Genomic DNA, 115343 nt, shown 5'->3' on the forward strand with positions numbered 1-115343 from the left:
TCCGTGTTTCATGATCTCTCCATGCAGAGAGACCAGCTATCCGGTCTTAGCTATCGTTTCCGATAGTTATCCCGATCTCAAGGGCAGGTTGCCTACGTGTTACTCACCCGTCCGCCGCTAACCCTTTCCCGAAGGAAAGAATCCGCTCGACTTGCATGTATTAGGCACGCCGCCAGCGTTCGTCCTGAGCCAGGATCAAACTCTCCAATAAGGTGTGGACAATCGCTTGTCCGTTATTGTTAAGCTCAAATAGCTCAAAATTTACTGCTAGCGAGATTTTGCAATCTCTTGTTGTGGCCGCTTGCGCGACCGTTGTGCTTCTTCACTCGTTGTTCAGTTTTCAAAGAGCAATTTCGGTTCATCTTCTTCGCCATCTTGCGACAGCAGAATCTAATGTACCACATTCAATTTCGTTTTGCAACCGGAAGTTTTTCGCCTTCATTTTTCACTTGTCGGCTCATTTTTCCGCTCCGTTGCTGTCGCTTTTTAGCGGCGACTTTTATAAGATAGCACAGGGCCATAGGCCAAGTCAACCCGTTTTTTCATTCCCATCATTTATAACAAAACGACCTTGAGTCCGGCCAGCAGCATCAAGCCCGGCACCCCCAGCACGGTCACTGTGGCCATTGTCGACGCATTCACCGGAATCTCCAGATGGGTATATCCGCTCAGCAGATTCAACCCGTACAACAAAAACGCCGCAACGACGGCATTGACGCCCGCCCTCATCAACCAGCGTCCAAGACGCCGATTACGCACCAGCAGAATCGCCAAAAACACCGAGGACAAGATCAGCATCCCCCACATGACAAGCTTTACATCCATCGTAAGCTAGGCCTCCTTTTGCATGGCGGTATCGCGCAGATTGATCTGTAATTGCTTGGCTTGCTTGAGCAGCATTTCATAACGTTTTTCAGCCGCTTCCAGCGCGTAGATCGCATAATCGATCTGATCCTTGTCCAGCGCAAATTCAAAGTGAGCCTGCGCCGCAATCCATTCCTGATGCGATTTCTTGATCTCACCGATAAGCTGCTGCTTGTCCTGCGCCAATGCTTCCCGTTGCTCCTGCAAGGCCGCTTTCTGCAGCCAGCGCGTATGCAGCCAGTCCCAATTCCATACCGGTTTCACAGTTCAACGCCTCCCTTTCGCCCTTTGCTCACGGCTAATTTATTGTATTGAGCAAGAGGAAGGCTTAGAACCGTAATCTGCCATAAAAAAAGAAGAGCCGCTCGGCCCTTCCCTGGATTTGCTGCTATCGCTTAGAGCTCGCGCCGACCCTCAAGCGCCTTGGTCAACGTGACTTCATCGGCGTATTCCAAATCTCCGCCCACCGGCAAGCCGTGAGCGATGCGCGTCACCCGCAAGCCAAACGGCTTGACCAGTCGTGACAAGTACATGGCGGTTGCTTCGCCTTCGATGTTCGGATTCGTTGCCAGAATCAGCTCCTGCACCTGCTCATCGCTCAGCCGCTTCAACAGCTCGGCAATGTGAATCTGATCGGGCCCGATCCCCTCCATCGGCGAGATCGCGCCGTGAAGCACATGGTAATAACCGGCGAATTCCTTGGTCCGCTCCATTGCGACGAGATCCTTAGGCTCCTGAACCACGCAAATGACAGAGGCGTCGCGGCTTTTATCCTGACAGATCCGACATGGGTCAATATCGGTGATATTGCAGCAAACAGAGCAATAATGCAAATTGCGCTTCACGTTGACGAGCGCTTTGGCAAAATCGAGCACGTCGTCTTCCTTCATCCGCAGCACATGGAAGGCGAGCCGGCCGGCAGTTTTGGGACCTACCCCGGGCAAACGGGAAAATGCGTCGATAAGTTTGGCAATCGGTTCGGGGTAATGCAACGGACGTTCTCCTTTATGCTTTTAAAATAGAAGCTGACGCTGCCCAATGCGACGAAAAATACTAGAACAGGCCGGGGATGTTCATGCCACCTGTAAATTTGCCCATATCTTTGTTGGCCAATTCTTCCGCTTTGGCCATCGCGTCATTCACCGCAGTCAAAATAAGGTCCTGCAGCATTTCCACGTCCTCCGGATCGACGGCTTCCGGTTTGATGACGATATTTTGCAATTTTTTGTGACCGTTGACGGTTACCGTAACTACGCCGCCGCCAGCAGAGCCTTCGATCGATTTGGTTCCCAGTTCCTCTTGCACCTTCATCATTTGCTCTTGCATTTTCTTGACTTGCTTCATCATTTGATTCATGTTATTCATGATTGATGGCTCCTCTTCTATTCATCTTCTTTGATTACAACCAAGTCCTCGCCGAACAGTTGGATCGCTTCCGAAATCCACTCTTCCTTGGGCGCACTGCCGGCAACCTCTTCATGCTCCAGCTTCAGCTCTTCACTGGGCGCGGACGCAGCCTTCTGCTGGGCGTCATCCCACTCCTTGCGCATAACGGTAATCAGCCGATAGGGCTTGCCGAGTACGCTGGACAACACCTGCTCGATCAGCTGCTTGTTCTCCGGCTTCTCCGTCGTATTGCGGTGCATCTCATTCTTAAAAGCAACCAACACGACGTCTTCATGACAAGCGACAAGCTCGCCGTTGACAAACCAAGCATGAACGGTAATCTTGCGTTCTTTGACGGTGCCGAGCACGGCGCTCCATTTCATGAGCGCCGCTTTCGTGTCCGTGCCGCCGGCCGCCTGCAGATAGGCGTCCAGCTTCACGCCGGACTTCTTGACCGGCGCGGCGGCGAGCGGGCTCCGCTGCGGAGCGGCGGAGCGGCCTGAATCGGGAGCGGATGCCGCTACTCCCGATTTTACCAGCCGGGCGACCTGCTCTTCAAGCTGCTGCAGCCGCGCAGTCAGCTGGGCCACGAGCTCGCCCGAAGCGCCCCCGCGGCTGGCCGACGCTGCGGCAGCAGCCGGTTGATCGCCGGTGGGGGCCGATGCCCCGGCGGAGCCGGTATCGCCGCAGATGCGCATGACGGCGATCTCCAGCAACGTCTGCGGCTGGGCCGAATATTTCATCTCGCTGTGATAGCGGTTGAGCGTTTCAATATACGCCATCATGTCGCCCGGCGTAAATTGCCCCGCCACCTCGCGCTGCTGCTCCAGGTCGTACATCCGCTCGGTCACGGCGGGCGAATTCGGCACCATGCGCACCATCAGCAGATCGCGGAAGTAATCGATCAAGCTTTCCATGCACTTGTCGGCGCTTTTGCCCTCTTGCATGAAACGGTCGATCAGCTCCAGCGCTTCGCCGAGCTCCTTGCGGCGGATGGCGCCGACAAGCCGCGCGAACTGATCCGCCGCGACGCCGCCGGTAATCGCCAGAATATCGCCCAGCCGCACCGCGCCGGTAGCGAATGAAGCCGCCTGATCGAGCAGACTCAGCGCATCGCGCATCCCGCCGTCGGACAGGCGGGCGATATAATGCAGCGCTTCGTCGTCGACATCGATGCGTTCCTGCTCGCACACGTAGCGCAGCCGCTGCACCTGCTCCTCCATCGAAACGCGGCGGAAGTCAAACCGCTGGCAGCGCGACAAAATGGTCGCGGGAATTTTGTGCGGCTCGGTCGTGGCCAGAATGAACATGACGTGCGCCGGCGGTTCCTCCAACGTTTTGAGCAAAGCATTAAACGCCTCGGTTGTCAGCATATGGACTTCGTCGATGATGTACACCTTTTGCCTGACTTCCGTCGGCGCGTATTTCACCTTGTCGCGAATATCGCGAATTTCCTCGACCCCGCGGTTGGAAGCGGCGTCAATTTCGACCACGTCCATCACCGAGCCTTCGGTGATCCGCTCGCAAGCCGAGCAAACATTGCAAGGCTCTTCCGCAGGGCCGTTCAGGCAGTTGACGGCTTTCGCCAATATTTTGGCCGTGCTCGTCTTACCCGTTCCCCGGGGACCGTTGAACAAATAAGCGTGCGACAGGCGATGTTCTCGCAATGAATTTTGCAGCGTACGGGTGATGTGCGATTGCCCGACCACCTCGCGGAACGTCTGCGATCTCCATGTCCGGTATAATGCAATATGTGCCATAATGTCCTCTCCAATAATTCCGTGAGCGAATTATTGAATTTATTATACTATAAACCGTTCCCGCGTTAAAACAAATGTTCACGGTTCACGGGTACGGGATGCTGATCGTGAATGTCGTCCCGAAGCCCTTGGACGCTACGCGAATGCCTCCGCCCATGTCGTGAATGATTCGCTGACAGACGGATAAACCGAGTCCGGTGCCGTTGTCCTTGGTCGTGAAGAACGGATCGAATATTTTATCGATGACAAACATCGGTATGCCAGGTCCGGTATCATGGATGTCGATATTCACGTAGCGCTCGACCGGATCGATTTTTTCCGTAATCGTCAATGTCCCCCCGTCTGTCATGGCTTCGATGCCGTTTTTGCTGATATTGAGAAAAACCTGCTTGAGCAGCTCCTGATCGGCTATGACCTCCGGCAGATGAAAGCACGCTTCATATTGCAAATGGACCTTGTATAAGATCGCTTCGTTATTGATAATTGGCAAAATCCCCCGCAGCACCGCCGAAACGTCGACCGCTTCATAAGTAACGTGCTTGGGCTTGCTCAGCAGCAAAAATTCGTTCACCAGCTCATTAATCCGCGTAATCTCCGTCAGCATCACTTCGGTATAGCCTTTTTCTTTTTCCATGCCCTTCGTTTCAAACGTACTGCGCAGCACCTGAAGAAAGCCTTTGATGGAGGTCAGCGGATTGCGGATTTCGTGCGCTGTGCCTGCGGCAATCTGACCGATCATCGCCAGCCGGTCGCTGCGCTGGACCATTTCCTCCAGAGAACGGAGATTCGTAACGTCTTTAAAAATGACATACGCACCGACAATGCTCCCGCCGCCGTCCCTGAGCACGTTCGAATCCAGCAGCAGCTCGTAGCGCTCGTGATTTTTCGTCCAGGATACCGCATGGTTGCGTACGACGACGCCATTCAAAATCGACCTTTGCACGAACTGATGCTGAGTCGGAACACCGGCAAATACGTCTTCCAGCGATTTGTTCAAGATGCCGCTCCGTTCCAGCCCCAATACCCGACAAGCCATGTCGCTGATATCGACGAGCCTGTAGGACGGACTGATCAGCATCACGCCCAGATTGACGTCTTTGAGGAAAGCATCGGAAAAACGCTGGAGCAAATTAGGCTGAGCCGCACCCGCTTGATCAAGCAGCATCAGCGCATACTCGGCGCGACCAAGCTGCACCATTGTGAAGTGGTAAAGCACACCTTCGCCATCCTTCGTAAACAACACCCCTCCGGGCCACTGTCCCGCCGGCGTCCCTGCTCCAAAATACCCCGCATACAGCTCCGGCAGCGGCGCAGCCACCTTGAAAACGTCGCCCAGCGGCACCCCGGCCAACTCTTCTGCTGCATAGCCCGTAAAGCTTTGGACCCGCTCGTTCGCATGAACGATGCGCTCCCGCTCGTCCACGATCAGCACATGCTCCTGCGAGATCTGGTCCAGCAGCCTGCGTACATCCTGCATGGACACCTGTATGGGGTCCAAGTCACGTTTCGACAACTCCACAGCACTCCCTCCTAACCCAACCACCGCGTATATGCTCATCTTTTGACTTATGGCTTTAAATTCTCTTCAGGGAAAGGAATTTCCTTCTATTGGAAAAAAGAAAAAAACGTCGAATCGACGTTTCCCATGTATGCTATGTAAACCGTGCACCTGCTATTGATAAAATGATACAAGCGAACCCCTATCGTTAGCTCAAATCAGGCAACCCCTCGGCACATGAAACATCTCGCTTACGGCTGCTTCCTTCCGGACCTGACCGGGTTCACGAGCATTCATTGCGAAGGACCCGACTCTCAACACCACGTGTAGAAGCCAGACCTTACATCACAGTACCTCTAAACAGGAATTCAACCCCGCTACAGCGGATTGCGGGTTACAGGGCACCGCTACCTCCCCGTCTAGCACGGCAAAACTAAGTATAGCCGATAGCCGTTCAAATAGCAACCCGGGCAAAATTACCTGCCATTCATGACTACCTTGATCGTATACCGCGGCATATTGGTGTTCAACGCCAGCTTGACCTGGGTGCGCAAATCCTCGACCTGCGCCGGCGTCAGCTCCGGCTTGGGCGTAATGCGGACGCTGGCCACCGGCCCGTTCAGCACAATCCTGGAATCGGCAATGCCGTTCAGCTGCGCCAACACTGCTTTCATCAGGTCGGTATCGTCGCGGTAATGATGATAGGTGGGATCGAGCGGATTATTCGGGTTGACGCTGGTCAAGCCCATATAGCCGTCCTGCGGATACGCTTGCTTGGCCTTAACCGAATTGCCCGAGCCGCTTGCTGCACCGAAGCCCGACGAAGCGGCCCCGCAGCCGGATGCAGCTGTCAAGGCTGCTGCCAGCAACGCTAGCTTCCACGTGCGATGAAACATAAAAACACCTCCCTTGGCCTTTAAGCATACGCTTAGGATGGCTCGGGGAGGTTGTCTTATGCCGATTGGCACAGCAGCAATTCATGCCAATTAGATGCCGTATTTCTTTTTGAACTTGTCGACACGGCCGCCTGCATCAATGAACTTCTGTTTCCCGGTGTAGAACGGGTGGCAGTTCGAGCAAATCTCTACGCGGAGGTTTTGCTTGATGGAGCCTGTCTCAAATGTGTTTCCACATGCACAAGTTACAGTGGTTACATGATAAGTAGGATGGATCGCCTCTTTCATGTCTGGTTCACCTCTTTCTGCCCTGAATCATTTGCTGAAACAGAGTTAAATGGACGCATGTTACGATTATATCAGGTTGTTCGGAAGCATGCAATATCTATACGCGTCCGGCAAAGAAATCCGGTGTATGCGTATATGAGCCGATCACAACCTCTGGCAATTCTTCCTGGAAAATCTCGATCATCTGCTTCATGCCGAGCAATTCGCCCCGCGCTTTCGGAATCAGGTTCAAATAGCTTTCCGGATCGATGTTCAAATTGCGCAGCTGAATGAGCCGCAGGCCGGTACGGCGGACGAAATCGATCATCGCTTCGATCTCTTCCTCGCGGTCTGTCACACCGGGGAAAACGAGGTAATTGATCGAAGTAATCACGCCTTGATCGCTCGCGTAACGCAGCGATTTCTCGACGTTTTTGAGCGTATAGGCACGCGGCTTGTAATAGGCGTTATAATGATCGTCCAATGCGCTGATCGTACTGACGCGCATCAGATTCAGGCCCGCGTCGACGATGCCGCGAATATGGTCGGTCAAGCCTGCGTTTGTATTGATATTGATATAGCCGGTCGAGGTGACGGCGCGCACCCGCTTGATCGCTTCGATGATCAGCGCGGCTTGCGTGCTGGGCTCGCCTTCGCAGCCTTGTCCGAAGCTGATCACGCTTTGCGGCGTCTGCAGATGCTCCAGCATGATTTGCACGAGCTCTTCCACATTCGGCTTGAAGTTCATCCGCGTCTGCGGGGCGGGAAAGCCGCTGTCCTCCGGCTGCTCGGAAATGCAGCCGAAGCAGCCGGCGTTGCACGAATAGGAAACCGGCACAGCGCCTTCCCAACGTTGGAGGAAGGTATTGGAAGCTGTCAGGCATTCGTATTCCAGCGCGCATTTGGACAAATGGGCGTATAGCCGGTTGTCCGGGTATTTGGCCTTCAGCCGGTCGACAGCGACCTCCAGCTCATCCGGGTCGCAATTGACCGGGTTCCAGTAATAAGGATCGTCGCTTTGCCGGGCAGCGACATAAAAGCCGTTGTCCTTCCAGACGACGGCGGTATAACCGAACAGCGGCAACACCTTGGTTTTGTCCGCTTTGATATAACCGGGCAGCAGCAGCCGGGTAAAGCCTTGCGGCAGCAGCGCTCCGACCGCCTGATAGGCGCCTTCCACCAGCTTCATCTCGCCGGTTGCTGCATCGAAGCCGACAGGCCGGGTAAACGGCAGGCTGACGAGCGTTGCTCCCTCCGGCAGCGGAATCAGCTCCTCGTCCAGTATTTCCGTAATCATTTCCGCATTTCGACCGAGCGCGAAGTAGTCGGGATGGTCGTACACGTTGCCTTGCTCGTCCGCATAAACCAGATTCATAAGGGCACTCCTTTGAGCTTACGATGCAGAGTTCTTGACCTTGCCTTTGCCGGTAACGGCTGCAGGCGAATCAAGCGACTCCAAAAACTCCTGATTGGTTTTGGCTTCCGCCAATTTTTTGATGAAAGCTTCGGTATATTCGTGAGAATCGTTCATGCCTTTGCGCAACGCCCACACCTTCTCCAGCTCCTCCTTCGACAACAGCGCTTCTTCGCGGCGCGTGCCGGAGCGGCGGATGTCGATAGCAGGGAAGATGCGGCGTTCGGCCATTCTTCGATCCAGATGCAGCTCGAGATTGCCCGTTCCCTTGAATTCTTCATAGATGACGTCGTCCATGCGCGAGCCTGTTTCGACCAAAGCGGTGGCAAGGATCGTCAAGCTGCCACCTTCTTCGATGTTGCGGGCTGCGCCGAAGAAGCGCTTAGGCCGGTGAAACGCGCCCGGATCGATACCGCCAGACAGCGTGCGGCCGGTTGGCGGCACGACGAGGTTATACGCACGTGCCAGCCGCGTGATGCTATCCAGCAAAATCACGACGTCTTTTTTGTGCTCGACAAGACGCATCGCGCGCTCCAGCACCAGCTCGGCAACCTTGATATGATTCTCCGGCAGCTCGTCGAACGTCGAAGCGACAACCTCGCCCTTGACCGAGCGCTGCATATCCGTGACCTCCTCAGGGCGTTCGTCGATCAGCAGCACGAATAATTCGATATCGGGATAATTGGTGGCAATGCTGTTAGCGATTTCCTTGAGCAGCAACGTCTTGCCTGCTTTCGGGGGAGCGACGATCAAACCGCGCTGGCCGAGGCCCACAGGCGCCAACAGGTCCATAATGCGGGTAGACAGCTTGTTGGGAGCCGTTTCGAGTGTGATGCGGGTTTGTGGATAAAGCGGAGTCAGCGCCGGGAAATGCAAGCGTTCGGAGGCCGTTTCAGGCTTCTCGCCATTAACGGCTTCAACCTGCAAAAGACCAAAATACCGCTCGTTTTCCTTCGGCGGCCGGCACTTGCCCGACACCACATCGCCTGAGCGCAGGTCAAACTTGCGAATTTGCGACGCGGAAATATAAATATCCTCGGCGCTTGGCAAGTAGTTGATAGGTCGCAGAAAGCCGAAGCCCTCTTGCAGAATTTCCAGCACGCCCTGCATAAACATCAGTCCGCTTTCTTCCGCCTGAGCGCGCAGGATCGCAAAGATCAATTCTTTCTTTTTCAGCTGTCCGTAGTACGGGATCTGATGTTTTTTTGCGAGCTTATATAATTCCGTAAGCTTTAACGCTTCAAGCTCAGCCAATTGCAAACTCATAATGATTCAACCACCAAACTATTAAATTTTCAACAAGCCAGTCTTAAAAGATATGTTAGCCAGCATTGCCTGCCGGACCCATCTTTATTCCTCGCGTTCGCGCCAAACTTCCGCGCCTAGCGCCGACAGATTGAATACGAGATTCTCGTAGCCTCTATCAATAAATTCGACGCCTGATACCTCTGTCACACCGCCAGTCGCTACGGTCAGCCCGGCAATCACCAGCGCCGCTCCGGCGCGCAGATCCGTAGCCTTCACTTTGGCCGAGCTGAGCGGTCCGCCTTCGATAATCGCCGAGCGGCCCTCTACCTTCACCTTGGCGCCCATGCGCACGAGCTCGGGAATATGCTTGAAGCGATTGCTGTATACATAATCGGTCAAAATGCTAACGCCGCGCGCTTGACACAGCAGACTGGACATCGGAGATTGCAGGTCCGTAGCAAACCCCGGATAGACCAGCGCTTTGACGTCAACGCTCTGATATTCCGGCTGTCCGACGACGCGAATCGATTCGTCCATCTCGTAAATATGTACACCCATTTCCTGAAGCTTGGCCGTCAACGCCTCCATGTGCTTGGGAATGACGTTATCTACAGTGACGTCGCCGCGCGTAGCGGCAGCGGCAATCATGTACGTACCGGCCTGAATGCGGTCGGGAATGATCGAATGGCGGCAGCCGTGCATCGCGTCGACGCCTTCGATGCGGATCGTTTCCGTGCCGGCTCCTTTGATTCTGGCGCCCATGGAGTTCAAGAGCGTAGCTACATCTATGATTTCAGGCTCTTTAGCCGCGTTTTCAATCAGGGTGGAGCCTTTGGCCCGCGAAGCAGCCAACATAATGTTGATGGTTGCGCCTACGCTGACCATATCCAGGTAAATCTTGGCGCCGCGCAGCTCCTTGGCGCGAATTTTGAGCGCGCCGTTCTCGTTGCTGACCACAGCGCCCAGCGCTTCAAAGCCCTTGATGTGCTGGTCAATCGGCCGCGGTTCGAAATTGCAGCCGCCCGGCAAGCCGATCGTCGCTTCGCCGAAGCGTCCGAGCATGGCCCCCATCAAATAATAGGAGGCACGCAGCTTCTTAACCTTGCCGTTCGGCATGGGAATCGGCTTCATCTGGCTGGGGTCGATCGTCATCCGATCTTCTTCCCAATCCACAACGCCGCCCAGCTCGGTAATGATTTCTTTATATATAGCCACATCGCTCAGATGCGGCAGATTATCCAACGTTACAGGCGTTTCCGCCAAAATTGCAGCCGGAACCAGAGCAACTGCGCTGTTCTTGGCGCCGCTGATCTGCACGGTTCCGCGCAGCGGACGCCCTCCGACAACCATCAATTTTTCCAACATTTACAGTTTTCCCCCTACATCAGCGCATCCATGCCGATATCCGAGCACAGTTGTCCCTCAAAAAAAGCTTCCCATGAACAAAACAGAAGAGGGAAACGCATCGGCACGATGCATTTCCCACAAGAGCTATACGATTGAAATTAAGCTTGATTGCTGCTTCCGAACAATTCGATTTTGGATTTAACCACGTCGACCATGGCTTTGCGGGCAGGGGTGAGATATTTGCGAGGATCGTAGACTTTCGCGTCTTTGTTGAGCACTTCGCGGATCGATTCGGTGCAAGCGACTTGGTTCTCGGTGTTCACGTTGATTTTGCCAACGCCGGCTGCAATCGATTTGCGGATCATTTCGTCCGGTACGCCGGAGCCGCCGTGCAGAACGACTGGAACCGGAATCGCTTTGGACACTTGCTCGATGATGTCGAAATGGATGTTTGGCTCGCCGGCATACATGCCGTGCGCCGTACCTACGGCGATGGCCAAGCAATCTACGCCGGTTTCTTCGTAGAAGCGGATGGCTTCTTCCGGCTTCGCCAGGTTGGCATGTTCTTCGTCCACGCTGATGTCGTCTTCCACGCCGCCGATCGTGCCCAGCTCGCCTTCAACGGAAACGCCCATTGCGCGCGCAGCTTTCACGACTTCTTTCGTCAAGCGGATGTTCTCTTCGAACGAGTAATGCGAGCCGTCGAACATAACGGAGCTGAAGCCGGCGCGGATACATTTCATCGCCACTTCGAAGGAGCTGCCGTGGTCGAGGTGCAGCGCAATCGGCAAGCCGGATTTCTTGGCAGCCGCTTCGGCGATCGCAACAGTGAACTCAATACCCATATATTTCAGAGCGCCTTCGCTGACTCCGTAAATAAATGGCGATTTCAGCTCCATCGCTGCTTCGACGATCGCTTGCGCGAACTCCAGATTGTTCATGTTGAATTGACCTACGGCGAATTTGTTGGCTTTTGCTTTAGGCAAAAACTCGTTCATTGAAACCAATGGCATGTTTCTTTTCCTCCTAGGATGATGTTTATAAGGTATCGGGATACCGTTCTTTGTCACACTGAGCTATTATAGCACATATATTTTCAATTGATAACCAAGCCTACGTTCTTTTTGGTGATAAAACACACAAAAATCCCACCCCCGGCTCAGCACGCCGACGGCAGGAGCTCCGGCGAAAAACAAGGCCGGCCTTTACAAAAAAAGGACCCTACATCTAGGATCCTATGGCAAAACCGCTGCTGGATTCGTTATTCAGCTGCTTGTTAACCGCCACGCGCAGCTCGTCAATATCAAACGGCTTCGTAAAGTGCATGATGGCGCCCAGATCGGTCGCTTCCTTAATCATATCAAGCTCTCCGTATGCCGTCATCATGATGACTTTGATCGACGGATCGATCGCCTTGACGTGCTTCAAAATATCCAGTCCGTCCATGCCGGGAATCTTCATATCCAGCAGTACGAGGTCCGGCGAGGCGTTCTTCACGATCTCCAGCGCCAGCTTGCCGTTGGCGGCTTGATACGTGTCATAGCCTTCATTGCTGAAGACCTCCATCAGCAAGACGCGAATTCCATTCTGATCATCCACGATCAATACTTTCTTTTTCATAAACCGGTCCCTCCCGATAACGAAATAACGAGCCCCCCACAATTTCTATGAATGTTTATAAATTCGCTACGTGACGGCAATTTCCTGCCGGAATTCCGGTTATATTGAAGAGTTTTACAAAAAAGTTGCTTTCAGGCTTCACGTCCCAGCCGCAGCCGCTCAATGAGCGAGCTTGCGTGCGGCTTTGACGAATTCGCGGAACAGCGGTTGCGGGCGATTCGGGCGCGACGTGAATTCGGGGTGGAATTGCACGGCGAGGAACCACGGATGCCCTGGAATTTCGATCATTTCGATCAGACGGCCGTCCGGCGACGTACCGGAGAAGCGCATGCCCGCCGATTCGATCATTTCGCGGTATTCGTTATTGAACTCATAGCGATGGCGATGTCTCTCGTACACCAACTCGTCGTTGTAGCACTGTGCAGCAAGCGAACCCGGCGCCATTTTGCAAGGATACAGTCCCAGACGCATCGTGCCGCCCAGATTCTCGATATCCTTCTGCTCCGGCAGCAGGTCGATGATCGGATACGCGGTCGACGGATTGATCTCCGAGCTGTTCGCGCCGTGCAGCTTGACGACGGAACGGGCAAATTCAATGACGGCCACCTGCATGCCCAGACAAATGCCGAAGAACGGAATGTTCTTCTCGCGCGCGTAACGGATCGCCGACACCTTGCCTTCGATGCCGCGATCGCCAAAGCCGCCGGGCACGAGAATGCCCTGGACGCCGCTCAGCAGCTCATCTACGTTATGGTCGTATACTTCTTCAGCGTTGACCCAGCGAATCTCCACCTCGGAATCGTTGTCGATCCCGGCGTGACCGAGCGCTTCGACGATGCTCAGATAAGCGTCATGCAGCGCGACGTATTTGCCGACGATGGCAATTTCGGTTTTGTGCTGAAGGTTCTTGACCTTGTGCACAAGGTTTTCCCACTCAGTCATGTCCGGCTCGGCCAAAGGCGTTGTCAGCTTGAGGTGGTTGATGACGTAGTCGTCCAGCCCCTGCTCGCGCAGCATCATCGGCACTTCATACAGCGTTTCGGCGTCCTTGCACTCGACGACCGCTCCCGGGTCGATGTCGCAGAACAGCGCGATTTTGCGCTTCATGTCCTCGGTCAACGAATATTCGGTGCGGCAGACGATCACGTGCGGCTGAATGCCAAGACTGCGCAGCTCCTTGACGCTGTGCTGGGTCGGCTTGGTTTTCACTTCGCCGGCCGCCTTGATATAAGGTATGAGCGTCACATGGATATACATGACGTTTTCCCGTCCGATATCGTTCTTCATCTGACGAATCGCTTCAAGGAACGGCAAGCTTTCGATATCGCCGACCGTGCCGCCGATCTCGGTGATGACAACGTCCGACTGTGCTTCGCGTCCGGCGCGCAGCACGCGATCTTTAATTTCGTTGGTGATGTGCGGAATGACCTGCACCGTACCGCCGAGGTATTCGCCGCGACGTTCCTTGGTGATGACCGAGGAGTACACTTTGCCCGTCGTCACGTTGGAGTTTTTGGACAGGTTGATATCGATAAAACGTTCGTAGTGGCCCAAATCCAGGTCCGTTTCGGCACCATCGTCCGTAACGAACACCTCGCCGTGCTGGTAAGGGCTCATCGTCCCCGGGTCGACGTTGATGTACGGGTCGAACTTCTGGATGGTCACCTTGAGTCCGCGGTTCTTGAGCAGCCGGCCCAGCGAAGCTGCCGTAATCCCCTTCCCGAGCGACGATACGACGCCTCCCGTAACGAAAATATACTTTGTCATGTATGTAAGCCTCCTAAGAGTTTTTTGCCAGCAAAGCTGACGACGTTAGCGCGGTTGAGCTTGTCCCGAAGAAGCCGGTGTGCGGTTGCGAGGTGATCTGTTCTCCGGTCGCTCCTCCAGCGGTACGCCGCAGAAAATCGAGCCTAAAAACAAAAAAAGTGACACCCGTAGTGACGGGGCACTTTTCGAACGCATACGCGATTTGTTATGTTTCTTTTGAAGCCCATGCAATAGTTTACTCTGAACGGCTAGGCGCTGTCAAGACAAGTTATTTATCGTCGTCGTCGTCCAGATCGGCGTCTTCTGCCGCATCGTCGAGATCGTCTTCCTCTTCGCCCGATTCTTCGTCGCCGCCCTCTTCCAAGTCCTCATCTTCCATCTCTTCGTCTTCGAAAAATTCAGCGTCTTCTTCCGCTTCCTCTTCGGCTTCGAAGTCTTCAGCGTCGCCGTCGAACGCATCGTAGTCTTCCTCTTCGTCGTACACTTCTTCTTCCTCGGCGAATACGTCCTCGTCGTCGAGATCGTCGTCTTCGTCGTTGATGATCCGCGGACGCTTGGAGTTGCTCATTGCGTCTTCGGACTTCTCGACCGGATACCAGCGCTTGAGCCCCCACAGGTTGGTGCCTACGCAGGCAAAGCGGCCGTCAATGTTGATTTCCGTATATAGCTGGGCGATCACCTGCATGACATCCTGCTCGGACAACCCTTTAATTTTGGCAATTTCCATCATCAGATCTCGATAGTAAAACGGCGTGTTCGCCGATTTCAGCACTTCGAACGCCAAATCCACCATCGGCATTTCGCGCGCTTGTTCTGCGGAAATTTTGAGTGTGTATTCGCTACCCATCTAAGGCACATCCCTTCGACCATCGTCACAAGTTCTTCATTAAGTAAAACCTATTTTTTCTAAAAAAGCAACTCTCCCCGCGCAACTAACGGGAAGCGGCGTAGGAGCGCGCGGCGCGGCGGGCGGGGCGGATCGCTTCCGGGCGAGTGAGGGCAAGAGCGAACGGCGGGGAGCGCTTCTCGAGTGAGTGCCAGGCAGACGAATGGCGAGGGGCGCTTCCGAGCGAGCGAGGGGCAGAGCGAACGATGAGGGGCGCTGCTGGGGCGAGCGAGGGGCAAAGCCAACGATGGGGGCGCTGCTGGGGCGAGCGGGGGGCAGAGCGGATGACGAGGGGCGCATCTGGGCTGTCACAGACAAGTAGGCAATGCGAACGGCGGCGCGACGGCGAAACGACTCCCCTCTACAGACCTTAGCGGCCTGCGTGAAATCCGCAGCGGCGGCGCGCGCATGAAAAACAGGCGAAGGTCCCCCTTCGCCCGCGACTGTATCCTGCGGACATCCGCTCCTCCGGAGGGCCCGCCTTGCACATGAGAAACGCCTAATCGGCTTCTCTCTTCATCGTATGTCGATACCGTCCAAGTGACACGGCCGCGCACCTATTTATTTGGAAAAAGGCGATGACACGGTCCGCGATGCCCGTCCGCTCATACATTGGGAAGGAATCCATATTCAGTTGTAGGGGGAATGCACGCATGCGCACGGCCGCTTTCCTGCAATGGCTACATGACGAGGTCGGACTTGCCGGAGGCGCCCCCGGTTCCGCCAAACGGCACATCGTGCGCTTCCGCTCCTCGCGCGACTACGCGGCGTGTCGAGCCGGGCTGCGGCGGCTGAAGCCTGTGCTGGCCCGGCTATCGGCGAGGCCGGTTCGCGAGCTGGACCTCATCCGGGGCTTCTCCTGCATGCTCAGCGACCTTGCCGCCGACCGATTGCAGGAGGCGTGGGGGCTGGAGGTCGAAGACGATCTCCCGGTGCGAGTCCGGCGCATGACCGAAAATCGACCGGCATCCTCCATCGGGCGCTCCGGCGCGCCCACGCCGATTGTTCCTTGGGGGATTGGCCATATTCAGGCACCGGAAGCATGGAGCCGGTCGGTCGGCCAGCGCGTGCGCGTCGGCGTCATCGATACCGGGATCGATTACAATCACCCTGATCTGCGCCATTCGATCGCCAACGGAATCAACCTGGTGCATCGCGCCTACCTGCCCTTCGACGACAACGGGCACGGCACGCATATCGCGGGTACGATCGCTGCCTCCAGCCGCGGCGGCGGCATCATCGGCGTCGCGCCCAAGGCGCTGATCCACCCGGTCAAGGCGTTCGATCATAACGGCAGCGCTTACGTCTCGGACATCATCGCCGGCATTCTTTGGTGCGTCGATCAGGATCTCGACGTCATTAACATGAGCTTCGGTATGAAGACCTACAGCCGTGCGCTGGAGCAAGCCGTGCTGCGCGCCTACAACGCCGGCAAAATCATCGTCGCTTCGTCCGGCAACGACGGCAAGCGGACCGTCGTCGACTACCCGGCCCGCTTCCCGCAGACGCTGGCCGTCGGCGCGACGACGCGCTCGAACCGGATTGCGCCGTTCAGCAATCGCGGGCGGCGCATCGACTTGTACGCGCCGGGCGAGCGGATTTATTCCGCGTGGCTGCACGGCAAGTACAACGAGCTGAGCGGGACGTCGATGGCAACTGCACATGTCAGCGGCGTCATCGCGCTGATGCTGTCGGTCAACGGCGGCCTCCGTCCCGCTCAGATCAAAAAGCTGCTCAAGCGCACCGCCAGCGCGCTTGGCAAAAGCTCCAGCGCGCGCTGGAAGCCCGGGCAGCTCAATGCCCGGCGTGCGCTGAGCGCGCTGAAAAGCCGCGACGTATAGAAACGTCGCGGCTTTGTGCTGCCGCCCCGCTGAGCGGGCGGCGAGATTGGCGCCGCCGGGCTTGGCGGGCGGCGTTGGCTGCGCGCTGCGCTCGACCGGGCGCAGCGGATCTTACGCGCGCGCCCCGCTGAGCGGCGCGCGGGCGGGCGCCGAGCGCGCTACATGCGCTCGGGCGCCGAGACGCCAACGAGGCGCAGCACGTTGGCGATGACGGTGCGCAGCGCCTGCAGGAGCGCAAGGCGCGCCCGGGTTTGCGCGGCGTCGTCGGTGATGACGCGCTCGGCTTTGTAGTAGCTGTGGAATTGGCTCGCCAGCTCATACACATAGCGGATGAGCCGATGCGGCGCATACTGCTCGGCCGCCACGGCGACCTCCTCCGGCAGCTCGCCCATCTTGCGCAGCAAATCGAATTCCGCCTCGACGTTCAGGCGGGAGAAATCCTGCTGCGCCAGATCACCCACGGCAATGCCCATCTCCTCGGCCTGCCGGAAAATGCTGCAGATGCGCGCATGCGCATACTGCACATAAAACACCGGATTCTCGTTGGACTGCGAAACCGCGAGATCCATGTCGAAATCCAGATGCGAATCCATGCTCCGCATCGTAAAGAAATAGCGGATCGGGTCGACGCCGACCTCGTCCATCAGGTCCTCCATCGTGACCGCTTTGCCGGTCCGCTTGGACATCTTGACCTTCTCCCCGTTCTGGAACAGGCTGACCATTTGCGCAATCAGCACGACGAGCTTGTCCGCCTCGTAGCCAAGCGCCGTCATCGCCGCCTTCATCCGCGGGATGTAGCCGTGGTGGTCCGCGCCCCAAATATTGATCAGCCGGTCAAAGCCGCGCTGGAACTTGTTGCGGTGATACGCGATATCCGGCGTCAAGTACGTAAACGAGCCGTCGTTCTTGATCAGCACGCGGTCCTTGTCGTCGCCGAGCGGCGTCGTGCGCAGCCAGGTCGCGCCTTCTTCTTCATAAATATGGCCCTTGCTCCGCAGTTCCTCCAGCACGCCGGGAATCAGCTCATCCTCGTAAATCGATGTCTCCGAGAACCAGTGATCAAAGCTTACGCCAAAGCGGCCCAGATCGCGCTTGATCTTGTCCAGCTCCTTGTCCAGCCCGTAGCGGCGGAAGTAAGCCAGCCGCTCCTCGTCCGGCAAGCCGGTCAGCCGGTCGCCCTCTTCCGCAGCCAGCTCGGCGGCAAACTGCTTGATATCCTCGCCGTAATAGCCGTCCTCGGGCATTTGCGCGTCACGGCCCAACGCCTGCAAATAACGCGCTTCAATCGATTTGGCCAGATTCAGCACCTGGTTACCGGCATCGTTAATGTAATATTCGCGCGAAACGTCGTAGCCGGCCAGCGTCAGCACATTGCACAGCGCATCGCCAACCGCTGCGCCGCGGGCATGCCCCAGATGCAGCGAGCCCGTCGGATTGGCGCTAACGAATTCGACCTGCACCTTCAGCCCTTGTCCGACATTCACGCGGCCATAGTCGGCACCCTGCGCCAGCACCTCGCCGATCACGGGGTACAGGTAGCTTTTGTCCAGTCGGAAGTTGATAAAGCCCGGCCCGGCAATGTCCGCTCCCGATATGTACACCTTCTCTTTATTCAGATGAGCAATCAGTTGTTCGGCAATCTGCCGCGGATTCGTCTTGGCGATACGTGTCAACTGCATGGCCAGATTCGTCGCCAAGTCGCCGTGCGCCTTCTCCTTGGGCACCTCCAGCGTAATATCGGGCACCTGCTCGGCCGTCACAATCCCCGCAGCCACCGCCGCTTCGGCCAGCGCCTCTTTCACCTTCGATTTCATTTCCTGCAAAATATCCATACCCAGCTCCCCCTCTTCGCCCGGCCGCTGAGCGGCTCAGGCTTCCTCGATCGACAGTTGAACCCGGAACAGTCCCGCAGGTTCTCCCGCTACATATAAGTCGTAGCTCCAGCGCACCGTGCCCAAGCCCATCTCCAGCGCATTCTCCAGTGCGTGCGTGTGCATTTCCAGCTCCATACGGCCGTGCTCGTTTTGATAAAAGCCTACCCGTTTCTCTCCGGCCACAAACGTTTGCTCCGCCTGCACATCGCCTTGCCGGACAATGCGCAGCTCGCGCCGCTCCAGCTTGATCAGCGTAGCGGTTCGCCCCTGCTCGCCAAGCGGCTCCTCGTAACGGACGTAAACATGAGCCCCTTTTATATACAGATCGCCCTCGTAGCCTTGCACGGACTTGTCCGTATCGCTTCGGCTTTCAAGACGAATGCGCACCTTGCTTTTGGGCGTCGTCATCGGCTTCGCCTCCCTTGTCGGCAGCGTTGCCGGGACAAACCCGGCACGCGTGCGGATCAGCCTGATTCCAGCATCAGGCAAGTTAGCTTATAGTTTATAATATCGCAAGCTTGAATTCAATCGGTAAAAAAGCGACCCGCTGCCGGGGAACCGCCATCCGACAGCCGACGGTCGACAATCCGGCAATCGCCCTTCCAACTGCCGGCAATGCGGCAAACGGCCGGAAATCTTCCAGCAGTCTTCCAGCAACCCTCCAGTAGCCCTCCAGCAACTTTCCCGCAACCTTCCTGCAGCCTTCCAGCAACCCTCCAACAGTCTTCCAGCAACCCTTCCAGCAACCTTCCAGCAACCTTCCTGCAGCCTTCCAGCAATCAGCCATCGAACGGCCAGCAACCCGCCGACACGACACCAGCCGTCAGTTCGCCCTAAGCTCCATCGGCAGTTCCGCACCGAGCGGCGCGACTCCCGGAGCGCGGCGCCGGGCGTACGGCGTCAGTCCGACCACCAACCCGTGCCGCATGCTCCGCTGAGCCGCGGCAGCCCCCGCTTACACAACAAAACGGGCCCAGCCGCCGTCGGCCAAGACCCGTTTCTCGTTCACCTATGAATTTCGCCAAACAGCGCTTACTTCACCAAGCCAAGCAGAATCTCGCGCACCAGCTTGGACGCCACGATTTGCGTCTGCTCGGACGGATCGTACACCGGCGCAACCTCGACGACATCGGCCCCGACCACGTTCACGTCGGAAGCGGCAATCGCGTGAACGGCCGCCAGCAGTTCCTTCGACGTAATGCCTCCAGCTTCGGCCGTGCCCGTGCCGGGCGCTGCCGACGGATCGAGCACGTCGATGTCGATGGTCAAATACACAGGGCGGCCGGCCAGCTCCGGCAGCACCTTGCGCAGCGGCTCCAGCACCTCAAACGGGTACAGGTTCAGGTGCTCGCGCGCATATTGGAACTCCTCGCGCGTACCGGAACGAATGCCGAACTGGTACACGTTTTTTCCGCCGATCAGCTCGGCAGCTTTGCGCAGCGGCGTGGAGTGCGACAGCGGCTCGCCCTCGTATTGCTCGCGCAGATCGGCGTGGGCGTCGAAATGCACGATCGCCAGGTCCGGGTACTTCGCGTACACCTCGCGAATGACCGGCCACGACACCAGATGCTCGCCGCCAAGACCGAGCGGGAACTTGCCGTCGGCCAGCAGGCCCTTGACATATTCGCCGATCACTTCCAGCGCGCGGCCTGCGTTACCGAACGGCAGCGGCAGATCGCCGGCGTCGAAGTACGAAATATCGGCCAGACTTTTATCCAGATAGGGGCTGTATTCCTCCAAACCGATCGACACCTCGCGGATGCGGGTCGGGCCGAAGCGCGAGCCAGGGCGGAAGCTGACCGTGTAATCCATCGGCATGCCGTAAATGACCGCACGGGAAGCGGCATAGTCCTGCGAGCTGGCAATAAACACATTGCCGGAGTAAGCTTCATCGAAACGCAAGCGTCACACATCCTTTTATATATATTCACTGCAATAGTTTGATGAAAAGCCGCCGGAGAGCCGGTATGGAGTCGAAGCTGCGCTAGCGATCGCCTTTGCATCCGAATTTTCCCCGGACCGCACCGGCCGCGGGCAGCTTATTTTCATCAACAATTACTTCACCAGGTCTTCCACAAAACGCGGCAGCACGAAAGCGGCTTTGTGCAGACGCGGCGTGTAATACTTGGTCGGGAAGTCGGGAATCGCCGCTTCGTCGACCTGGAGCGGATCGTATTTTTTGCTGCCCATCGTAAAGGTCCACAGACCGCTTGGGTACGTCGGAATGTTGGCGCTGTACACGCGGACAATCGGGAAAATTTCCTTCACATCACGGTTAACCGTGCGGATCAGATCCGCCTTGAACCACGGGTTGTCCGTTTGCGCCACGAAAATGCCGTCTTCCTTCAGCGCATCGAAGATGCCTTGATAGAAGCCTTTGGAGAACAGCTCGACCGCAGGGCCGACCGGCTCGGTGGAATCGACCATAATGACGTCGTACGTGTTTTTATGATCGTGAATATGCATGTAGCCGTCGTTGACAATGACCTCAACGCGAGGGTTGTCCAGCTCGCCGGCGATTTGCGGCAAATATTTTTTCGAATACTCAATGACTTTGCCGTCGATGTCGACCAGCACCGCTTTTTCGACCTTAGGATGCTTCATCACTTCGCGGATTACCCCGCCGTCGCCGCCGCCGACCACCAGCACATGCTGCGGATTCGGATGCGTGACCAGCGCCGGATGCGCCACCATTTCATGATAGACGAACTCGTCGCGGTCCGTCGTCATCACCATGCCGTCCAGCGTGAGCATCGTGCCCCATTCATCGGTTTCGATCATGGCCAGGTCTTGAAAATCCGTCTGCTCGCGGACGTATGTCTCTTTAATTTTCGCGGTGATGCCGTAGCTCTCCGTCTGCTTCTCCGTATACCATAAATCCATTGTCGATGCCTCTTTTCTTTGTCTATATTGTCATGATTTGCTCGATCCTCTACGCACACAAATTGTATTATAGTCCATTGCCCCCAAAAAGCAATGTTTTCCTAGGATTTTTGCGGCTTTATGAAAAAAATTTACAATTGTCCGCCCCCGTTTGAATAGAGGAAGCCAACCTTTTCCATACTGGAGAATAGCGGCTTTTTTGACCTCAAAATAAGAAAGGGGGACTCGCTATGGCCGATTCCGGGAAACGTTCGTCCGGACGCCCGTCCGACGATCAGGAGGCGCCCGCCATCCGCAAGCTGCGCCGGCTCAAAAAAACGGTCTCTTTCCTGTTCTCTTCCTTCATTGTACTGCTGGTGGCGCTGGGAGCCGGGCTGCTGTACCTGCGCGCCCAGACGCTGCCCGTGACGCAAATGCTCCAGACCTCGCAAATGTTCGATGCGCACGGCGAGCTGATCGATTCGTTCTACACCGGCCAAAACCGGCAGATCGTAAAGCTCAAGGACATCTCGCCCTTCCTGATCAAAGCGACGCTGGCCGTCGAAGACCAGCATTTCTACAGTCATTTCGGCGTCGACGTCAAGGGCGTGGCCCGGGCGGCGCTCGTCAATCTGGAGCACATGTCCAAGGTGCAGGGCGCCGGGACGATCACGCAGCAGCTGGCGCGCAACCTGTATTTGACCCACGACCGCACCTGGACGCGCAAAATCCAGGAGACCGTCTACGCCGTGCAGATGGAGCTGCAGATGAGCAAGGACGAAATTTTACAGGATTATTTGAACCAGATCTATTACGGCCACTCGACATATGGCATCGAGATGGCTTCGCAGCTGTTTTTCGGCAAGCATGCCAGCGAGCTGACGCTGGCGGAAAGCGCGCTGGTCGCCGGTGTGCCCAAAGGACCACGCTACTACTCGCCTTACTACGACTTGCAAAATTCGCTCGACCGGCAAAAGGTCGTGCTGCAGACGATGGTGCGCAGCGGGTTCATCACCCAGGAAGCCGCCGACGCCGCAGCCAAGGAAAAGCTGAACATTCAGCCCTTGGGCAAAAAGAAACCGGCCGCCGCGCCGTATTTCCGCGATTACGTCCGCGCCGTCGCCATCGACAAGCTGGGCATCTCCGAGGAGCAGTTCGATCAGGGCGGCATCAAGGTATACACGACGCTGGATCTGGACGCCCAGCAAACCGCTGAGCAGGCCGTGACCAAGCAGCTCGCCGACACGCCCGACATTCAAGCGGCGCTCGTCGCCATCGATCCGCGCACCGGCGCGATCAAGGCGATGGTTGGCGGCCGCGATTACGCCGAGAACCAGTTCAACCGCGTATTGTCCAATACGCGCCAGCCCGGCTCGTCGTTTAAGCCGCTCGTCTATATGACGGCGCTGCAAAACGGCTTCACCCCGGTCACCCGCGTCAAAAGCGAGCCGACCGTCTTCACCTATGACAACGGCCGCCAGACGTATACGCCGCGCAATTTCGGCGACCAGTACGTCAACGACTTCATCGATATGCGTCAGGCGATCTCGAAGTCGGACAACATCTACGCCGTGCATACGATTCTGGAGGTCGGGCCGGAGAAGGTCATCGAGACGGCGCGCAAGCTGGGCATCGACAGCCCGATGAAGCCGCTGCCGTCGCTGGCGCTCGGCTCGTTCCCGGTCAGCCCGCTGGAAATGGCGTCGGCGTTCAGCGCCATTGCCAATCAGGGCGTGCACGCCCGGACGTTTGCCATCGAGCGCATCGAGGACGCCGGCGGCAAGGTGCTGTATCAGAATGAGCCCTACGCCGAAAAAGTACTCGACCCGGCCACCGCCTACGTGATGACCAGCCTGATGGAGAGCGTGTTCGAGGAAGGCGGCACCGGCAACCGCGTCGCCAATATCATCAAGCGGCCGATTGCCGGGAAAACCGGCACGACAGATACCGACGCGTGGATGGTCGGCTTTACGCCGGAGCTGACGACCGCTGTGTGGGTCGGCTACGACAAGGACCAGAAAATCAGCAACGTCGAATCGCATCTGGCTTCGCCGATTTTCGCCGAATTTACTGAAGGCACGCTGACCGCCATTCCGCCCAAGCTGTTCCCGATTCCCGAAGGCGTCGCGAATGTGTATATCGATCCGGCTACGGGCAAGCTGTCCAACGAGGACTGCCCGAACGGGCGGCTCGAAGCGTTCATTGCCGGCACGGAACCGACCGTTTATTGCACGGAAAAGCAACCCGCCCAAGCGCCTCACGCTCCCCCTTCTCCGAACGACCCGCAAGCGAAAAACGGTTCGTGGTGGCAGGATCTCAAGCGCTGGTGGAATGATTGACATTGCGGCTTTCGGCCCGCACCCTTCCGTCGCAAAGCCGCAATCGCCGGCATCGGAAAGGGCGTCCGGACAACACAAAAAGGCAGAACCAAGCGCGTCTTGGTCTGCCTTTTTGCTGTCCTAGTATATGGTGTAACATACACTATGGTCTAGTATAACCCGTTCATCTATGGCTCACAATGGGTGACACATAATGTCCATATTTTCAGGAAAGCGCTGTTTTCAGCACGTCCTCCGAGCGTTCCCACCACTGGGCGTTGTGGTCGATCAGGCATTGACGCAGCGCCGCTTTCTCCGTTTCGTCCAGCCCCTCCAGCATAAAACGCCGCTTCATCGCGTAATCCATTTTGTTCACATGATCGGCGAGAATCTTCCAGCCGCGTCTCGCTTCGGTATCGACCAGCATCTCGCATGCGGTAACGCCGGCATAGCTGCCGCCCTCCTCCGTCCGGTCGACAGCGACCCAGACGATCCAGCAGCGGCGGCCGTTCGGCACGTCCTCTTTGTTCATGGAGAATTTGACGCCCTTCTCCACCTGACTTTTGGCGTGCAGCGCGCCCATGTCCAGATACGCCTTATCGCCGTCGATAATCACGCTCGATACATTGCTCAAGTCGATTGAGCCTGCGCCAAAACCCTTATGATTAACGTTCGAACTGACGATATTAAACGCCAGCTTCTTCTTGTTTTCTTCCATGACGAACACCTTCCCGTTCCAAAATGAACTGTTCCTAGTTCATTGTAGCCAAAGTTGGCGGCCAGAACAAGAGCGCTAACGCAGCAGCGTGATGGCTACCGCAGCGGCCAGAGCCAGAAGCACCAGGCCGACCAGCAGCGCCGTGTAGCTTTTCACCGTATCGGAAAACGACTTTTTCATAAGCGCCCCCATCCCACCGCCGCTGCGGCAGTCTCCTTATTAACTCTGACAGGATCAGCCGCCCATTAGTTGCAGCAAACGGAAAAATTTTCATCGCCGTCTCCTCCCCGCAAGCGGGTCCAAATTTCTTTCGTTCTCCAGAAATAATCGTCGGGCTGTCCACATATATATCGGGAGTAGATGCTTGTCAACGGGGTGAAAATCATGAATGTTCTGTTCAAAAACCGCAAGGCGCAGTGGATGCTCGTGTTGCTGCTCGCTGTAGGCGCCGCCTCGGCGAGCCAGCTGATCGCGCCGGGCGGGGGCCAGCCCGCATCGTCTCTGGCGCTGGAGGAGCCTGGAGCTGCGCCGCCTGCGCCGCTGCAGCCGAATCCGGCGGCTTCCATCGGCCAGACGGAAGCGCTAAGCCGCCGCATCGTCGAATATCACATGAGCGTCGATTACGCCGCTGACACGAAGCAATTGAGAGGACAGCAAACGATTACGTGGGAAAACCCCGGCAGCCAGCCGGTGCAAGAGCTGTATCTGCACTTGTATCCAAACGCCTTCGCCTCGCGAAAGACGACATTTATGCGCGAATCCGGCGGCAAGCTGCGCCAGGACGAAGCGAAGGAGGCCAGCACGGGGAGCATCGAGCTGCTGTCGGTCAAACAGATGGAAGGCGAAGACCTTAGCAAGCGCATGGAATTCGTGCAGCCCGACGACGGCAACAAGGATGACCGGACGTTGCTCAAGCTGCCGCTGGCCAAAGCGGTAGGTCCGGGAGAAAGCGTGACCATCCATACGGAATTTCTCGTTCAGCTGCCGGATGTATTTGCCCGGATGGGCTATGTGGGCAATTTCGTCATGGCCGGCCAGTGGTTCCCCAAGGTCGCCGTCTATGAGCCCGCCGGAACGCGGGGCCGCACCACGGAAGGCTGGAATCTTCATCAGTATCACGGCAATTCCGAGTTTTACGCCGATTTCGGCATTTATGACGTCACGATTCGCGTACCGTCCAGCTATACAGTAGCCGCCACCGGCTTTCCGGTGAAGCCGCCGTTCACGGACGGCGACCGCAAGACGTATCAGTTTTACGCCGACGACGTGCATGATTTCGCCTGGTCGGCATCGCCGGACTTCATTTATTACGAGGAGCCGTTCTCTTCGCCGCAAATTCCCGGCGTCAAGATCAAGCTTTATCTCGATCCCAAGCACGCCGAACTGAAGGAACGTTATTTGTACGCTGCCAAAAAATCGCTCGCTCGCTACAGCCAGTGGTATGGAACCTACCCTTATTCGACCTTGTCAATTGTCGTGCCGCCGGCCGGCGGCAACGGTGCGGGCGGTATGGAATATCCGACGTTGGTCACCGCTTGGGGCGCTGACGACGCCTCGCCGGATCTAGAGCTGGAACGCGTCGTCGTTCACGAAATCGGCCACCAGTTCTGGTACGGCCTCGTCGCATCCAACGAATTTGAAGAGGCTTGGCTCGACGAAGGCTTCACCTCGTATTCCGAGGACCGGGTCATGGAGACGGAATACGGCATTTCTCCAAACCTGCCGGTCGAAGCGAGCTACATCACCTCGCCGAACAAGTTGCAGCTTAACGCTTGGGATTACAGCGGTCACGGCCAATATGCGGAAAATGTGTATACGCGCGCCAAGCTGGTGCTCAAAGCGATGGAGAAGCAGGTCGGTCCGGACACGATGAGCCGGATTCTCAAGACGTATTTTCAGCGCTGGCAGTTCAAGCACCCGTCCACGAAGGATTTTCAAACTGTCGTTGAAGACGTTACGAAGGCGAAATGGGACGATTTCTTCAATCAATATGTGTATGGCGGCATGATGATGGATTACACTGTCGACAGCATTACCGTCAAGCCCGTCCAGCAGAACGGAGCTTCCGCCTATGAAAGCACCGTGCGCATCACCCAGCGCGGCGGACGCGCAACGGCCGTGCCGGTCCGCTTCCACTTCACCGACAACGCCACGAAGGACGAGATGTGGAACGGCGCCGAAACGAGCATGAATTTCAAGCTGCTCCATACGGCTCCGGTCGACTGGGTGCGCATCGATCCTGACTATACGCTCGTGCTGGAAAATAAGCATATCAACAACTATCTCCGCACCGAGGTTGATCCCCGATGGAAGGTGCGCATCAATCTGGGTCTGGTTCAGCTGCTGCAAACCGTCTTCGGCTGGGTCGCCTGGTAATCGAAGGAGGAGAATCGTCCATGAAGCTCTACCTGCACCAAGGATACCGTAAAGCCTTGCAGCAGCCATTCGTCTGCATCATCCTCTTTCTGTACCAGCTCGGCTGGGGAACGCTCCTGTATAAGCTCGTGCAGTCGGTGGTCGTGCCGCTGATGCATCGTTATCCGCAGCATGGCGAACCGCGGCAGGCCGTCCAGCTGTTTCTGGCGGAAAGCCAGTTCCAGTTGTTCAAAACCGATCTCAGTCACCCCTATTTGTGGGGGCTGGCTCTGCTGCTGCTGATCCGCATGCTGCTGACGCCGGCGCTGAATGCAGGCGTGTATTACTCGCTGGCGCACCCAGAGCTGCATGCCGGTTATCGGTTTGTAAAAGGCATCCGGTCGCTGACGCTTCCCTTCCTCTTCTACTATGCGCTGCGGCTGGCGCTGACGGCACTGCCTCTCATCTGGCTGGGCCCCAAAGCGATTCGGCTGCTCGCTCACAGCTTGACTTACGAAGCGGCGCTCCGGGAGCTGCTGCCGTGGTTCATCGGATTGCTCGTCTACGGCTACGCGCTCCATCTGGTATTCATGTATCTGCAATTCGCCAAAGCCCGCCGCACCGGCGCGCTCTCCACCCTGCTGATCTTCACGCTGAACGGTCTGCCGATTATCCTGCTCGCGGTCATTCTGCTGGCAGCCGGCGCGCTGCTTGCCGGCGTCGCCGCTACCGCTACCTACATCTGGGCCGGATTGCTCGCCCTGATTCTTTATCAGCTGATGCCGCTGCTTCACACGTTTCTGCAGGTCTGGTCGATTGCTGCGCAATATCAGCTTTGGATCGCCAAAAACAGCGGCTGATCGACCGCCGGATTCCCTACGAAAGCGGCCAAAAACGCTAAAAAAGAGGTCCTCTCTGACGAAGAGAAGGCCTCTTTTTTGTCTATTTTGCGAACAATTTCACATTTTTTTAGAGAAACGTGAATATTTAAGGAGGATTTTCGAGGTTTCTGACGAATTCCTCTAGTTAGGAAAAGAAAACCAAAAACAACATGCCGAATTCCCGATTTATCGGGAAACGGGGGAACCACTCTGGGTGAATTGATCTTGCAACAAAGGGATCATAGGGAACCTTCAACCGAACCCTCCAGCTAACCTCGTAGGCACCGGAAGGAGACAAGCAGTTGAGAAAGGTTGTCGTTCTTGTTTTAGGCTTGGCCTTGTTTCTGAGCTTGAGCGTCGGAAGCGCTTTCGCGTCGGAAAACAAACTGGAAGCTACGGTAAACGCATTGCTCGGAACTCCTTACAAATGGGCGGGTACAACCAGCGAGGGCTTTGATTGCTCCGGCTTTACCTCCTATGTGTTCGACAAGTTCGGCATCGACCTGCCGCACAGCTCCAAATCCCAAAGTCAGGAAGGCAACTATGTTGCCAAAGCAGATCTGCAGCCTGGCGATCTTGTCTTTTTCAACACTGATGGTAGAGGCGTTTCCCATGTTGGGATCTATCTCGGAGATGGCGAATTCATCCACTCCGCTACCGATAAAGGCGTTGTGAAAAACAAGCTGAGCGAGTCCTATTATGCCAAGCGTTACGTAACGGCTCGCCGCGTTCTGTGGGAAGACCTGTACAACCAATTGACTGCTGAATCCAAGTAAGCGTAAGACGTTTGGAATAAAGCCTGCGCCCCCTCCTCACCGAGCGGCGGCCGGGCTTTATTCATTTATCCGGAGGCGACTATCCTATGAAGCTGTTTGTCCACCGCAAGGATTTGCGCATCGGCGATTTGGCCGGGTTCGATTATTTGCACGCTGCCGGCGAGCCGAGCCTGCATCTGCTAATTCTCGACCCGTTCCTGCTGAAGCGGGACCGCCATCTCGCCCACAGCGGCGTCAACTTTCTGCGGCATGCCGTGCGGCTGCAAGCGCAATACGCCGAGCTGGGGCGGACGCTCGACATCGTCTACGGCGATCCGGCCGAGGTGATCGACGACATCTTGGCCGGCGTGTCGCCGGCCTGCAGCGAAATCGTGCTGCACGCGGACTTCACGCCGTATGCGCTCGTGCGCGACCGCCGCATCCGCGACGCCGCCGAGCGGCGCGGAGTGCGGGTCACCGCGCTCGTCGACCACACCTTGGCCGATCTGCCGGCGCTGCAGCATTATGCCGGGCGGGCGGAGCCGTACAAGGTGTATACGCCCTTTTACCGCAAGTGGAGCGAGTTCCTCGGCCTGTACCACCGGCCGGCTTCGCCTCTCACGCTGCGCGATCTGTCGACCGTCAGCCTTGCGACGGTCGAGGGCGGGCCGGCGCTGCTGGCGCGCTGGCCGTTGCCCTGGGCGCTGGCGGCACCGGCCTATCCGGCCGCCGAAGCGCCCGAGGATCGGCTGCGCGAGTTCGTCGCGCAGCATGTGCCGTCATACGCGGAGCGGCGCGACCACTACGCGTATGACGGCACCAGCTCGCTCAGCCCCGCCATCAACACCGGCGCGATTTCGATTCGCGCGGTGTATGAGGCGGTGCAGGGCTGCGAGCTGGCGGGCGCCTGGCTGCGACAGCTGGCCTGGCGGGATTTTTACATCTACCAGTCGCTGTACGATGCGGATTTCTTCAGCTACGAGAAGCGCTACGACCTGTCGGCGCTAAGCGACCGCCACTTCGACAGCTGGCGGCAGGCCCGCACCGGCATTCCGGTCGTGGACGCGGCGATGACGGAGCTGAACGAAACAGGGCGGATGCCGAACCGGCTGCGCATGATCACGGCGATGTTCCTGACCAAGAACCTCCAGTGCCCGTTCACGCTAGGTGAGCAGTATTTCCGCTACAAGCTGAGCGATTACGACAACACGCTCAACCGGGGCGGCTGGCTCTGGTGCGCTTCGCTTGGCTTCGACGCCGCGCCGTATTTCCGCATCATGAACCCGGTCACGCAATCGCAGACGCACGACCCGGCCGGGCTGTACATCCGCCGCTGGCTGCCCGCACTTGCCGGGCTGAGCGACAAAGCGATCCATCTTCCGCTGCCGCAGGCGATTGTCGACCTCAAGGCGTCGCGGGCGGCAGCCATCGACTGCTATCGCACGATTTTGCAGTGAAGCGGCTCATCGCGTCAGGTTGACATGTTCTCGCCCGATCGGCCATATCCTGATGAAGAGGAGCTTGCCGCTCTCAACCGTCTGTGAAGGAGGTTGACCGCATGGTGCCGCAGCTGGTTGTGCAAATCGGGTTGATCGTCATTGTCGGGCACAGCGTCTATCGCGCAGCGAAGCTGATCGCCCCGCGCCGCATCGATTGGCTGGAGCTGGTCTTTCAACTGTCCGTTGGCGTAGTCGCATTAGCCTTTTTGTTACCTTAATACCCGTTAATACCAGTTAATACCCGTTTCTCTGCAAGCTTAAACAGCCAAAAAAGCCAAATGCTCCGGTCAAGCCGGAATATTTGGCTTTGGTTGTTATTGCCCCTGAATGCTAAGGCTGCACAGGAATGAAGGTGCCTGCCGGAGATGTCCCTCTGCCCTACTGCTACGCAGGAGGTGCCGGGCTACTACAGCTCGCCTAACGTTTGCGCCCGCGCCTCCAGCTGTTGAGCGGCTCCGTCAATGGTGGCGAATTCATCGACCGCCTGTATGATGCGCTGTTGGCTTTCGACAATCGACGTTCTCGCGCGCAGCGTGCCACCGCCCATCTTCGCCACTTGACCGGCCATCCCCTCGACAGCCCGGCTGATTTCCAACGTGGCCTGCTGAACCTGCTGGGCCAGCTTGCGGACCTCGCCAGCGACCACGTTGAAGCCAAGTCCGTGCTCTCCGGCATGCGCCGCTTCGATAGCGGCATTCAAGGCCAGCAAATTCGTCTGGTCGGCGATTTCGCGAATTTTGCCCGCCGCTCCGCGAATGGAACGGGCCTCCGCCTCCAGCGAGGACAGCACCTCCATGTTTTCTTCGGAATCGGCGACCATTTTCCCAAAAGCTCCGGAAATCGCCCGCGCACAGCTCGCGCCCGTCCCGGCATGCTCCCTGAGGGTTTCCGCCATATCGAGCAAATCCCGGGTCGCCTGCTGGGCAGCCCGCTCGCGCTCCGTAATGTCGGTAGCTACCTTTAATACCGCCACGGCCCTGCCGTTGTCATCGCGGATGGGAATGTAGCTCGCTTCCAGGGAAAGCAGCCGGCCGTCCTGGGCAACACGTTGTATTTTATCCTGAAAATCAAGTCCGTTTCGCAAATCGCTCCACAGCTTGACGTAATCCGGGCTGGCCGCGAATTCCGGCAAACAAAACGTCCGATGATGCAAACCCGGCATCTCTGCCGCCCGATAACCCATCCCTTGCGCAAAAAGCTCATTCGCCCAAATAACCGTACCGTCCAGATCGAACTCGATCATCGCCAAAGAGCCCTCCAGAGCGGCCAATACTGCCCGGACATCCAACATCTGTGTACTGCGCACCGGCAGGATTTTCTCTTCCGTCTGCATCTTCAATCCCTCTCTTAAAAAACTAAATAAATGATCTTTTTATACTACCACGCTCTTTATTTCAGCAAAAGTAAACAGGTTCCAAGCGAACCGTTAATTGCAATAAGAATGACGAAATTTGTCGAAATAATTTCATTGATCCGAAGGCCGCTGTGCAGGCATCCGACCTGCCAACAGTCGGCCCCGTGCCAATTCCCCCCGCAAACGCGCAAAAAAGGACTCCAGGGGGAGCGGAGTCCTCTTTCTTCTAGCTTCTAGTAGTCCAGACGACTCGTAATGTAACCGGATACATGCCAAGTCGACGTGCTATTGTAGAATTTGAAATAGTTGCCGACCGGCTGGCTCAAGCCATACACCGTGCCTGGAATCGCTGCAGCTACTTTCACATAGTTTTTGTAAATGTCGTATTTGCCGTTAATTTGGTCAACTGTCGTGGAAGTCAGGTTCACCAAACGGAACTCGTAACGGTCAGTGCCTACATTCACGATCGCGTTAAAAAATCCTTGGTTGCCGGAGGCCAATGGCACTTCGGTCCAGCTTGCGATTGCGTCGCCGCTTGTCGCCGTCAGCCAGCTGCCGGTCGTGCCGTCCAGTACGTACAGCGGACTCGTCGAGAATACACCGTGGACATACTGCGACGGAGCGGCCGAGCTGCTCAGTCCGACGCTCATCATCATCACGATAGCCGCGAGAATGAATGCGGTTACAATTTTCTTAGCCTTAAACATGAAATCCCACCTTTTACTGGTAATTTCCCCCTGCAATTACTATAACACAAGGTAGAAATAAATGACATATATGTATACAAATATTTTATTCTCCTGCCGGATTCTGAAAATTTTGCCGATTCGGCAGGAAAAGTCCGGTAGGTACGACGAATACTTATGAACAAGCCCAATGTTCTCAGAAAAGGTGTGAGACGAATATGACATCCGAGAGCGTAATCCTGATCAACCAGCGCCATGAAGTGGCCGGCACTCTCATCGAATTCAAGGACGAATTGATGCGCATTCAAGTAACGGAAGAGCACGAAGTCGAGCTGACCGAGTTCATCCTGGCTCTTTACAAAGGCAAACAGATCGAAGCCAAGGTCATCATCGTCAAGCCGGGGGAAATCGGATTGTTTATCCCTCTGCTGCCTGAAGACTATTTCAACGACCGCCGGAACTTTCCGCGCATTCGCGTTGACTTGCCCGCCGTTCTGATCCAGCAGTCCAGATACGAGGAGCGCATCGTGCGGATTCGCCTGCACGACGTCAGCCATCGCGGCTTCAGCTTTGTCACCGAGAACGATGAGGACGTCGAGCCAGGCATGCTCAGCCGCATGGTGATTCAGTCCGAGCAGTTGCCCGTGATTTGCGATATTGTCGTTACCAATCAAGTCGAGCAAGCCGGCCGGCTGCGCTACGGCTCGCGCATTCAATTCATGGACAATGCCAACATACGTATTCTGTACGGATACATGCTTGCCAAGCAGGTGTAAGCGTTTAAAAAACCGTTCCGGTGTCTGCCGGGACGGTTTTTTCGGTTTGTACGCGCCTGTGCGCCCTAGCGCTTCGCCGCAAGCTGCCCCGAAGCCTTTAGTGACGACCGGCAAAAAAATTCAGCTTCCTAAATGGCCTGACACATTCCGAACACATACGCGTTTTATTCTAGGGATGTAGTCACCATCCACTTTCAAAGGAGCTGTTCCCCATGATGAAAAAAACCTTACTCGCCACCTGCGGCCTGCTGATTGCCGCCTCCGCCTGCATCGTCGCTCAAGCCGCCTCTCCGTCCCCGTCTCCATCCGCCCCTCCGTCGGGCGCACCCGCTGCGACGGCAGCCCCTGCGGCCGGTCAAGCGAAGCCGCCGCAAGCTGCCCCGGGCCCGGACGGCGGCCGCCGTCCAGCCGGACAGCAAGGACAGGGCGGCTGCTCGAACCAGGACGGCGCGCAAAAGCCGGCTCCCGGGCAAGCCGGACAGCCCGGCCCGTCGGGACAGCCGCCGCAAGGCGGGCCGCAAAGCGGAGGCGGACAGCCGCCGGCGCAGGTCACGAACGACCCGTCCGGCTACACCATCACGATTACGGACGGCTATAACACCGATCCGATCGATCACGGACGGCCGGTCGTGCTGATCGCTTCGGCGCTCGGCGTACCGACAGAGGTGTTCCGCGAAGCGTTCAGCGGCGTGACGCCGGCCGGCGCCGGCAGCTCGCCGACCGACGAGCAGGCGCGCAGCAACAAAGCGGCGCTGCTGAAGGTGCTCGCCCCGTACGGCATTACCAATGATCGTTTGGACGAAGTGTCCAACTATTACCGCTACGCCGGCAGCAAAGGCGAGATGTGGAAGTATACAGCTGCTTCCGTCAAAGCGATTGTCAAGGACGGCGCGTTGACCGGCGTTGAAATTGTCAATGCGGGAGCCGGCTATTCCTCGACGCCAACCGTGACGATTACCGGACCGAACGGCACCGTGACGGCAACGGCGACGGTCAAATATACGCAGGATTTTGCCACCAACGGCAGCATTTCCGCGATTACGTTGAAGTGATCGTTACCGGCAGTCGTCCGCCTGGCCCCAGCAGTACGGGGCTGCCCAAAAAGTCATTTTGTGGCTTTTCATTCCCGCTGTAATCCGATTTTCAAGCAAAGTTAAAACCTCCAACCCCGCTTGTACAGTGGTTTTGGAGGTTTTTTCGTTCTGATTGCGGGACTGGCTTATCCGTTATCCGAATGTACCCTTCCTTTTCGGACAGCCTGTTGTCGGTTGGTCTGACAGCCGTCTTACGGCCGGCACCGCGCAACGGAAGTCGCCGGCCATGCGGAAAACTCGCCGGGAAGCCCGACCCTTGCCGCTTCATCCTGCTTTTGAGCCGACGATATGTACGGTTGCTCCCAACCTCGTCACGAAGCCCATCCCTTGCCGCTTCATCGGCAGGGGCCTCGCGACCAAGCGCCGGCGGCAACGGCGGCTTTACGGCTGTGTTACAGCCCGACCGCTGAGCAGCGCCTGCTGCTTCTTCGAGGCGCGGGCCAAATAAGCGTCCCGCACGATGAACTCGATCTCTTCCCACGAAGCGCTGCGGTCCAGCCGCAAGCCGACCCAGCCAAGATGACCGACATAAGCCGGGACATAAAACAGCTCGGGGTTAGAATCCACCAGCAGCGACTGCAAGCCTTCAGGCGCAGCACACCAGAGTGCAAACCGCCCATCGCCGTGATGATTGTCACGAATTTGTACGAAGGACCGCTTGCCGTCGATGAAAAAGGACGGAGCGCCATGACTCGGCCGCTCGCTGACGGCCGGATAGCTCATGCAAAGCAGGCGGATGCGCTCGGAGAGCTCGTCCTTATAGGCGCTGTCACAGGAGCCGGCGTGATCTGTGTTCATGCGGATATCCCCTTTTTCCAGATATAGTGAATCTCATTATAGCATGCGGCTGTCCTCCGCTCCACGGCCTTCCTTCCTATATCCTCCCGGTCCTTCGCGTCTCCCGCTCTCCCCGCTGCCTTCAGCTCCATTCCCAATCTTGTACAAATCACCGGATATCCTGGAACATTTTTACATCGGACAAACTACAATAATATGATCCATCCGACAGAAAGGATGTTAAGGGAGGGACGCACGATGAATCTAAAACGTTACCGATTGCAGGCTTCCGTCTGGCTGGGCCTGCTGCTGCTGCTCGCAGCCCTGCAGATGGTCGGCAAGGTGACCGCGCTGTTCTCCGATTCCGATTCGCTGGCTACAGACGCGCTCGGCACAGCCACGCTCGATGTGCGCATCGACAGTCCGGCCAACCTGAATTTGACACTCACCGACCTTGTGCCCGGCGACTCGATTCAGAGAACGATTTCTCTGACGAATGCCGGCAATGTTGCTTTCACGCTTGCGCTGCAAACCGATTCCGTCGCACCGCAGACGCTGCTTTGGACCGATGCCGCCAACGGGCTGCAACTGAAAATCGACAGCGGCTCTGCTGTGCCGATCGCCACCTATACCGCGCTGAACAATCTGCCGCTCGGCACGGTCGCTGCCGGGGGTACGCGCAGCGTCGATGTCACCATATTGTTCCCGTCATCGGCCGACAATACGTTTCAGCATCTTTCGCAGGCTGTGACGTTTACCTTTCAAGCGCAGCAGCTGACAGGCGGTCCGCGATGAACGCGCGGGAGCGGACTGCCGCTTTTCTGCTTAGCGCGCTGCTGATTGCAGCTGCGGCGGCGCTGACGCTGCTGACGGCGCTACAAATATCCGGCATGAGCTTGTATATCGTGTTAAGCAAAAGCATGGAGCCGACCGTTCCGCACGGCTCGCTGGCGCTCGTGCGCAAGCCGGGGGCCGAGCTTCATAACGCCGACATTGTCGTCTATCGGATGGAGGGACACCCTTATCCGATCATGCACCGGATTGTCGGCATCGGCAGCGACGGTGCCTACACGGTTAAGGGCGACGCCAATTCGAAGCCCGATCCGCTGCCCGTCGTCGACGGGCAACTGGCCGGCGTCTATGTCGCGCACTTGCCGTTGGTTGGCATGCTGGTCTACTATGCGCAAATGTGGACGGTTCCGCTGGGCTTGCTGCTGGCCGGATTGCTCGTTTATACACTGATGCGCTTGCGCCAGCGGCGGCGTTCCGCCGACGAGCCGTGAGCCGGTCCGGCCTGCTTGGCCGCTTCGCCTTGACGCTGCTGTGCGCACTGCTGCTGCCTGCGCATACCTTCGGCTTTTTCCGCAACAGCGCCGCTGTCAGCCTGCAAGCCGACGCCGGCTCGGGCATCTGGTTCTATTTGCAGCTGCGCCCGGGCACAGCCATGCCGCTGAATGCAAGCCGGCCGATTGCCAGCGGCGCGGACGCCCATCTGTCGATGGATTTCGGCAATATCCCGGCCACGCAAGGCTTGATTGACCTCGGCCCGCTGCTCGGCGGCCTGCTCTACACGCCAACTACCTACAGCAATGTCGTCCGGGTCAAAAACAAATCGACGGAGCCGCTCACGCTGCAAATGTCGATGGTCGCCTCCAGCGCGCCGTCCGGTGCGTCCAAATCGCTGACGGACATGCTGTTCCCGCTGCCGGCATCGCAGACGAACGCCGGAACGACCGCGTCACCGCCCTCTTCAGTCACCTTTGCGCTGACTCCGCAATCAACGGAGTCATTGAATTTCATTTGCAAAACCGGCTCGGTTGTGCTCAATCTGTTCAAACCTGTCACAGCGGGAACTTACACCGGCTTCCTGTCAGTCAAAGCCTACAACGCAGTCTCGCTGCCTGTGCAGCAGGTGCTGCTGCCGGTGGTGATTGTCGTCACCTAGCCGCCAGTCGCACAGCGGCTGAAGCAGCAGCGACGCGGCCCGGCGTCTGCTGCTACCGCTCGTTGGCGCGCTCAGTCACGGCGTTGGTGCGCCGCCGTCCGCTCATCCGCGCGCTTCGCTCTCCGCTGCGACGGCTGGCCGGGGCTGCGGCTGGGCGACAGCACCGGCTCCCAGCCGGCCGATCAGCGCAAAGGTCACGGCAGCCAGTGCGATCAGCACCAGCAGACAGTCGCGCAGCGCAGGCCCATAGCCGCTCAACGCCGCTGCAGCGCCGCTATGCGCCAGCAGCGACTGGAACATCGTGCCGATGGCAGCGATGCCCAGCGCCTGAGCCACTTGAGTGAACGTGTTCAGCACGCCCGAAGCGGCTCCGGCATATGCGCCCTGCACGCGGGACAACGCTGTGTGCACAAGCGGCGAAGCGACCGCGCCCTGCCCGGCGCCGGCAATGAGCAGCGCGACGATAAAGTCGCTCCAGACAAACGCCGTCTGCCGCTCCAGCTGCCCGATCAGCAGCCCGTAGCCGGCAATCATCAGCAGCGCTCCGGCTTGCAGCAAGCGTTGCCCGTAGCGCTGCTTCAGCTTGGGCGCCAGCAGTGAAGCGGCAAAGAAGCCGACGCCCATCGGCAGGAACGTATACGCGGAATGCAGCGGCGTAAATCCGAGGCCGGCCTGCATGAACACGGAAAGAACGAAATACAGCGCGGCATTGCCGCTATAAAACACCAGCGCAATGTACATCCCGCGCCGGAAGGAGCTTTGCGCGAAAAGCCCCAGCGGAAGCAGCGGCGAAGCGCCGCGATGGAGCAAGCTTTTTTCAAAAACAACAAAGATCGTCAGACAGACCGCCGCTGCAAGAAAGCTGGCATACGACCACCACGGCCAGCCGTTATCGCGGCCCACGACCAGCGGATAAATCAGCAGCACCAATCCGGCCGTCGCCAGAGCAACGCCTGCGGTATCCAGACGCTTGCGCTCCGGCGCATATGATTCCCGCAGCACCCACACCGCCGCCACAAAGGCAATGACGCCAATCGGCAGGTTCACCAGAAACACCAGCCGCCAGCCCATACCCCACCAATCCGCCTGCAGCAGCAAGCCGCCGACGATTTGTCCCGAGATGCCGCCCAGCCCCATGACGGCACCATAAATGCCCAACGCCTTGGCCCGCTCCTCAACCGGAAAAATCACCTGGATCAGCGACAGCACCTGCGGCACCATCGCCGCCGCCGATATGCCTTGAAAAATCCGCGCTGCGATCAGCATGTTCGCCCCTCCGGCGAAGCCGCACCAGACGGACGTAAGCACAAAGCCCGCCACGCCGATGAGAAACAGCCGTTTGCGACCGAACATATCGCCCAGCCGCCCTCCGGTAATCAGCAGCACCGCATACCCCAGCACGTAGCCCGCAATAATCAGCTGCAGCTTGGAGAAGCCGGCGTGCAGGGTCTGTGAAATCGAGGTCAGCGCCACATTCACGATGAACGTGTCCAGCACCACCATAAACGTCGCCATAATAATGACGGAAAGCATCAGCCAGCGCTTAGGGTCATAACCCGTCGTATCGCCCATTGCAAAATCGCTCCTTCGCCCGCGGACCGTCCGTTTGACAGCAGCCGCGCTTTTTTTTAAAATGAGAGAGACAGATCTGTCTCATTTCCTGCTTTGATGATACAGACAGATCTGTCTCATGTCAACAGCCATTTTACCAAACTTTGGGGTCGGGTGATTCGTATGGAAAAAAAAGAAACCGCCAAGGAGCGGATTCTGCGGGCTGCCGGCGATTTATTTTATCGCGAAGGCATGCGCGCCGTTGGCGTAGACCGGATTATCGCCGAGTCCGGGGTTGCGAAGGCGAGCTTTTATCGCAATTTTGCCACGAAGGACGATCTGATCGTCGCTTATCTGGAGCAACGGCATGCGCGCAATATGGACAATCTGCAGGAGGCTCTGCGCCGGTATCCGAACGATCCGCTGGAACAGCTGCGTTTCCTGATCCGCCGCTTGATTGAACGTATGCAAAGCCCGGACTATCGCGGCTGCGCGTTTATGAATACCTCGGTTGAATTTCCCGAGTTGGAGCATCCCGGCCATCAAGTCGCCGTCGGCAGACGCAATGAATTATGGACCGCGATCCGTGAAATTGCCGGCCGTACCCGCGCCCGCGATCCTGAGGAGCTGACCGGCCAACTGAGCATGCTCAGCAGCGGCGCGATGATGGTCGCCTATATGAATAGAGAGGCGTTTAATTACGAATATTTCGAGCATGCCGCACAGACGCTGATCGATCGGCAGGTCGAGCCGCTAGATTAAAGCCGGCAGGCGGCGGCGGATGCCGCGTTGATCAGGCCGCACGCCCGGCTGCTTACTCCCATTGCCGCCAGCTGTCGTCTTGCGGCATCCGCTGACGCATCAGCACGCCCGCCAGCTCCTGCGCCCGGCTGTTGCGGGGCAGCGGCTTGCTGCTCTTCACCGCTGCGATAACGCCATTTTGCATGATCTGCAGCGGCAGCTCAAAATCCCGTGTCGTATCCGACAGATGACTTTGAAATACAGCGACGAGATTCAGCTTAGGCTGGACAAAAATATACTGTCCGTATTGGCCTCTGGCCGAATACCCGCCAAAGCTGTCGATCCACCACTGATAGCCGTATCCGTCGGCTTGCAGGTCCGCCCTGCGCAACTGGCCGCCGTCGATGTGCTTGCGGGTCGAAGCCTCCACCCAAGCCCGCGGCACGATCTGTTCGCCGTTCCACTGTCCGTTGTTCAGGTACAGATAGCCGATTCGGGCCATATCCCGTGAAGTCATGTACAAAAAGCTGGCCCCGTTGGCGATGCCGTCAAACAGCTCCCAGTTCACATCTGTGATGCCCAGCGGCGCAAACAGCTTGCGCTTGGCATAGCTCGCCGTATCGGTTCCTGTACTGTCGGCGATCAGTCGCGACAGCAGCACCGAGCTGCCGGAGCTGTAATTGAACACCGCCCCCGGCTTATCGGCCATCGGCCGGTTCATGACGTAGTCGGCCAGATTGCCGGAGTTATACATGTTGTAAGCGGAATCCTCCGGGCCCTTGACCGCACCGAATTCATTCCATGCCAAACCCGAAGACATCGTCAGCACATGCTCGATGGTGATGGCCTGCTTCCGGTCGTCCCAATTCGCCACCTCGCCATGTTTCAGCCCGCTCCACAGGCTCGTGTTCACATCCTTGATATAGCCCTCATCGATAGCGATGCCCAGCAGCGCCGACGTAACGCTTTTGGTAGCGGAATGCAGCAATTGCCGCGAATTCGGCTGCTTCCGCGGGCCGTACGCTTCGGCTACGATATACCCGTTGCGCACGATCAGCAGACTGTCGAACAAGCTGCTGGCGCTCTCTCTTCCCGCTATGGCCATCTGAATGGCGGCATACAGCGTCTCCGAGTCCATTCCCTGCTCTTCGGGCGTGGAGGAGCGCCATTCTTCGCCCGGAAAATACGTCCCGCTTGCGCTTTGCGATTGTCCCGCTCCGGGGCTTGCGCTTGCCATGCCTGAGCCTGCCGGCTTTGGCTCGTCGCAGCCTACAGTTGCGACTAACAATGCGCAGCAGAGAGCAGCGCCAAGCCATTGTTTTTTTCTCATGATGATCACCTCGTTGTAAGCCATTACCCATTTCAAGCCTCGTTTTTATATTACACTTCTACTTTACACCTCCCACGCGCGCAAAACTACAGTCGATTCGTTCGAAAATGTGTCAATTTGTTCGCTTCCGCCCGCACACGCCAAAAAAAACGCCCTGACCCGCAGCGGCAAGGACGTTCCGTAACCCGATTGGCGGCTATCGCCCGCAGTGTCGCTTCGCTTCGGACGCCCGTCGCCGAATCCCGCGGATAGCAGGGCCTTCCTACGCTCTTTTGTTCCGCATCGCAGGCACCAGCTTGACCTCCGGGCGCTGCCCCTCCAGAAACTCCCGATACGCCGGCGACTCGACGGCAACTAGCGCGAGCTTGCCCCGCTCGTCGAAATGAATGCCCCAGCCGTATTTCTTAGCCAGCATGGAGGCCCGCAAGCACGGCTGCGGCTTCGCAAAAAAAGCAGCGCGAATTTCGGCGTCGCGGGCGGCCAGTTCCTCTGCGGGGATGTCCTTGTGCCTGACATACACAGCATAGAGCAGCTCCTCCTGGGTGTACGCGTAAGGCGCATCCGCAGCCAGCTCGAATTCGATGCCGGGCTTGGTTTTGCCGGTTTTTTTGTCGGGCGGCGCGATCCCCGTCTCACTCGGACAATCGGCGGCAACTGTAATAAAGGTGTTGTAGTAGTTCAGTTCCATGACGCTTCCTCCGTTATGGGCTGTAGTGGATATGTTTATTATATACCACGCGACTGACAAATACGGTCAGTGAAGGCCTCTCTTTTATGCTAAACTAGAAAAATAACTTTGTTTGTCGCTGTCAAGGGGACAAGTGGGAGAGCTCGCCATGATCAAGCTGGTTTCTTGGAACGTCAACGGCCTGAGGGCCTGTGTCAACAAAGGCTTCATCGATTATTTCGCGCAAACGGACGCCGATATTTTTTGCGTGCAGGAAACGAAACTGCAGGCCGGACAAATCGAGCTGGGAATCGACCCGTCCTACAAGCAATACTGGAATTATGCCGAGAAAAAAGGCTACTCCGGCACGGCCGTCTTCACCCGGCTTGCTCCGCTGTCCGTGCGCTACGGTCTGGAGGAAGACGCTGAGCCGGAAGGGCGCGTCATCACGCTGGAGTTTGCCGATTTCTATCTGGTAAACGTCTACACGCCGAATGCCCGGCGCGATCTCTGCCGGCTGGACTACCGGCTGGAGTGGGAGGAGCGCTTCCGCCGATATGTGCTGGAGCTGGATGCCCGCAAACCTGTCGTCGTATGCGGCGACCTCAATGTCGCCCATCAGGAAATCGACTTGAAGAACGCCAAGGGCAACCGCGGCAATTCCGGCTTCACCGCAGAGGAGCGCGAGAAGATGACGCTGCTGCTGGAGTCCGGCTTCCTCGATACGTTCCGCCATCTGTATCCCGACCGCGCCGACGCCTATACGTGGTGGTCGAACATGCCCAAGGTGCGCGAACGAAATGTCGGCTGGCGGATCGATTATTTCCTGATCTCCAGCCGCCTGTCGCCGCGCCTGCAAGCCGCCGGCATCGACGCGGCCGTGCTGGGCAGCGATCATTGCCCGGTCGTTCTGGAGCTGAGCCAGGCTGCCGAATAACAAGCTATCGCCCGCGTTGTGCAGCCCCGGGAGCGCTGCTTGCTCCTGCCGCAAGCCTGCGTTCGGTCCTTATGCTGCAGCCCGGTAGCCTTGCGATTCTCGACTCGGGACGGGGGACCTCCCCGACCTCAGACGCTTCGACGCCGTGTTGGCCCGTGCTATACTGGGCTGAGTAAAATGACGTTGATCGGCAGGGGGATGCAATTATGGAAACAACCAAAAAACGCGGGCGAGCGTGGGGGCTCGCTCTGACAGCGCTGCTGGCTCTGGCCATCTGCGGCTACGCTTTCGCGCTTTACGCCACGCCCGAGCGGGCCAGCCAGCAGCCGTTTGTTTCTGCCAAAGGCGAGCTGCCCGGGCTCTGGCTGTACATGCTGTGGGCGCACGCCGTTACCGCCGGCACGGCGCTGGCCATCGGCTGGCTGCAATTCATCGGCAAGCTGCGCCGCAGCCGTCCCGTCCTGCATCGGGCCGTCGGCTATGTGTATGCAGCCGGAATCGCCGTCGCCGGTGTAACCGGCCTTTATCTGGCCTGCTACGGCAACGGCGGCTGGAGCGGCCGCATCGGCTTCGCCACATTGGCCGCGTTGTGGCTGTATACGCTGTATCGCAGCCTGCGCAGCATCATCGTCGAGCGCAAACCGCGCGAGCATGGCGAATGGATGCTTCGCAACTATGCGCTCACCTTTGCAGCGATTACGCTGCGCATCTATGTTCCGCTTGCAGCGGTGCTGTTCGGCGTAACCGACACGAACGATTCGTTCATCGTTATCGCTTGGCTGGCATGGGTTCCGAACCTTGCGTTCGCCCAATGGTGGATCAGCCGCAGCCGAAAGAAGATCCAACGGCGACCAGCCGGGCGTTCGGCCGCTTCTTCAAAAGCCGGCTGAACAGCCCTAAGCGCCAGCCGCCAGACACCACGCAGCAGGTGTTTAGGGCGAACGAGCCGCAGAGCCGCAGAGCTGCCAGTTGCTATTTGCTAGTTTCGACAGCCCCAGCTGCATGCAAAAGCCCGCAGGAGCCTGCGTCCGATTGTCGGGCGCAGGCTCCTTGCATTCCCGGGAGAGGTAAGGCGCCGCGGTCTGCACCGCGGTCACTCCTCGCCGGCCCCTCTCCAGCCTAGTCCGCGCTCTGCCAGCGCCTCGCGGAGCGCCTCCACTGCTTTACGCCCCATGCCGTGCAGCGCCAGCAGCTCGGCCTCCGTCACTTGCTGCAGCTGCTCCAGCCGCGTCAAGCCGGCCGCCGCCAACGCCCGCTGCGCCGGCTTGGCCACGCCCTTGGGCCAGGCGTAGGAGCTTGCGTCTCCGTCGGCATTTGCCGGGGAAGCTTGCCTCGGTCTTCCGGCGCTGTTGGTCTTTTCGTCAGCCGTCATCGTGAGAGCTCCTTTGCTTTTCTTCTTATCCTACCACACCCGTCGCCACCCATCACCTGCCTAACCCGCCCCGCCGGGAGCCGCCCGCCTACAGCAGTTCAACCAGCACCTTCGATTGCTTGTACAGCTCCTGTGAAGCTTCGCCAATCGACGCAAACTCCTCCAGCGCGTCGGCCACGCGGCGCTGGCTCTCGATCACGGCCTGATCGGACCGCTCCGTCCCTTGCTTCATACCGAGCACCTGATCACCCATTGCCCGGATTTCGTTGCTGACCTCCTTGGTCGCATTCTCAACCTGAATCGCCAGCTCGCGCACCTCCTTGGCCACCACATCGAAGCCGCGCCCGAATTCGCCGGCATGGGCGGCTTCAATCGCAGCGTTCAGCGCTAGCAGATTCGTTTTCGAAGCGATTTTGCGGATCGTCGTGATAATCCCCTTGACCGATTCCGCCTGGCGCTGCAAAGCGAGCAGCAGCTGGTGATTGCTGGCCGATTCGGCCACCAGCTTGTCAATGGAAGCCGCGACCTCCCGGCTGCGGGTAATGCCTTGATACGCCCGCTGGCTCAGCATCTTCGCCATCAATTGCAGCTCGGCCGTTACCTTGGCGGCGTTGGCCTCCTGCCGGGCCGTAATATCCGTGGCCACCTTGAGCACCGCCGCGACCTTGCCCGCGTCAAAGACCGGCATATACGAAGCCTCCAGCCAGATCATCCGGCCGCTGCGGGTCACTCGCTGGATTTTTTCCTGAAAACATATGCCCTGCCGCAAACGGCTCCACAGCTGGGCATATGCCGGACTGTCGACCAGTCCCTGCGGACAAAACTGACGATGCTGCATACCCGGCATATCCGCTTGGGCATATCCTAACGCATTGGCAAAATTGGCGTTGGCCCACAGCACCCGCCCCTCCAGATCGAACTCAATCATCGCAAACGTATCCTCCAAGGCGCCCAGCACCGCTTGACTGTTCAACACCTGCGTACTTCGATGCGCATCGCTCACGGCCCATCCCTCTCCTCCCGCTTCCTCTCGCGGCGGCGCAGAACCTGTCCGACGGCGTGCCGTCGGTTGGCGCAGCGTCCCTTTGCTTGCTATCTTATTCGGAAGCTTGGCCGCAAGTGCCGAATTTTGTAGATTTTTCGATAGTAATAGCGCCCTTTTTGGCTAGAATTCAGCCTGCCGCGCGGGATATACGGCTTCTCGCTCCCCATTCTTCTAAAATGCCCGATAGAGAAAAAAAGCAAAAACGCCGACCCTTTCAGGCTGGCGTCTTCGCGTTTGCGCCGCAGGCTGCCGGCAGCTGCTCGCTTAATTGGCGGATGCGCTGCGTCTTTTGACAACGGGAATCCAGATTTCGCTGCGAAAATCCGGCGCGGTCACGTCCTTATGCGCGTTCCAGAGCATTTCCGGACCGACAGACAGCTCGTAATCCGAGGAGGGCAGCCATTCGGCATAAATGCGGCCCCAGACGCTCTGCAGCGTATCGGGAAACGGACCGACCGCTTCAAAAACAGCCCACGTCGCCGCAGCGACCTCCAATTGGGCAAATTCGGGCGGACAGGCCGCTGTGGTTGCTGCTCCAATGTAATGGTCCAGCTCCCCCTGCTCCTCCATCCGGCCCTCCGAGAAATGCACCGATGCGCTGATCAGCCCCTGCGGCTCCACATTGGAGATGCCCTTGAGCTGGCCGATCATATCCATCGTCAAGCTTTGCCACATTTGCGCGATCGCGGGATTCACCCCATGAAACACGATCGGCACCCGCTTCATCAGCCCGACGATGCGAAACGCCGGCTTGTCGACAAGACGATACTTCATTTCACTACCTCCTTCAATGGTCAGTCGGAAGTACATCCGCGGATACGCTTTGAGCGGCTGGCCCGTTTGCCGGGCCTCCGACGGCGTAACGCCGTGCAGATTGTGAAACGCCCGGGCAAAAGCGTCCGGCGACGTGTACCCGTATTTCACCGCGACATCGATAATGCGGGCTTGGCCTTGCGCCAGCTCCATAGCCGCAAGCGTCAGCCGTCTGCGGCGAATGTATTCGGACAACGTGACACCGGCCAGAAACGAGAACATGCGTGTAAAATGATACTCCGAGCAAGCGGCAAGCCGCGCTGCCTCGCGCACCTCCAAATCGTCGGCCAAATGCGCCTCCACATAGTCCAGCGCACGGTTCAAATGCTCCAGCGAATCCATTCGGTTTCCCCCCTTCTTCCTTAGCTTAGCAGGTTCGGCAGCGCCGCTTCCGACATTGCCTGCACCGATATGCAGGGTGCGCAGGCTCGGCAAGAGCCGTTTGAGGCCTGCACAAAGCCGGCCCAAGTCCATTGATAGGTCATCGATTAGCCTCCCGTTGATCGTGTCTTCTCTTATCATAACGCAAGAGCGGCTCCAGAAGTCCGGTGAGAAAGTGGCCGGAGAGTCGATAGGGAGTTGGAACAGCGTCAGCGGTCGCCTTTGTAGACGGATTTTCACCCCAAACGGGGGTGATTCCAATTCCATCGAAAAATCCGGCTATAACAGCGAGTGGAAACCGCTATCGACCGGAGGACACTGGATTTTCGCCGGACTTCTAGACAAGGGCAAGGAGCTCCAATCGCTCGACGCAAAAAAAACGATGAAGAACCGTCTTTCGACTGTTCGTCACCGTTGTTGGTTTGTTCAAAACGAAGCGCCTGCCCTTGCGCCTCCGTTAGCTCAGCTCGGCCTCCAGCCGCACGACGTGCCGGCTGCGGATGTCCTCGGCCAACTCGCCTTTGACATCGGCGCCTTCGACCAGCTCCACGCGCCCGTCGCCGTAAGTCAGACGGTAACGCAGCACCTTGCCCGGCTCGCGGCCTGTAAAAGTGTCCGTCTTGGCCGGATGGCGGTAAATGACCGGAATACGGCCAAGGAAGGTAAAGCTCAGCGTGCCGTCCTCCTTGAACAGCGAGCCCGGCAGGGCAGGACGCAGACTCAGCGCCAGCTGGCCGTCACGCAGCACGAACGGCGCGTCGCCCGCCATCATCGCGACCCACATGCTGAGAAATTCGGCTGTCGAGCCGCTCAGCCTAGCGACAAAGCCGGTGCCGTGCACGCCCGGATCGGGATTGGCGCTGCTGGCGATGAACGAGGAGTTCTCCAGCACGTTCCTCCCGTAGACCGCCGGGTCGTGGTAGATCGGCCAGGCAGTTCGGACAGCGCGGTAAAAATCGGCATACAGGCCAGCCCGCAGCAGCGCGAGCAAATATTTATATTCCATGTGCATAAATACCGATTCATTTTCCAGCCAGCCCGGGGTGAACGCCGTCGACCGCCCGAGGTCCATCGGCTGACCGAGCAGCGATTCGTTGACCTTATACATCCCCAGCTTGCGGTCATACAAGCCGCTGGCGTGGACGCGTTCATGCAATTGCTTGGGCAGCGCGCCGTCGCCGATGACCTTGAGCGCGCGTGTAGGCCCCTCCAGGAAGTGCGGCACATCGACGCGCCGGAATGCCGTCACGTTCACCAGAGGCAGCCCTTTGGCGTTCGTCCGCGGCTGTCCGTGCTCATCCGTCTGCGCTTCATAAGCCGCAGCTTCATAATAGAAATACGTCGGATACAGCCCCTGCCCGATCACCAGCGCCCGCTCCATAGCCTGCTCCAGCTTGTTGTCCATTACAGCAAGCAAACGCTCCAGCTCCGGCAGCGCCAGCTCCTGCTCCGCGCCGTCGAAGCCGAGGAACACGCGGCTACGGTAGCGCTCCAGCAGCTGATGGCTGCGATCCCAGTAGCGGTAATCGCGTCCGTCCGCTTGATCCTGCGCGTAGTCGGCCAGCGCGGCTTCGAGACCGGCCAGCAGCTCGCAAAGCTCGATTGGCAGCCGGACAACGCCGCTTGCAGCGCCGTCAGCCAGCGCGCCGCGCAGGAATCTGACGACGCGCTTGAGCTCGCACGTCTCGCTGAAGCCGGAAGCGAACAGACCCGGCAATCCGTTCAGCGAATCGTTCCAGCCCGGCTTGTTGGCTTCCATCTGTACGCCCAGACCTTCCGGGTCAAGCGCAGCGAATTTGACCGCAGCGAGCAGCACCAGCTTCGCCAGCAAATTCGTCTCGTACACGTCCCCTTGCCCTTGGGCCGAACGGGCCCACGTCCGGCGCTCGCTGCGCGCGTGCAGCAACGCCTCCTTCTCGGCCGACTCCTCGACGGATGAGAATTGCCGCACCTTGCCGGGCGCAGCCAGCACGTATTTGTCGGCACGCGGCCGCACAAACGCCGGGCTATCGTAAAAAGCGTAGCGGCGCTCGCCCTGCAGCAGCTCGGCCTTGCGATCCGGGTAAACCGCCAGATAGCTCTCGATGAGATCCATATTGTACGTCCAATGGTCGATCCAGTAGCCTTCACCGAAGTCCGCTTCGATGCTCTGCTCCGAGCCGGCAATGGCCACCTCCAGCAGCTGTCGCGCCGGGACGGTCAAGCGAATGCGTCCCCGCTCCAAAAATTGCAGCAGATCGCCCGGTGTATACGGCTGCTTCAGGAAATCCGCCACCGCCGCGGCGTCGTCCTGATGTACGTTCGCCAGCACCTCGGCGGCATCGCGCAACCGGAAGCTGCAGCCTTTGACGACAAGCGGATTGTAGCCGTCGGTTTGAATCAGGCTCATAAACATCCAGACGTTGAAATCGCCGAGCTGCGGCTCAAAGAAGATATCGCTGCGCCGATTCTGGTTAGCGTCGCGGAAATTGCCGTTACCCTGCGAATAGTAGCCCGGCTGCAGCTTGAAAAAGTTATAATCGCGCTCCAGATCGCCGTGCTTGCGGGAGAACACGTGGTAAACGGCCGGCTCCCCACCCTTGCGCTCGAAAAGCAGCGGATAGCCGCCGCGCAGCAGGTTATCGAGATAATTTTGTCGGGTATAAGCGTTAAACAGCGGTTCGGCCGAATCGGTAGCCACAGTCGCGGTCAACTGATCGACCAGCGCCTCCGCTTCCCGACGCTTGCGGTCCACGTAACGGAAATCGCACAGCTCGCGCTTGCGCGCATTGATGCGGGCGATATCCGTCGTATGGCCAAGCAAGGAGGTCAGGCGCAGGGATGCGCCGGGACGCAAGCTGCGGGACGTGCCGCTGAAAGCGCACGGCACCTTGTTGGTCGTCACCAGCTCAGCAGCCAGCACCTCGCCCAGCGAGCTGTCGAGGAAGGCATCCGGCTGCGTGAAGGACGTATTTTGCCCGAAAATTTGCCCGGCGTCGACAATCGGCTGCAGCAGCTCCGCAACATTCGGATCGCTTGCGCCGGAAGCAAAGCTCATATAGAAATGACCGCCTTGAATCTCGCTGACCTCCGCTGTATCCGCCGTGCTGGCCCGCAGCTTGAACAGCGGCACATGCTCTTCGCGGTTGTACACGTCCATCCAGCTTTTCAACGTGTTGCCGAGCTCCTTGTACATCAGGTTCTCGATGCCGAACGGAATTACGGCCGGCATGCCGTCCAGCAGCTCGATGCGCCGCTCGCGGTCGCTGCGGTTAGTGACGGTTACATCGCGGACCAGTGCAGCGAACTTGTCGCCCGGGACTGTGAAATAGCTGATCTCCACCTCAATGCCATAGGCTTCGTGAACGGAACAGATCCGCAGCAGGTTCGGCGCAATCTGCATTGTTCTGCGTTCGGTTGTATGGCGCTGCACCTCAGAGAACGGCTCGTAGAACACCGAATCGAGCTTCATAAATGTGCGGAAGCCCTGCAGCCCCACCTGACGGTACGATTTGTCGGCCGGGAAAAACTCCATCATGGCTCCGTTCTTGTCTTCGACGCCAAAGCTCGCTACCGCTTGACCGCGATTCACATAAAACAGCCACAGCGGAACGCCGTCAACGCCGGCAATTCCCGGCAAAAAGCTCGAAAATGGTTTCGCTTTCTCGAACGCTTCAATTACGAATTTGTTTCCGGCGTCCAGTCGGTAGGATGGTGCTTGTTTTTTGATCTCAATCGCCATATTTCAGTCCCCTTTACCTTACATCCTATGTTTTTAACGATAGCTAATGAAACAGGTTTCGTAAAGGCAAACTTGCATTTTGGGACGAGTTTCCTGCAATTTTTTGCATATATTCGGGATCGATTTCGGTAAACACTGTAAGAAGAACCGAAAATTTTCGCAATCTATTCGGAACGTTCCCCCGAGAGCATCAGGCGCGCCCGTCATGACAACTGCGCAAAAAAAGAGGCTGAAGCAGCCTCTCGCAGATCATGTTTTACGATTGTTCACGCAAAAATACGTCCAGCTTGTCCAGGAAATCGTGACAGCCGAGCCTGTGCATTTCTACCGAATCCAATCCGTCCAGGAACACGCATTGCTCCGTATACACCAGTCGCGTCCCCTCGTCCGCCGCCTCGAACTCGACTGTGACCACGTTGACCGAAATCCGCGTCGTCTCCATATCGATGAGGATCGTATAGACGATCCGCGTATCCGGAACAATCTCGTGAAACGTCGCTACCGAGCGAAACACCGGACCGCCGGGCTCGCTGCCGCTGATAATCTCCCGCCCGCCGACGCGGAATTCAAACTCCTCCGCAGGCGGGAACCAATGCGCCTTCAACGCCGGGTCGGCCCATGCCGCAAAGGTTTGCGCCGGAGAAGCCTGATAGCTGCGTTCAATGGTAAAGGTATCGTGCGTGAGAAAACGTTCATTTGTCATGTGATTCAACCTCCATATCCGTGTTGGGCAAAGCGGCCGGGCCGCTGCCTGTAGTCACAGTATAAAAGATGACGTAACGTAACGTTCAAGTGTTTTTTGCAGGCCGGATAGAAGAGCAAAAGCGCCTGTCCCGCGGGACCAGCGCTTTGATCGGCTCGGTATGCCGGTGAGCGGCGCAGCAGCGCGCCAGGATAGGCCGCGGCCCGTCTTTTTCCAGCTTAATTCCGGTAAAAAGACAGCACCCAGCACACGCCGTTCCGGTCCGTCACAATCGCCAGCAGACCGTTAAACGGAGCCTCGTAGGCTGCCGTTACTATCGCCCCTTCTGCCGCCAAGTCGCTGTAAATTCGCCGGAACTCCGCTTCCGTATCGATTTTTGCAAACACGCGCACGTAATCGCCCCGCTGCTGCGGCTGCGCCGCTTCGGTGTCGGCAAACTTCAGCGTCGTTCCGGGCAGCAGCAAATCGGCGTTCATCACCGTCTCGCCTCTGGTGCGCAAAATCACTGTCTCGCCGCCAAACACGCTGCGATAATATTCAATTGCTTCCTTGCAGTTGTCCACTGCGATAAATGGTGTCATCTCCATCGTATCCATCCTCCTTCAAGATAAGAATGCCGTGTTCGCGGGTCGCGCGGCCCCTGACGCGGCGCGGATTTCGCAAGCTCCTGGACCTCGGGGCTATGCGGGGCTCTGTGGAGCTTGCAGGGCTATGCGGGACTAAGCAGGGCTCTGCGGGGCATGCAGAGGCTCGCAGGGGGTATGCCGGGGCTCGCAGGTTGAGGGAATGCACGTTATTCCTCGTCCCCCTGCTGCTCGCTCACGTTGCGCAGCATCGTCCGCAGCAGTTCCAGCAGTAGGGTGTAGTGCTCATCGGCAATCCCCTTCCGCGTCCTGTTCTTGACTCTGGCCAGCGCCTCTCGCACCTTGGGTACGACCTCGTGCCCCTCTGCGGTCAAAAAAAGCAACTGATAGCGATTGTCGGCCGGATCGGCTTTCCGGCGCACATAACCTTCGGCTTCCAGCTTCGCAATGGCCTTCGCCGCAGTCGTCTTGTCGATCAACAGCTGCCGGCAAAGCGCTTTTTGCGTCCCAGGCTCCGCTGCAGCAATCGCCATCAGGAACATATATTGACCGCTGCCAATCCGATACGGGGCCAGCTCGCCGGAGATCATCACCTGCATATGGCGGTAAATCGCCGATATATAGGGGCCGTGCGATTCCGTGTTTGTGTCTGTGGTGTTGGTTTTGGTTCCGATTGCGGTTGGGTCTGCGGTTGCGTCTGCGTCTGCGGTTGCGTCTGCGGTTGCGTCTGCGGTTGCGTCTGCGGTTGCGTCTGCGGTTGCGTCTGCGGTTGCGTCTGCCTTCGCAGTTGCGTCTGCGGTTACATCTGCATTTGCGTCTGCATTTGCAGCTCCGTTCGCAGTTTCGTTCGCGTTCGCCGCAGGCTGATTCTCTTCGTTCACACGCATCCTCCTCGCGATATAGGTGGGTATTGCAACTAATTACATTGTATCCTAATATAAGATGCTATTGCAACTAATTTTAAAATACAGAAATGACAAAAGCCGAGCTCCCGCACATTGGCAGTTGCTACAGCTCTTGGCTCTGTATCTATGCAGTTGCTCATATTCTGCGGCATATCTGGCCCAGACGCTGCACCCGCCGCGCAGCGACATCCTTACCCTGCACTGACCTGACGTGCAAGGAAACAGTCCACAGTCAGACTGGCATTGCGCAGTTGTCAAGGGATTGAAACACGCCTCTTGAGCGAGCCCAAGCCCGGCCAATGGCCGTCCCCTTGCGCTCTATGCTTCAAAGTTGCCTCTCCGCTAAGCGACTATGCCTCCCTTTGCCTGCTCGGCGCGTCCCCGCCGCGAACGGAGCGAATATCCCGTCCAGACCAGCCCCAACCCCATCGGCACAGCGGCAATACGTGCAAGATCATGCGGCAATACAGCTGCCGCCAGCGAAGCGACGGCTCCGCAAGCAAACAGGATAGCCGCTCCGCGCGATATAACGCGGGCCCGTACCAGGGCAAGGCCAAACAGCAACCCGCCAAGTAAATAAAGTACAGCCGACACCGGCCCTCCAACTACCGCCAGCGCCCCCAGATCGACCTCGCTTGTCCTGCCGCTGGATAACGCCAGAAAGCCTTCCGCCAGCCGCGGAGCCTCTGTCGCCAGCAGAGGCAAAATACACGCTTCCGCAAACGTCAGCGCCGCCGCCAGCAAAAACCAGCAGCTGAACATCACATAGCCGACCAAACCCAGCCAACCGCTCTCCTTCACTTGCACAGTATACAGACCCGTAATCCCGAACAGGCCAAGCATGCACATCGTAACTGTCAAACCATGTACGACTGCCCAGCGCACGGTCGTAACCGCCGGGAGAACCTCGTGCGGATGAAGCATTTGAACCGCAATGAACAGCACGCCGGCAGCGGCTGCTGACAGACCGGCCCAGCGGATCAGCTTTTCCGTTGTCATTTGCATCCCTCTCACTCTCCTGTCAATGACCGAACCCTCGCCGTTGTGGTCCGTTTGGCGATGCACGCTCTATGAGGCTCTATGAGGCTCTATGAGGCTCTATGAGACTATGGGCGATGAGCCTCTGCGATCAGCCACGCCTTGGCACCGCCTCATCGCCGCTCCGCCCGCCACACCGGCTCCGCCAGGCGATCCCGACCGAGCGGCAACTGTCGGACCCCAACCGCAGCCCTCCTGCCCGCTCCGCTCAGGCTCGATTCTTCTATAACAATAACGGTTTACAAGAGAGCTGACATCACCCGTTATGGTGATTCTGAGGAAGGATTTATGTGCATTTACAAAAGCCGGGACGGACGCGGCAGCCCGCTACAGCCAGATCAGCTCCTTCGCCCTGCGGACAGCCGCCCGCCTGCTGTTGACTTCGAGCTTGTCATAAATATGCTTCGTATGCGTCCGCAGCGTGTTCAAGCTTATATGCAGTTCGCAGGCGATAGCCGGGCCGCTCAAATCGCTGCCCAGCAGCCTGAGCACCTCGCGCTCCCGCTCGCTGAGCAGCGGCGCAAACTCCCCGCCGGCCTCCGGGCGGGCCGCCGCTTCCGGCCGGCACGCCGCCAGCAGACGGCGGACATAGGCTCGCGCGCCCCCTCGTTTCGCAGCCGCTTCCAGCAGCTCCGCCATTGCCCGCCCTTCGTCTGCAAAGAGACGAACGTAGCCCTCCGGCTCGGCCAGCTTCAGCGCATGCTCCATCGGGGGCAGCGCACCTGCGGCGTCGCCTTGCAAATAGCGGCCCACAGCCTGCAGCAGCCGCATTTCAATTACGCTGCCAGTCCTTCCTCCCGCTTCCGCCGCCCTAAGCAGCCGCTCCAGCAGCGTCAGCGCCGCGCTCAAAACAGACTGCTGTCGCTCGCTGCGGTATTGAGCCAGCAGTGCCCGAACCTGCGTAACATGCTCAAACTCCCGCAAGTAGCTCAGCTCGCCATCTGCAGCCAGTCCCCGTTCCCGCAGCTGCTCCAGCGCCTCCAGCCAGCGGTCCTGCCGGATTAGCAGCCGCAGCCGCAATCCCGCAACAGGCCGCACATCGGGGAAAAAATCGCCCACATACAGCCGCTCCGCCTCGCCCAGCAGCTCGGACGCCGCTGCCCAATCGCCTTCGGCTTCGCGGATGCGGGCCGCTGCGACCCGCCATCGGTACGGGTGCTGCGGAAAGCCGGTCGGCTCGCCCTGCTCGCGGCTGCGCTCCAAATACGCCCTGGCAGCAGGCAGGTCGTTGCGCTCGCAGCAAATCCCGCTGAGTCCGACGAGCAGGTCCACCGTCCCCCGCAGGTCGGGGCGGCCCGCCTCGCCGGCCAGCCGCAGGCCGCGCTCATACAGGCGCTGCGCCTGATGAAGCCGCCCCTGGACGATGCGGATGTCCGCCAGCGCGAGCGTCCCGCCCACGGCGTCCGAGAGGTTGCCCGCGCGCTCCACGTCGGCCATGCCGCCGGCAAACGCCTCGTAGGCCGCCTCCAGCTCGCCGCTTGTCCAGCAGGCCAAGCCGAGCAGCGCCGAGGCGGCTCCGCGCACGAGGCGGCAGTCCTCCGGCGCAGCCGCCAGCGCTTGGCGCGCGTAGCTCATCGCTGCCGCCGCATCGCCCCGCGCCTGCGCGTAAGCCGCCCGGTACCCGGCGATGGTGCTCGGGAGCAGGCGGAACTCCGTTTCATCCGCCACGACCCTCGCACTCGCCGGGTAATCCGGCTGCTCCGGCTCGCCGGACGCTGGCGACAGCCAGCGCTCGGCGTCCCGCAGCCGCTCCAGGGCGGCTTCGGCTTCGCCGCAGGCGAGCAGCGCCCAGGCGTATTGGGCGCTGAGCACGGGCCGGCAGGCAAACAACGCCTCGGGCAGCGCCTTCAGCCAGCCGAGCGCTTCGCGCTCCTGCCGCTCCCGGCGCAGCTGCGGCCAGGCGCGTTCGAGCAGCTCAGCAGCGCGCGGCATGTCCGCAGCGGCAAGCGCGTGCCGGATCGCTTCGGCGACGCCCCCTTGCTGCGCGTACCAGCCGCTGGCCCGGCGATGCAGCTCGGCCGTCCGCTCCGGCCCGGCAGATGACATGTGCGCGGCGAGCGCCTCGGCGAACAAATGATGATAGCGATACCAACTGCGCGTATCGTCCAGCGGAACGACAAAAAAATTGCCGCGCTCCAGCTGCTCCAAAAGCGCGCCGCCGCCCTCCTGCCCAGTCACCGCATCGCAGAGCGAACCGTGCAGCCGTTCCAGAACAGACGTCTGCAGCAAAAAGCTGCGAATCGCCTCCGGCTGCTGCTGCAGCACCTCTTCGACCAAATAGTCGGCAATGTACCGATGATCTCCGGCAAACGCTTCGATCAGACCGGCGCGCCCCTCCCGTCCTTGCAAAGAAAGCGCAGCCAGTTGGAGCCCGGCAATCCAGCCTTCCGTCCGGGCGGCCAAGGCGCTGACCTCGGCTTCGGCAAGCGCAGCGCTCATCGACTGCTCCAGAAAAGCAGCCGCCTCGGCATCCGTAAAACGCAGATCGGCCGCCAGCAGCTCCGTCAGCTCGCCCCGGGCGCGCAGCCGCCCCAGCGGCAGGCTCGGCAGCTCGCGGCTGGCCACGACCAGATGCAGCTCCGGTGGAAGATGCCTAAGCAGGAAAGAAAGCGCAGCGTCGATCTGCGGCTCGCTCACAGCCTGATAATCGTCGAGCACAAGCATACCGCTGCAGGCATGAGCCGCAAGGTCGTTCAGCAGCATCGTGAGCACCGCTTCGCTATCGGGCGGCTGCGGCGTATGAAGCGCCTGAGCGGCTCCGGCTCCGATCTGCGCGCCAAACGCCTGCAGCGCAGCTGCCAGCAGCGTCAGAAAGCGCGCTAAGTCCCGATCCGCGGGCTCCAGTGACAGCCAGGCGACCGGCCGGCCGCAGCAGGCGGCCCATTGGCTGATCAGCGTGGTTTTGCCGTAGCCGGCAGAAGCCTGGACCAGCGTCAGCTTGCGGTTCAAACCGGCATTCAGCCGGTCGATCAGCCGCGGCCGCCGGATCGCTTGCTCGCGGACAGGAGGAATAAACAGCTTGGCAGCCAGAACAGGCAGGCTCATGGGCAAAGCCCCCCGGTTCCACAGCCTTTGCACATCGTTTGCATCCTCAGCACGCCCCTTTCATTATTGTCTATAAAGCCGTCGCTGCCGTTACCCAAACTATAAAACGTTTGCTGCCGCTGCGTAAAGGTGAATCTGGCCGCGTCTCCGAAAAAGAGCCCCCCCTCCCGCCGACACATCAAAAAAGCGGCGCAGGGATTTTCTCCCCACGCCGCTTTCCTTTTGCTATCGCACAATCCGCCCACTTGCAGACCGCTCAAGCCGATCGTGTCTGCAACTGCATCTGCGCCCGAATCGTGCTGCTTAACTTACTCCACCTGATCGTCCAGCGCTTGTGTGAAGCGCTCGGCGCCATTCTCATCGCGCGTCGCCTGATGGCTGCGCGTCGCTTCTTCCACTTGCCCGAAAGCCCAGTTCGTCGCATCCACATCCGGGAACGACGGCTGCACATTCGTCAGCGGCCCTCTGAACAGCAGGCTGTTGATCATCGTGACGGCCTCCAGTCGCGTAATCGCGCTGCCAGGCTTGAAGGAACCGTCCTCGTAGCCGGACACCAGTCCGCTGCGATACAGCGCTTCAATGGCTGCCGTCGACCAGCGTCCTTGCGCGTCGTAGAAATGCGGCTTAATCGGCGTCGACACGTCCAGCTTGAGGAAGCGCGTCATCACCACGGCCAGCTCCTCGCGCGTTACCGGCGTATCCGGCCGGAACGTACCGTCGTTGAAGCCGTCGAACAGGCCGCTGTCTGTGGCAATGCGAATGTAGCCGCTCGCCCAGTGCGTCTGTGGCACATCGCTGAATTGGGCCTTCAGCGTCGTTGCGCCGCCGGTTTGCAGCCGGGCGACGATAGCCGCCAGCTCGGCGCGCGTCAGATTGTTCATCGGATGGAACAAGGCATCGGGATATCCCAAAATATATCGCGTATGGCTCAGCTCGCCGAAGCGGTTGGAGAACAGCATCATCTTCGCAGAAGCTTGCGCCAATGCCGCGTCCAGCAGTCCCTGATCGTCAGCCGATTGGCCTGTAGCCGCCAATGTTGCCGGTACCTCCGCCTGATCAATCGCCGGATAGCGCAGCGTGACTTTGAACTCGCCGCCCTTCATCACGGCCAGATCGCCTGCCTGCCATGTAATCGTATTGCCTTCAACCTGACCGCCGTCGGCATCGACAACAACAGCGCCTGCCGGTATCGTCAGCTTCACCGTTGCGCCGGTTGCACCAGCCGTGCCGTTGTTCAGGTAAGCCACCTTCACGATGCCGGTAGTGCTCTCTGCCTGCTTGCTGCGTTCAATGCTGACGTTTACGGTGACATTCGGCTTCCCGTCAACAGGCGCTGCCGGAACAATCGGATCGATTGGACCGATCGGACCGCCGCCGCCCCCGCCGCTTTTTTTCATCACCACATCATGCCGTACAATTGCAAATTCCACCGGAATTACAGGGCTCGTATACGTATCGTAGCCCGGTGCGCTGACCTTCAGATAATAGTCCGTCGTCGGATACACCATGTAGGCGTATTTACCGCCGTCACGGCTCGTCTGCGGGTTCGCGTTGTCGTTCGGGGCAAAGCCCGGAATCAGCGGCAGCACAACCTCGGTGTTCGGCACAACCCCGTTGCCGATATTGCGGGCTGTATTCGCGTAATACAGCTTCACGAAAGCACCGTCAATCGCTGTATGCGTATTAAAATCGGTAATGTCGCCATAAGGGTCGATCAGCTCATCCAGAATATTCATTTCACCGTTGGCGGCTACTTTGATTTTGGGCAGCGAGCCGGCATTATCGAGCGAATTGACGATAATTTCTTTATCCGGCCCGTGATTGGCTGCATCCGGGATCGTGTACACAATCGCCAGCTCATACTCCTGATTCAGTCCCAGTCCCGGGATATTGAATACGCCGTCCGCACTGAGCGGGAAGGAGGTTTGACCGCCTACCGTTACAAAGTTTTTCGTAACCGGATCGCGCAGCTTGATGCGCACTTGCGCTGCAAATTGCTGGTCGTCGGGGCTGTTTTCGTCCATCAGCTTCTTGTCGCCGCCCGGCAATTGCGTGATCAGAACGCCTGTCGCCGTTTTCGTCGAGTCAAAGACCTCTCCGCCCGTTCCGGTTACCGCGCCGACATCCGCTGTCTGCTTGAAGGCGATTTCCTTCGTCTGATTGCCGACGGTCACCGTCTTGATGACCTCGACATCGTATTGCACGTCGCCGCGCGGCACGGCCAAGCTGTATGCGCCGTTCACATCGGTTACGGCTTCCGCTGCAAAATCGATAATCCCGTCATTGTCAAAATCCTTCGTTACCTTGACCTTCGTGCCCGGTAACACCGTGCGCACTCCGTTTGTCGTCGAAGCGACGATGCCCGATACGGAAGCCGGCTCGAAGGTGACGATGATTTGCTCTTGCGCGTAGATCGCTCTGGCGTTATCTTCAGCGGTTGCCGTTACCGGAATTTGCTGGGATAAAATCCCCTCGATTTTGGCCGACTTGTATTGAATGGTCGCTTTGCCGTTCGCGTCGGTCGTCGCCACCGCAGAACCCACAAAGGTGCCCAGCGGCGCTGTAAAGGTGATCGGCACGCCAGCCAGCGGATGACCGTCCATATCGGTCAGAATCGCCGTCAGCATCGAGGTCGTCACACCGTCCCCGACCAGCGAGCTCGGGTTCGCCGACAAGGTCAGAATATAACGCACCAGCTCAAAATCCTGATGGATGACCGTGTTGGCCGCATCTCCCGGCAGGGCGTCCAGCGCTCGGGAACGGCTGGCGTAGGTGTCTTTTTTCACCACAAGCAAGTATTGCTCGGTACGCACATGCGGGAAGCTGTAATGACCGCCCGCGTCCGTAATCACCGGACCTCCGACTACCTGCTTGCCAGTCGGGTCGTACAGCGTGACTTGTGCCCCGGCAACCGGCTGTTGGGTATCGCGGTCGGCGATCACGCCGTCCAGATCGATATATTTGACCACCGTGTAACGGTTGTTGAGCAGCTTGCCGGCCGGCTCCGCCGACAGTGGGCCGTTGGCGTCCGAAGCGACGAACGTCGCGGCATGACTGCCTTCGGCTACTTGGGCCGGCAGGCGGTAGACGACGTTTTCCCATTTTTTGTAGCCGTCTGTCAAATAGGTGCCCGGGTTCACCAGCGTCAAGCCGATTTCGTCATTGGTCGAATCCGCGTCGGGGCCGTCAAAGTCCATCACGGCTTTAACTTCCGTCGCGGAAATCGACGTTAACGCCGAAAGCTTCAGCGGTTTGTCGGGAGCAACGACCCATTCCGGCGTTGTGACGCTGACGTCCCGGCTGCCTGCCCAGCCTTCCAGCAGATTCACCGTCAAGGTAACGGCGACCGGCGGCGAATCGACGCTGCCGTCATTCACTTTAAACGTAAAGCTGTCGCTGCCGCCGAAATCCAGATCCGGCGTATACGTATAGGTACCGTTGGGGTTCAGAACCAATGTCCCGTGAGACGGCTGGGTAACGGCGGTGAAGGTTAACGAATCGCCGTCCGCGTCCTGGCCCGTCAAGGTCCCCTGTTTAGGCGTATTGGCCTCCAGCGACACCGCAGCCGGGTCCGCGGCCGGCGGATCGTTCACCGGCGTCACCGTCAGCGTCACCGTGCCTGCGGCGGAATCGAGACTGCCGTCATTAGCCTTGAACGTGAAGCTGTCCGGGCCGTTGTAGTTCGCATTCGGCGTGTACGTATAAGTGCCGTCGGCGTTCATCGTTACCGTGCCGTGCAATGGCTGCGTTACCACCGAATAAGTCAGCGCGCTGCCTTCCACGTCACTGCCGCTCACCGAAGCGTCCAGCGGGGTGTCCTCAGCCGTCGTTTGGCTGGAGTCGTTCACCGTCGGTGCGTCGTTATCCGCTGTGACAGTCAAGCTGACCGTGGACGTGTTGGAATCGACTGTGCCGTCATTCACCTTGAACGTAAAGCTGTCCGGGCCGTTGTAGTTGGCATCCGGCGTGTACGTGTAAGTACCGTCGGCGTTCAACGTCACTGTACCGTGCTGCGGCTGCGTCACCACGGTGTACGTCAGCGTATCGTTATCGACATCGCCGGCCGTTACCGATCCGTTCACCGGCGTGTCCTCGGCCGTCGTCTCCGAGCTGTCGCCCGTTGTCGGCGAATCATTCACCGGCGTCACCGTCAGCGTCACCGTGCCTGCGGCGGAATCGAGACTGCCGTCATTAGCCTTGAACGTGAAGCTGTCCGGACCGTTGTAGTTCGCATTCGGCGTGTACGTATAAGTGCCGTCGGCGTTCATCGTTACCGTGCCATGCAATGGCTGCGTTACCACCGCATAAGTCAGCGCGCTGCCTTCCACGTCACTGCCGCTGACGGAAGCGTCGAGCGGGGTGTCCTCAGCCGTTGTTTTGCTGGAATCGTTCACCGTCGGCGCGTCGTTGACGGCTGTGACGGTCAGGCTGACCGTGGACGTGTTGGAATCGACTGTGCCGTCATTCACCTTGAACGTAAAGCTGTCCGGACCGTTGTAGTTGGCATCCGGCGTGTACGTAAAGGAGGCTCCGGAGCCAAATACGACCGCGCCGTGCTGCGGTTGCATCACCACCGTATACGTCAACGTGTCTCCGTCGCTGTCGTTCGCAGTGGCCGTACCGTTCACCGGCGTATCTTCAGCCGTCGTTTCGCTGCTGTCTGCCGTCGTCGGCGCATGATTGACATGAGTAACGGTGATGCTCACCGTCGCTGGCGACGATGTGGCATTGCCGTCGCTTGCGGTAAACGTGAAGCTGTCGCTGCCGTAGTAGCCGGCTGCCGGCGTGTACGTATATGTACCGTCCGTGTTAAGCGTCAGCGTGCCGTGCGTCGGCAAGGTTCCAGCCATATATGTCAGCGTGTCTCCGTCCGCGTCCGTGCCGCTTACCGAGTCGCTAAGCGCCGTATTCTCAGGCGTAGACTTGCTGGAGCCGTTTGCCGTCGGCGGATCATTCACCGACAGCACAGTGATGTTGATCGTCGCCGCAGACGAAGTCAGCAAGCCGTCGCTTACCTTGAAGGTGAAGCTGTCGCTGCCGTGATAATCCGCATCAGGCGTGTAGGTGTACGCGCCTGTCGTCATATCGGTGATGACCGCTGTACCGTGCGCGGGCATCGTATCGATAGCATAGGTGATGTTGTCCCCGTTGCCGTCGCTGCCGGTCAAAGTGCCGTTCACCGGCGTGTCTTCATCCGTCGACTTGCTTCCTCCGGTCGCTGTTGGCGCCAGATTGGATTTCAGCGTCGTGTCTGTTGCGGTCGGGGCCGGATTGCCCTGACTGTTCACTACATCGGCTTTTACCGTAATGGTTCCATAGTTAAAGGCGGTGAGGTTCGCATCCACCGTATACGAGCCGTCTCCCGCCACCACAGCGGAATATGAGCCAGTATGCCCGGCTCCGTCCGAGACTTCCAGCAATACGGTTTGCCCCGTGCCCGCATTGGTCGTGCCGCCGATCGGCGTCGCTGCTATTTCCGAGCTGCTCTCCACTTTACCGTCTCCGCCGTCGTTAATGGCCACGGTCAGTGTCGGCGCATTGGCATTGCTAACCGTTTGCGGATTGGTAAAATGATCGGTGACGGCAATCGCGCCAAAATTAATGGAAAATTGCCGGCCTGACAAAACGCCCTTATTGCCGACTACCACATTCATCACGCTGATCGGCGCTGTGTAGTTAGCGATAAATGAAGCGGAATCTTCAAAGGTAATACCGTTCAGCGAGGAGCTGATGCCTTCAAATTGCGTGCGTCCGTTGGAGCCTGCGCCAATCGTCAAGCCCGTAGGATTATTCGTCGTATAGCTGGCGAAGCCCGACAGCTCTACAAACTCTTTTTTCGTCGAGCTGCTGCCGTCAATATCGATAACGGTGACAAAAAAGTTTTTCAGTGCTACCGGGTCCCCGGTGCTTTGATTAAAAAACTCCACCTTCAGCGTCGCCGAGCCCGTCCCGCTGGCGGTCGTGACCACCGGATTCAGACGGGAGGGAAACGTCGCTTCATCGTCCATTTTGTCCAGCGTCGCGCCGTTGCTTTCGGTAATGGTAATCTTGGCCGATACCGTGACCGAACCAACGGTAATCACGTTGGAGTAGCTGTATACTGCGTTCAGCGCTCCGGCCGTACCCGAAATCAGCGTGCCGCCCGACAAGCTCATCGCATTGCTGTTAATATCGATCACGTTGACCGATGCTGCTTGCGATATCCCCGGAGGCAGCGCCAAAGACGCCAGTACGGTCAGCAACAACAGGCTGGGCAGCGCCCTTTTCCTCCATAACGAGGACATATACCGAAAAAACATGGAAACCCCTTCTTTCTCGACTGGAAATAGGTGCAAACCGATTTGGAACTAATACCGCTGACTTCATCATGTGGACAAAAAAAAAATAAGTACACCTAAAGACACCTGCTTTAATAGTATTAAATACCTAATATTATTGCAACGTTTTTGTCAACTTCAAGACTAGAGAATTATTTGGAAATGGAGTTAGACCTATACAAAAAAAGCTCCCTTCAAGCTCAGGCTGATACCACCTGCACCTTGAAAGGAGCCCTTTTATACCTTATCGGCTTATTCGACTACCACATGATCAATAAACAATTGTGCGGTCCCGGAGCAACCGGTCGAGCCGCCAAACTCAACGCCCAGTCCCTTGATTTCGCTTAAATCTCCGATGTCCGACAAATCGATCGTCAACGTCGTTGCAGCGCCGTCTGTCAATACGTGGCTGCCGCCGTCATGCCAACCGTATCCGCCATCTTTGACGAACAGCTTAGCGGCAAATTCATTGCCGAGGCTGCTGCCCGGATCAGCTGCCGCACGCACGGTTAGCGTCAGCTGCTTTTTGCCCGTCAAATTCAATGGAGTGCCGGGGTAGACTTGAATCGCATACTTCGTTAACGCCCCGGGGTCGCTGCCGGGATCCACCAAATCGATGTTGGCCGCTAATCCCTGCGAGTTTCCGTAAACGGCAGTGGTGACGGACAAGCCCGCTCCGTAATTCAATTGCCCGCTCCAGCCTTCCGTCGAAGCATCGAAGCTGTAAAGCACCTCGGTTGCCGCGATATCGTCCAGAACCACTTGAACCGGCGAATGGTTACCGTCCACCTGATTGATATAAATTCCCATCGTTGTGATGTGGTTCAGATTGCTCTGGAGCAAAGCGGACTGACGGTCGGCCGATTCCCAAGGCGCCGGGGTGAAGTCGCTGAATTTCAGGCGCACGGTTCCTTCGGAAACGGTATTCAGCGATGGATAGGCTTCAAACGCAATGCCGTTGGCTTTCAGCTGAATCACGAGCTTTTGGCCGCTGCCGTCCGACTTCAGATAGAACGACAAGCCCTCAAAGGCGGTCCAGTCCAGATCGCCCAGATCTTTTTCCAAGCCGGTGTAGGTGTTGTCGGAGAACGCAGTTGCCAATTGCAGCGCCTTGCCGTTGTCACGCGGCACGAGAACAGCCGTGCTGGCGGCCCCTTTGCTTCCGTAGGCTTCATTAAGCTTGACGTCGCTCGCATACGTGTCGAAGCGGTCCACGACCTCGGGGTTCCGCATGGCTTCAACAGGCTCGCCCGTCGTGCTTACGGTCAGCGGCGCCGACTCGACAGACATATTGCCTGCCGCATCTGTCGCCCGCACTGTAAAGCTGTATTCGGTTCCCGGAGACAGGCCAACCACGGTTGAGGTTGTTCCGGTTACCCGGTCTGCCAGCACGCCGTTCTGATAGACGAGATATCCCGTTACGCCCGTGTTGTCGGAAGCTGCCGTCCAGGACAAATTGACGCTCAAATCGGTCTGGGAAGGACTGCTGAGCGAAGCCGGCGCTGAAGGCGACTGTTGATCCCCAGCCTGATCCTTTTGCCCGTAAACCTCAAACTCATATATCGAATAACCGTATTTCGTCGCACGCTTGATGCCGTGCATGCGGACATAACGAGCGCGGACGCCGGCAAAAACATCCTCTTCTTCTCCGCCTGTACCACTCAGTTGGGCGTACACCGGGATCCAGTTATGGTCGTCCTGGGAAACCTCGATTTGATAGGCCTTGCCGAAGGCCGACTCCCACAAAATATGAACGCGGTTCACCTTATACGTCGCGCCCAAATCGACCTTCAGCCATTCGTCGTCGTGATACGTGGAGGCCCATCGTGTCGACGGATCGCCGTCTACGGCCGCTGACGCGTCTCCCGCGTAACCGTCGTCGGAGCTGGAAACCGCCGATTTCGTCCATGCGAGGTTCTCGCTATCGCCGTTGCCGGCAGTCACGCCGGTATTGACGACCGCCACCACATTGGAAGGAGCGGAGACGCCCGATTCGTTGTTCGCTTTGATGCGATAATAGTAGACGACCCCGTTCTCGGCCGTGGCATCCGCGTACAGCGCACTGGAGCTGTTCAACGCCTTGCTGTCGGATACACCGGCAGCGATCAGCGTCCACGGGCCGTTCGGGCTTTCCGCCCGCTCAATGTCATACGATTGCGCTCCTGTAGCGCCCCGCCAGTTAATGCGTGAGGACGATTTGATCGGCAGCGCAACAGGCGCATCGGGCACCGAAACGGCAGGTACGCTTAACCCGCGGATGGCATAGGCGTTCTCGCGAATCATCCGAATCACGTCACGCTCGTAGTAGTCGTCGTTCTCGGCAAATCCCGGCCAATGATACGAACGGCTCGTCACCGGCTGGTTGCCATCACTATGGAAGTAGAAGCCGCCGTCTTTATTATGGAACCGCAAGCTCCAGATTAACGCCCCGGAGCTGCCGTCGCTTACGGCTTCCTCCACGGTATTGATCATGTCCGGCAAATCGGTCAAGCCGAATTCGCCCAGCACAAACGGTTTTTTACCCTTTGTTCCGGCGCGGTCGGCCTGTAAACGGCCCACAAATGGCGAAGGATCGCTATAGTTATAATAATGGCTCGTAATAATGTCGATGTTCGGGTTATTCAGCGATTCGACAAGTACGCCGCCCTTACCGTCCATCACCAGATGCTGCTGATCCAGGCTTTTAATGTACGCGGCAATGTCTGTGGTCCATGCATCGGTAGCTTGATAAATTTCGTTGCCTGTTTCCCAACACAGGACGGCTTTGTCGTCCTTGTATTTCACTCCGGTGTAGACATTCGTCCGATTGAGCAAATACGAAATGGTTGCTTTGAAATCGTCACGTATTTGAGGATCGGTCCAGAATTTATCCGCTGTCTTGCCGCGGAATTTGGCATATTCGGCAATGCCGCCCTGCCAATCCCATTGATCGACGAACGGAATAATCACCCGGATGCCATATTGATTGGCCAGCGCCATGACCCGGTCCAGCGCCCTGAACATCTCTTCGTCAAATACGCCCAGCGCAATAACGTGCGAGCGCTTGACGCCGCCTGAATTGTTTTTTCCTCCCGTTACGGAAAGCGTATAGATGCGAGTGGCATTGCCGCCCATTTGGGCCATCGACCGGATCGCGTCTTCCTGCTCCCAGGCATCCGGGAAATGCCAGACCGGATCTTCAATCATATGCAAACCCGGAACGTTGAATCCGATAAACCGGAACTCCTGGTCGCCGTCATACAATTTGTCTCCGGAAGCCGTGATGAAATGAGACAGCACCGACGGTGCCGCTGTAAAATCGGAGGCGCTTTTGACTCGCAGCAGCATCACATCGTCCACATACAGCGGTCCGGTATAGACCCATGAACCGAAAGCCAGACCGAGCGCAAGCTCCTTGCCCGCCGCCTTGGTCGTCTGCTTGATGTCGACTTCGACCTGATACCGATAATAAGTCTTATTATTGAGGGTAACCGTCGGAAGGCTGCTCAGCTTCCGGTCCGTTGTCCCCGCTCCAAACCGCGGATTCAAATCCGGCGCAAACATCACGCTGGGTCTTACCAGAATTGAATTCAGATCAGCGTTCTGCTGCTGAACCTGCGATTGGGGCACATACAGAGTAAACCTGGCCTTGTACTGGTCCCCCAATTGAATGGCCTGCTCGATCGCCGGCCCTTTGATCATAACCTCCTGCCAAGCTTGCGAGGAATCCGTAAAAGAGGCGTCTACGCGCAAAGCGCCGTTGCCGATCTCACTGTCGTAATAAGCAGCACCCGAAACCGTGTCGGCCGGATACGCCCCAGCTACTGTAAAGCCCGAATCATCCCGGTCAAAAATCGCTCTGGCGATAACGGTCCCGGCATTGTCCTTCCCAGCTCCTCCACCTGCTTCGTTCCCTGCAGCGCCAGCTTGCGGTCCCGGCCCCGCTTCGCCAGGAGCCCCCACGGTCAGGTTACCGTTCTCATCGATTTGCACGGTCTGATTGTTGCCTACGGCCTGGCCGTTGATCTTGACGTTCTCCGCACCTACCGTTACCTGCTTGATCGTCCCCTTGGCGTCAATCGCCACCCCCTGCGCGCCGGAGCCGATCGTCAGACGATTGACCACGGCTCCCGAGGGAACTACGATTTCTCCCGGCCGGTTCACCTCCAGGTCGTCGATCTCGGTTTGCCCGGACAACTCCAGCCTGACCGGACTGTTCAGCACCACGTTATGCATAGAGGTCAAGCCTTCCGCTACTAAACGGAGCTTGCCCATCTTATTGATAATCACCTGCTGGACGTTCGTATCGGCAAACGTAACGGAATGCTCGCCGCCGCCCGATACATAGACCGGCCCGTCGACATGCACATGATCAAGCTTGGCATCGCCTTCGCCTACTCCCGCAGTGATGTACAAGCTGCCGCTAACCTCAGCATTCTTCAACGTTACGCCGGCATGATTCATCACTACGTTGCCGTCGACACGGCCTTCGGTCTGTTCACCGGCCTGATTGTATAAGCGCGCCACCATTCTGTCCAGCAACGTGACGACCTCGGCTCGGGTGATCGGGGCAGCCGGCCGGATCGAATGATCCTCGTACCCCTGCATATATCCCTGATCAATCAGCGTGTGAACAGCTTCATAGGCAAAATCCTGAATGCTGCCGTCATCCGCAAAAACCGCATTCCCGTTCCCGCCGGTGGAGGCGAATTGAAACACTCGCGCCAGCAGCGTCATCGCTTCTTCGCGGGTAATCCGGGCGTCGGCTTTGGCCAGATTGCCCGGGTACCCCTGAAAGTACCCCGCCTGCTTCGCTTTGCCCATATCCTCTGCATACCAGCTATCCGCGGCCACATCTGCGAACGGCTCGGAGGCTGCCTCTTGAAATCCGAAAATCCGATTCACAAGCGCGACGAATTCCGCTCGGGTGATCGGCTGGTCGGGGCGAAAGGCGCCGTCCTCGTAACCGTTCATCACTCCGAGCTGCCGCCACTTGTCGGCGCTTTGCGCGGCCCAATGAGTCGCCATATCTGCCGCAGGCTGCATCGGACCTCCCGAAGAAGCGGCTGCCCACACAGGGCCGCCAACCGGAACGGCCATTGCCAACGACAGGCAAAGGGCTAATTTTTTCTGCAAACTGCTCACTTTCATATCCCCACTCCTTTGTTGAAAGCGCTTAATTCAGACAAGTTCGATTATACGCCGTGTTATATATATAATCAATATTCATTTTATATATTGTTTATATCATTTATAATATTTAGATGCTTGGATCGGTTGCATAAAAAAAGACCAGGGCAGCCCGCCTCCCGGCTCAGTGCCCCAGTCCTTACTTATCGCGATCCGGACGCTTTCGCGCATCCTCGCATTTCTCGCTTTGTCCGGCCCGCTTCCGTCAGGCCATCGGCTGCTTGGCTACCGTTAGAATGCATCTCGGCCGCCGCCACCGCCACCCCCGCCGCCGCCGGAGGAGAATGAGTCGCCGGAGCCGTCGGAAGACGCTTCGGACCGATACATATCGACAAACGTCTGTTTGAACGAAGAGTCCCAGATCTCATAATGCATATAAAAAGACGTCGAGTCCAAATAAGCGGTCTCCTCGTAGGTCCCCGAGCTCTGCAGTCGAATCAGCGCTGCAGCCCTCTTCGCTTCGCCCAACGGAATCGCATACACGAAATACGCCCCCCCAGCATCGACAGCAGACAAGCTCTGCTCCTCCATTCGCTTGTGATCGCGCAAAAATCGCTTGAATGCCCGCCATTTCGCATACGCGGTTTGACCTTCGCGCGTCCTGCGCTGGCTTCGCGGAATGAACAGCAGCAAGGGAATCGCGCAAATCATCAGCCACTTCCAATCGGACGGCGCGAAAAACAACAGCCCGACAATCTGCACAACCGCTGCAAGGAGAATCCCCCGACGCGGCCACTTCACCTGCTCGATGTAGCCGGCCCGGAACGCGGTCTTCTTGACCTCTTCCTGCCACTCGCTCCAGCGCTTCTGAAACGCCCCCGACTGCTTCTTTGCATAGTTGCGAATATTAGCGAGCGTGACATGATCGTTTTGGCCTATCTCGGTGAACAGCCATTCCAGCAGATTGGCTTCATGCGGCTGCAGCTCCTCCTGATCCTGCTTCAACCGCCAGAACTGGTAATTCGGTTGCTTACGCTTGTCACCTTGCGACGGAAGAGGCTTCATATCGATATACCGCTTGCGCACCAAGTCGGCCAATGTGGCGACAAGCACGTCGGTCTTCACCCGATAGTTCATCAGATAACCGACAACTGCCGGTGTCGGATCGTCCGGGAGCTTGGAATAATAGCGACCGCTCCACTCAGAGCGGAACGTCCTGCCGAATTTGATATAGGCTCCGGCAAGTACATTCAGCAGCAGCAGAATAGCCGCGCCATACACGGTTTCAATGCCATCTCCGCCCTGATCCCCCGCCGCGCCCGCTTCCTCTTCCCGAATCGCGTCCAGCATGAAGTCGGCGCTGACGCGGGCGCTGTCAGGTACGGCCGAGCCGGGAAACAGGACGCGAACCTCCAGCATTTCACCGGACGGCAGCGGCTGAAGCCGATAATGAACCAGATTGTGGTCTTTCTCCAGCTTGCCCGCTTCAGGACCGTGTCCGAACGCCTCAATCTCCTCCGTCTTGACGGCTGCGGGAAGCTCCAGATCGATATTCACCTGCTCGATGGCGCTGGGGTTCGTCTCGTCGAAAAATTTCCAGTACAATTCAGCGGTATCCGCATATACCTGAACGACGTTTTTGACCGTATACGTAAACCGGAATACCTTGGATTCATCTTGGGATGATTCATAGATCTTGTACGTCAGCCTGTTGTCTGCTTCCGTCCGCTCGGCGCGAAGCGGAACAGGCTCGGCTTCTGTAACCTTGAACGCCTGAAAATGTTCAATGCCGTCGGAACCGGAGCTATCCAACGCCACAACAATTCCGTTAAACGCTCCATCGAAATCATACGTATCCTGCTCCTCTACCTGCAAATTGCCGGCGCCGTCAACGGTGGCGTGAATCGCCGACTCGCTGATACGGAAAGCACGCTCCCCGGCATAAGCCGGCTGAACGGATATGAGCAATAAGAAGGCAAACAGGCATCCAACGATTCTCGCCGCTACGGTCATAGGCTGTATTCCTCCCGATTCCCCAAATTAACACTGTCCACTTTGATATACCATATTTAACCGGCTAATAGAAGGGTTTGCGTCGAAAATTCGAGCAAATAACGCGATTACCGACGATTTTCGACCGATTCCTTGCGATAGCGCTGCAAAAAAGTACGCAACAGCTCGTCCAGAAGCGGCTTGATGCGAGCCTCGTCAAGCTCCTGCTGGAACAACGCCGGCCAAGTCAGCGCCCCTTCAATCATCGCGTAGAATACGCTTGCGGCGAGCGGCGGATTGTCCACATGGAGCTGCTTGTCTTCATGCGCGGCAATCAGCCATTGAATAAAGGGCGCATGCGGCGAAGCATATTGCTCCCGGGTTCTGCGGGCATAGTCGATATCCCGGATGAAAACCGAAGTCAGCACCCGCGACAAGCCTAACCGGGACGGGCTGTTGATCAAAAAAAGCTCGGCACGCGCAAATGCGGTCAGCTGCTCCTCCAGCGGTTGGCCAGGCGCGTAGGGAATCTGCTTCAGACTTAGCTGTTCGGCTAGAAACTTGGCAATGACTGCCTGGAACAGATGGTCTTTATTTTGAAAATGATTATATACCGTCCGCTTGGAAACGCCCGCCGTCTCGGCAATCCGGTCCATGCTCGCGTGATCGTAGCCCATTTCGGTAAACACCTGAACGGCGCCGTTCAGGATGGACTCGCGCTTTTTGCGGGTATCTCTTTTTTTGACTGCGGGCACTTGGTCCATAGCTGACGACCATCCTCTCCTGATAGCTCAGTTAAAATTACACCCAATAGTGCAATTAACAGTTGACTGCTGCTTATTTACACTTTAGAGTATAATTAACGCCCGCCTCGAATTCAACCTGCGGTTTTATGGCTGCTGGCCCTTGGAAAAGGCGCGCACGTACAAAGGAGCTGATCGGATGAAGGCTGTGGTATGTCCCAAATACGGCCCCCCGGAGGTGCTTCAGCTGGCGGACGTCGCCAAGCCCTCCCCCGGAAAGGACGAGGTTTGCATCAAAATCCGCGCTACGGCGGTGACCGCAAGCGACATCTATATTCGCGGCTCGCAATTGCCGCTGCGTTTCCTGCTGCCGATGCGGCTGTTCCTCGGGCTGACCAAGCCGAGAAAACCGATCCTCGGCATGGTTGTGGCCGGCGAAATTGAATCGGTGGGCCCCAATATCCGGCGTTTTCAGCCAGGAGACCGGGTCTACGGGGTAACCGGCTTCGGGCTTGGCGCTTACGCCCAATATACCTGCATGAAGGAAAAAGACTCCATGTACGGCTGCTTGTCCCCCATGCCGGCCACAATCAGCTTCGAGGAAGCGACAGCTGCGGCATATGGCGGGCTGCTGGCTCTGCAGCGCATCGAGGAAGGCGGCATCCGGCGCGGGCAGCACGTGCTCGTCTACGGCGCGTCAGGCACCTCCGGCACGATGGCCGTTCAGCTGGCCAAATATTACGGAGCTTCCGTCACCGGCGTTTGCAGTACACGGAACGTGGAATTTGTCCGGTCGCTGGGCGCGGACAACGTGATCGACTACACGCAGGACGATGCCGCTCTACCTGTCGGCGTGCGCTACGATTGCATGCTGGATACGGCAGGGAGAGCCAAGAGCTCGCCGCTTAAGGCGTTGTGCAAGCAGGCGCTGCGCCCGCACGGGGCCTGCATATCCATCGACGACGGCAAGCTGGAGTTGAAATGGCAGCGCCTGGCCAAGCTCAAGGAGATCATCGAGACCGGCTCTGTTCAGCCGGTGATCGACCGCACCTTCCCGCTGGAGCAGTTGGCAGCCGCCCATGCTTATGTCGAACGGGGACGCAAGCGCGGCGGCGTCGCTATATCGGTGGAGCATGACGACACGGAGTGAATGGCCATACGATCCGATGAAAAAAGCGACTGTGAAATCGGTCTGAACCGGGTTCACAGTCGCTTTGTGCTTAACGGCGCAGGTGTAAACACCAAGTTAAGCGATTCCGGCGACAAAAAAAGAAAGCGGCTGGATTGCCGCTTCCTCGTTTATCCTGATTGAATTCCCCGGCTGGTCGAACCGCCGGAAGCTCGTCAACGAGCCTGTTACGGCCCGTATACTACATGTGAATGCCTCCTTATTCATTGAGTGGATGTGGATTAAGGTCCGTATATTTCAAGCTCGCCGATCATCGTTGCCGTTCCCGCCGGCGCTACGCTCACCTGCACATAACGCGTAGTAACAGCGCTTGGCAGATTAATCGTGTTGGTATACCCGTTAGCGGAATAGAAGCCGTACGTAGCCGATGTTTGCGCCGTATAAGTGACGTTGTCCGTCGATGTCGAAACCGCAATGGATTCAACCAGATGACCAACGGACGGCACTTTGACCACGAGTTGGTTAATGGTTTTCACGCTGCCCAGATCGACGATCATCCAGCCGGAGCCGCCGAAGGAAGGCTGCCAAATGGTGCTAACCGAATTGTCCACTGCATTGCTGGAAGTTCCGTTGCTTGCCCATGTGTATTGGCCCAGCGCATAGTTGTAAGAAGCGAAAGCTTGGTTCGATGCAAGCGACAGTTGAGTGGCTGCAAGCAGCAGAGCCGCAGCGGCAACGGTCGTCAGTCTTTTTTTCAGGGATGGAATACCCTTCATCATCATTAATAACCTCCTAGGAAATGGTAAAGTGGAGAAACGAAAACGCGAGATTCACCTACTGTTGGCAACCGATCAGTTCTGCGTTTCATTTACATACAGCTCGTTGTGTGCGTATCACCTTCCCGAATGGTCCGACAGACGCACGATATCCCGGTCCGGACAAGCCGTCCTTTTTCATCCGCTGCGGAGTTTGTGTGATCGATGGGCATTGCGTATGCTGCAGGCCAGTCTGCGCCCCATCTTCATGAAAAGCGTACACCCTAGCTGGGCGACGCTATCCTAATGAGGGAATGTTTACTAGCCCTTCTAGTATTTTAACAGTGAAATTCCATAGCGTCTGTGGCGGATTCTACGCAATAAATACGGTAAGATTCGACATGGGCAAGCTTTTGCCGGAGTGATACTATTTGGTTGAATGCCAAAAAATTCCGTTGACCCGCCATGCCCGGCCCCTTCCTTACGCCTGGTCCGACCGGCTAACGCCCGGACCGCGCACACAGCTGCTCGGGAAGTGGCGGCGGCGCTCTGCAGCGGCAAGCGGACAAGAGCTCAGAAGCAGACTTGACGGAGAACGCAAGCCGCACCCGACGTCTGGGTTCTCCGGCTGACACAACGGTCAGGCTAAAATGTTAACGCTTTCAATGGAAGAGGCTGTCGTTTGCCTGGTTGTTCTCCCAGCCGCTTTCCGTCCCGCTGGCCCTGCGCGCGAAGTGGAATCCTGCCCAGCTCGGTTTACAACCGTGATGGTCTCGGCGACGCAGCAGCGTGCAACCGGATGCACCGGGCAGTCGATGTCCAGGGCTCTGCACGTCAACAAATGAAATCGTTACCATTTCCGCGGTTCCGGCGACAGGCCCGAATCGCTGCGCTCCATCGGCGCAATCGGCTGCGCCGCCTGCGTATTTCGTACTTTCCAAGCAGGCGGTTATCCGTTCAACCGGCTCTGCGTTCTGGCTTGTCTTTGGCTCCATCCTTGACAGGAGGTGATGCGCAAATCCCGATTACGGTCTGGCGGGAGCCGGTCCGGCACAGCAACACCGATTGGCATCTTTCATACTGAGGAGGCATTTTTTAATGAGAAAAAAAATTCTGAGCGCCTCGTTATCCGGACTCTTGCTGGTTTCCGGCCTGTTCGGGGCCGCGTCTTCGGCGTCCGCCGACACGGTTACGTCCGGCAATCCGATAATTACGAGCATCTTTACCGCCGATCCATCGGCGCATGTGTGGAGTGACGGGCGGATATATCTGTATCCGTCGCACGACATGTTCCCGTCCCGGGGCAGCGATTTGATGGACAAATACCACGTCTTTTCGTCCGACAACATGGTCGACTGGGTCGACGAAGGCGAGATCGTCAGCGCCGACGACGTATCCTGGGGACGTCCGGAGGGCGGCTTTATGTGGGCGCCCGACGCCGCCTACAAAAACGGCACTTATTACTTCTATTTCCCGCATCCGAGCGGCACGAACTGGAACGATACATGGAAGATCGGCGTAGCGACCAGCAGCAAGCCGAACAAGGATTTTACTGTGCAAGGCTACATTTCGGGACTGCCCGGCAGCAACATGATCGACCCGGCCGTATTCCAGGACGACGACGGCAGCTACTACCTGTATGTCGGGGGCGGCTCGCACGCATACGGCGTCAAGCTGGGCAGCAATATGATGTCGCTGGACGGGGCCATCAAGGAATTTACCGAGCTGCAGGACTTCCACGAAGCTTCTTGGGTATTCAAGCGCAACGGCGTATATTACATGATGTATGCCGACAATCATTCGCCAGGCGGCAACCAGATGCGTTATGCTACCAGCAGCAATCCGCTCGGCCCCTGGACCAACCGCGGCGTTCTGCTCGACCCGGTGTTCGGCAGCGATACGTCTCACGGCTCGGTGGTGCAATATAAAGGCAACTGGTATCTCTTTTACCATAATGCGAAAATCTCTTCCAACGGCACGCTGCGCTCGGTCTGCGTAGATCAGCTTACCTTCAATACGGACGGCACGATTCAAAAAGTCATTCAAACCGATACCGGCGTACCGGCTGTCGGACCGCGCTCTACGGCTACTGAGGTCAAGTACTACGACATGGTGAACCAGAACTACGACGCCTATACGCAAAAAACCGATTATGCAATGAACGCCGGCAACGTCACCGTGGGAGGCGGGGCTACGCAATCGAACGGCATCGCTGAGAACATGCATATCTCGGGCTCCTACATTCAGCTCAGCGGCATCAACGGCGGCGTGGGCGGCAAAGCCGTCCTTACCGTGCAATACGCTTCCGGCGACAGCGGAGCCGCCTTCAAGGTCGATGCCAGCGGCGATACGACCGGCGACGGCTACTTCCTCTCGCTTCCCGGAACCGGCGGCTGGGGCAGCTACACGGGTAAAACCAGCCGACTGATCGATTTGAAGCCGGGCACGAATAATGTGATCAAGCTGAGCGGCGGCATGGGCGGCGCGAACGTATCCAAAGTGACGGTAGCGCTGAATCCGTCGGGCACCTCGACGCCTACACCTACGCCGACAGCAACACCAACTGCGACGCCAACTGCAACACCTACACCTACGCCAACGTCGACGCCGGCCGGCGGCAATTATGAAGCCGAATCTGCAGCTCTGACCGGCGGAGCGAAAGTGAATACCGACCATACAGGCTACACGGGAAGCGGCTTTGTCGACGGCTACTGGACGCAGGGAGCAACCACGACCTTCACCGTCAACGCTTCTTCGGCAGGCACGCATAACGTGACGCTGAAGTACGGCAACGCTTCAGGCAGCGCCAAAACGCTCAGCTTGTACGTCAACGGCACGAAGCTGCGTCAGACGACGCTCGCCAACCTGGCCAACTGGGATACATGGGGCACGAAAGTGGAGTCCGTTACGCTGAATGCAGGCAGCAATACGATTGCGTACAAATACGACACCAGCGATTCCGGCAACGTGAATCTGGACCGCATTACAGTCGCATACACAGGTTCGTCGACGCCGACTCCAACTCCAACCCCAACCCCAACGCCGACGCCTACACCAACTGCGACACCTACACCGACGCCGACTGCAACACCTACACCAACACCAACACCAACACCAACACCAACACCGACGCCGACGCCGACGCCAACGCCTACTCCGACTGCTCCTCCTGCGGGTACGAATCTTGCGTTGAACAAAACCATGACGGCAAGCAGTGCGCCGAACGGCGCATATCCGGCCTCGGCTGCCAACGACAATAACCAGAACAGCTATTGGGAAAGCTCAACCAGCTCCTTCCCGCAATGGCTGCAGGCGGACCTGGGCGCTTCCTACAACGTGAATCAGGTTGTGCTGAAGCTGCCGACCGGATGGGGCTCGCGCACACAAACCCTTTCCGTCCAAGGCAGCACCAACGGCACGTCGTTCAGCAACATCGTTGCGTCTGCGGACTACACGTTCAATCCGTCCGCTAACACGGTAACGATCAACTTCAGTGCCACATCGGCGCGTTACGTGCGCATCAACGTTACAGCTAACACCGGCTGGCCTGCCGCTCAAATTTCGGAGCTTGAGGTGTACAGCGGAGCTTCGTCGACGCCAACTCCAACGCCTACACCGACGCCGACGCCGACGCCGACGCCAACTCCAACACCTACTCCGGGTGCGAATCTGGCGCTGAACAAGAGCATTGCCGAAAGCGGCCATACTCAAGTCTATGGAGCTTCGAACGCCAACGACGGCAATCAAGCCACATATTGGGAAGGTCCGGCCAACTCGTATCCGAACACGCTGACGGTCGACTTGGGCAGCTCCTACAGTGTCAGCAAAGTGACGCTTCAACTGCCGGTTGGCTGGGGCTCGCGCACCCAAACCTTGTCCGTGCAGGGCAGCGTCAATGGCAGCACCTATAGCACGCTGGTTTCTTCAGCTACCTATACGTTTAATCCGAGCGCCAATACGGTAACGATTACCTTCCCGAGCGCATCGGCCCGATACGTGCGGCTGAACTTTACAGCCAACAGCGGAGCTACCGCCGGTCAAATATCCGAGTTCCAGATTTATCAGTAACATTAACCCCCAAAACAAAACCGTTGAGCGGCAAACATCATGTTTGCTGTCCAACGGTTTTTGTGCGTCTGCTTTTACCGGAACAGAAGCCGTTATATGCTGCGGCATAATTCCAAGCTGCCAGTTGCTTCTTTGGAATATTCACGATCTCCGTACATGCCGTTCAGCTTAGTAAACCCGTTCTGAATCCAAAATCGCAAGGCCTGCCAATTTTTTAACGATACATTGATTCTGATTTCTTTAAAATGTAGAGCCTGCAGCTCGCTCACCAGTTGCTGCACGACTTCACGCCCATAGCCCCGCCCTTTGAAGTGATTGCCCATACACAGAAAGGACAGATAAGCTGTATCGGCATGCGGATATCCATGATACAAACTGATGAAGCCAACCAGCTCCTTTCCTCGCTTGATAGCTTGCAGCTTGTAGTTCTCCTTCAAGCCATCTGGAGGCAAATCCCCCACATGATAACACTGATTCACATAGGCAGGGTCAGGTTCCCGACCATCCCAATGCAGCAGGTTGCTGCTCGTTTCATAAAGATGCTGCAAATCATGAATCTCCTCTAACGCTATATCGGTAATGAGGAGTTTTTCCGTTTGCCAAATCGGTTTAAGGAGCATTCTTCAAACCACCATTTCTGCCATAATCTTTGCCAGTCGTACATGCCGTTCACCCTTCCTCCAACGACCGCAGCTTCCGCAGCGACGGGAACACATACATCCACACCCCGGCTACCACCAGCGTGCCGATGCCGCCAACCAGCGCAGCGGGAGCCGCGCCGATCAACCCGGCTACAATCCCCGACTCAAATTCACCCAACTGATTCGACGTGCCGATAAACAGCGAATTGACCGCATTCACCCGGCCGCGCATCTCATCCGGCGTCTGCAATTGAACGAGAGAGGAACGAATGACCACACTGACGACATCCGACGCCCCGACCAGCAGCAGCGCAAATAGCGAAACGTACATATTCCGCGAAATGGCAAACAGCATCGTCGCCAGCCCAAAAATCCCCAGCGCCCCGAACAGCTTCAAACCTACAGCCGACCGCAACGGATAATAAGCCAGCACAATCGACATCAGCAACGCCCCCACCGCGGGAGCGGTTCGCAGCAGCCCCAATCCCACCGGACCCGCATGCAATATATCCTGCGCAAATATTGGCAACAGCGCCGTCGCCCCGCCCAGCAGCACCGCAAACAGATCCAACGAAATCGTCCCGAGAATTGCCGGGTGCCGATAAATAAAAGACAGGCCCATGAACACCGACTTCATCGTCACCGGCTCAAGCCTGCGTTCCACGGGCGTCGTGCGAATCAAGAACGTCAACACACTCCCGGCAAAAAGAGCCAGTGCGGCCGTACCATAAAGCGCCACCGGCCCCAGTGCGAACAGCAGGCCGCCCAGCGCCGGCCCCACAATTTGCGTCGTTTGGCCGACCGACGTACTCCACGCAATCGCCTGCTGCAGCCTCGCCTTGGGCACCAGCTGCGGCAGCAAAGCCGACGACGTGGGCCCCTCGAACGCCCGACAAGCGCCGAGCAACGCCGCCGCGGCAAAGATCGTCTCGCGCCCCAACCAGCCGTGCACATTGCCAAACAGCAGAACCGCGGCAATCAGCGCCTCGATGAATTGGCACACATAAACAATCCGCCGGCGGTCGAATCGGTCAGCAGCATGGCCAACGACGAAGGTCAGCAGCACCATCGGCACGAATTGAGCCAGCCCGACAAAACCCAAGCTGAACGCATCATGCGTCAAATCATACATCTGCCAGCCAATCGCCACAGACAGCATCTGAAACGAGCTGGAAGAGAACATCCGCGCGAGCCAGAACTTGTTGAACGACGGGTGGCTCAGCACAGAATCGTTATTTTTGAACACAGCTACTCACGCCCTTTATTGTATGCAGATTTCATATCGTGGTCGGTCCGTCCCTTCCCGCAAATCGATAAAGTCTATTATAAACGATATGCCAAAAAAGCCCACATCCGCGAAGGAGTGAGCCATTGCGACCGGGCCAGCTACCGTTTGAGCGGTCCCGAACTGACAATGCCATAGCGGCGCAGCGTCTTGCGTCCTACCCAGCCAACGAGGCGATCGGTCACGAAACCCATCAGCCCCAGGCTGATCAGCCCAACGAATATCCAGTCCGTACGGAAGAACAGCCTGGAGTTCCAGATCAGGAAACCGACGCCCTCATTGGCGGCAATCATCTCGGCGCCGATAATGGCCATGTAGGAAGTACCCATCGCCAGCCGAATGCCCGTGAAAATATACGGCACCGTGGCCGGAATGACGACATGCAGCAATATTTGCCCTTCCGAAGCGCCCATACTGCGGGCCGAGCGGATTTTATCCTCCTCAACAGCCAGTACCCCGGTTAACGTATTCATCATCACGATAAACAGCGTTGCGTAGGTAATCAGCGCAATTTTGGATTGCTCGCCGATGCCAAACCAGACGAGAAACAGTGTAATAAAAGCGATCGGCGGAATAAAGCGGATGAAGTTCAGGAACGGCTCGGCGAATAAGCGAATCGCCTTGACCTTACCAATGATCAGCCCAATCGGCACGGCAATCAAGCTGCCAAGCGCCCAGCCGACGAATACCCGATAGAAGCTGACGCCGATGTAAGATAACAGCGAGCCGTCTTGCAGCAGCTCCAGCGCTCCCCTCCAGGTCGCAACCGGACCTGGCACAATTTCCGGACCGTACAGCCACTCGCCCGCCTGCCAGATGAGCAGGGCCAACAGCCATAGCAACGGAATAACGACCCCTTTCTTAGCGAAGAGGCTCATGGGTAGACCCCTCCTTCCAGCTCAGCGTCAAAATGAGATTGAATCCGCCTGTGCAGCGCATAGAATTCGGGTGAGGTCGCTTCTCTCGGATAGGCAAGCGGCACCTCGTAAATATCCGAGATTTGCGCATTCGGTCCGGCAGACATCACCGCAATCCGCTCACCGAGCAGCAACGCCTCCTGAATGTCGTGGGTGACGAAAATGACCGTTTTTCCCGTCTCGCGCCAAATTTGCGACAGTTCCTTCTGCATCAGGCGGCGCGTCATCGCGTCCAAAGCCCCGAACGGCTCATCCATCAGAAGAATGCCCGGATCGTTAGCCAACACGCGCGCAAGCTGCACCCGCTGCTTCATTCCGCCGGATAGCTCGCGCGGGAATTTCTTTTCATGCCCGTACAAGCCAACGAGCTGAATAAAGCGGTCGGCCACTTCCTGACGCTGTTCCTTGGGTGCTTTGCGCATCTTCAGCCCGAATTCGACATTCTGACGCACCGTCAGCCAAGGAAACAAAGCAGCATCCGCTTGCTGAAAGACGACGGCCCGATCCCATCCCGGCCGATCAATATCGGTATCGCCTACGCGCAGGCGGCCGCCGGACTTGGCGACGAACCCGGCAATCATATTAAGCAGCGTAGACTTGCCGCATCCGCTTGGTCCGAGCAGTACAAAAAATTCGCCGCCCCTCACCACCAAATCGATGTTTTTAATAATGTAATGAATGTCGCCGGTTTTGCCGGGTTTCGTCAGCTCTGCGTAGCTCTTGTCGAGCTGTTCGATGGTGATAGTTGTGGAAACCGCGTTAGCTATCGTCATCCGTTTATTCTCCTTTCTGTTAGAAATCCGGTGTACAATCAATGGCCCCGTCGATAGAGGTTCCGCTCTCCGGCCATTGCTTCACCGGACTCCTATTGTCCGTAAGTGACCCGATCCGGCAATGCCTTGCGGAGACTATCCAGACTCAGCTTACTTTTCAGATCGAAATCGTTTTTAATAATGCCGTCTTTCACCATATATTGCTTCTGTCCAGACAAGCTGTCGAACGATTCCTGCTTGAAACCGATTTGCCAGTTGTTCGTTGGCAGATCGCGAAGCGTCGCTTCCTTGGGCTGCTTCACTTCCTTAAACAAAATATCCGCCGTTTCCTCCGGATGGGCTGTAATAAACTGTGAAGCCTCGTCAAGCGCGCTCAGAAAGTTCGCAACCCCCTGCGGATGCGCCTGAATCAAGTCATTCGACGCGATAATCGCTCCCCCGATTCTGACGGTGGTTTTGGACATATCCGTCAGCTCGTGAATGCCCTGCACATCGGCAAACTTGGCGATCATCGCAGAGCCGACGACCCAGGACGCGTCGATCTCGCCTTTTTTCAAAGCAACGTACGCCTCGTCGAAGCCGCCCTGCCCGATTTGCTGGCTATCTGCTGCCGCAAGGCCATTCGCTTTCAAATATTCATCCCACAAATAGGGCAGGAATGTGCCGCGCAGCGTACTCAGCTTTTTGCCTTTCAGATCCTGCGCCTGTTGAATGCCGTCCCGCACATAAAGCTTCCATTGCGCAGCCGCCGCGTCGGTGTTCGTGCCGGTCGCGGCCACAATACCGTAATCCCCTTTACTGACCGCGTTCAGAATAGGAAAGTCGGCTCCCCACGCGATATCCGTCTGCTTGATAAACAGCGAATTGATGCCTTCGGCCGGTGTGGCAAACGTCACAAGCTCAGCCTTAATTGCGTATTTGTCAAAAAATCCTTTGGTCTTGGCGATCCGCAGCACCGGATTGGTCAAAATATCGGCGATTTTGATCTGGATCGGGTCCGGTTGGAGCGGCGATGCCGAAGCATCGGTCGCAGACTGCTGTCCCGCCGAGCCGGGCGAGACTTCAGAGACAGTATTTGCCGGCTTGACGCCGTCCTTGCCGCAAGCGGCAAGCAACAGGGTCAACACGGTCAGAACGATCAGGGTAAGATACGAGGAACGTCGGTTTATGCTAGTCATGTTTTCTCCCTCAACTTTCTTGAGCTATATAGCAATGGTTATTGGTCTGATGTTTCGTCTGTGCTGGCCACGCAAAATGCGCCCTCTTCGAAGGAAAACGTGCCTGTGACGGTCACGACCGATTCCGTACCTCTGCCGGCTGCGCCAGGCACCCGATAATCGGCAACATCGAGCGGCTCGATGGCTTGCTCTTGCGGCTTGGGCAGCTGCGGCACCCACTCGTACGGCAATCGATAAGCGCGGTAAACCATGTTGGCGTTGCGTTTATTTTTATAAGGAGAAATGTATTCCCATACCAGCTCATGAGCGCGGGTGACTTCAAAAATCCGGCCGTCCGCTCCCTCCGTAATCAGCGTATTGCCATTCGGCAAACGTTGCGCCGAGCTGATGTAAGGGCTGTAAAAACGGTATGAATCCAGCGGCGCGATGAAGCCCGCTTCAGTCGGCGTATACTGCCACTCAATTTCCAGTGTCACCGGATTGATTTCCAATACCCGCGAATGATCGCGTAGCGCGTTCTTCTGACCGTAAGGGGAAGAAGGATTCGGCAGCCCGTAGCCGCCCCAGCCGCCGTTGTCGAACACCAGCAGGTTGCCTTCGCCCGGCAGCCCTTTCGGAATGATGTGCGCATGATGCTGACCGATAATCCAGCCCAGATGCTTGACCTCCGGCTTCGAATAATCCGGCCCGAGCTGCCAGACTATGCGGCCTGTGCGCCGGTCGGTAATGGCAATGATATTCGACTCTCTGGCATCCCAGATAATATTGTCAGGATGGAAACGTTCGTCCCCGGCCTCATAGAACTTGTTAGGACCGACCCAGGAAGCGGAGTTGATATGCATCCAGTCCCCGCCCGTATCGTTGCCGAAATGCCGCCCGTTCGGATCGCGGAACAGGACGTTTTTCGCTGCCTCGTCAAAGCCCAGCTCCGCAAAGTGATCGCTGACCGCCCACTCCCAGATGATATTGCCCTCCCAATCCACTTCAATAATCGTATCGTCCAGCAGCACCTTATCCGAAATCTCAGGCTTGCTGACATTCTTATGGGCCAGAATCAGCGTGCGGCCGCCCTCCGTCTTGGGCTCCTGTCCCGGAGCGTAGTAACCTACCGGATTTCCCTCCCGCTGGTAATCGTGATGGGCGCGAGCCATCCATTCCGGCTCATAGCCAGGGTCCTGAATAAGCTCATAGCGATTGAAACGCCAGACAATGTTGCCGTTCCAGTCCACTTGCACAAGATCGGCCTCATCCTGAAAGCCGTATTTCGGATCGCGTTCCTTGGTACTGCCCGTTACAAAGCCGCCCGGCAATATTTTATTCGGGAAGCCGCGAAGACCTTTCCACAGATGAACCTCTTTGCCGTTCATATCAATCAGCAGCGCCCCGACATCAGCCGCCTGAAAGATCGTATAGCCGCTCCATGCTTTCTCCGGTAAATAGACGGTAGCCCCCGTCGGATGAATGGTTGGGTGTCCCATGCTCATCTCTCCTTCATATGTACAATTTAATAGTTCAAAAAGTGACCCGTAGCGACCTGCGCAGCGCGCCGGGTCTGCTCCGCTTTAGCATCTGCGTTGTCCTTCGCCAGCTGCAGCACCGTATCGGCAAAACCTTCCAACTGCTCAGTAATTCGCACAAAAGCGCGCTTTTGCGCTCCAAGCTCCTGCTCTGAAAAAGAGCCGAACAACAGCTCAATCGACTTTTGACTAATGTTGCGGTGCCGTGCCAACAGGCTGTGCCCTTCCTCGGCGATGACCAGCCGTACCGTTCGTCGGTCCTCGTTCATGCGGCGACGCATCGCAAACCCCTTTTTCTCCAGCTTGTCGCATAATGCCGTAATGGCCCCGGAGGTCAAATCCAGTTGTTCCGCCAAATCCCCCAGCCGCTGCGGGCCATCGCGAGCGATTTTGTGCAGAATGAGCAAGCCCGGCCAAGCGATTCCTTCAATCGATACCTTATCCCGCTCCTTGACAAACTTACGAACCATGCGGCGAAACAACCAATCCATTTCTTCAAGTCGCGCCCATTCGTTGTCCACATGAACTCCTTCCTGCTTAAACCTGCCGTCGTTCGTTGATTGAAAACAAAAAAGGCCCAACATCCTCCCCGTTCCCGGGAAGTCGTTGTGCCTTTGGCGGTCCAATCGGCTTATGTCATTTCTTCAACGCTAAAATAATGAGCATTGAAGGATTATAGATTGATCTTAATCCAATAATTCATATATGTCAAGTCGGATTTAATATTGACTTCATGGGTTGATGCCGCAAAAAGACGGATATCCTAATAACACATGTCGTTTTCACCAATGCTCGGATAAGAGAATTATTCACATTAAAAAAATACATATCATTAACTTAACGATATTGAATAATAATTAATTATCTATTAGAATGGAGGTACGAAAGGGTGAATGTGATGAGCCTAGCCATTTATCGCGCTACCAAAGAGCAAATTCAAACTGCTTATGAAAACAACAATGAGCCAATCATCGAAAAAGAGACCCATTTCATCTTCGACAAGCTGCTCACGATTTTCATGGCCATGTCTTCTGATAAAGTACTGTCTGTCAAAATGAATATGAGCGTGTTGGCGCTTATCAAACCCGCCTACTTATTTTCTGCGGAACATCGCACGAACTTGTTGAATTGGCTGGATCGTTTAGCGGAGATGAAGCTGCCCCTGTCCGATCTGGATTTCGGTAAATTGAAAATTGATTTTGAACATTGGTATTACGAACTGGGCGGGACCGAGATTCAATTTGAATACCATGAATCCTATCTGCTCACTCCGTCCGAAGCCGCCGACGCGCTGGGCGTCTCTACGGTAACGATCCACAAATATGCGAAACAGGGCATGGAGATGGCCGGGAACGGTACGCACAAGAAATATCCCAAATATGTGATCGACATTATGAAAGACCCGAGCTATTCCTTCCTCATGCGTATGAACTATCAAACTCGCAAAATGCGTAATCAAACGCCCTGGGAACGCCTGAAGGAAGTTAACGACTCGATCACTGAATTCCAATTGCGTTATGGAAAAATGCACTGCAAGGATCAGTTCGGGGAACATGACGACAGCATGGACGATCCAACCGATTATTACCGCTGGAAAGACCTCGAAGAAGAGCAAGCCGCGTTGTTCAGCCTGATTGGAGGGAAAAGCTCTCCGTGACGCAACCACCAACTCTGCCCACTCAACTTTTGCCAGCTAATCTGGCCCATATCCTCAATAAATATGGAGAATGGCTGGAGACCTATCAGAACTTTCGCGACAGAAATTCCGCATACGGCGATTTCTACCTGTCTCCAAAGCGTATGGAAATCATTTTTCCTTTGAAAGAGCATCCTGTTCATGGTATTACCGGATTGCATGTGATTGAAAGATATGACGATCAGGGCTATGTGAAAGAATATCAGTACATGTGGAAAGTGATTGTGCCGAAAATGGGCGTCCAGCTCAATCATATTTCCTCGTGGGGAAATGAATCCCACAACGCGCCAGGCACCAGCGCGAAGCTGATCACGGAGACCGAGCCCCATCACCATCATCATGTCCCTGGAGATCGCAGCCAGAGAAAAGAAAATTGGCATGTACACACCTTGGAGCAAGCTTTTGAATTTATCATTCCTTTTTTGGAGTCGGGGCAGCCTTACCCGCGAAGCGCCTCTCTATAACACGCGCAGGCTGTCGAGATATTTCGTCAGCTTTTTATGCAAAAAAAAAGCCGCAGCCCCGCCCTCCGGCAACTGGCTACAGCTCTGTGACTCCACACCTCGCGCGGAATTTACTGATCGTTGGCCTCGTTCGCAGCAACCGGATTCACGGCAAAAATCGAATGAATATTACCCTCCGGGTCGGCAAAAAATCCGGTCGTATGCCCCCAGGATTTCGACTGGGGCGCAGTAATCCCCACCGCCCCTTGGGCTACAAGATCGTGATAAACCCGATGGACTTCCTCCGGCGTCTCGCATTCAAAGTTCAGCTCAAACGCCTGTCCCGCGCGCTCCTCCATAAAGGACGGATGCTGACTCGTATTATCTGCCATCAGCGGCTTGGAGCAAATCGCCAAACGCACTCCCTTGTTGTCAAACTCCACGTAATGGCCCTCTTCCACGACCGTGCGAAAGCCCAGTACATCGCGATAAAACGCCGCCAATCGGGCAACGTCGTTGGCCAGTACGGTGATTCCTTCCAGCTTCATGTTCATTTTCCTCACTCCTGATTACAAAAACTTGATTGGAACTCAACAAGTACGAAAAAGCTTGCTACTCAGCTGCCATCGGTTTGTCCCAGGAAAGCAGATATCTGTAGTAGAAACGACGGCGGACCACTGCTCCCGGCAAAATTTCACGTGCTGCTTGGCGAATTTCGCTGATTGACTCTCTTGGCTCTGCAATACGGACCCCTATATCTTGCATTCCGCCGTGAAGCCTATCCATGACGCGAATCGGAAGAACTAGAACTCCAGAGATGGCAACATCTATGATTGATTTATCAGCCGCCAGACCAACGATCAGGAGCCGCCCGCCGGGCGCAAGAAGTTCGCGCATCTGTAACAGCGCAGTTTTCAACTCCATATGATGCAAAGTCGCAACACAAACGACGGTTTGATATCGTTCCTCAGGAGAAAGCACAGACATCTGAAGAAAATCGCCGGTCATGAACGACACATGCGAGGCCGCATCAAATCGGGTTTGCGCCCTCTTGATAATCTGCGCATCGGGGTCAATCCCCACAGCCTGCTGAACGAACGGCGCAAAGCGTTGAATCAATAGCCCGTCCCCGCACCCAATGTCGAGCACCCGCCCTCCACGCAACTTGATATCCGCCACTAATTCTTCGTGAAACGCTGTATTGTGATTCCAGTATAGCTCCAATTCTCTGATTCCCCCACTATTACAAATAAACCCATTTAATCCAATAGCTCCAGTTTCCTTACTTAAAGTCCGTGAAAAACCAGTGTCCTCCGGTCGATAGCGGTTCCACTCGCTGTTGTAGCCGGATTTTTCGATGGAAGGACCCCGTTTGGGGTGAAAATCCGTCTACAAAGGCGACCGCTGACGCTGTTCCAACTCCCTATCGACGCTCCGGCCACTTGTTCACCGGACTTTTAGAGGTGTATATTCTTATGCGAAAAAAGAGTCTCTGTTCGGCGCTGCCGTGTTATTTATTTTTGGATTGAACTTGATGTTTAGCCGATTTGACATTAGACTCCTGCCTAGCTTACGTATTATGGACTTTGGTGGCATATACATGCAATTCTTCTGACGGCTTCCAGTCCCCTTACAATACTTTTTTGGGCGGGCGTATTTTCAAAAAGCAAGCCCCATTCGATTGCCTGCTCAGAGGCCTTGCGGTAGTTTGTTTAGATGTGCCCTCTAATTAACTGGGCGATACTTGGACACTTCCACTTGATTCAATGCTATATCCGAAAGCTTGCCATCTGCCGTCCCTATATTGATAGTTTGTAACTAAAAATCCAAGATTATTTAATTGAAGATTACCAAACCAAAGCCATCTCTTGGTGGTGAGGAAATCGTTTCCCACTTCGATCGCAGAAACAGGATCCATTTGGACAACTTGTTTTTCGTTTAATAAATCCTCATTTATGAATTGCATCTGATCAGCGTTTATTTTTGCAAACCAGTATCGTGATGGGTCTTCTTCCGATTGAATGATAAAATTCTGTTCTTTCTTTTGATATGAAGCAAAGAATGTCGTTACGGGTGACTCAGGTAGTGGGGTTTCTACAAAATGATGTTCAGTTTGAATATAAACGTAGGTATGATGAACTCCATTGCCCCCATTCGCGTGCTCATCCGTTTCCAAAACAATATCCGGGTTCCGGTCTTGAGTCAGGTCATTCGTGTAAATTTTGACGGGAAACAGGATGTTATATCCGTTTACCGGAAGTTTTTGAAGCAAAATTCCCTTTTCATCCCAAATTCCTAGATAACCAGAATAGTCTTGTCCTTGAATGAGCGGTAAATTGACGAGTGCAATGGTTTCCTTTTGTCCATCGTTAAATAAATCTGCTTTTGTTTGCATTTTTATTTCGGCATCCTTTTCAAGCATTAAACCACTGGTAGTTGAATTTGAAAGGTCTGATGTATTAGTTACCTTTGTATTCGTCATGTACGGATCATTTGTCGGTTGAGCAGACGGAGTTATTTTGATTAGACCGGAAACATGGGTCGATGCTGGGCTATTATCCATCGTGCATCCTACGAGAACGCCTGCGATAGTTAGGGCCAATCCCGCTATCTCCAATTGCCTATACCCTTTCATGTTTTCATTGACCTCCTTGTTATACATCAAATTAGACGTAATGACGCCACCTTTGTTGCAATCAGCTTGGTGTGCCACTTCATAATATTACAAGGAATATACATGACGATAGACTGCAGGACCGGCCCCCGGGCTGCTTGCTGCTGGTTTCAACGATTTCTTGTTTGCAAGCCGTTGAACAAAAAGCAAAAAGGGCCGCAGCAACCTGCCACAGCCCTCCAAACCCGCGTTCGCCGCGGCCTTCCGCTCCTACTCTTCCCCAGTCGCAATCGGATTGTCTGCCCAGCTAATCCAATCGCTCCAGCTTCCCGAGTACAGCTTCACATTCGCGAAGCCGGCCTCGGTCAGCGCCAGCACGTTCGGGCATGCGGTCACGCCCGAACCGCAATACACGATGATTTCATCGGCATCGTGCAAACCCGCGAACCGCCGCTCCTGCTCGGCGGCTGACTTCCACGCGCCGCCTTCGCCCAGCGCGTCCTTCCAAAAATAATGCCGCGCCCCCGGGATATGCCCGGCCACCTTATCGATCGGCTCCTCGAGTCCGAGGTAGCGCCGCTCCTCGCGCGAGTCCACGAGCACCGTGCCCGCGCGGCCCAGCTTATCGCGCACCTCATCCATGCTCGCCAGCATGGCGCGATGCACCTTCGGCGAGAACGTGCGCGGCACGGCCAACGGCACCTCAGCCGTCACGGGATACCCCGCAGCCTGCCAGGCGCCGAAGCCCCGGTCCAACACGTGCACGCGCGTGTGGCCGAGAAACCGCAGCATCCACCACAGCCGGGATGCCATCGCGCCCCCTTGGTCGTCATACGCGACCACGGTCGTCTCCCCGTCGATGCCAAGCTGCCCGACGAGAATCGAGAACGCGCCCAGATCCGGCAGCGGGTGCCGCCCGCCGTGCGCCATCAGCGCGCCGGACAGGTCTTTTTCCAAATCCACATAAAACGCGCCCGGAATATGTCCCGCCGCATAAGCCTCCCGGCCCGCATCGGGCTGCCCGAGCACAAACCGGCAATCGGCAATCACCAGCCGCTCATCGGCCGCATGCGCCTGCAGCCACTCCAGGCTCACAATCGTATTCACATCCACGTCCTCCTCATCTCTAACTCCCGCTCAGTCGCCCAAGCCGATCGTCGGATTGATCGAATAGCTCAGCCAGCCGCCGAGCTCGCCGCCCATGTTTTCGTAAAATTTTTGCGCCCGATCGTTGTCGCTGGCCGTCTGCCATGTCATCCGCTCATAGCCGTGCCGCGCCGAATAGCCCTTGCACGCTTGAAACAGCTTCTGCGCCGCGCCTTGCCCTCGCCACGCCGGCTCCACGTACAAATCGTTCATCACCGTAATCGGGCCCGTCCGCAGCGTACTAAACGTAAAATACAACGTCGCAAACCCGACCAGCTTCCCGCCGCTTTCGGCCACAAACTGCACGCCACGCTGCTTCTCCAGCAGCATGTCGATCAGCGCATCCAGCTTCCCGTCCTCCGGCCGCCGCCACTGATAAAAATCCACGATATACGTGATCATCAGCTCGCGAAGCTGCGGCACATCCTCCGCCTTCGTTTCCCTTACCGTCACTTGAGCCATATCCTAGCCTCCCCGCCAAAATCAATCTTGTTCATCCATTGTATACCGGATCGGGCTTCTTGGACATGGAGAAAACGTCAGAATATTTGCACAGGATGCGGGCGGGCTCAGTTTTCATCCATTTCCTTTTTGTATAAAATAAAAAGCAAACCGCTCAGCACCAGCACCAAAGCTGCTGCGACGCCCAGCAGCCAATGCTCGTGACGCGACACCGCGTAATACGCGACAGCAAACAGCGCCAACGCCGCAAGCAAAGCACCCAGCAGCCTGCGGTCTCCGGCCGAGCCGCGTCCCGTGCGCCCCGCCGCCGCCATTGACAGCGAAAAGCCGAGACGATACCGCTTCATCAGCGCAGCCAGCAGCAAGCACACCAGGCTCGCGCCCAGCTTGCAGCCGAGTTCGAGATAGGACGCGCCGAAGGCTTCTTCAAAGCCGAGCCCCAGCCGGTACGCCGTCCCCAGCAGCACAACCGCCAGCACTACGGTATAGCTAAGCGCGCCCAGGAACATCATCAGCAGAGCGCGCAGCCAGCGGACGCCAAGCAGCACATGAGCCTGCCAGCTCAAAAACAGCACGTACAAAATCGGCTGCGCCTCGGCCCAGCCCCACACATACACCAGCAAATAGCTCCAGAGCATGTTGTTGACCGCCATCAGCAGCAGCGCCGGCCAGCGCCCGCGCACCGGCACGCGGAACAGCGCCAGACCCGTCAGAATCATCGCCAGACCCGAACCCATACTTGTCAAAACGATCTGGAAAAAAAACATCATTACCTCCGCAGGAGTCATGTCGAAAGGTGGAACCTCATGATGCCCGAGCTCCCTTGGCGTCTCGTGCCGTTTACAGAAGCGCACGGCCCGGCCGTATGCGCATGGACCTATCCGGCCCCGTACGAAGCGTACGGCTGGCCGGAATGGTCGGCGATGCAACGCGAAACGCGCGAATTCGCCGACCCTGATCTGCGGCGCGACCAATATGCCGCCGCCGTGGATGCCGACGGCGCGCTAGTCGGGTACGCGCAGTTTTTTCCCCTGGCCGGCGTGATCCGGCTAGGGCTGGGCCTGCGGCCGGATCTGTGCGGCCGCGGCTGGGGAGCCGCCTATGCGCAGCTGCTGGCTCAAGAGGCCGAGCGGCGCGCGCCGGGCTGCGAGGTCGACCTTGAGGTGCTCGTCAACAACGTCCGTGCCGTCAAGGCGTATGAACGCGCCGGCTTCGTTATCACGGACACCTACGAGCGCCCCGCACCTGACGGCACGGCTCCGCTCGTGCACTGCATGGTATACCGGCCGGAGCGCGGTACGGCGGAGTAGGCGTTGATACCGATTTCCGCGAATGGGCGATTTGGGGATCGGTTGATTGCTTTTTGCAGGAGTGAGTATGCCTCGCTTCCCTGCCTGGCCTGCCTCCCTGCCAGCTTGCCTCCCTGCCGACCCACCGCCCCCATCCGGTTAACCCCGTTCGCGCCATGCCCGCTCGAACGCCGCAGCGGTCCGGAAATCCAGCTCGGTCAAGCCACCGTCCCGCCAGGAGGTCAAGCGCAGCGTCACTTTTTTATATTCGACATGAATCATCGGATGATGGTTCAGCTCCTCGGACAGCCGGGCGACCTCGTTAACGAAGCCGATCCCGCTCATAAATTCGCGAAACCGATAGACGCGCACGATCCACTTGCCGTTGTTCCGGCTCCCGCTCCCAGCCCGGCAGCTCCGCCAGCCGCTCGGCCACTCGCTCTTCGCTGCACACTTCCTCCATATTCCGCACCTTCCTCATTCCTGCAAACCGGGTAGACGCCATGCCGCCATCGTTCGGCACACCCGCCCACAACAACGCACGCCGTATACCACGCCCGCTACCGCCTCAATCAATAATCCGGCACCGCGCTATCCGCCTCGTTAGCGTAGGTGCGCAGCAGCTCCAGGAACGGCAAGCCGTAGTTGCGGAACTTGACCTCGCCGACACCCTTGACGGCCAGCATCCCGGCCGCCGTCGTCGGACAAATCTCGCTCATCTCGCGCAGCGTGCTGTCCGAGAAAATAATATACGGCGGCACCTTCTCGCGCTGGGCTATTTCCCGGCGCAGCAGCCGCAGCTGCTCGAACAGGGTGTTGTCGACGGCCGCGGCCTTGACCTGCTGACGGCGCACCTTCTGGAACACCTGTTGCTTGCCCTGCAGCACGTCCGCTGCCGGCTGCTGCAGCCGCACGACCGGATACTGCCCGTCCGACAAGGCCAGAAAGCCTTCGGAGATCAGCACGTTGATCAGGTCGCTGATTTCTTTTTCCGCCAGCTCGCGCATGATGCCGTAGGTTGGCAGCCGGTCGAAGCGGTAGTCGAGCACTTTTTTCGCCTTCGAGCCCTTGAGCACCGACGCCACCATCGAAATGCCGAACCGCTCGTTCATGCGGCGGATGCAGGAGAAAATTTTCTGCGCCTCGACCGTAATGTCGACCGTATCGCGGTCATCCTTGCACGAGCTGCAATTGCCGCATGTCGTATCGACTTCCGTCTCCCCGAAATAATGCAAAATATAATTGCGCAGACAACGCGGAGAATAGCAATAGTCGATCATCGTTTGCAGCTTTTTGTATTCGTTGGCCTTGCGCTCGGGCGTCTGCGTCTGGTTCTGCTCGATCAGAAATTTCTGCGTCATGATATCCTGCGCGCTGAACAGCAATATGCACTCGCTCGGCTCGCCGTCGCGTCCGGCCCGGCCGGCCTCCTGATAGTAGGCCTCCATATTTTTCGGCATGCTGTAGTGGATCACATACCGCACGTTCGATTTATCGATGCCCATGCCAAAAGCGTTCGTCGCCACCATCACGCGGATGTCGTCGTACAGGAAGCTCTCCTGGGCGAACGAGCGCTCCTCGTCGGACAACCCGGCGTGGTATTTGCCGGCGGCGAAGCCTTTTTTGCGCAGCTGCTCGTACAAATCCTCGACGTCCTTACGCGTCGCCGCATAAATGATGCCCGGCTGGTGTGTATGCTCCTTGACGTAATTCATCACGTAATCGCGTTTGTTCTCGCCGCGCAAAATCGTCAGGCTCAGGTTGTCCCGGCTGAACCCGTTAATATACACGTTCGCATGATCCAGCTCCAGCAGCCGGGCGATGTCCTCGGTCACCTCGGCCGTCGCCGTCGCCGTAAACGCCGCGACCAGCGGCCGATGCGGCAGCGAGCGGATGAACGGCGCAATCGCCGTATAGCTCGGGCGGAAATCGTGCCCCCACTGCGAGACGCAATGCGCTTCGTCAATTGCCACGAACGGCAGCTTCAGCGCCTGCATGCGCATGCGGAACCGTTCCGATTCCAGCCGCTCGGGCGCGATGTAGAGCAGCTTGATTTTGCCCTGCATCGCCGCCTGCAGCCGCTGCTCGACCTCGCGGTTATCGAGCGTGCTGTTGATGAACGTTGCCGGCACGCCGAAGCTCGTCAGCGCGTCAACCTGGTCCTTCATCAGCGAGATCAGCGGCGAGACGACCAGCGTCACGCCCTCCAGCAGCAGCGCCGGGACCTGATAGCAGATCGATTTGCCGCCGCCGGTCGGCATAATGCCCAGCGTATCGCGCCCGTCGAGCAGGCTGGCGATAATATTTTTTTGTCCTTCCCGGAATTCCGGGTATCCGTAAACGTGCTGCAGCACCTTGCGCGCTTCAGTCAGCATTGCTTTTTCACCTCTACCGCTTTTCTAAAACTACAAAAACTACACTAAGTAAATCACAGATACAAGCTTCTCGCCATGATGCACCTTGAGCACGTGATGCTCCTTGTCGTACCGCACGGCGCCTTCGCCTACAGCCAGTTCAGGGTCCGCACCCAAGCTGTAAAAAATATCGTCAGCCAGCGTCTTCAAGCAGTCGCGCCGCTCCTCGTCCGTCAGCTCCTCCCACTCCTGCGGCTCCATCTCCAGCAGCTCGTAGCTGCCTTCGACCTGAGCGACCGCATCGGTCAAATCTTCAACGATGTCCTTGTATTCCCTGCCGAATTTAATGCCCACGATGAGCCTCCCGTCCGCCCGGCTTTCGCGCCGAGCATAATTGCTCCTTGTACCACTTTACCATATTGTGCGCGGAAAAAGCAGCGAGCGTTCTCTGCCGGGGGATATTTGCCCGAAAGCGGGCATACACTAAGGAAATGGGCAATTTCGGCAAAAATCTGGTACTATGGAAGAAGGAATGTACGCTCGGAGGGTAGATGGCGCTCATGCTGAAACTGCAGCTTCCCAAAAATCGAATGAATTACCTGATCAAGCAAATTCAGCTTCATTACGAAGCCGAAGTGCTGGAGCAAGGCTGGGAGTACTACCACAAAAGCCGTGTCGTCGACGTCGAGCTGGTCGGTACGACGATTCAGGCGCTCGTTCAGGGAACCAACAAAGCCTACGAAGCCGTTCTCCATCTGGAGGACTTCTCTTATAGCGAATGCAGCTGCACCTATGATGGATTTTGCAAACACATAGCCGCGGCTTTTTTCAGTTTATATGCGCCGTACGGCCGGCCGGAGCTGCTGCTGCAGGAGCTGAAGCAGGCGATCCGCTCGCGCCGCAAGCCGCTGCGCCCCGCCTCAGCTCCCGCGGAACGCAAGGCCGCTGCGCCGACAACGCCGCAGGAAGCCGGGCCGCCGGCGGAATGGCACCGCTTTTTCGAAACGAAATTTCACGGCTTCTCGATCTCGCACCAGCACTCCATCGATACGTTCTACGATTCGGCGATGGAGACGCTGCCCGGCTACGCGGAGGGCTGGCGACCGGCCGCCCGCGAGCTGTACCGGCTGCATATCGTGTTGTTCGTGATGCGCAAGATCGAGCAGTTCTACCGCGATACGAAAAGCTCGTATTTGTCATATTATCACGAAACCGGCTGCAAGACTGTGGCCCGGCAATGCGAAGAACAGCTGACGCTGGCTGTACGCAAGCTGGAGCCGGAAACGGTCGGAGCGGCGGCGGCGCTGTGGCGTGCTACGCTGGCCATGCTGGGCGAGCTGGCCCTGTCGGGGTCGGACAGCCCGATCGACTGGCTGCTGGCGTACCGCAGCGTCTGGTGGCGCGTACCGCAGCGGGAGCTGCAGCAGGAGGAAATGCGCCGGCTGGAGCAGCGGCTGGCTTTGCCGGAAAGCGCGATGCGGCGTCGCGAACGCGATACGCTGCGGATCGCCCGCGCGCATTTCGACGTTATCGCCGGGCGGAGCGCTGAAGCGTTCGCCCGGCTGGACGGGCTCGAAGGCGCGAATGCGGCGGATTTTTTTCTCTACCTGCAGCACTATGAACACGCCGGACAGTGGTCGGACATGCTCGTCTGGCTGCGCTGGCTGCTGCCAGCCGTCGAGAAGGCCAATCACGAGGATTTCCGGACCTTCTGCCAATATTGGATGGATACGGCCAAGCAGCTCGACTCCGACGCCGAATGGGTGCGGGTGATGGAATCGCTGCTGCCGCGCTCGTATTATTACTATACCGCCTATTTGCTGCAAACCCGGCGCTACCGCCAATGGGTCGACCTGCAGCTGGCCAACCGCATCTCGCCGCTCAGCTTGTACGCGCTGGAGCTGCGCGCCATTGAGGAGCACGATCCGGCCCTGCTGCTGCCGCTGTACCATCAGGCCGCGGAACGGGCCATTCTGGAGAAAAACCGCGCCTCCTACAAAACCGCCATCCGCCTGCTCAAAAAGCTGCACAGCTTCTACCGCCAGCTTGGACAGGAGCCGCGCTGGGAGCTGTATGTCAATAGGCTTGCCGACAAGTTCTCGCGGCTGCGCGCCTTTCAGGAGGAATTGAAGAAAGGAAAATGGATTCGATGATCGAAACCAGCTCGCTGACGGTGCATGCCATCGTCTTTCCGACGGGCTCGCTTTTTCTATGGGGCACCCGCGACAAGGGCGGCATCTGGGATGCGCTCGATTTGAAAAATGTGCTGTTCGCTTGGCACGAGCCGTCGTTCTATGGCACGTTCCTGGAGCCGAGCGACTGGGGCAATAAGGAAGGCATCGCCCTGCGCCCGCTGGAGGCGCTCGACTACTTGCAGAACCCGCAGCCGGTCCGCCATACGAAGCTCGTCTGGAGCGCCGAAGCGGAGGATTTGCTGCGCCTGGCTCCGGCTGTGAAGCTGGCGCTGGCCGAAGGCCGCTTCATGCCTGATTACGAGCGCTGGCAGGCCGGCGAAATCGGCTGGAAGCTGCAGCTTCCCGAGGAGCTGCAGGAGCTGGAGACGCCGCAGACGCGCACGTGGCTGCAAGCGCTCGTCCCGGAATGGGTCGAGACCGACGGCGTCATGAAGGACAATCTGCACCGGCTGGAAGCGGCGGTGCCGCGGCGCGGCCGTGACGGCGCAAGCGGCGCGGCCTGGCTCGACGAAGAGGATTGGCTCGTGGCGATTGGCTGGCGGCAGGACCGCACGCCGATGCGCACGTGCCTCCAGCTCGTCGAGCCGGAGCCGAGCCTCGGCCTCGGCTGGCGGCTGCGCCTCGTGCTCCAGGACCGGCTGTCGCCGGACGTGCTGCGCACCGTCACGGCGGACGGCGAGCCGGTCCCCGGCGAGCTGCCCCTGCCTGCGGCGTGGCAGCCGGAGCTGCCGCGCGTGCGACGCAGCGCGGACAAGATCCTGCGCATCCTGCCGTGGCTGGATGCGCGCAGCGGCGCCGGCGGCCCTGCCGGAGCCGGCGCTGGCGCTGACGCCGCCGGAGAACCGGCGGCGGCGCGGACAGGCGGCGCGCTGGCTGTCGCGCCGTCAGCTTCGGGCGGCGGGTCTGCGACAGCGCCGCCCCAGCCGGTCTCCGGCTCCGCAGGCCCGGAGACCGGCGAAGCCCCGCCCGCCCCTGCGGAGGGCGGGCGATCCGCACGCGAGCTGCCGCGCGAGCTCGCGGAAGACGCGGCCTGGCGCTTCCTCAGCGAAGGAAGCGTCAGGCTGGTGGAGGCCGGGATACCCGTGTTCCTCCCGGCCTGGTGGGAGCGCGTCAGCAAGCTCAAGCCCAAGCTGCGCGCCCGCATCAAATCCTCCGTCGGCGTCCCCCGGCAATCGCTGTTCGGCTTGCGCGAGCTGATGCAATTTGACTGGAAGCTCGCCGTCGGCGATCTGGAGCTGACCGAGGACGAGTTCCGTCAGCTGCTGGAGGAGAAACGCCGCTTGGTCGAAATTCGCGGCAACTGGATCCAGCTCGACCCGGCCTTCATGGCCCAGGTCGAGAAAATCATGAAGCAGGTGCAGAAGAAGCAGGGACTGTCGCTACGCGACGTGCTGGAACTGCATCTGGCCGGAGAAGCGGGCGGACTGCTGCCCGGCGAGGACGACCCCGACGCGCAACGCCATCTGGAGATGGAGGTCGAACTGAATGAGCAGTTGACCCACATGATCGACCAGCTGACGCAGACGGCGGCGATCCCGCCGATTGAACCGCCGGATAGCTTCCGCGGCTCGCTGCGCCATTATCAGGTCGACGGCATCTCGTGGCTGCTGTTCCTGCGCCGCTTCGGGCTCGGCGGCTGTCTCGCCGACGACATGGGCCTCGGCAAGACGATCCAATGGATCACCTACCTGCTGTCCGTCAAGGAGCACGAGCAGCCGGACGCTCCGGCGCTGCTGATCTGCCCGACCTCCGTGCTCGGCAACTGGCAAATGGAGCTCAAGCGCTTCGCGCCATCGCTGCGCGTGCATCTGCACTACGGGCCGCAGCGACTGAAGGGCGAGGACTTCCGCGAAGCCGCCAAGGACGCCGATCTCGTGCTCACCTCATACACGCTGTCGCATCTCGACGAAGCGGAGCTCGGCTCACTGGCCTGGAACTCCATCTGTCTGGACGAAGCGCAAAATATCAAAAACGCTTATACCAAGCAGGCCTCGGCAATACGCCGCCTCAACGGCTATCATCGCATCGCGCTGACCGGCACGCCGATTGAAAACCGGCTAACGGAGCTGTGGTCGATTTTCGATTTCGCCAACCCCGGCTATTTGGGGACGATTCGTGAATTTACGCATCGGTATGTCAATGCGATCGAGCGAACGCGCGACCCGGAAACGATCCGCAAGGTGCAGCGCCTGATCCAGCCCTTTTTACTGCGAAGGGTAAAAAAAGACCCGGCGATCCAGCTCGATTTGCCCGAAAAAAACGAATTCAAAACGTTCGTTTCCCTTACGGCCGAGCAGGGCTCGCTGTATGAAAATTATATTCAGGACATGTTCGACCGGCTGGAAAAGCTATCGATGATGGAGCGGCGCGGCTTGATTCTCGCGGCCCTGACCAAGCTCAAGCAGGTGTGCAACCATCCGGCCCTGCTGCTCAAGGAAGGACCGGGCGCTCCGTGGGCCGGGCGCTCCAACAAGCTGGAGCGTCTGCTCGAAATGGTTCAGGAGCTGCGGCAGGAAGGCGACAAATGCCTGATTTTTACCCAATTCGTGGAAACCGGACTGCTGCTGCAGCGCGTGCTGCAGGAGGAGCTGGGCGAGCCTGTGCTGTTCCTCAACGGCAGCACCTCGAAGACGGGACGCGACGAAATGATCGCCCGCTTTCAAGACGCCGCTCTGCCGCCCGAGGAGCAGCGCTCGGTATTCCTGCTTTCGCTGAAAGCCGGAGGCATCGGCCTCAACCTGACCGCCGCCAATCACGTCTTCCACTTTGATCGCTGGTGGAATCCGGCCGTCGAGAATCAAGCGACCGACCGCGCGTTCCGAATCGGACAGACGCGGCACGTGCAAGTGCACAAGCTCGTTACCCTCGGCACGCTGGAGGAGCGCATTGACGAAATGATCGAGCGCAAAATGGGACTGAGCCAGCAAATCGTCGGCAACGGCGAGAACTGGATTACCGAGCTGTCCACCGACGAGCTGCGCGAGCTGTTTACGCTGCGCCGCGAATGGGTCGACGCCTAACCGGCCCGCGCTGCGCTTCGGGCCGCGCTCGGGCTGACGCGATTTATGCTCCGTCCAGCTCTCTGCTTCGGACGCCCGCCGCAAGAACACGTTCCCAACGCAAAAAAACCTGCCCAGAGCAGGTTTTTCTCGTATAAGCAGGTAGCGTAAGGAAATAGCTGTAAATGCAGATAACGCTTCAAGTCATAAGGTCCAAAAATAAATAATAGCCGCCGCCCAGCGAACACGAGTAAGTCTGAATCAGGCTGGAGCTGTCCAGATCGGTGTAGGTCTGCGATAAAATGCCCTGACTGTGCGTATGCATCAAGTGGATGTTAGCGATAAAATAAGGCCGCCAAATCCAGTTCGAGCCGCGGAAGGTCTGGTCCTTGCACCAGATTTCGTCGCGCCGATGGTAATTGGATGAAATCTGATAACCGTCTTCCCGGCAGATGAACATGCGGATCGCGCTGTCTGTAATCGTACGCGCCACCTGCTCGATGACTTCGTCGGCGTCTTCGGCTGTCGCGATCGGCCGCGAAGCGCCCGTCAAATGGGCCAGACTCGTCTGCAGGCTGGTCAGCCTGCGGCAGCGCTCAAACTCGCTGTCGCTATAGAGGCGCATTTCCTCTTTGAGCATCTCTTGATAAACGTCGGGCTGCTGGAAATCCGGCTCAGCCTTCGAGAACAGATAGCCCTGCGCAAAACGCGCCCCGGCGCGCAGCGCGTTTTGCAAATCGCTTTTCGTCTCCACGCCTTCGACGAGCAGCGAAGCGCCCATTTGCGCCGAAAGCACCGAAAATGACTGCAGCAGCGCTTTATAGCCGGTATGTTTATCGCTTTTTTTTAGAATATTCAGATCAATTTTCATGATCTTGGGCTGCAGCATGGCAATGCGGTCAAAATTGCTGAAGCCGCTGCCGATATCGTCAATCGCAACCGTGCAGCCCTCTTGCCGGTACAGCTCGACAATGGAGATCAGATCCTCAAGACGACCGTTGAATTCCTCTTCGGTAATCTCGACTACAATGCGCGCAGGATCGATGCCGATCTTGCGAATGAGCTGAATCGTCGGCAGTGTCCGGTTTTCCTTGTAGGCTTTGAAAATCCAGGAGGGCTTCAAATTGATGAACAACGATGCCGAATGACTGGCAGACGCCAGCTTGGTCAGCGACTGCTCACGCAGATGCCGGTCGATATACAGCTGCATGTCGGCTCCGACCCGGGGATCGTGGAAAAAGGGCCCCAGACTTTCCACCCGGCCTTGACGCACTCTTCGGCCCAATGCTTCGTATCCGAAGATGCCTTGATTTTGCAGCGAGACAATCGGTTGAAAATATGGCACGGCCTCCTCTTTCGGGAGCAACGTACTTTCATCCCCGTTCAAACGTCATCCTCTCCTATCTGGTTGCGCACAGTATGGATGTTTTCTTTTGGAAATATTGTAATCGAGATTTGCATTTCTGGCAATTAACCGTTATTTGAATATTTTCCCAGCCCAAATCGGGCTCCACGTGGCGGCTGGCTCGTTATTGGAAGGGATATCCGGCGCTTTCGGCGAAGTTCGCACTGTTCGCTATTTTGTGGCAAAGCTAGGTGAGATTGATGAAGCCATTAACACGCTCTCGCATAACGCTGCTGTATTTGCTGGTGATCGTGGTGCTGCTCGGACTGATCAGCGCATCGAGCATCATCACTTCGCGCCATATGCAGAGTCAGAACGACGCGATCGTGAACGATGCGATTCCGCTTACGAATACGGCCAACCGGCTGCTGACGGACCTGCTGAATCAGGAAACCGGCATTCGCGGCTACCAGTTGACCGCCAACGTGGTCTACTTGGAGCCTTATCTTACCGGTAAGGAAGCGCTGGCCAAGGATTTGGAGGATCTTCGCGCCTACGGAGAACGTTACCCGCATCTGGCGGAGTTTATCGATTCCCGGGCCATACCTTCGGTTAACGCGCTGCAAAGCTACTATACGGCGCAAATCGCCACTATTGAATCCGGCAATACGGCGATGGCACTGGCGCATGTGAACGATGGCAAGGCGCTGATGGACAATTACCGTGAAGCGCAAGGCTTCATCCAGAACGAGATCAAGCACATCGCCGACGATGCCTACGGCAAATCGCTGCATGCCGGCCAGCTCTCGCAGACGCTGGCGCTCGTTGGCCTGTTCATTGCCATTGGCGTCGGCGCGCTTTGCTCCATCGTCTATATCCGCGCCCATAGCGCCGAAGCGCAGCTGCGCAAAAGCGAGGAAGGCTACCGCTACATGGCCGAAAGTCTCGAAGCACAGAACGAGGAAATCGTCGCGCAGCAGGAAGAGCAGCGGACGACGCTGGAGAAGCTGTGGGAACGCGAGCTGGAGCTGGAGCTGATTACGACCTATCAGGAAAAGCTGAGCGGCTTTATGCAGCTGGACGATTTCCTGCGCAGCACCGTACCTGCGCTGCTGGATTCGCTCGCGCACGACGCCGCACTCGTCGTCATTGACCGAAAGCCAGCCGGCGGGCAGCGCTACGAGGTGGTTTACACCTGCGGCTATCCGCTCGAATATGCGGCCCGCATGGAAACCGAGCTGTTCGGCCCGGCGCTGCGCGTGTTCGAGGAGGGTAAGCCGCTGACCCGCCGCCGCCCCGTTACCGGCAAAGAGCGCGGCCTGCATGAAGGGCTGGAAAGCGCCGTCGATCATTACTTCCCGCTGTTTGACGACAAGCAGGAGGTGTTCGGCTTCCTGCTGCTGACGCAATATCCTTACCCGAATCAGCAGGAGGAGAACGACCGCTTAACTCGCGGACTCGTGCGACAGTTCGGCCTTGCCTTCCATGCCCAGATGATGAACGACGACAAGCGCCGGCAAGCCGCCGATCTGGAAGACCTGTACGTGCAGCTGACGTCGGAGAAGCAATTCATCGAAGACCAGCGCGATTTGATCAATCGCATTCTGGAGGCTGCCCACGAGGGAATGGTGATGACGGACGCGCAGGGGCGGATTGTGTTCGTCAATGCCCGTATGAGCCACTATATGGACCTGCGGCATCGGGTCGGCGACAGTCTGGTCGACGCTTGCCGGGATGCTGCGGATACCATGCCCGCCTTCCGTCCGCTGGTGGCGTCGCTGGAAACGCTGCTGGCCGGAGAAGCCAGCCACCTGACGCAGCGCTTCTCGTTCTTTAACGTCGATCAGGTGCAGCATGCCGAGCTGTACGTCACGCCCGTTGGCGGCGAATCGGAGCAACGCGGCTTCCTGTTCGTCTTCCGCGACCGCACGGAGGAAGAACGCATTGACGAGATGAAAAATGAATTTATCAGCATCGTCTCGCACGAGCTGCGCACGCCGCTGGCCAGCGTACTTGGCTTTGTAGAGATTATGCTGAATCGCGATTTGCCGCCCGACAAGCAGAAAAAATATATGGAGACGATACATAAAGAAGCGCAGCGGCTGTCCAATCTGATTAACGATTTTCTGGATTTGCAGCGCATGGAATCGGGCAGGCAGGCGTACCATTTCGCTCCGGTGGAGCTGAAGGGCATGCTCACAGACATCGTCGAGCAGTGGCAGGACAAATACCAGCATCATATCGTTGTGCAGCAGCCGGAGGGCGAGCTGTGGACGCGGGGCGACATCAATCGGCTGCGGCAGGTCTGCCACAACCTGCTCAGCAACGCGATCAAGTATTCACCCGGCGTGGAACGGGTGGATGTTCGCCTCAATCGCGTCGGCTCGCGCATCCGCGTCGATGTCCAAGACTACGGCCTTGGCATTCCCGAGAATGCGCACGAGCAATTGTTCTCGAAATTTTTCCGCGTCGACAATTCCGACCGCCGCCAGATCGGCGGCACGGGACTTGGCTTGGCCATCGTCAAGGAAATCGTCGAGGCGCATGACGGCGGCATCTCCTTCGTATCGCAAATGGGCAGCGGCTCGACATTCACCTTCGAGCTGGACAGCTACGAGCTGCCGTCGCTCAACGGCCAAATCGTGATTCTCGAAGATGACGATAATCTCGCCAAGCTTGTCCAGGTCGCCTTGGGCAAGCTCCAGCTGCCGTCCGTACAGCTGCGTTCGGCAGAGGAAGGCGCGCTGCTGCTGCAGCGCTCGGCTCCCGGCGATGCGGGCCCGCTGCTGTTCATCGTCGACATTCATTTGGAGGGAAGCCTGACCGGCTGGGACTTCCTGGCCGAGCTGAACCGGCATCCGCTTTATTACCGCACTCCGGTCATTGTGTCGACGGCGCTGGAGCCGCCGCACGACTATTACGAGAAGGATATCGAGAAATATCTGCGCAAGCCGTTTACGATGGAGCGGCTGCTCCAGGTCGCCCGCCGGCTGCTTGAAGGGCGGCAAAATGGCGCTTATGTCTTCCCCGTACAGAACAAGGAGACGATTTCGGCAACACTGGAGCATAACGGCATTCGCGTTACGGAGATGAAGGAATTCGCCGACCGTATCGAGGTCGAGATCGAAACGCCGTTTGGCCATACCGATGACGAGGATAGCTGAACGAAGCCCGGATAGGCTTTTCCCCCTCCCTTCGCGCGTCAGAAGACGCTGCGGAGGGAGTTTTATTTTTGCGTAAACTTTCTATATTCAAAAAGGATTTGCACCCGCTTCGGCCAATATACTTTACAAGAACCGATTAACACGGGAAGGTGTGAGGTTGATGTCTGTCCATGAATCCGCTTCCGGCGGACCGCAGGCGCGCAAAGCGTGGGTGCTGTTCTTCTCTCTGCCGATTTTGAGCTGGGCGATGTACGATTTTGCCAATACGATTTTTTCGTCGAATATCATTACGATCTTTTATCCGTTTTATCTGAAAGCTGCGCTCGGCTCGAATGAGACGATGTCGCAGATCGCCAGTACCTTTGTGACGTATTCCAATGCCATCTCCAGCTTGTTTCTCGTGCTGCTGTCGCCGCTGTTCGGCGTATGGATTGACCGCACGGGGCGCAAGAAGCCGTACCTCATCCCCTTTACCCTGCTCTGCATCGCCGCCACGCTGCTGATGGGCTTTGCCGCACTGTGGGACACCAACCGGCTGTGGTTCGGGCTGAACGCCTCGATCGCCGGCGTGGTGCTCTGTTTTATGATCGCCAAATTTCTCTACAATTCCAGTCTGATTTTCTATGATTCCATGATTTCGGATCTGGGCAATGCGCGGGAAATCCCGCTGATTTCCGGATTCGGGGTTGCGGTCGGCTATACCGGCACGCTGGTCGGTCTGCTTGTGTATCCGCTGGTCGGCGACAACCATTTCGAGCGCACGTTCATTCCCAGCGCTTTGATGTTCCTGCTTTTCCTGTTGCCGATCTGGCTGTGGTACCGGGAAAAGCCCGCGCCGGTCCGCCAGGATGACAAATCGCTGCTCAGCGGCTACCGCGAGATTTGGGCTACGTTCAAGGAGGCGCGGCTGTACAAGGCGGCGTTTCTGTTTATGATCGCGTATTTCTTTTTTAACGATGCGATTTCCACGGCAATTGCCGTGATGGCGATTTATTCGAAAACCGTCATGGCGTTTTCAACGGACCAGTTCATCCTGCTTTATCTGGTGTCCACGGTATCCAGTATCGTCGGCTCGTATGTATTTGGCTTCATCTCGCGCGGGCTGGGGGCCAAAACCGGCGTCAGCCTCGTGGCCGCCCTACTGATCGTGGCGCTTGCGCTGGCGTCGACCACCGCGTCGCAAGGCCTGTTCTGGATCGCAGGCAGCTTGTACGGCATTTCGATGGGCGCGATGTGGGTTACGTCGCGGACGATGATCGTCGAGCTGACACCGCCGGAGAAGCGCGGGCAATTCTTTGGCTTGTTTGCGTTCTCGGGCAAGGTGTCGTCCATCGTTGGTCCGGCCTTGTACGGCTCGATTACGTGGGCGCTGGCGGAGCAGGGCAATCTGGCCAGCCGCGTGGCGCTGGGCTCCTTGATCGTGCTGGTGGTCATCGGGCTGTTCGTGCATGTGCGCGTACCCTACGGCAGCAAATCCGGCGGAGAGGCCTAGCCTCTCTTTTTTTCTCGTATTGGGGAAAAATAATCGACGACGGCCGTGAACGAAATGAACCGCTCCGGCGTATTATCGGCATCATCAAGGGAAAGGATGGCTCATCTTGGACGAACAAGAGCTGATCCGCAAGGCGCAGCGCGGCGATGCCGAATCGCTGGCGCAGCTGCTCCGGCAGCATTACGCTTTCGTGCGCAGCTATATGCTGAAGGCGACGCTGAATGACCAGCTGGCAGCCGATCTGACGCAGGACGCCGTGCTGAAAGCGATGGAGCGCATTCGCCTCTACAACGGGCAATCCCGCTTCTCCTCGTGGCTGATCACCATTGCCACCCGCTTGTTTCTCGATCACCTGCGGCGCAGCAAACGCGAGCGCCTGTGGCGCGATCAGGAGCAGCGGCGCATGCGCTGGTCGGCCGTGAGCCGCGGCGACGTCTGGCCGGAAGCGCTCGACGCGTTGGATGCGCTGGATGAGGATATGCGGATTCCGGTGATTTTGAAGCATTATTACGGGTATACGTATGAGGAAATCGGTGCGATGCTGCAGTTGGCGGCCGGCACGGTCAAATCGCGCGTTCATTACGGGCTGCAGCAGGTTCGAAAGGAGTTGGCGGACGATGAGCAATAAGGAACGGCAAGAGGAGCTGCCGGGGGTAAACGAGGCTGAGCAAAAAGAAAGGTCAGGCGCGCTGGAGGAAACGGCACTGCGGGAAGGTCTGGACGCGCTGGATGCGCTGTTCCCGTTCGCGACACCCGATTCCGGCTGGTTTCGCGAGCAAGCCGCCGAGGCCCGGCGCAGACGCCGGATGCGCTTATACCGGGAGCTGGCGCTGCTGTGGGGCGCGGCGCTGCTGATTCTGGCGCTGCTGTATGTGACGATCACGCACAAGCCCGCCGCTTTTCTCTGGATGCAGGCCGCCGCTGCACTGGCGCCGCTGATCGGGCTGGGCATCGGCAGATGGGAGGTGAAGCGCGATGACCACATGGGATAAGCTGCCGCTGTGGCTATGGATCGCGCTTGGCATCTTGATGCTTGCTCAAAGCACGCTGCTGTTTCTGGATGCGCAGCGGCAGGGCCGGCGCTACTGGTTCTGGGGCTTGTGGGGGCTGATTCAGTTTCCGCTGCCCTCTCTTGTATACCTGCTGACGGTGCGCCGCGCGCATCGCCGCCGGGAAGGCTGAACGTTGGCCCGAGCTCTTCTGGCCGGGCGGCTGATAGAGGCGATATTCCGTTACATCTCGGCCAGACGACTCTCTACAGCTTGTACAATCACCGGATGCTTCTCGGGGTCCAGCCACTTCATCACCCGGATCAGATCAGACTCGGACAGCGCCGTACAGCCGGCCGTTCCTCTTCCTTGTCCGACATGAAGAAAGATGGCGCTGCCCTTGCCGGGCGTCCTACTCGTATTATAGTCGATGACGACAGCATAATCGTACAACGAATCCTGCCGCAGCAGGGCCTCAGCCGACTTCCATCTTCCGTTGGAGGGGCCCTCCTGCCACGTATTGTAGAAAGGCGATGCTGGATCGTCTACCCAATAATCCGAGGCGTCGGTTTGTCTGTAGGGCAGCCGCGTGCCGGGATTTTCATATTTTCCAAAAGCCTTCGTCAAGGTAAACACGCCCTCCGGAGATTGCTTGACCGCTTCGCTCATCGCAGCAGCAAAGCCGTCTTCCCCAATGGTTCCCTCCATAGCAGGAAGACTTTCGTCCCAGACGCCGTCTGTTTTTTCAAAAACCTCCACCTTGACCGTCATTTGCTCATAAGCAGCAGCCGTAACCAGAATAACCTGCTCCGCGTTGCCTATGGTTTGCAGCTTCTCCACAGGCAATAACGGCACGTGTAAGACAGCAGTATCGCTGGGATCAAGCGGCCTGTCGCCCAGCGTGGCAGAATCCGTCTTTTCCAGCACATTCCTGATGACCTGCAGCGCTTCTGCGCGGGTCAGAGATTCATTGCCGTGAAAGCCTGCAACGGTAGAGGCGGTTTTGCCATTCACCAAGCCCCGATCCAACAGATATTGGATCGCAAATCTGCCCGAATAATGAACCGATTGCGTAGAAGCAACGATGGCTGCCATAGAAGCTCGGGTGATGGCGGCTTGCCGGGCAGAGGTAAGCGGATAATTTTTGGCACTCAAATAGGCATAGTATTTATCCGACCACGCCGCAGCCGGGATCAGGTCCGGGATGTCCCCATAAGCTCTGACTAGCAGCGCAATGAATTGTTCTTCAGTCACCACTTCATCCGGGCGAAAGGTCTCATCCTCGTAACCGTCGATGATTCCGTGGGTGACTCCCCACAGGATCGTTTCATAGGCCCAGTGCGTTGCAGCTACATCTCGAAAAACAGGCTTGACCGCTACGCCGACAGGATGAATCAGGCAATGAACCAGGATCACCGCGATACACAACCCGGACAAGCGCGAAATGCTCATCGCATTCCCCCTCCAATTCGGTCAAGGATAAAAAAAGCATCCGTCAGTGAAGACGCACCGCGATGCCAGCACTGTCAGCACCAGTACCAGCGCTATCGCTACAGAACTGCTACAGCGGCAGCAGCGCTACCGTCGACGCCCGCTCCAGCTTTTCCGTCATCTGCAGCCATGCCGCCGGCTTGTTGGGCAGTACCGCATAATAGCGCCGCAGAAATTGCAGCGCCAACGCAGCAGGCAGCTCCGCCAGCGTCTCGTCCGCAGGCAGGAAGCACAGGTCGAGTCCGAATACCGGCTCGCCGTTGTTTTCCCAGGACGGATGCACGTAAGCGAGATCGAGCCGCTTATAGCCCAGATGCGACAGCACCTCGCGCCGCACGAACGGATTCATCGGCTGAACGCCGCCGAAATCGTGAACGCTGCCGCTGGTTTGATACGGGTCGTAAATTTCCGCGAACATGCCCAGCATCGGTTGCCCGGCTTCCGCAGCCAAAGCCTGCAAATCGTCCTGACGCCGACGGGCCAGAAAGCGCCCGATCCCCAGTCCGGGACGGCCGATGATCGTAAAGTCGGTCATCGCCACGCGCCAATCGGCATAATAGCGATATTCCGTCGCACCCACGACTTCGCCGTTATGGACAGCGACGAATACGCGAATGCCCGGGTCCTCCAGCGGCTCGCGCCACAGCTCGAATTCCAGCACCTCTTCGGCAGGGAATACGCGCTGCATCAGCTGATGCATGCTGCGAAACAACGGGTCCTCCAGACGGTTGATGCGAATATACTCCATATCGGCTCTCTCCTTCATACGTAATTAACGTTGGGCAGCAGCGAGAAACGGATTGCGCCACTCCATCAGCAGCGCGTAGTTACCCGACTCCTCGTCGTCCAAATAGTGCGGAGCCAGCGCTACCGGCGTGCGCCCACAGCGCAGCAGGAAGGTCAACACCGGATCGCGCTCCTCGCCGTTCAGCACATCTTGTACATACGCTTCGGGACTTTTGCGATCCGCCACGCGACCGTACCCCGGCATCCGCCCTCCGCCAAGCAGCCGCACCAGCCCCAGCTGCACCACAACCTCGTACATCGATTGCATCAGCAGCTTGCCCAGCCCCAGCTTGCGGCATTCCGGCAGCACGCAAATATCGACGATATACAGCGTATCCCCGTCCGGCCGGTGCGTGCGAATATATCCGCCGTCCGTTACAGCCTCCCACGTATGCGCTTCGTCCGCATGCGGATCGTAGCTGACGCGCAATCCGGTTATGGAGCCGACCGGCCGATCGCCGATCGTTACGCACAGCGCCCCAATAGGGAACCGCGTCACATGCTCGCGCAGCTGCCGTTCGTTCCACCAGAGCTCCGACGGAAACGGCGGCGGAAAGCTTGCTTGCTGAATGCGGATCAAATCCGCGAAATCCGCTTCCGTATAAGGCCGCACGATGGCTTCAACCGGACGGTCGCCGTCGAAGACATATAAACGTTTCCAATAAGCAGCCATCGGGCGCCTCCTTTTTTCCAACACTCTTGCCAAAATAAACCCCTCACGCCAAGCGACGCGCCCACAGGCAGCGCTTTACGCCCAGTCGGTGTACAAATCGGTGCGGCGGTCGCGCCACGTCGTCACCGAGCCTTTGTCGCGCACCTCGTATAGCAGTTGCAAGTCGAGGTCGGCCGTCACGACCATGTCGTGATTGATTTCGCCCTGCGCCATAATGCCTGCCGGCGGGAACGGAACGTCGTTGGGCGTAAGCACTGCCGCCTGACCGTAGTTGGCGCGCATGAAATCGACCGTCGGCAGCGAACCGACCGTGCCGGTCGTGACGACGTAGATCTGATTTTCGATGGTCCGGGCATGACACGAATACCGTACGCGATGAAAGCCGTGCTTGTCGTCTGTACAGGAGGGACAAAACAGCACATCGGCGCCGCGCGCTTTGGCCATCCGCACCACCTCCGGAAACTCCACATCGTAGCACACCAGCACGGCAATCCGCCCCTGGGCCGTATCGAATACGCGCAAGCTGTCGCCGGCTCCCATATTCCATGCCTTCAGCTCGCTGGGCGTAATGTGCAGCTTGTGCTGCGTCTCGATCTTGCCATCAGGGTAAAACAAATAAGCCGTATTGTACAGCTTGCTGCCGTCGGACGTAATATGCGTGCCGCCGATCAAATGAAGGCCCGTGCGCTGCGCCAACTCACGAAACAAGTTCTCATAAGCCTCCGTATAGCCCGGCAAGGCGTCAATCGGCAGAGCCCTTCCGGCTTCGTCGCCAATCGACATCAGCTGCGTCGTGAACAGCTCGGGAAACAGCACGAAATCCGGCTCGAATTCCGCCGCATTCTTCACATAATGCTCAACCTGCGCCGCAAATTGCTCAAAGCTTTGTATCGTATGCAGATGGTACTGCACGGCGGATACTCTGATTCTCATGATTGCACTCCTTTGTCCGCGTTGCCGCAGCATATCTCTCCACACTATAAAACGATTCCGGCTCTGGCGCAACTGATCCGGCGACCGGCTGGCCCACGGCAAAATGACCGTTGGAATCCGCCCGTCACACCACGCCCGACCCCCTCATCCCTGGCGCTTGACGCCAGCAATCCAGCCCTCCAGCCGCACCCGATCCTCTGCAGCTTGATCCAGACCCGACGGCTTGGCCAGCAGTTCGCCCAGCAAGCCCCCTTCGTCCGCCTTTTGCGCCCATTTGGCGCAAGCTTCAGCGTCTCCGGCATCGCTTCGCCGTTCCGTCTTGGGCACGAACAACGTCGGATACACCTCGATCAGCACATGTCCCGTCTGCGGAATCGTCCAGCCGTCATAGGGCCACGCATGAACAGCAATGCCTTCCTGGGCGCAGCAGGTCAGCAGCTTGCTCAAATAATAGATGCCAAAAAGCGATTGCAGCCCCACCGCTCCGTTACCGCCCAACTGAAAAACTGGCTTCGCAGTCGGATGCTCCAGCTCAGTCAGCCGGCGATCGCGGATGCATGGGGCTTCTCCTGTCCGATAAGGCGCGTTGCCCGGCGTGTAAGCAAACCGGCGCTGCATCGGCTGAAAATGCGGCCCCCAGAACGGTCCGACCGGCCAGCCGTGCCGCTGCTCCAGCAAACGATTGTGCATGGCGGCCCATTTCCTGGGCAATAATCGATCGTTTTCTACAAAATCCTGCATCGTCGCGTAGAGCCAATCGACAAGCTCGCGCCAGCTCCCCGGCGCGCGGCCCGTGACCGCATCGTAAAAGCCCGCAGGAAAGCTGTAATTGTGATCGAAGCCAAACAGCACGCGCTCTGAGGCGCTTGAAGCCGCGCGCAGCAGCTGCAGCGCCTCTTCCCAAAGCGTCTGGCGGGTAAAGCCCTTCGCGGCCTTTACCTCCTCCGCCAGCCGCGCCGGGGCAGACGCTTCACCCACCGGGCCGGACTGAGCCGCTTCCGGCAGCGCGACCGCCGGGGTTAGCCCGCTGTCGGCTCCTCCGGCGCCAGTCGCGCCCGCTGTGCCGGTTGTGTCCGTTGCTCCCGTTGCGCTGGTTGCACCCCTTGCGCCAGTCGCACCCGCTGTGCCCATCGTTCCGGTTCCGCTGTCCGCCAGCGCCGACAAACGCCCCGCTACCGCCCACGCAATCGCTTTGCGCTGCTGGCGATCCGGGCCCGCGCCTGAATAATCGGCGAAAGCATAGCCGTCGAACATGCGTGGCATGCCCATCCCTCTTCCCTCCATACGTAAACAACCAATGCTACCGGCAAACGGGGCATTGGTTGCGCTTATCAGTGTAGCTTTCGAAATCCTCCGGCGGCCAAAAACCGGCCAAACGCCGCTTGGCCCGACGCCGTGCGCTTGAACACGCCGGCGTCCTCCAGCACGGCCAGAAACTTGCGGCCGACCGCTTGCTGCAGCGCCTTGGCCGCTTGATCAGGCGATAACCGCCAGCCATATTGCGTCAGCAGCTCCTCGATCCACAAAGCGTGCTTGAACAGCGGATGCCTGTTGTCGCGGCTGACCGCCGCCCGGTCGTACCCCGCGCCGCCGCTGAGCAGCGTGGCGATTGTCGCCAGCTCCTCCTGCAAGCGGCCCGGCAGCACAGCCAGCCCCATGACCTCGATCAAGCCGATATTTTCCTTCTTGATGTGATGCAAATGCTCGTGCGGATGAAAGATACCGCCGGGATACGCCGCATTCGTCCGGTTATTGCGCAGCACCAGGTCGATCTCGTATTCGCCGCGCTTGTTGCGGCGGGCAATCGGCGTAATCGTATTATGCGGCGTCTTCGTCCCGTCGGGCTGCTTCGTGAAAGCCAGAATTTCTGCGGCCGGATCGCTGTAGCTCTGCCAGTCAGCCAGCAGCCGGTACGCCAAAGCGAGCAGCGCCGATCGATCATGTCCGCTGATGCGCAACACCGACATCGGCCATTTGATGATAGCGGCCTTCGTCCCCGGATAAGCAACGTGCGTGAACACCGCCTCGGACGCCGCAAGCTCCATCGGAAACGTATGCCGACCGGCCTGATAATGCTCATGGTTAAGAATCGACCCGCCAACAATCGGCAGATCAGCGTTCGAGCCGATAAAATAATGCGGGAAGCGATCGACGAAATCGAGCAGTCGCCGGAACGTCGCCGAGTTCATTTTCATCGGAATATGCGATTCGTGAAAAACAATACTATGCTCGTTGTAATAAACGTAAGGCGAATATTGCAAAAACCAGCCTTCCCCGTCCAGCTCCAGCGGAATGACACGCAAATTTTGCCGCGCCGGATGATCCAGCCGTCCGGCATACCCGATATTATCCGCGCATAGCAGACAGGCCGGGTAGCTGGAAGGAGCCAGCGTTTTGAGCAGCGCAATCTCTTGCGGATCCTTTTCCGGCCGCGACAGATTGACGGTAATTTCCAGATCGCCGTATTCGGTCGGGGTCAGCCACTGCGGATTGCGCCGGATGCGGTCCATGCGGATATAATTGGAGTCGATTGACAGCTTGTACAAATAAGAGGTCGCCGCCTCTGCGCCCTGCTGGTGGGCCAGGCTCCAGAAGCGCGAAACGACCTCGGACGGCCGTCCCAGCAGCAGCCCCATAAGCGCCGTGTCAAAAAGATCGCGTTGCGTCGTCGTATTCGCGGGCAACAGCCCCTTGGCGTGCGCTGCATCCAGCAGCTCCGTCAGTAGCCCGGCCGCGCTGTCCAGCCGCTCCTCCGGCAGCTCGCCTGCATATGGCTCAGCCACGCCCAGCATATGCAGCAGGCCGTTGCGGGCTGCATACACATCGAGCGGCTCCAGCAGGCGCGCTTGCTGGGCGAAGCGCAGCAGGCGCTCCACGCCGCGGGCCAGCCGCAGGTCCACGTCGGCCGTTGACAGCGCTTCGGCGTCACCCGCAGCGCCCGCTACCGTCGGACCTCCGGCCTGCGGCCCCGCCACTGCGGGCGGCTTCGCTCCGTCGGCGGTCCGCGCCCCCCGCGGCCAGGCCTCGCGAACGACGCCCGTCACCGCCTGGGGGCCGGTGCCTGCCGCCTGCGGGCTGCCCTGCCCGGCGGCCGCTGCAGCCCTCGCGCCGTCTCCGGGCTGCGCCCCTTCCCAAGCCTCAGCACGCTTCTGCTTGTCCATCCCGCTCACTCCTCTTATGTTCTGACTCGCTCGTTAACCCAACCCGGCAGCCGCCAAGCCGCTGCCGTCCTTGCTACCCCTTGTCGCCATAGCCGTGCGGATGGCTACGGTGCCACTGCCACGCGCTGGCGATAATCTCCGCCAGCTCCGCGCGCGCCGGCTTCCAGCCCAGCTCCGCGCGCGCCTTCTCGGCCGATGCCACCAGCACGGCCGGATCGCCCGCGCGGCGCGGCTCCAGACGCGCCTCAATCGCTTGCCCGGTCACGCGCCGCGCCGTCTCGATCACTTCGTTGACCGAGAAGCCCCGGCCGTTACCGAGATTGTACACGGCGCTCTCCGCGCCGGAACGCAGCCGCTCCACCGCCAGCACGTGAGCGTCGGCCAAATCGCATACGTGAATGTAATCGCGTATGCAAGTACCGTCCGGCGTCGGGTAATCGTCGCCGAACACCGAAATGTGCGCGCGCTGCCCGAGCGCCACCTGCAAAATCAGCGGAATCAGATGCGATTCCGGCGTATGATCCTCGCCGATGTGCCCGGCGGGGTGCGCCCCCGCTGCGTTAAAATAACGCAGCGACACATATTTGATGCCATGCGCGGCATCAAACCATTTCATCATCCGCTCCATCGCCAGCTTCGTCTCGCCGTACGTATTCGTCGGCATCGTCCGGTCCGTCTCGACAATCGGCAGCCGCTCCGGTTCCCCGTACGTCGCCGCTGTCGACGAGAACACGATGTGCTTCACGCCGTATTGATTCATTTTATCCAGCAGGCACAACGTCCCGTAGACATTATTATCGTAATATTTCGCCGGATGCTGCATGCTCTCTCCGACCAGCGAACTGGCCGCGAAGTGAATCACCGCCGTAATCGCATGCTCCCCGAATACCCGGTCCATAAAAGCGCCGTCGCGCAAATCGCCCACATGCAGCGTACCGCCCGTCACCGCAGTGCGATGCCCCTGCTGCAAGCTGTCGACGACAACCACCTCCTCGCCGCGAGCCAGCAGCTCGGCGACGGTATGCGAGCCGATATAACCCGCACCGCCGGTTACCAGAATAGCCATAGATTAAATGCCCTCCTCCTGCTTCACGCCGTCACCAATGTCACAGACATAAAAGCTCGGCGTAAGTCCCGTTTTCTCCGTATATTCCCGGCCCACCCGATCGATAAAATCGCTCACCGCCGCCTCTTGCACCAGCGACACCGTGCAGCCGCCGAAGCCGGCTCCCGTCATCCGCGAGCCCAGCACGCCAGGCACAGCCCACGCAGCCTCGACCATCGCGTCCAGCTCCGGTCCGGTCACCTCATACAAATCGCGCAGCGAAACGTGCGAAGCCGTCATCAGCTTGCCGAACGCCGCCAAATCGCCTTCCTCCAGCACGCGAACCGCTTGCAGCACGCGGTCGATTTCCTCCACCACATGCTGCGCCCGCCGCCGTACAGTCGGATCGCCGATCAGCCCGCTGTGCACTTGAAACTGCTTGAGCGTCAGCTGTCCAAGCAGCGTCAGCTCCGGGAACAGCCGCTGCAAATCGCCCACCGCCTGCTCGCACTGCCGCCTCCGCTCATTATAGGCCGACTCGACCAAGCCCCGGCGCTTGTTCGTGTTGCCGATCACCAGCTTGCAGCTACCCGCCGCGAACGGCACATGCCGATACTCCAGCGTATCACACATCAGCAAAATCGCATGGTCCTTCTTGCCGTTGGCAACCGCGAATTGATCCATGATCCCGCAGTTGACCCCGACAAACTGATTTTCCGTCTTTTGCGCCAGAAGTGCAATCTTTACCTTGTCCACAGGCTGATTTTCCGCAGTCAGCAGCCCGTAGGCTGTCACCACCTCAATCGATGCCGACGACGAGAGACCGGCTCCGTTCGGTATTTCACCGTGGAACAACAGGTCGTACCCACGAGTCAGCGCAGCGCCCACGGCGGCCAGCTGCACCACAATCCCCTTGGGATAGTTCATCCAGTCGTCCGCAACGTCGTAATGCAGCTCGTCTATGGAAATTTGTTTGCTCAGCTCCATGTTCGTGGACGCAAAGCCGATCCGCCGGTCGCTGCGTGGGCGCAGCAGCAGCGTCGTGCCGAAGGTCAAAGCCGCGGGAAAAACGTAACCACCGTTGTAGTCGGTATGCTCGCCGATCAGATTGACACGCCCTGGAGCGTGATAAGCGGCTATATCTGCCGCTGATTCGCCGTAAATTTCGATAAATCGCGCCTTCAGCGCGGACAGGTCTGCCATACGAGCGCACCGCCTTTTCCAAATATGTAAGCTCAGTATACGCCAATTCGTCCAAAACCACTATGGAGCCATGTTATTTAGTTATGTAATTTTGTGACTTCCATTAGCTTATTGTCGAAGAGCTGTGATATAGTAGATACATATAAACATCTGTCACATATGGAAAAAGAAAGGAGTTGTCGCCCCATGCACACTCCCGAAAGCTACTACGTCGTCTCCAATCCGCGCGCCGGCAGCGGCCCCGACGACCTGCTCGTGCTGTTTACCGGCGAAAGTCAAACCAAACCGTTGCATCGGCTCGGCCCCAAGGTGTTCGACTACTACCTGATTCACGCCGTCATCTCCGGCCGAGGCGTTCTGGAATGCGGCGACGGCGAAATCGTCCTTGGCCCCGGGGACAGCTTCGTCATCGAACCGGAACGGCTTGTCAGCTACGTCTCCGATGAAGCCGATCCGTGGCACTACGTCTGGATCGCCTTCTCCGGACCGCAAGCCTCGCGGTTGATGGCCGAGCTGAACGTGCCGTCAGGCGAGCCGGTCATCCGCGCAGGCGACCGCCGCCGCATCCCGCTGCTGTACCGGCGCGTGCAAGCGGCGCTGCGCGGCAAGCGGCCCAACGCCTCGCTGCTCGCCACAGGCTATCTGCACCTGCTGCTGGCCGCTTACAGCGAGGCGCTGACGCGCAGCGCAGGCGAAGCTCCCCCAGCCGATACGGCAGGCGACCGCCTTGTGCAGCAGGCGATCCATTACCTGACGACGCAATTCGCCGAGCCGATCACCATCGAACAGATGGCCGAAGCTCTCGGCTACAACCGCGCTTACTTGTCGCGGCTGTTCAAGCGCCATACCCGGGTGACGCCGGTGACGTTCCTGCTCCAGCTCCGCGTCGGCAAAGCCCGCCAGCTGCTGCGCGAGCGGCCGGAGCTGACCATCGAGCAAATCGCCGCGTCGGTCGGCTTCCACGACCCGTTGTATTTTTCCAAGCAATTTCGCCGCGCCTACGCCTGCTCGCCCAGCGAATACCGCGCGCAGATGAAAGCCTTGTAACAGCAGCCGCAGCCGTCTGACATCCACAGGACCGGGCTGGCCGCTCCGAGCCTTGCGCCCGCGCCTGCCAAGCCTGCCCGCAGACGCCCCGATAGCGCTCGCCGGATACGCAAAAAACCCCTTCCCGCCCATCGCCTGGCCTTGGCAACTGCAGAAAGGGGTTCAGCTAAGCGCAGGCGTTTTATCGTTTGCCCGGATCGTACGGCTCGCCCAGCGCTGAAGGTGCTTTGGCCCGGCCAACCGCCCCGGCCAACACCAGAATCGTCAGCACATACGGCAGCATATACAGAAACTCCTGCGGAATATGCTTCGAGAAATCGAACAGCTGCAGGAAATTGTTCAGCGCCTGCGCCATCCCGAAGAACACGGCTGCGCCCAGCGCGCCCGCCGGATGCCATTTGCCGAAAATCATTGCCGCCATCGCGATAAACCCTTGACCGGAAATCGTGTTGTGCGAAAAATTGCTCGTCGTCGTCAGCGTAATCGTCGCCCCGCCCATACCGGCCAGCGCGCCGCTGATCATCACCGCGATATAGCGGATGCGCTTGACCTTGATGCCGACTGTATCCGCAGCGCTGGGATGCTCGCCGACCGAGCGCAGACGCAGGCCAAACGGCGTTTTGAACAGCACGTACCACGCCACGGCGACCAGAATCAGCGCAATGAATGTCGTCGGATAGGCCGTGAACAAGCCGTAGCCGAGCAGCGGAATTTTCGATAAACCCGGAATCGCCCATTTGCTGAACACCTCGTTCAGCGTTTCGGTCTGGCCCGCGCCATCGAACAAAATTTTCACCAGATACACCGTCACACCCGCCGCCAGGAAGTTGATCACGACGCCGCTGATCACTTGATCGGCCTTGAACGTAAT

Annotated in this window: 95 protein-coding genes, 1 rRNA gene, 1 other RNA gene and 1 riboswitch (1 of these 98 running past the window's edge); of the genes, 28 read left to right on the top strand and 69 right to left on the bottom strand. The window is 57.9% G+C overall.

What is annotated here, in order from left to right:
- The 17 genes from B5M42_RS14145 to rpoE all read right to left on the bottom strand — a co-directional run.
- Positions 1-211 (bottom strand): 16S ribosomal RNA (locus B5M42_RS14145); the annotation flags it as partial.
- Positions 212-555: 344 nt separating this feature from the next.
- Positions 556-825 carry a pro-sigmaK processing inhibitor BofA family protein gene (locus tag B5M42_RS14150; protein WP_134749658.1) on the bottom strand — a complete coding sequence of 90 codons (270 nt, stop codon included), beginning with the start codon at positions 823-825 and terminating at the stop codon, positions 556-558.
- A 6-nt stretch (positions 826-831) separates the two neighbouring features.
- Positions 832-1128 (bottom strand): DUF2508 family protein, encoded by a 297-nt coding sequence (locus B5M42_RS14155; protein ID WP_230632911.1) that lies wholly within the window; start codon positions 1126-1128, stop codon positions 832-834.
- A 131-nt stretch (positions 1129-1259) separates the two neighbouring features.
- The gene (gene recR, locus B5M42_RS14160; RefSeq protein ID WP_134749660.1) at positions 1260-1856 is read right to left on the bottom strand and encodes a recombination mediator RecR; all 597 of its coding nucleotides are present in this window, start codon (positions 1854-1856) and stop codon (positions 1260-1262) included.
- 61 nt (positions 1857-1917) lie between these two features.
- Positions 1918-2229, bottom strand: coding sequence for a YbaB/EbfC family nucleoid-associated protein (locus B5M42_RS14165; RefSeq protein ID WP_134749662.1), 312 nt, complete (start codon positions 2227-2229; stop codon positions 1918-1920).
- Between the two features lie 17 nt (positions 2230-2246).
- On the bottom strand, positions 2247-4010 hold the full coding sequence (dnaX, locus tag B5M42_RS14170) for a DNA polymerase III subunit gamma/tau (RefSeq protein WP_134749664.1): 1764 nt from the start codon (positions 4008-4010) through the stop codon (positions 2247-2249).
- A gap of 85 nt (positions 4011-4095) precedes the next feature.
- Positions 4096-5523 carry an ATP-binding protein gene (locus tag B5M42_RS14175; RefSeq protein WP_268999212.1) on the bottom strand — a complete coding sequence of 476 codons (1428 nt, stop codon included), beginning with the start codon at positions 5521-5523 and terminating at the stop codon, positions 4096-4098.
- A gap of 148 nt (positions 5524-5671) precedes the next feature.
- Positions 5672-5936: signal recognition particle sRNA large type (gene ffs / locus B5M42_RS14180), an RNA gene on the bottom strand.
- Positions 5937-5984: 48 nt separating this feature from the next.
- A complete protein-coding gene (locus B5M42_RS14185; RefSeq protein ID WP_134749667.1) occupies positions 5985-6404 on the bottom strand; it encodes a hypothetical protein in 420 nt (139 codons plus the stop codon).
- A 90-nt stretch (positions 6405-6494) separates the two neighbouring features.
- The gene (gene rpmE, locus B5M42_RS14190) at positions 6495-6692 is read right to left on the bottom strand and encodes a 50S ribosomal protein L31 (protein ID WP_134749669.1); all 198 of its coding nucleotides are present in this window, start codon (positions 6690-6692) and stop codon (positions 6495-6497) included.
- A gap of 97 nt (positions 6693-6789) precedes the next feature.
- On the bottom strand, positions 6790-8046 hold the full coding sequence (locus B5M42_RS14195; protein ID WP_134749671.1) for a radical SAM protein: 1257 nt from the start codon (positions 8044-8046) through the stop codon (positions 6790-6792).
- An 18-nt stretch (positions 8047-8064) separates the two neighbouring features.
- On the bottom strand, positions 8065-9351 hold the full coding sequence (gene rho, locus B5M42_RS14200) for a transcription termination factor Rho (protein ID WP_134749673.1): 1287 nt from the start codon (positions 9349-9351) through the stop codon (positions 8065-8067).
- An 84-nt stretch (positions 9352-9435) separates the two neighbouring features.
- On the bottom strand, positions 9436-10695 hold the full coding sequence (locus B5M42_RS14205) for a UDP-N-acetylglucosamine 1-carboxyvinyltransferase (protein WP_134750020.1): 1260 nt from the start codon (positions 10693-10695) through the stop codon (positions 9436-9438).
- 143 nt (positions 10696-10838) lie between these two features.
- Positions 10839-11693 (bottom strand): class II fructose-1,6-bisphosphate aldolase, encoded by an 855-nt coding sequence (gene fba / locus B5M42_RS14210; protein WP_134749676.1) that lies wholly within the window; start codon positions 11691-11693, stop codon positions 10839-10841.
- 214 nt (positions 11694-11907) lie between these two features.
- Positions 11908-12300: a response regulator gene (locus B5M42_RS14215; RefSeq protein WP_134749678.1), complete on the bottom strand. Its 393-nt coding sequence runs from the start codon at positions 12298-12300 to the stop codon at positions 11908-11910.
- Positions 12301-12459: 159 nt separating this feature from the next.
- Positions 12460-14067, bottom strand: coding sequence for a CTP synthase (locus B5M42_RS14220; protein WP_134749679.1), 1608 nt, complete (start codon positions 14065-14067; stop codon positions 12460-12462).
- Between the two features lie 268 nt (positions 14068-14335).
- Positions 14336-14914 carry a DNA-directed RNA polymerase subunit delta gene (rpoE, locus tag B5M42_RS14225; RefSeq protein WP_134749681.1) on the bottom strand — a complete coding sequence of 193 codons (579 nt, stop codon included), beginning with the start codon at positions 14912-14914 and terminating at the stop codon, positions 14336-14338.
- 692 nt (positions 14915-15606) lie between these two features.
- Here rpoE and B5M42_RS14230 point away from each other — a divergent pair.
- Positions 15607-16794 carry a S8 family peptidase gene (locus B5M42_RS14230; protein WP_134749683.1) on the top strand — a complete coding sequence of 396 codons (1188 nt, stop codon included), beginning with the start codon at positions 15607-15609 and terminating at the stop codon, positions 16792-16794.
- Between the two features lie 158 nt (positions 16795-16952).
- Here B5M42_RS14230 and argS read toward each other — a convergent pair whose 3' ends face one another.
- From argS to speE, 4 genes are all read right to left on the bottom strand, one after another.
- Positions 16953-18626 carry an arginine--tRNA ligase gene (gene argS / locus B5M42_RS14235; protein WP_134749685.1) on the bottom strand — a complete coding sequence of 558 codons (1674 nt, stop codon included), beginning with the start codon at positions 18624-18626 and terminating at the stop codon, positions 16953-16955.
- Between the two features lie 36 nt (positions 18627-18662).
- Positions 18663-19076: a DUF1934 domain-containing protein gene (locus B5M42_RS14240; protein WP_134749687.1), complete on the bottom strand. Its 414-nt coding sequence runs from the start codon at positions 19074-19076 to the stop codon at positions 18663-18665.
- A 624-nt stretch (positions 19077-19700) separates the two neighbouring features.
- The gene (gene speB, locus B5M42_RS14245; RefSeq protein ID WP_134749689.1) at positions 19701-20570 is read right to left on the bottom strand and encodes an agmatinase; all 870 of its coding nucleotides are present in this window, start codon (positions 20568-20570) and stop codon (positions 19701-19703) included.
- Positions 20571-20723: 153 nt separating this feature from the next.
- Positions 20724-21551 (bottom strand): polyamine aminopropyltransferase, encoded by an 828-nt coding sequence (gene speE / locus B5M42_RS14250; protein WP_134749692.1) that lies wholly within the window; start codon positions 21549-21551, stop codon positions 20724-20726.
- A gap of 230 nt (positions 21552-21781) precedes the next feature.
- Between speE and B5M42_RS14255 the strand changes: the two genes are divergently transcribed.
- The gene (locus B5M42_RS14255; RefSeq protein WP_134749694.1) at positions 21782-23869 is read left to right on the top strand and encodes a transglycosylase domain-containing protein; all 2088 of its coding nucleotides are present in this window, start codon (positions 21782-21784) and stop codon (positions 23867-23869) included.
- Positions 23870-24074: 205 nt separating this feature from the next.
- On the opposite strand, the gene B5M42_RS14260 is transcribed toward B5M42_RS14255, so the two are convergent.
- Entirely contained in the window at positions 24075-24566 is a 492-nt protein-coding gene (locus tag B5M42_RS14260; RefSeq protein WP_134749696.1) for a YwhD family protein, read from the bottom strand.
- 384 nt (positions 24567-24950) lie between these two features.
- On the opposite strand from B5M42_RS14260, the gene B5M42_RS14265 reads away from it, so the two are divergent.
- The 5 genes from B5M42_RS14265 to B5M42_RS14285 all read left to right on the top strand — a co-directional run bounded on the left by B5M42_RS14265 (position 24951) and on the right by B5M42_RS14285 (position 30274).
- Positions 24951-26942: a M1 family metallopeptidase gene (locus B5M42_RS14265; protein WP_230632913.1), complete on the top strand. Its 1992-nt coding sequence runs from the start codon at positions 24951-24953 to the stop codon at positions 26940-26942.
- Positions 26943-26962: 20 nt separating this feature from the next.
- A complete protein-coding gene (locus B5M42_RS14270) occupies positions 26963-27781 on the top strand; it encodes a hypothetical protein (RefSeq protein WP_134749700.1) in 819 nt (272 codons plus the stop codon).
- A 182-nt stretch (positions 27782-27963) separates the two neighbouring features.
- Positions 27964-28101, top strand: a riboswitch (cyclic di-AMP (ydaO/yuaA leader).
- A gap of 3 nt (positions 28102-28104) precedes the next feature.
- A complete protein-coding gene (locus B5M42_RS14275; RefSeq protein WP_134749701.1) occupies positions 28105-28578 on the top strand; it encodes a C40 family peptidase in 474 nt (157 codons plus the stop codon).
- Between the two features lie 86 nt (positions 28579-28664).
- Entirely contained in the window at positions 28665-30014 is a 1350-nt protein-coding gene (locus B5M42_RS14280; protein ID WP_134749703.1) for a cryptochrome/photolyase family protein, read from the top strand.
- A 101-nt stretch (positions 30015-30115) separates the two neighbouring features.
- A complete protein-coding gene (locus B5M42_RS14285) occupies positions 30116-30274 on the top strand; it encodes a hypothetical protein (protein WP_167689607.1) in 159 nt (52 codons plus the stop codon).
- A gap of 188 nt (positions 30275-30462) precedes the next feature.
- Here B5M42_RS14285 and B5M42_RS25555 read toward each other — a convergent pair whose 3' ends face one another.
- Positions 30463-31389, bottom strand: a complete 927-nt coding sequence (locus tag B5M42_RS25555) for a methyl-accepting chemotaxis protein (protein ID WP_134749705.1) — start codon at positions 31387-31389, stop codon at positions 30463-30465.
- Positions 31390-31643: 254 nt separating this feature from the next.
- The gene (locus tag B5M42_RS14300; RefSeq protein WP_134749707.1) at positions 31644-32117 is read right to left on the bottom strand and encodes a hypothetical protein; all 474 of its coding nucleotides are present in this window, start codon (positions 32115-32117) and stop codon (positions 31644-31646) included.
- A gap of 197 nt (positions 32118-32314) precedes the next feature.
- Between B5M42_RS14300 and B5M42_RS14305 the strand changes: the two genes are divergently transcribed.
- Positions 32315-32872 carry a PilZ domain-containing protein gene (locus B5M42_RS14305; RefSeq protein WP_134749709.1) on the top strand — a complete coding sequence of 186 codons (558 nt, stop codon included), beginning with the start codon at positions 32315-32317 and terminating at the stop codon, positions 32870-32872.
- Positions 32873-33084: 212 nt separating this feature from the next.
- On the top strand, positions 33085-33924 hold the full coding sequence (locus tag B5M42_RS14310; protein ID WP_134749711.1) for a hypothetical protein: 840 nt from the start codon (positions 33085-33087) through the stop codon (positions 33922-33924).
- A gap of 423 nt (positions 33925-34347) precedes the next feature.
- Here B5M42_RS14310 and B5M42_RS14315 read toward each other — a convergent pair whose 3' ends face one another.
- On the bottom strand, positions 34348-34764 hold the full coding sequence (locus B5M42_RS14315; protein WP_134749713.1) for an MmcQ/YjbR family DNA-binding protein: 417 nt from the start codon (positions 34762-34764) through the stop codon (positions 34348-34350).
- A gap of 237 nt (positions 34765-35001) precedes the next feature.
- On the opposite strand from B5M42_RS14315, the gene B5M42_RS14320 reads away from it, so the two are divergent.
- The 3 genes from B5M42_RS14320 to B5M42_RS14330 are packed head-to-tail and all read left to right on the top strand — an operon-like array spanning position 35002 to position 36688.
- Positions 35002-35538 carry a TasA family protein gene (locus B5M42_RS14320; RefSeq protein WP_167689610.1) on the top strand — a complete coding sequence of 179 codons (537 nt, stop codon included), beginning with the start codon at positions 35002-35004 and terminating at the stop codon, positions 35536-35538.
- Positions 35535-36026 carry a signal peptidase I gene (locus tag B5M42_RS14325; RefSeq protein ID WP_134749716.1) on the top strand — a complete coding sequence of 164 codons (492 nt, stop codon included), beginning with the start codon at positions 35535-35537 and terminating at the stop codon, positions 36024-36026. Before B5M42_RS14320 ends, B5M42_RS14325 begins: the two co-directional genes overlap by 4 nt.
- Positions 36023-36688 (top strand): hypothetical protein, encoded by a 666-nt coding sequence (locus B5M42_RS14330; RefSeq protein WP_134749718.1) that lies wholly within the window; start codon positions 36023-36025, stop codon positions 36686-36688. Before B5M42_RS14325 ends, B5M42_RS14330 begins: the two co-directional genes overlap by 4 nt.
- Positions 36689-36790: 102 nt before the next feature.
- On the opposite strand, the gene B5M42_RS14335 is transcribed toward B5M42_RS14330, so the two are convergent.
- Positions 36791-38260: an MFS transporter gene (locus tag B5M42_RS14335; RefSeq protein ID WP_134749720.1), complete on the bottom strand. Its 1470-nt coding sequence runs from the start codon at positions 38258-38260 to the stop codon at positions 36791-36793.
- Positions 38261-38422: 162 nt separating this feature from the next.
- Between B5M42_RS14335 and B5M42_RS14340 the strand changes: the two genes are divergently transcribed.
- Positions 38423-39001, top strand: coding sequence for a TetR/AcrR family transcriptional regulator (locus B5M42_RS14340; RefSeq protein WP_134749723.1), 579 nt, complete (start codon positions 38423-38425; stop codon positions 38999-39001).
- 52 nt (positions 39002-39053) lie between these two features.
- Here the strand turns inward: B5M42_RS14340 and B5M42_RS14345 are convergent, their stop codons facing one another.
- Positions 39054-40310, bottom strand: coding sequence for a serine hydrolase domain-containing protein (locus tag B5M42_RS14345; protein ID WP_209280652.1), 1257 nt, complete (start codon positions 40308-40310; stop codon positions 39054-39056).
- Between the two features lie 262 nt (positions 40311-40572).
- Positions 40573-40998, bottom strand: coding sequence for a DUF6157 family protein (locus B5M42_RS14350; protein WP_134749727.1), 426 nt, complete (start codon positions 40996-40998; stop codon positions 40573-40575).
- A gap of 151 nt (positions 40999-41149) precedes the next feature.
- Between B5M42_RS14350 and B5M42_RS14355 the strand changes: the two genes are divergently transcribed.
- Both B5M42_RS14355 and B5M42_RS14360 read left to right on the top strand, forming a co-directional pair.
- Complete coding sequence (locus B5M42_RS14355) at positions 41150-41914, top strand: exodeoxyribonuclease III (RefSeq protein WP_134750022.1); 765 nt, start codon at positions 41150-41152, stop codon at positions 41912-41914.
- Between the two features lie 206 nt (positions 41915-42120).
- The gene (locus B5M42_RS14360) at positions 42121-42804 is read left to right on the top strand and encodes a DUF2306 domain-containing protein (RefSeq protein WP_134749729.1); all 684 of its coding nucleotides are present in this window, start codon (positions 42121-42123) and stop codon (positions 42802-42804) included.
- 203 nt (positions 42805-43007) lie between these two features.
- On the opposite strand, the gene B5M42_RS25560 is transcribed toward B5M42_RS14360, so the two are convergent.
- From B5M42_RS25560 to B5M42_RS14425, 13 genes are all read right to left on the bottom strand, one after another.
- Positions 43008-43286, bottom strand: a complete 279-nt coding sequence (locus B5M42_RS25560) for a helix-hairpin-helix domain-containing protein (RefSeq protein ID WP_329959318.1) — start codon at positions 43284-43286, stop codon at positions 43008-43010.
- An 88-nt stretch (positions 43287-43374) separates the two neighbouring features.
- The gene (locus B5M42_RS14370) at positions 43375-44289 is read right to left on the bottom strand and encodes a methyl-accepting chemotaxis protein (RefSeq protein ID WP_230632914.1); all 915 of its coding nucleotides are present in this window, start codon (positions 44287-44289) and stop codon (positions 43375-43377) included.
- 306 nt (positions 44290-44595) lie between these two features.
- A complete protein-coding gene (locus tag B5M42_RS14375) occupies positions 44596-45486 on the bottom strand; it encodes an AraC family transcriptional regulator (RefSeq protein ID WP_134749731.1) in 891 nt (296 codons plus the stop codon).
- Positions 45487-45982: 496 nt separating this feature from the next.
- Positions 45983-49246: a cellobiose phosphorylase gene (locus B5M42_RS14380; protein ID WP_167689614.1), complete on the bottom strand. Its 3264-nt coding sequence runs from the start codon at positions 49244-49246 to the stop codon at positions 45983-45985.
- Positions 49247-49502: 256 nt separating this feature from the next.
- Positions 49503-49949, bottom strand: a complete 447-nt coding sequence (locus B5M42_RS14385) for an SRPBCC domain-containing protein (protein ID WP_134749733.1) — start codon at positions 49947-49949, stop codon at positions 49503-49505.
- Between the two features lie 218 nt (positions 49950-50167).
- Positions 50168-50536, bottom strand: a complete 369-nt coding sequence (locus B5M42_RS14390; RefSeq protein WP_134749735.1) for a VOC family protein — start codon at positions 50534-50536, stop codon at positions 50168-50170.
- 206 nt (positions 50537-50742) lie between these two features.
- The gene (locus B5M42_RS25565; RefSeq protein WP_230632915.1) at positions 50743-51414 is read right to left on the bottom strand and encodes a MarR family winged helix-turn-helix transcriptional regulator; all 672 of its coding nucleotides are present in this window, start codon (positions 51412-51414) and stop codon (positions 50743-50745) included.
- 366 nt (positions 51415-51780) lie between these two features.
- Entirely contained in the window at positions 51781-52443 is a 663-nt protein-coding gene (locus tag B5M42_RS14400) for a hypothetical protein (protein ID WP_134749739.1), read from the bottom strand.
- Between the two features lie 360 nt (positions 52444-52803).
- On the bottom strand, positions 52804-55521 hold the full coding sequence (locus tag B5M42_RS14405) for a LuxR C-terminal-related transcriptional regulator (protein WP_134749740.1): 2718 nt from the start codon (positions 55519-55521) through the stop codon (positions 52804-52806).
- A 308-nt stretch (positions 55522-55829) separates the two neighbouring features.
- On the bottom strand, positions 55830-61820 hold the full coding sequence (locus tag B5M42_RS14410) for an Ig-like domain-containing protein (RefSeq protein WP_134749742.1): 5991 nt from the start codon (positions 61818-61820) through the stop codon (positions 55830-55832).
- Between the two features lie 270 nt (positions 61821-62090).
- Positions 62091-66968 carry an S-layer homology domain-containing protein gene (locus B5M42_RS14415; RefSeq protein ID WP_134749744.1) on the bottom strand — a complete coding sequence of 1626 codons (4878 nt, stop codon included), beginning with the start codon at positions 66966-66968 and terminating at the stop codon, positions 62091-62093.
- Positions 66969-67238: 270 nt separating this feature from the next.
- Positions 67239-68960 (bottom strand): DUF2207 domain-containing protein, encoded by a 1722-nt coding sequence (locus B5M42_RS14420; RefSeq protein WP_134749746.1) that lies wholly within the window; start codon positions 68958-68960, stop codon positions 67239-67241.
- Between the two features lie 107 nt (positions 68961-69067).
- Positions 69068-69703: a TetR/AcrR family transcriptional regulator gene (locus B5M42_RS14425; protein ID WP_134749748.1), complete on the bottom strand. Its 636-nt coding sequence runs from the start codon at positions 69701-69703 to the stop codon at positions 69068-69070.
- A gap of 178 nt (positions 69704-69881) precedes the next feature.
- Between B5M42_RS14425 and B5M42_RS14430 the strand changes: the two genes are divergently transcribed.
- Positions 69882-70832 carry an NAD(P)-dependent alcohol dehydrogenase gene (locus B5M42_RS14430; protein WP_134749750.1) on the top strand — a complete coding sequence of 317 codons (951 nt, stop codon included), beginning with the start codon at positions 69882-69884 and terminating at the stop codon, positions 70830-70832.
- 260 nt (positions 70833-71092) lie between these two features.
- On the opposite strand, the gene B5M42_RS14435 is transcribed toward B5M42_RS14430, so the two are convergent.
- Positions 71093-71593, bottom strand: coding sequence for a discoidin domain-containing protein (locus tag B5M42_RS14435; protein WP_134749752.1), 501 nt, complete (start codon positions 71591-71593; stop codon positions 71093-71095).
- 1071 nt (positions 71594-72664) lie between these two features.
- Between B5M42_RS14435 and B5M42_RS14440 the strand changes: the two genes are divergently transcribed.
- Positions 72665-75634: a family 43 glycosylhydrolase gene (locus tag B5M42_RS14440; RefSeq protein ID WP_167689616.1), complete on the top strand. Its 2970-nt coding sequence runs from the start codon at positions 72665-72667 to the stop codon at positions 75632-75634.
- Positions 75635-75726: 92 nt separating this feature from the next.
- Here B5M42_RS14440 and B5M42_RS14445 read toward each other — a convergent pair whose 3' ends face one another.
- The 7 genes from B5M42_RS14445 to B5M42_RS14475 form a co-directional block, all read right to left on the bottom strand.
- Positions 75727-76254, bottom strand: coding sequence for a GNAT family N-acetyltransferase (locus B5M42_RS14445; RefSeq protein ID WP_134749754.1), 528 nt, complete (start codon positions 76252-76254; stop codon positions 75727-75729).
- A gap of 49 nt (positions 76255-76303) precedes the next feature.
- Positions 76304-77521, bottom strand: coding sequence for an MFS transporter (locus B5M42_RS14450; RefSeq protein WP_209280653.1), 1218 nt, complete (start codon positions 77519-77521; stop codon positions 76304-76306).
- 140 nt (positions 77522-77661) lie between these two features.
- A complete protein-coding gene (locus B5M42_RS14455; RefSeq protein ID WP_134749756.1) occupies positions 77662-78438 on the bottom strand; it encodes an ABC transporter permease in 777 nt (258 codons plus the stop codon).
- Positions 78435-79250, bottom strand: coding sequence for an ABC transporter ATP-binding protein (locus tag B5M42_RS14460; protein WP_134749758.1), 816 nt, complete (start codon positions 79248-79250; stop codon positions 78435-78437). The genes B5M42_RS14455 and B5M42_RS14460 overlap by 4 nt, the downstream gene beginning before the upstream one ends.
- Before the next feature lie 92 nt (positions 79251-79342).
- The gene (locus tag B5M42_RS14465) at positions 79343-80428 is read right to left on the bottom strand and encodes an ABC transporter substrate-binding protein (protein ID WP_134749760.1); all 1086 of its coding nucleotides are present in this window, start codon (positions 80426-80428) and stop codon (positions 79343-79345) included.
- A gap of 38 nt (positions 80429-80466) precedes the next feature.
- Complete coding sequence (locus tag B5M42_RS14470; RefSeq protein WP_134749762.1) at positions 80467-81906, bottom strand: aryl-sulfate sulfotransferase; 1440 nt, start codon at positions 81904-81906, stop codon at positions 80467-80469.
- A gap of 26 nt (positions 81907-81932) precedes the next feature.
- The gene (locus tag B5M42_RS14475; protein WP_407946124.1) at positions 81933-82436 is read right to left on the bottom strand and encodes a MarR family transcriptional regulator; all 504 of its coding nucleotides are present in this window, start codon (positions 82434-82436) and stop codon (positions 81933-81935) included.
- A 407-nt stretch (positions 82437-82843) separates the two neighbouring features.
- Here B5M42_RS14475 and B5M42_RS14480 point away from each other — a divergent pair, with 407 nt between their 5' ends.
- Both B5M42_RS14480 and B5M42_RS14485 read left to right on the top strand, forming a co-directional pair.
- Positions 82844-83602: a MerR family transcriptional regulator gene (locus tag B5M42_RS14480; RefSeq protein ID WP_134750034.1), complete on the top strand. Its 759-nt coding sequence runs from the start codon at positions 82844-82846 to the stop codon at positions 83600-83602.
- The gene (locus tag B5M42_RS14485; RefSeq protein ID WP_134749766.1) at positions 83599-84105 is read left to right on the top strand and encodes a DUF6516 family protein; all 507 of its coding nucleotides are present in this window, start codon (positions 83599-83601) and stop codon (positions 84103-84105) included. Before B5M42_RS14480 ends, B5M42_RS14485 begins: the two co-directional genes overlap by 4 nt.
- 110 nt (positions 84106-84215) lie before the next feature.
- Here the strand turns inward: B5M42_RS14485 and B5M42_RS14490 are convergent, their stop codons facing one another.
- The 6 genes from B5M42_RS14490 to B5M42_RS14515 form a co-directional block, all read right to left on the bottom strand.
- Positions 84216-84638, bottom strand: a complete 423-nt coding sequence (locus B5M42_RS14490; protein WP_134749768.1) for a VOC family protein — start codon at positions 84636-84638, stop codon at positions 84216-84218.
- A gap of 58 nt (positions 84639-84696) precedes the next feature.
- Complete coding sequence (locus B5M42_RS14495) at positions 84697-85308, bottom strand: class I SAM-dependent methyltransferase (protein WP_134749770.1); 612 nt, start codon at positions 85306-85308, stop codon at positions 84697-84699.
- A 505-nt stretch (positions 85309-85813) separates the two neighbouring features.
- A complete protein-coding gene (locus B5M42_RS14500; RefSeq protein WP_134749772.1) occupies positions 85814-86719 on the bottom strand; it encodes a hypothetical protein in 906 nt (301 codons plus the stop codon).
- Between the two features lie 249 nt (positions 86720-86968).
- Entirely contained in the window at positions 86969-87805 is an 837-nt protein-coding gene (locus tag B5M42_RS14505; protein ID WP_134749774.1) for a sulfurtransferase, read from the bottom strand.
- Between the two features lie 30 nt (positions 87806-87835).
- Positions 87836-88306, bottom strand: a complete 471-nt coding sequence (locus B5M42_RS14510) for a GNAT family N-acetyltransferase (RefSeq protein ID WP_134749776.1) — start codon at positions 88304-88306, stop codon at positions 87836-87838.
- 107 nt (positions 88307-88413) lie between these two features.
- Positions 88414-89076, bottom strand: coding sequence for a hypothetical protein (locus tag B5M42_RS14515; RefSeq protein ID WP_134749778.1), 663 nt, complete (start codon positions 89074-89076; stop codon positions 88414-88416).
- Positions 89077-89112: 36 nt separating this feature from the next.
- Here B5M42_RS14515 and B5M42_RS14520 point away from each other — a divergent pair, with 36 nt between their 5' ends.
- On the top strand, positions 89113-89616 hold the full coding sequence (locus tag B5M42_RS14520; RefSeq protein WP_230632917.1) for a GNAT family N-acetyltransferase: 504 nt from the start codon (positions 89113-89115) through the stop codon (positions 89614-89616).
- Between the two features lie 138 nt (positions 89617-89754).
- Here the strand turns inward: B5M42_RS14520 and B5M42_RS14525 are convergent, their stop codons facing one another.
- The 4 genes from B5M42_RS14525 to B5M42_RS14535 all read right to left on the bottom strand — a co-directional run bounded on the left by B5M42_RS14525 (position 89755) and on the right by B5M42_RS14535 (position 92303).
- A complete protein-coding gene (locus tag B5M42_RS14525; protein WP_329959319.1) occupies positions 89755-89967 on the bottom strand; it encodes a 4a-hydroxytetrahydrobiopterin dehydratase in 213 nt (70 codons plus the stop codon).
- Positions 89918-90058 carry a 4a-hydroxytetrahydrobiopterin dehydratase family protein gene (locus B5M42_RS25570; RefSeq protein ID WP_329959323.1) on the bottom strand — a complete coding sequence of 47 codons (141 nt, stop codon included), beginning with the start codon at positions 90056-90058 and terminating at the stop codon, positions 89918-89920. The genes B5M42_RS14525 and B5M42_RS25570 overlap by 50 nt, the downstream gene beginning before the upstream one ends.
- 109 nt (positions 90059-90167) lie before the next feature.
- Positions 90168-91970, bottom strand: a complete 1803-nt coding sequence (gene recQ / locus B5M42_RS14530) for a DNA helicase RecQ (protein ID WP_134749780.1) — start codon at positions 91968-91970, stop codon at positions 90168-90170.
- A 39-nt stretch (positions 91971-92009) separates the two neighbouring features.
- The gene (locus tag B5M42_RS14535; RefSeq protein WP_134749782.1) at positions 92010-92303 is read right to left on the bottom strand and encodes a hypothetical protein; all 294 of its coding nucleotides are present in this window, start codon (positions 92301-92303) and stop codon (positions 92010-92012) included.
- 206 nt (positions 92304-92509) lie between these two features.
- On the opposite strand from B5M42_RS14535, the gene B5M42_RS14540 reads away from it, so the two are divergent.
- Together B5M42_RS14540 and B5M42_RS14545 are read left to right on the top strand one after the other, a co-directional pair.
- Entirely contained in the window at positions 92510-94102 is a 1593-nt protein-coding gene (locus B5M42_RS14540; RefSeq protein ID WP_134749784.1) for an SWIM zinc finger family protein, read from the top strand.
- Positions 94099-97164 carry a DEAD/DEAH box helicase gene (locus tag B5M42_RS14545; RefSeq protein ID WP_230632918.1) on the top strand — a complete coding sequence of 1022 codons (3066 nt, stop codon included), beginning with the start codon at positions 94099-94101 and terminating at the stop codon, positions 97162-97164. Before B5M42_RS14540 ends, B5M42_RS14545 begins: the two co-directional genes overlap by 4 nt.
- Before the next feature lie 178 nt (positions 97165-97342).
- Here B5M42_RS14545 and B5M42_RS14550 read toward each other — a convergent pair whose 3' ends face one another.
- Positions 97343-98530 (bottom strand): EAL domain-containing protein, encoded by a 1188-nt coding sequence (locus B5M42_RS14550; protein ID WP_134749786.1) that lies wholly within the window; start codon positions 98528-98530, stop codon positions 97343-97345.
- Positions 98531-98748: 218 nt separating this feature from the next.
- Here B5M42_RS14550 and B5M42_RS14555 point away from each other — a divergent pair, with 218 nt between their 5' ends.
- The 5 genes from B5M42_RS14555 (at position 98749) to B5M42_RS14575 (ending at position 104326) form a co-directional block, all read left to right on the top strand.
- Complete coding sequence (locus B5M42_RS14555) at positions 98749-101652, top strand: ATP-binding protein (RefSeq protein ID WP_134749788.1); 2904 nt, start codon at positions 98749-98751, stop codon at positions 101650-101652.
- 160 nt (positions 101653-101812) lie between these two features.
- A complete protein-coding gene (locus B5M42_RS14560; protein ID WP_134749790.1) occupies positions 101813-103144 on the top strand; it encodes an MFS transporter in 1332 nt (443 codons plus the stop codon).
- Positions 103145-103250: 106 nt separating this feature from the next.
- A complete protein-coding gene (sigY, locus tag B5M42_RS14565) occupies positions 103251-103772 on the top strand; it encodes an RNA polymerase sigma factor SigY (RefSeq protein ID WP_134749792.1) in 522 nt (173 codons plus the stop codon).
- Positions 103762-104136, top strand: coding sequence for a DUF5345 family protein (locus B5M42_RS14570; RefSeq protein WP_134749794.1), 375 nt, complete (start codon positions 103762-103764; stop codon positions 104134-104136). The genes sigY and B5M42_RS14570 overlap by 11 nt, the downstream gene beginning before the upstream one ends.
- Positions 104120-104326, top strand: a complete 207-nt coding sequence (locus tag B5M42_RS14575; protein ID WP_134749796.1) for a sigmaY antisigma factor component — start codon at positions 104120-104122, stop codon at positions 104324-104326. The genes B5M42_RS14570 and B5M42_RS14575 overlap by 17 nt, the downstream gene beginning before the upstream one ends.
- A gap of 50 nt (positions 104327-104376) precedes the next feature.
- Here B5M42_RS14575 and B5M42_RS14580 read toward each other — a convergent pair whose 3' ends face one another.
- From B5M42_RS14580 to B5M42_RS14615, 8 genes are all read right to left on the bottom strand, one after another.
- Positions 104377-105585 (bottom strand): S-layer homology domain-containing protein, encoded by a 1209-nt coding sequence (locus B5M42_RS14580; RefSeq protein ID WP_134749798.1) that lies wholly within the window; start codon positions 105583-105585, stop codon positions 104377-104379.
- A 109-nt stretch (positions 105586-105694) separates the two neighbouring features.
- Positions 105695-106372, bottom strand: a complete 678-nt coding sequence (locus B5M42_RS14585; RefSeq protein WP_134749800.1) for a GNAT family N-acetyltransferase — start codon at positions 106370-106372, stop codon at positions 105695-105697.
- A gap of 24 nt (positions 106373-106396) precedes the next feature.
- Positions 106397-107083 carry a GNAT family N-acetyltransferase gene (locus B5M42_RS14590; protein WP_134749802.1) on the bottom strand — a complete coding sequence of 229 codons (687 nt, stop codon included), beginning with the start codon at positions 107081-107083 and terminating at the stop codon, positions 106397-106399.
- Between the two features lie 75 nt (positions 107084-107158).
- The gene (locus B5M42_RS14595) at positions 107159-108016 is read right to left on the bottom strand and encodes a carbon-nitrogen hydrolase family protein (protein ID WP_134749804.1); all 858 of its coding nucleotides are present in this window, start codon (positions 108014-108016) and stop codon (positions 107159-107161) included.
- 144 nt (positions 108017-108160) lie between these two features.
- Entirely contained in the window at positions 108161-109285 is a 1125-nt protein-coding gene (locus tag B5M42_RS14600; RefSeq protein WP_134749807.1) for a hypothetical protein, read from the bottom strand.
- Between the two features lie 62 nt (positions 109286-109347).
- Positions 109348-111177, bottom strand: coding sequence for a UDP-glucose--hexose-1-phosphate uridylyltransferase (locus B5M42_RS14605; RefSeq protein WP_134749809.1), 1830 nt, complete (start codon positions 111175-111177; stop codon positions 109348-109350).
- 73 nt (positions 111178-111250) lie between these two features.
- Entirely contained in the window at positions 111251-112243 is a 993-nt protein-coding gene (gene galE / locus B5M42_RS14610) for a UDP-glucose 4-epimerase GalE (RefSeq protein WP_134749811.1), read from the bottom strand.
- Positions 112244-112246: 3 nt separating this feature from the next.
- Positions 112247-113425, bottom strand: a complete 1179-nt coding sequence (locus B5M42_RS14615; RefSeq protein WP_134749813.1) for a galactokinase — start codon at positions 113423-113425, stop codon at positions 112247-112249.
- A gap of 186 nt (positions 113426-113611) precedes the next feature.
- On the opposite strand from B5M42_RS14615, the gene B5M42_RS14620 reads away from it, so the two are divergent.
- Complete coding sequence (locus B5M42_RS14620; protein WP_134749815.1) at positions 113612-114472, top strand: AraC family transcriptional regulator; 861 nt, start codon at positions 113612-113614, stop codon at positions 114470-114472.
- A 181-nt stretch (positions 114473-114653) separates the two neighbouring features.
- Here the strand turns inward: B5M42_RS14620 and B5M42_RS14625 are convergent, their stop codons facing one another.
- Positions 114654-115343: the 3' portion of an ABC transporter permease gene (locus B5M42_RS14625; RefSeq protein ID WP_134749817.1), read on the bottom strand. The gene runs 273 nt beyond the window's last position; 690 of the gene's 963 nt are visible here — the last part of the coding sequence; the start codon falls outside the window, past its right edge; it ends in the stop codon at positions 114654-114656.

The organism is Paenibacillus athensensis, from assembly GCF_004514475.2.
Lineage (GTDB): Bacteria > Bacillota > Bacilli > Paenibacillales > NBRC-103111 > Paenibacillus_AL > Paenibacillus_AL athensensis.

Excerpts from the sequence above, each read along its gene's own strand:
- B5M42_RS14150 (WP_134749658.1), bottom strand. The coding sequence starts at position 825 with ATGGATGTAAAGCTTGTCATGTGGGGGATGCTGATCTTGTCCTCGGTG.
- B5M42_RS14165 (WP_134749662.1), bottom strand. The coding sequence starts at position 2,229 with ATGAATAACATGAATCAAATGATGAAGCAAGTCAAGAAAATGCAAGAG.
- dnaX (WP_134749664.1), bottom strand. The coding sequence starts at position 4,010 with ATGGCACATATTGCATTATACCGGACATGGAGATCGCAGACGTTCCGC.
- B5M42_RS14185 (WP_134749667.1), bottom strand. The coding sequence starts at position 6,404 with ATGTTTCATCGCACGTGGAAGCTAGCGTTGCTGGCAGCAGCCTTGACA.
- rpmE (WP_134749669.1), bottom strand. The coding sequence starts at position 6,692 with ATGAAAGAGGCGATCCATCCTACTTATCATGTAACCACTGTAACTTGT.
- B5M42_RS14195 (WP_134749671.1), bottom strand. The coding sequence starts at position 8,046 with ATGAATCTGGTTTATGCGGACGAGCAAGGCAACGTGTACGACCATCCC.
- rho (WP_134749673.1), bottom strand. The coding sequence starts at position 9,351 with ATGAGTTTGCAATTGGCTGAGCTTGAAGCGTTAAAGCTTACGGAATTA.
- fba (WP_134749676.1), bottom strand. The coding sequence starts at position 11,693 with ATGCCATTGGTTTCAATGAACGAGTTTTTGCCTAAAGCAAAAGCCAAC.
- B5M42_RS14215 (WP_134749678.1), bottom strand. The coding sequence starts at position 12,300 with ATGAAAAAGAAAGTATTGATCGTGGATGATCAGAATGGAATTCGCGTC.
- B5M42_RS14220 (WP_134749679.1), bottom strand. The coding sequence starts at position 14,067 with ATGACAAAGTATATTTTCGTTACGGGAGGCGTCGTATCGTCGCTCGGG.
- rpoE (WP_134749681.1), bottom strand. The coding sequence starts at position 14,914 with ATGGGTAGCGAATACACACTCAAAATTTCCGCAGAACAAGCGCGCGAA.
- B5M42_RS14230 (WP_134749683.1), top strand. The coding sequence starts at position 15,607 with ATGCGCACGGCCGCTTTCCTGCAATGGCTACATGACGAGGTCGGACTT.
- argS (WP_134749685.1), bottom strand. The coding sequence starts at position 18,626 with ATGGATATTTTGCAGGAAATGAAATCGAAGGTGAAAGAGGCGCTGGCC.
- B5M42_RS14240 (WP_134749687.1), bottom strand. The coding sequence starts at position 19,076 with ATGACGACGCCCAAAAGCAAGGTGCGCATTCGTCTTGAAAGCCGAAGC.
- speE (WP_134749692.1), bottom strand. The coding sequence starts at position 21,551 with ATGGATTTATGGTATACGGAGAAGCAGACGGAGAGCTACGGCATCACC.
- B5M42_RS14255 (WP_134749694.1), top strand. The coding sequence starts at position 21,782 with ATGGCCGATTCCGGGAAACGTTCGTCCGGACGCCCGTCCGACGATCAG.
- B5M42_RS14260 (WP_134749696.1), bottom strand. The coding sequence starts at position 24,566 with ATGGAAGAAAACAAGAAGAAGCTGGCGTTTAATATCGTCAGTTCGAAC.
- B5M42_RS14265 (WP_230632913.1), top strand. The coding sequence starts at position 24,951 with ATGAATGTTCTGTTCAAAAACCGCAAGGCGCAGTGGATGCTCGTGTTG.
- B5M42_RS14270 (WP_134749700.1), top strand. The coding sequence starts at position 26,963 with ATGAAGCTCTACCTGCACCAAGGATACCGTAAAGCCTTGCAGCAGCCA.
- B5M42_RS14280 (WP_134749703.1), top strand. The coding sequence starts at position 28,665 with ATGAAGCTGTTTGTCCACCGCAAGGATTTGCGCATCGGCGATTTGGCC.
- B5M42_RS14285 (WP_167689607.1), top strand. The coding sequence starts at position 30,116 with ATGGTGCCGCAGCTGGTTGTGCAAATCGGGTTGATCGTCATTGTCGGG.
- B5M42_RS25555 (WP_134749705.1), bottom strand. The coding sequence starts at position 31,389 with ATGCAGACGGAAGAGAAAATCCTGCCGGTGCGCAGTACACAGATGTTG.
- B5M42_RS14300 (WP_134749707.1), bottom strand. The coding sequence starts at position 32,117 with ATGTTTAAGGCTAAGAAAATTGTAACCGCATTCATTCTCGCGGCTATC.
- B5M42_RS14305 (WP_134749709.1), top strand. The coding sequence starts at position 32,315 with ATGACATCCGAGAGCGTAATCCTGATCAACCAGCGCCATGAAGTGGCC.
- B5M42_RS14310 (WP_134749711.1), top strand. The coding sequence starts at position 33,085 with ATGATGAAAAAAACCTTACTCGCCACCTGCGGCCTGCTGATTGCCGCC.
- B5M42_RS14315 (WP_134749713.1), bottom strand. The coding sequence starts at position 34,764 with ATGAACACAGATCACGCCGGCTCCTGTGACAGCGCCTATAAGGACGAG.
- B5M42_RS14320 (WP_167689610.1), top strand. The coding sequence starts at position 35,002 with ATGAATCTAAAACGTTACCGATTGCAGGCTTCCGTCTGGCTGGGCCTG.
- B5M42_RS14325 (WP_134749716.1), top strand. The coding sequence starts at position 35,535 with ATGAACGCGCGGGAGCGGACTGCCGCTTTTCTGCTTAGCGCGCTGCTG.
- B5M42_RS14335 (WP_134749720.1), bottom strand. The coding sequence starts at position 38,260 with ATGGGCGATACGACGGGTTATGACCCTAAGCGCTGGCTGATGCTTTCC.
- B5M42_RS14340 (WP_134749723.1), top strand. The coding sequence starts at position 38,423 with ATGGAAAAAAAAGAAACCGCCAAGGAGCGGATTCTGCGGGCTGCCGGC.
- B5M42_RS14345 (WP_209280652.1), bottom strand. The coding sequence starts at position 40,310 with ATGAGAAAAAAACAATGGCTTGGCGCTGCTCTCTGCTGCGCATTGTTA.
- B5M42_RS14350 (WP_134749727.1), bottom strand. The coding sequence starts at position 40,998 with ATGGAACTGAACTACTACAACACCTTTATTACAGTTGCCGCCGATTGT.
- B5M42_RS14360 (WP_134749729.1), top strand. The coding sequence starts at position 42,121 with ATGGAAACAACCAAAAAACGCGGGCGAGCGTGGGGGCTCGCTCTGACA.
- B5M42_RS25560 (WP_329959318.1), bottom strand. The coding sequence starts at position 43,286 with ATGACGGCTGACGAAAAGACCAACAGCGCCGGAAGACCGAGGCAAGCT.
- B5M42_RS14375 (WP_134749731.1), bottom strand. The coding sequence starts at position 45,486 with ATGGATTCGCTGGAGCATTTGAACCGTGCGCTGGACTATGTGGAGGCG.
- B5M42_RS14380 (WP_167689614.1), bottom strand. The coding sequence starts at position 49,246 with ATGGCGATTGAGATCAAAAAACAAGCACCATCCTACCGACTGGACGCC.
- B5M42_RS14385 (WP_134749733.1), bottom strand. The coding sequence starts at position 49,949 with ATGACAAATGAACGTTTTCTCACGCACGATACCTTTACCATTGAACGC.
- B5M42_RS14390 (WP_134749735.1), bottom strand. The coding sequence starts at position 50,536 with ATGGAGATGACACCATTTATCGCAGTGGACAACTGCAAGGAAGCAATT.
- B5M42_RS14400 (WP_134749739.1), bottom strand. The coding sequence starts at position 52,443 with ATGCAAATGACAACGGAAAAGCTGATCCGCTGGGCCGGTCTGTCAGCA.
- B5M42_RS14405 (WP_134749740.1), bottom strand. The coding sequence starts at position 55,521 with ATGAGCCTGCCTGTTCTGGCTGCCAAGCTGTTTATTCCTCCTGTCCGC.
- B5M42_RS14410 (WP_134749742.1), bottom strand. The coding sequence starts at position 61,820 with ATGTTTTTTCGGTATATGTCCTCGTTATGGAGGAAAAGGGCGCTGCCC.
- B5M42_RS14415 (WP_134749744.1), bottom strand. The coding sequence starts at position 66,968 with ATGAAAGTGAGCAGTTTGCAGAAAAAATTAGCCCTTTGCCTGTCGTTG.
- B5M42_RS14420 (WP_134749746.1), bottom strand. The coding sequence starts at position 68,960 with ATGACCGTAGCGGCGAGAATCGTTGGATGCCTGTTTGCCTTCTTATTG.
- B5M42_RS14425 (WP_134749748.1), bottom strand. The coding sequence starts at position 69,703 with ATGGACCAAGTGCCCGCAGTCAAAAAAAGAGATACCCGCAAAAAGCGC.
- B5M42_RS14430 (WP_134749750.1), top strand. The coding sequence starts at position 69,882 with ATGAAGGCTGTGGTATGTCCCAAATACGGCCCCCCGGAGGTGCTTCAG.
- B5M42_RS14435 (WP_134749752.1), bottom strand. The coding sequence starts at position 71,593 with ATGATGATGAAGGGTATTCCATCCCTGAAAAAAAGACTGACGACCGTT.
- B5M42_RS14440 (WP_167689616.1), top strand. The coding sequence starts at position 72,665 with ATGAGAAAAAAAATTCTGAGCGCCTCGTTATCCGGACTCTTGCTGGTT.
- B5M42_RS14445 (WP_134749754.1), bottom strand. The coding sequence starts at position 76,254 with ATGCTCCTTAAACCGATTTGGCAAACGGAAAAACTCCTCATTACCGAT.
- B5M42_RS14455 (WP_134749756.1), bottom strand. The coding sequence starts at position 78,438 with ATGAGCCTCTTCGCTAAGAAAGGGGTCGTTATTCCGTTGCTATGGCTG.
- B5M42_RS14460 (WP_134749758.1), bottom strand. The coding sequence starts at position 79,250 with ATGACGATAGCTAACGCGGTTTCCACAACTATCACCATCGAACAGCTC.
- B5M42_RS14465 (WP_134749760.1), bottom strand. The coding sequence starts at position 80,428 with ATGACTAGCATAAACCGACGTTCCTCGTATCTTACCCTGATCGTTCTG.
- B5M42_RS14470 (WP_134749762.1), bottom strand. The coding sequence starts at position 81,906 with ATGGGACACCCAACCATTCATCCGACGGGGGCTACCGTCTATTTACCG.
- B5M42_RS14475 (WP_407946124.1), bottom strand. The coding sequence starts at position 82,436 with ATGGATTGGTTGTTTCGCCGCATGGTTCGTAAGTTTGTCAAGGAGCGG.
- B5M42_RS14480 (WP_134750034.1), top strand. The coding sequence starts at position 82,844 with ATGAGCCTAGCCATTTATCGCGCTACCAAAGAGCAAATTCAAACTGCT.
- B5M42_RS14490 (WP_134749768.1), bottom strand. The coding sequence starts at position 84,638 with ATGAACATGAAGCTGGAAGGAATCACCGTACTGGCCAACGACGTTGCC.
- B5M42_RS14500 (WP_134749772.1), bottom strand. The coding sequence starts at position 86,719 with ATGAAAGGGTATAGGCAATTGGAGATAGCGGGATTGGCCCTAACTATC.
- B5M42_RS14510 (WP_134749776.1), bottom strand. The coding sequence starts at position 88,306 with ATGGCTCAAGTGACGGTAAGGGAAACGAAGGCGGAGGATGTGCCGCAG.
- B5M42_RS14515 (WP_134749778.1), bottom strand. The coding sequence starts at position 89,076 with ATGATGTTTTTTTTCCAGATCGTTTTGACAAGTATGGGTTCGGGTCTG.
- B5M42_RS14520 (WP_230632917.1), top strand. The coding sequence starts at position 89,113 with ATGATGCCCGAGCTCCCTTGGCGTCTCGTGCCGTTTACAGAAGCGCAC.
- B5M42_RS25570 (WP_329959323.1), bottom strand. The coding sequence starts at position 90,058 with ATGGAGGAAGTGTGCAGCGAAGAGCGAGTGGCCGAGCGGCTGGCGGAG.
- recQ (WP_134749780.1), bottom strand. The coding sequence starts at position 91,970 with ATGCTGACTGAAGCGCGCAAGGTGCTGCAGCACGTTTACGGATACCCG.
- B5M42_RS14540 (WP_134749784.1), top strand. The coding sequence starts at position 92,510 with ATGCTGAAACTGCAGCTTCCCAAAAATCGAATGAATTACCTGATCAAG.
- B5M42_RS14545 (WP_230632918.1), top strand. The coding sequence starts at position 94,099 with ATGATCGAAACCAGCTCGCTGACGGTGCATGCCATCGTCTTTCCGACG.
- B5M42_RS14555 (WP_134749788.1), top strand. The coding sequence starts at position 98,749 with ATGAAGCCATTAACACGCTCTCGCATAACGCTGCTGTATTTGCTGGTG.
- B5M42_RS14560 (WP_134749790.1), top strand. The coding sequence starts at position 101,813 with ATGTCTGTCCATGAATCCGCTTCCGGCGGACCGCAGGCGCGCAAAGCG.
- B5M42_RS14570 (WP_134749794.1), top strand. The coding sequence starts at position 103,762 with ATGAGCAATAAGGAACGGCAAGAGGAGCTGCCGGGGGTAAACGAGGCT.
- B5M42_RS14575 (WP_134749796.1), top strand. The coding sequence starts at position 104,120 with ATGACCACATGGGATAAGCTGCCGCTGTGGCTATGGATCGCGCTTGGC.
- B5M42_RS14580 (WP_134749798.1), bottom strand. The coding sequence starts at position 105,585 with ATGAGCATTTCGCGCTTGTCCGGGTTGTGTATCGCGGTGATCCTGGTT.
- B5M42_RS14585 (WP_134749800.1), bottom strand. The coding sequence starts at position 106,372 with ATGGAGTATATTCGCATCAACCGTCTGGAGGACCCGTTGTTTCGCAGC.
- B5M42_RS14590 (WP_134749802.1), bottom strand. The coding sequence starts at position 107,083 with ATGGCTGCTTATTGGAAACGTTTATATGTCTTCGACGGCGACCGTCCG.
- B5M42_RS14595 (WP_134749804.1), bottom strand. The coding sequence starts at position 108,016 with ATGAGAATCAGAGTATCCGCCGTGCAGTACCATCTGCATACGATACAA.
- B5M42_RS14600 (WP_134749807.1), bottom strand. The coding sequence starts at position 109,285 with ATGGGCATGCCACGCATGTTCGACGGCTATGCTTTCGCCGATTATTCA.
- B5M42_RS14605 (WP_134749809.1), bottom strand. The coding sequence starts at position 111,177 with ATGGACAAGCAGAAGCGTGCTGAGGCTTGGGAAGGGGCGCAGCCCGGA.
- galE (WP_134749811.1), bottom strand. The coding sequence starts at position 112,243 with ATGGCTATTCTGGTAACCGGCGGTGCGGGTTATATCGGCTCGCATACC.
- B5M42_RS14615 (WP_134749813.1), bottom strand. The coding sequence starts at position 113,425 with ATGGCAGACCTGTCCGCGCTGAAGGCGCGATTTATCGAAATTTACGGC.
- B5M42_RS14620 (WP_134749815.1), top strand. The coding sequence starts at position 113,612 with ATGCACACTCCCGAAAGCTACTACGTCGTCTCCAATCCGCGCGCCGGC.